This is a genomic window from Variovorax pasteuri (assembly GCF_051216435.1).
Classification (GTDB): domain Bacteria; phylum Pseudomonadota; class Gammaproteobacteria; order Burkholderiales; family Burkholderiaceae_C; genus Variovorax.
Window position 1 is genome coordinate 56,057 of the sequence record NZ_JBPJZS010000001.1, and the last position, 114,390, is coordinate 170,446.

At 65.1% G+C, this 114,390-nt stretch carries 92 protein-coding genes and 7 pseudogenes (2 of these 99 only partly in view); 62 read left to right on the forward strand and 37 right to left on the reverse strand.

Annotated features, from left to right (window positions below; all coding sequences use genetic code 11):
- Positions 1-720 carry the 3' portion of an ABC transporter ATP-binding protein gene (locus ACSFBM_RS00265; protein ID WP_435482607.1) on the forward strand. It extends 153 nt beyond the left edge of the window, so 720 of the gene's 873 nt are visible here — the last part of the coding sequence; its start codon lies beyond the left edge, outside the window; it ends in the stop codon at positions 718-720.
- A 132-nt stretch (positions 721-852) separates the two neighbouring features.
- Positions 853-1,722, forward strand: coding sequence for an ABC transporter permease (locus ACSFBM_RS00270; RefSeq protein WP_435482608.1), 870 nt, complete (start codon positions 853-855; stop codon positions 1,720-1,722).
- A 25-nt stretch (positions 1,723-1,747) separates the two neighbouring features.
- Here ACSFBM_RS00270 and ACSFBM_RS00275 read toward each other — a convergent pair whose 3' ends face one another.
- Positions 1,748-2,143 (reverse strand): DUF5329 family protein, encoded by a 396-nt coding sequence (locus ACSFBM_RS00275; RefSeq protein WP_435482609.1) that lies wholly within the window; start codon positions 2,141-2,143, stop codon positions 1,748-1,750.
- Between the two features lie 133 nt (positions 2,144-2,276).
- Between ACSFBM_RS00275 and hisN the strand changes: the two genes are divergently transcribed.
- Genes hisN through ACSFBM_RS00300 form a run of 5 tightly spaced genes read left to right on the forward strand, consistent with a single transcriptional unit; the run spans position 2,277 to position 6,211 of the window.
- Positions 2,277-3,071 (forward strand): histidinol-phosphatase, encoded by a 795-nt coding sequence (gene hisN, locus ACSFBM_RS00280; protein WP_435482610.1) that lies wholly within the window; start codon positions 2,277-2,279, stop codon positions 3,069-3,071.
- Between the two features lie 10 nt (positions 3,072-3,081).
- Positions 3,082-3,276, forward strand: a complete 195-nt coding sequence (locus ACSFBM_RS00285) for a DUF2905 domain-containing protein (RefSeq protein ID WP_435441313.1) — start codon at positions 3,082-3,084, stop codon at positions 3,274-3,276.
- Between the two features lie 17 nt (positions 3,277-3,293).
- A complete protein-coding gene (locus tag ACSFBM_RS00290) occupies positions 3,294-4,220 on the forward strand; it encodes an ROK family protein (RefSeq protein WP_435482611.1) in 927 nt (308 codons plus the stop codon).
- 39 nt (positions 4,221-4,259) lie between these two features.
- Positions 4,260-5,768 (forward strand): tetratricopeptide repeat protein, encoded by a 1,509-nt coding sequence (locus tag ACSFBM_RS00295; protein WP_435482612.1) that lies wholly within the window; start codon positions 4,260-4,262, stop codon positions 5,766-5,768.
- Complete coding sequence (locus ACSFBM_RS00300) at positions 5,765-6,211, forward strand: DUF1877 family protein (protein ID WP_435482613.1); 447 nt, start codon at positions 5,765-5,767, stop codon at positions 6,209-6,211. Before ACSFBM_RS00295 ends, ACSFBM_RS00300 begins: the two co-directional genes overlap by 4 nt.
- Positions 6,212-6,214: 3 nt before the next feature.
- On the opposite strand, the gene ACSFBM_RS00305 is transcribed toward ACSFBM_RS00300, so the two are convergent.
- On the reverse strand, positions 6,215-7,660 hold the full coding sequence (locus tag ACSFBM_RS00305) for an aminotransferase-like domain-containing protein (protein ID WP_435482614.1): 1,446 nt from the start codon (positions 7,658-7,660) through the stop codon (positions 6,215-6,217).
- Between the two features lie 171 nt (positions 7,661-7,831).
- On the opposite strand from ACSFBM_RS00305, the gene ACSFBM_RS00310 reads away from it, so the two are divergent.
- Positions 7,832-8,170 carry a hypothetical protein gene (locus ACSFBM_RS00310; protein ID WP_435482615.1) on the forward strand — a complete coding sequence of 113 codons (339 nt, stop codon included), beginning with the start codon at positions 7,832-7,834 and terminating at the stop codon, positions 8,168-8,170.
- 40 nt (positions 8,171-8,210) lie between these two features.
- On the opposite strand, the gene otsA is transcribed toward ACSFBM_RS00310, so the two are convergent.
- From otsA to ACSFBM_RS00330, 4 genes are all read right to left on the reverse strand, one after another.
- Entirely contained in the window at positions 8,211-9,596 is a 1,386-nt protein-coding gene (gene otsA / locus ACSFBM_RS00315; protein WP_435482616.1) for an alpha,alpha-trehalose-phosphate synthase (UDP-forming), read from the reverse strand.
- Positions 9,593-11,482, reverse strand: a complete 1,890-nt coding sequence (locus tag ACSFBM_RS00320) for a glycoside hydrolase family 15 protein (protein WP_435482617.1) — start codon at positions 11,480-11,482, stop codon at positions 9,593-9,595. The genes otsA and ACSFBM_RS00320 overlap by 4 nt, the downstream gene beginning before the upstream one ends.
- Positions 11,479-12,306, reverse strand: coding sequence for a trehalose-phosphatase (otsB, locus tag ACSFBM_RS00325; protein WP_435482618.1), 828 nt, complete (start codon positions 12,304-12,306; stop codon positions 11,479-11,481). The genes ACSFBM_RS00320 and otsB overlap by 4 nt, the downstream gene beginning before the upstream one ends.
- 208 nt (positions 12,307-12,514) lie before the next feature.
- Positions 12,515-13,696: a multifunctional CCA addition/repair protein gene (locus ACSFBM_RS00330; protein WP_435482619.1), complete on the reverse strand. Its 1,182-nt coding sequence runs from the start codon at positions 13,694-13,696 to the stop codon at positions 12,515-12,517.
- A 165-nt stretch (positions 13,697-13,861) separates the two neighbouring features.
- On the opposite strand from ACSFBM_RS00330, the gene ACSFBM_RS00335 reads away from it, so the two are divergent.
- Positions 13,862-14,587 carry an OmpW/AlkL family protein gene (locus ACSFBM_RS00335; protein ID WP_435482620.1) on the forward strand — a complete coding sequence of 242 codons (726 nt, stop codon included), beginning with the start codon at positions 13,862-13,864 and terminating at the stop codon, positions 14,585-14,587.
- 27 nt (positions 14,588-14,614) lie between these two features.
- On the opposite strand, the gene ACSFBM_RS00340 is transcribed toward ACSFBM_RS00335, so the two are convergent.
- The 3 genes from ACSFBM_RS00340 to ACSFBM_RS00350 all read right to left on the reverse strand — a co-directional run bounded on the left by ACSFBM_RS00340 (position 14,615) and on the right by ACSFBM_RS00350 (position 18,093).
- On the reverse strand, positions 14,615-15,298 hold the full coding sequence (locus ACSFBM_RS00340; protein ID WP_435441324.1) for a glutathione S-transferase family protein: 684 nt from the start codon (positions 15,296-15,298) through the stop codon (positions 14,615-14,617).
- A gap of 104 nt (positions 15,299-15,402) precedes the next feature.
- On the reverse strand, positions 15,403-15,975 hold the full coding sequence (locus tag ACSFBM_RS00345; protein ID WP_435482621.1) for an MgtC/SapB family protein: 573 nt from the start codon (positions 15,973-15,975) through the stop codon (positions 15,403-15,405).
- Between the two features lie 75 nt (positions 15,976-16,050).
- On the reverse strand, positions 16,051-18,093 hold the full coding sequence (locus ACSFBM_RS00350) for a lytic transglycosylase domain-containing protein (protein WP_435482622.1): 2,043 nt from the start codon (positions 18,091-18,093) through the stop codon (positions 16,051-16,053).
- A gap of 9 nt (positions 18,094-18,102) precedes the next feature.
- Here ACSFBM_RS00350 and ACSFBM_RS00355 point away from each other — a divergent pair, with 9 nt between their 5' ends.
- Positions 18,103-18,720, forward strand: coding sequence for a 5-formyltetrahydrofolate cyclo-ligase (locus ACSFBM_RS00355; protein ID WP_435441327.1), 618 nt, complete (start codon positions 18,103-18,105; stop codon positions 18,718-18,720).
- Between the two features lie 31 nt (positions 18,721-18,751).
- On the opposite strand, the gene ACSFBM_RS00360 is transcribed toward ACSFBM_RS00355, so the two are convergent.
- Entirely contained in the window at positions 18,752-19,735 is a 984-nt protein-coding gene (locus ACSFBM_RS00360; protein WP_435482623.1) for a LysR substrate-binding domain-containing protein, read from the reverse strand.
- Positions 19,736-19,918: 183 nt separating this feature from the next.
- Here ACSFBM_RS00360 and ACSFBM_RS00365 point away from each other — a divergent pair, with 183 nt between their 5' ends.
- Complete coding sequence (locus tag ACSFBM_RS00365; protein WP_435482624.1) at positions 19,919-20,239, forward strand: DUF2917 domain-containing protein; 321 nt, start codon at positions 19,919-19,921, stop codon at positions 20,237-20,239.
- A gap of 83 nt (positions 20,240-20,322) precedes the next feature.
- Here ACSFBM_RS00365 and ACSFBM_RS00370 read toward each other — a convergent pair whose 3' ends face one another.
- Positions 20,323-20,727 (reverse strand): BLUF domain-containing protein, encoded by a 405-nt coding sequence (locus ACSFBM_RS00370; protein ID WP_435482625.1) that lies wholly within the window; start codon positions 20,725-20,727, stop codon positions 20,323-20,325.
- Positions 20,728-20,860: 133 nt separating this feature from the next.
- Here ACSFBM_RS00370 and ACSFBM_RS00375 point away from each other — a divergent pair, with 133 nt between their 5' ends.
- On the forward strand, positions 20,861-21,586 hold the full coding sequence (locus tag ACSFBM_RS00375) for a Crp/Fnr family transcriptional regulator (protein ID WP_435482626.1): 726 nt from the start codon (positions 20,861-20,863) through the stop codon (positions 21,584-21,586).
- A 19-nt stretch (positions 21,587-21,605) separates the two neighbouring features.
- On the opposite strand, the gene ACSFBM_RS00380 is transcribed toward ACSFBM_RS00375, so the two are convergent.
- On the reverse strand, positions 21,606-22,460 hold the full coding sequence (locus ACSFBM_RS00380; RefSeq protein ID WP_435482627.1) for a DUF6279 family lipoprotein: 855 nt from the start codon (positions 22,458-22,460) through the stop codon (positions 21,606-21,608).
- 31 nt (positions 22,461-22,491) lie between these two features.
- Between ACSFBM_RS00380 and glmU the strand changes: the two genes are divergently transcribed.
- Positions 22,492-23,928, forward strand: coding sequence for a bifunctional UDP-N-acetylglucosamine diphosphorylase/glucosamine-1-phosphate N-acetyltransferase GlmU (gene glmU, locus ACSFBM_RS00385; RefSeq protein ID WP_435482628.1), 1,437 nt, complete (start codon positions 22,492-22,494; stop codon positions 23,926-23,928).
- A 9-nt stretch (positions 23,929-23,937) separates the two neighbouring features.
- On the opposite strand, the gene ACSFBM_RS00390 is transcribed toward glmU, so the two are convergent.
- A complete protein-coding gene (locus ACSFBM_RS00390) occupies positions 23,938-24,429 on the reverse strand; it encodes an Lrp/AsnC family transcriptional regulator (RefSeq protein ID WP_435482629.1) in 492 nt (163 codons plus the stop codon).
- 138 nt (positions 24,430-24,567) lie between these two features.
- Between ACSFBM_RS00390 and glmS the strand changes: the two genes are divergently transcribed.
- From glmS to ACSFBM_RS00415, 5 genes are all read left to right on the forward strand, one after another.
- Positions 24,568-26,457, forward strand: a complete 1,890-nt coding sequence (glmS, locus tag ACSFBM_RS00395) for a glutamine--fructose-6-phosphate transaminase (isomerizing) (RefSeq protein WP_435482630.1) — start codon at positions 24,568-24,570, stop codon at positions 26,455-26,457.
- A gap of 556 nt (positions 26,458-27,013) precedes the next feature.
- Entirely contained in the window at positions 27,014-27,511 is a 498-nt protein-coding gene (locus ACSFBM_RS00400) for an HAD domain-containing protein (protein WP_435482631.1), read from the forward strand.
- Entirely contained in the window at positions 27,508-28,476 is a 969-nt protein-coding gene (locus ACSFBM_RS00405; protein ID WP_435482632.1) for a metallophosphoesterase, read from the forward strand. Before ACSFBM_RS00400 ends, ACSFBM_RS00405 begins: the two co-directional genes overlap by 4 nt.
- A gap of 31 nt (positions 28,477-28,507) precedes the next feature.
- Positions 28,508-28,960 (forward strand): HAD domain-containing protein, encoded by a 453-nt coding sequence (locus tag ACSFBM_RS00410; protein ID WP_435482633.1) that lies wholly within the window; start codon positions 28,508-28,510, stop codon positions 28,958-28,960.
- On the forward strand, positions 28,957-29,787 hold the full coding sequence (locus ACSFBM_RS00415; RefSeq protein WP_435482634.1) for a metallophosphoesterase: 831 nt from the start codon (positions 28,957-28,959) through the stop codon (positions 29,785-29,787). Before ACSFBM_RS00410 ends, ACSFBM_RS00415 begins: the two co-directional genes overlap by 4 nt.
- 201 nt (positions 29,788-29,988) lie before the next feature.
- Here the strand turns inward: ACSFBM_RS00415 and ACSFBM_RS00420 are convergent, their stop codons facing one another.
- Positions 29,989-30,360 carry a hypothetical protein gene (locus ACSFBM_RS00420; RefSeq protein WP_435482635.1) on the reverse strand — a complete coding sequence of 124 codons (372 nt, stop codon included), beginning with the start codon at positions 30,358-30,360 and terminating at the stop codon, positions 29,989-29,991.
- A 278-nt stretch (positions 30,361-30,638) separates the two neighbouring features.
- Here ACSFBM_RS00420 and ACSFBM_RS00425 point away from each other — a divergent pair.
- The 4 genes and pseudogenes from ACSFBM_RS00425 to ACSFBM_RS00440 form a co-directional block, all read left to right on the forward strand.
- A pseudogene (locus tag ACSFBM_RS00425) lies at positions 30,639-30,872 on the forward strand (IS3 family transposase); the annotation flags it as partial.
- A gap of 145 nt (positions 30,873-31,017) precedes the next feature.
- Complete coding sequence (locus ACSFBM_RS00430; RefSeq protein WP_435482636.1) at positions 31,018-31,314, forward strand: DUF4031 domain-containing protein; 297 nt, start codon at positions 31,018-31,020, stop codon at positions 31,312-31,314.
- A gap of 15 nt (positions 31,315-31,329) precedes the next feature.
- Positions 31,330-32,343 carry a thymidylate synthase gene (locus tag ACSFBM_RS00435; RefSeq protein ID WP_435482637.1) on the forward strand — a complete coding sequence of 338 codons (1,014 nt, stop codon included), beginning with the start codon at positions 31,330-31,332 and terminating at the stop codon, positions 32,341-32,343.
- Complete coding sequence (locus ACSFBM_RS00440) at positions 32,340-33,263, forward strand: alpha-glutamyl/putrescinyl thymine pyrophosphorylase clade 3 protein (RefSeq protein ID WP_435482638.1); 924 nt, start codon at positions 32,340-32,342, stop codon at positions 33,261-33,263. The genes ACSFBM_RS00435 and ACSFBM_RS00440 overlap by 4 nt, the downstream gene beginning before the upstream one ends.
- A gap of 3 nt (positions 33,264-33,266) precedes the next feature.
- On the opposite strand, the gene ACSFBM_RS00445 is transcribed toward ACSFBM_RS00440, so the two are convergent.
- Complete coding sequence (locus ACSFBM_RS00445; protein WP_435482639.1) at positions 33,267-34,340, reverse strand: ImmA/IrrE family metallo-endopeptidase; 1,074 nt, start codon at positions 34,338-34,340, stop codon at positions 33,267-33,269.
- Complete coding sequence (locus ACSFBM_RS00450; RefSeq protein WP_435482640.1) at positions 34,337-34,714, reverse strand: hypothetical protein; 378 nt, start codon at positions 34,712-34,714, stop codon at positions 34,337-34,339. Before ACSFBM_RS00450 ends, ACSFBM_RS00445 begins: the two co-directional genes overlap by 4 nt.
- 477 nt (positions 34,715-35,191) lie before the next feature.
- Here ACSFBM_RS00450 and ACSFBM_RS00455 point away from each other — a divergent pair.
- Positions 35,192-36,553 (forward strand): annotated as a pseudogene (locus tag ACSFBM_RS00455) (IS3 family transposase); the annotation flags it as partial.
- Positions 36,554-36,642: 89 nt separating this feature from the next.
- Here the strand turns inward: ACSFBM_RS00455 and ACSFBM_RS00460 are convergent.
- The gene (locus ACSFBM_RS00460; RefSeq protein ID WP_435482641.1) at positions 36,643-36,831 is read right to left on the reverse strand and encodes a DUF6290 family protein; all 189 of its coding nucleotides are present in this window, start codon (positions 36,829-36,831) and stop codon (positions 36,643-36,645) included.
- A 103-nt stretch (positions 36,832-36,934) separates the two neighbouring features.
- On the opposite strand from ACSFBM_RS00460, the gene ACSFBM_RS00465 reads away from it, so the two are divergent.
- The 5 genes from ACSFBM_RS00465 to ACSFBM_RS00485 are packed head-to-tail and all read left to right on the forward strand — an operon-like array spanning position 36,935 to position 40,250.
- Positions 36,935-37,183, forward strand: a complete 249-nt coding sequence (locus ACSFBM_RS00465) for a multiubiquitin domain-containing protein (RefSeq protein WP_435482642.1) — start codon at positions 36,935-36,937, stop codon at positions 37,181-37,183.
- Positions 37,184-37,187: 4 nt separating this feature from the next.
- A complete protein-coding gene (locus ACSFBM_RS00470) occupies positions 37,188-37,580 on the forward strand; it encodes an E2/UBC family protein (protein ID WP_435482643.1) in 393 nt (130 codons plus the stop codon).
- Positions 37,577-38,959 (forward strand): ThiF family adenylyltransferase, encoded by a 1,383-nt coding sequence (locus ACSFBM_RS00475; protein WP_435482644.1) that lies wholly within the window; start codon positions 37,577-37,579, stop codon positions 38,957-38,959. Before ACSFBM_RS00470 ends, ACSFBM_RS00475 begins: the two co-directional genes overlap by 4 nt.
- Positions 38,956-39,276, forward strand: a complete 321-nt coding sequence (locus ACSFBM_RS33945; RefSeq protein ID WP_475544599.1) for a ubiquitination-like system serine protease family protein — start codon at positions 38,956-38,958, stop codon at positions 39,274-39,276. Before ACSFBM_RS00475 ends, ACSFBM_RS33945 begins: the two co-directional genes overlap by 4 nt.
- Positions 39,277-39,293: 17 nt before the next feature.
- Positions 39,294-40,250, forward strand: coding sequence for an SDH family Clp fold serine proteinase (locus tag ACSFBM_RS00485; protein WP_435482645.1), 957 nt, complete (start codon positions 39,294-39,296; stop codon positions 40,248-40,250).
- A gap of 10 nt (positions 40,251-40,260) precedes the next feature.
- Here ACSFBM_RS00485 and ACSFBM_RS00490 read toward each other — a convergent pair whose 3' ends face one another.
- From ACSFBM_RS00490 to ACSFBM_RS00510, 5 genes are all read right to left on the reverse strand, one after another.
- Complete coding sequence (locus ACSFBM_RS00490) at positions 40,261-41,274, reverse strand: TauD/TfdA family dioxygenase (RefSeq protein ID WP_435482646.1); 1,014 nt, start codon at positions 41,272-41,274, stop codon at positions 40,261-40,263.
- Positions 41,275-42,605: 1,331 nt separating this feature from the next.
- Positions 42,606-43,463 (reverse strand): HNH endonuclease, encoded by an 858-nt coding sequence (locus ACSFBM_RS00495; protein WP_435482647.1) that lies wholly within the window; start codon positions 43,461-43,463, stop codon positions 42,606-42,608.
- Complete coding sequence (locus tag ACSFBM_RS00500; RefSeq protein ID WP_435482648.1) at positions 43,460-44,356, reverse strand: AAA family ATPase; 897 nt, start codon at positions 44,354-44,356, stop codon at positions 43,460-43,462. The genes ACSFBM_RS00495 and ACSFBM_RS00500 overlap by 4 nt, the downstream gene beginning before the upstream one ends.
- 172 nt (positions 44,357-44,528) lie before the next feature.
- Entirely contained in the window at positions 44,529-45,554 is a 1,026-nt protein-coding gene (locus tag ACSFBM_RS00505) for a PDDEXK family nuclease (protein ID WP_435482649.1), read from the reverse strand.
- A 321-nt stretch (positions 45,555-45,875) separates the two neighbouring features.
- On the reverse strand, positions 45,876-46,136 hold the full coding sequence (locus ACSFBM_RS00510; RefSeq protein WP_435482650.1) for a DNA-binding protein: 261 nt from the start codon (positions 46,134-46,136) through the stop codon (positions 45,876-45,878).
- A gap of 478 nt (positions 46,137-46,614) precedes the next feature.
- Here ACSFBM_RS00510 and ACSFBM_RS00515 point away from each other — a divergent pair, with 478 nt between their 5' ends.
- From ACSFBM_RS00515 to ACSFBM_RS00530, 4 genes are all read left to right on the forward strand, one after another.
- Positions 46,615-47,982: an MATE family efflux transporter gene (locus tag ACSFBM_RS00515; RefSeq protein ID WP_435482651.1), complete on the forward strand. Its 1,368-nt coding sequence runs from the start codon at positions 46,615-46,617 to the stop codon at positions 47,980-47,982.
- Positions 47,983-48,275: 293 nt separating this feature from the next.
- On the forward strand, positions 48,276-49,067 hold the full coding sequence (locus tag ACSFBM_RS00520) for a ribonuclease T2 family protein (protein ID WP_435482652.1): 792 nt from the start codon (positions 48,276-48,278) through the stop codon (positions 49,065-49,067).
- A gap of 42 nt (positions 49,068-49,109) precedes the next feature.
- Positions 49,110-51,251, forward strand: coding sequence for a S8 family serine peptidase (locus ACSFBM_RS00525; RefSeq protein WP_435482653.1), 2,142 nt, complete (start codon positions 49,110-49,112; stop codon positions 51,249-51,251).
- A 10-nt stretch (positions 51,252-51,261) separates the two neighbouring features.
- Positions 51,262-52,581, forward strand: coding sequence for an MBL fold metallo-hydrolase (locus ACSFBM_RS00530; protein ID WP_435482654.1), 1,320 nt, complete (start codon positions 51,262-51,264; stop codon positions 52,579-52,581).
- 881 nt (positions 52,582-53,462) lie between these two features.
- On the opposite strand, the pseudogene ACSFBM_RS00535 reads toward ACSFBM_RS00530, so the two are convergent.
- Positions 53,463-53,708 (reverse strand): annotated as a pseudogene (locus tag ACSFBM_RS00535) (transposase); the annotation flags it as partial.
- Between the two features lie 927 nt (positions 53,709-54,635).
- Here ACSFBM_RS00535 and ACSFBM_RS00540 point away from each other — a divergent pair.
- From ACSFBM_RS00540 to ACSFBM_RS00560, 5 genes and pseudogenes are all read left to right on the forward strand, one after another.
- Positions 54,636-58,661 (forward strand): RHS repeat-associated core domain-containing protein, encoded by a 4,026-nt coding sequence (locus ACSFBM_RS00540; RefSeq protein WP_435482655.1) that lies wholly within the window; start codon positions 54,636-54,638, stop codon positions 58,659-58,661.
- Complete coding sequence (locus ACSFBM_RS00545) at positions 58,658-59,161, forward strand: hypothetical protein (protein ID WP_435482656.1); 504 nt, start codon at positions 58,658-58,660, stop codon at positions 59,159-59,161. Before ACSFBM_RS00540 ends, ACSFBM_RS00545 begins: the two co-directional genes overlap by 4 nt.
- Positions 59,162-59,509: 348 nt before the next feature.
- Positions 59,510-59,692: pseudogene (locus ACSFBM_RS00550) on the forward strand (Mu transposase domain-containing protein); the annotation flags it as partial.
- Between the two features lie 105 nt (positions 59,693-59,797).
- A pseudogene (locus tag ACSFBM_RS00555) lies at positions 59,798-60,169 on the forward strand (IS21 family transposase); the annotation flags it as partial.
- Between the two features lie 352 nt (positions 60,170-60,521).
- Positions 60,522-65,165, forward strand: coding sequence for an RHS repeat-associated core domain-containing protein (locus ACSFBM_RS00560; RefSeq protein WP_435482657.1), 4,644 nt, complete (start codon positions 60,522-60,524; stop codon positions 65,163-65,165).
- A gap of 221 nt (positions 65,166-65,386) precedes the next feature.
- Here ACSFBM_RS00560 and ACSFBM_RS00565 read toward each other — a convergent pair whose 3' ends face one another.
- The gene (locus ACSFBM_RS00565) at positions 65,387-65,731 is read right to left on the reverse strand and encodes a hypothetical protein (protein WP_435482658.1); all 345 of its coding nucleotides are present in this window, start codon (positions 65,729-65,731) and stop codon (positions 65,387-65,389) included.
- 137 nt (positions 65,732-65,868) lie between these two features.
- Positions 65,869-66,858 (reverse strand): reverse transcriptase domain-containing protein, encoded by a 990-nt coding sequence (locus ACSFBM_RS00570; RefSeq protein ID WP_435482659.1) that lies wholly within the window; start codon positions 66,856-66,858, stop codon positions 65,869-65,871.
- Between the two features lie 62 nt (positions 66,859-66,920).
- On the opposite strand from ACSFBM_RS00570, the gene ACSFBM_RS00575 reads away from it, so the two are divergent.
- Positions 66,921-68,114, forward strand: coding sequence for a hypothetical protein (locus ACSFBM_RS00575; RefSeq protein WP_435482660.1), 1,194 nt, complete (start codon positions 66,921-66,923; stop codon positions 68,112-68,114).
- 113 nt (positions 68,115-68,227) lie between these two features.
- Positions 68,228-68,919: pseudogene (locus tag ACSFBM_RS00580) on the forward strand (IS5 family transposase); the annotation flags it as partial.
- A 3-nt stretch (positions 68,920-68,922) separates the two neighbouring features.
- On the opposite strand, the gene ACSFBM_RS00585 reads toward ACSFBM_RS00580, so the two are convergent.
- Positions 68,923-69,879, reverse strand: coding sequence for a TniQ family protein (locus ACSFBM_RS00585; RefSeq protein ID WP_435483703.1), 957 nt, complete (start codon positions 69,877-69,879; stop codon positions 68,923-68,925).
- Positions 69,880-70,102: 223 nt separating this feature from the next.
- Between ACSFBM_RS00585 and ACSFBM_RS00590 the strand changes: the two genes are divergently transcribed.
- Positions 70,103-70,495: a carboxymuconolactone decarboxylase family protein gene (locus ACSFBM_RS00590; protein WP_435482661.1), complete on the forward strand. Its 393-nt coding sequence runs from the start codon at positions 70,103-70,105 to the stop codon at positions 70,493-70,495.
- 25 nt (positions 70,496-70,520) lie between these two features.
- Here the strand turns inward: ACSFBM_RS00590 and putA are convergent, their stop codons facing one another.
- A complete protein-coding gene (putA, locus tag ACSFBM_RS00595; protein ID WP_435482662.1) occupies positions 70,521-74,255 on the reverse strand; it encodes a trifunctional transcriptional regulator/proline dehydrogenase/L-glutamate gamma-semialdehyde dehydrogenase in 3,735 nt (1,244 codons plus the stop codon).
- Positions 74,256-74,408: 153 nt separating this feature from the next.
- Here putA and ACSFBM_RS00600 point away from each other — a divergent pair, with 153 nt between their 5' ends.
- The 3 genes from ACSFBM_RS00600 to ACSFBM_RS00610 are packed head-to-tail and all read left to right on the forward strand — an operon-like array spanning position 74,409 to position 76,662.
- Entirely contained in the window at positions 74,409-75,446 is a 1,038-nt protein-coding gene (locus ACSFBM_RS00600) for a hypothetical protein (RefSeq protein WP_435482663.1), read from the forward strand.
- Positions 75,447-75,502: 56 nt separating this feature from the next.
- Positions 75,503-76,117 (forward strand): helix-turn-helix domain-containing protein, encoded by a 615-nt coding sequence (locus tag ACSFBM_RS00605; protein ID WP_435482664.1) that lies wholly within the window; start codon positions 75,503-75,505, stop codon positions 76,115-76,117.
- Complete coding sequence (locus ACSFBM_RS00610) at positions 76,114-76,662, forward strand: GNAT family N-acetyltransferase (protein ID WP_435482665.1); 549 nt, start codon at positions 76,114-76,116, stop codon at positions 76,660-76,662. The genes ACSFBM_RS00605 and ACSFBM_RS00610 overlap by 4 nt, the downstream gene beginning before the upstream one ends.
- A gap of 6 nt (positions 76,663-76,668) precedes the next feature.
- Here ACSFBM_RS00610 and ACSFBM_RS00615 read toward each other — a convergent pair whose 3' ends face one another.
- The gene (locus ACSFBM_RS00615; protein ID WP_435482666.1) at positions 76,669-77,802 is read right to left on the reverse strand and encodes an NADH:flavin oxidoreductase/NADH oxidase; all 1,134 of its coding nucleotides are present in this window, start codon (positions 77,800-77,802) and stop codon (positions 76,669-76,671) included.
- Positions 77,799-78,782, reverse strand: a complete 984-nt coding sequence (locus ACSFBM_RS00620; RefSeq protein WP_435482667.1) for a DMT family transporter — start codon at positions 78,780-78,782, stop codon at positions 77,799-77,801. Before ACSFBM_RS00620 ends, ACSFBM_RS00615 begins: the two co-directional genes overlap by 4 nt.
- 135 nt (positions 78,783-78,917) lie before the next feature.
- On the opposite strand from ACSFBM_RS00620, the gene ACSFBM_RS00625 reads away from it, so the two are divergent.
- From ACSFBM_RS00625 to ACSFBM_RS00645, 5 genes are all read left to right on the forward strand, one after another.
- Positions 78,918-79,799, forward strand: coding sequence for a LysR family transcriptional regulator (locus ACSFBM_RS00625; protein ID WP_435482668.1), 882 nt, complete (start codon positions 78,918-78,920; stop codon positions 79,797-79,799).
- Positions 79,800-79,973: 174 nt separating this feature from the next.
- Positions 79,974-80,804 (forward strand): HoxN/HupN/NixA family nickel/cobalt transporter, encoded by an 831-nt coding sequence (locus ACSFBM_RS00630; RefSeq protein ID WP_435482669.1) that lies wholly within the window; start codon positions 79,974-79,976, stop codon positions 80,802-80,804.
- A 76-nt stretch (positions 80,805-80,880) separates the two neighbouring features.
- On the forward strand, positions 80,881-85,671 hold the full coding sequence (locus ACSFBM_RS00635) for a CapA family protein (RefSeq protein ID WP_435482670.1): 4,791 nt from the start codon (positions 80,881-80,883) through the stop codon (positions 85,669-85,671).
- Entirely contained in the window at positions 85,668-86,612 is a 945-nt protein-coding gene (locus ACSFBM_RS00640; RefSeq protein ID WP_435482671.1) for an alpha/beta hydrolase family protein, read from the forward strand. Before ACSFBM_RS00635 ends, ACSFBM_RS00640 begins: the two co-directional genes overlap by 4 nt.
- Positions 86,613-86,646: 34 nt before the next feature.
- On the forward strand, positions 86,647-87,720 hold the full coding sequence (locus tag ACSFBM_RS00645; RefSeq protein ID WP_435482672.1) for an aldose epimerase family protein: 1,074 nt from the start codon (positions 86,647-86,649) through the stop codon (positions 87,718-87,720).
- Between the two features lie 44 nt (positions 87,721-87,764).
- On the opposite strand, the gene ACSFBM_RS00650 is transcribed toward ACSFBM_RS00645, so the two are convergent.
- Positions 87,765-88,706 (reverse strand): SMP-30/gluconolactonase/LRE family protein, encoded by a 942-nt coding sequence (locus ACSFBM_RS00650; protein WP_435482673.1) that lies wholly within the window; start codon positions 88,704-88,706, stop codon positions 87,765-87,767.
- Positions 88,707-88,811: 105 nt separating this feature from the next.
- Between ACSFBM_RS00650 and ACSFBM_RS00655 the strand changes: the two genes are divergently transcribed.
- On the forward strand, positions 88,812-89,606 hold the full coding sequence (locus ACSFBM_RS00655) for an SDR family NAD(P)-dependent oxidoreductase (RefSeq protein WP_435482674.1): 795 nt from the start codon (positions 88,812-88,814) through the stop codon (positions 89,604-89,606).
- Between the two features lie 10 nt (positions 89,607-89,616).
- On the opposite strand, the gene ACSFBM_RS00660 is transcribed toward ACSFBM_RS00655, so the two are convergent.
- Entirely contained in the window at positions 89,617-90,576 is a 960-nt protein-coding gene (locus ACSFBM_RS00660; RefSeq protein WP_435482675.1) for a LysR family transcriptional regulator, read from the reverse strand.
- A gap of 143 nt (positions 90,577-90,719) precedes the next feature.
- On the opposite strand from ACSFBM_RS00660, the gene ACSFBM_RS00665 reads away from it, so the two are divergent.
- From ACSFBM_RS00665 to ACSFBM_RS00710, 10 genes are all read left to right on the forward strand, one after another.
- Complete coding sequence (locus tag ACSFBM_RS00665; RefSeq protein WP_435482676.1) at positions 90,720-92,186, forward strand: aldehyde dehydrogenase family protein; 1,467 nt, start codon at positions 90,720-90,722, stop codon at positions 92,184-92,186.
- Positions 92,187-92,261: 75 nt separating this feature from the next.
- Positions 92,262-93,227: an ABC transporter substrate-binding protein gene (locus ACSFBM_RS00670; protein ID WP_435482677.1), complete on the forward strand. Its 966-nt coding sequence runs from the start codon at positions 92,262-92,264 to the stop codon at positions 93,225-93,227.
- 10 nt (positions 93,228-93,237) lie between these two features.
- Positions 93,238-94,308: a multiple monosaccharide ABC transporter substrate-binding protein gene (chvE, locus tag ACSFBM_RS00675; protein ID WP_435482678.1), complete on the forward strand. Its 1,071-nt coding sequence runs from the start codon at positions 93,238-93,240 to the stop codon at positions 94,306-94,308.
- A 41-nt stretch (positions 94,309-94,349) separates the two neighbouring features.
- Complete coding sequence (gene mmsA, locus ACSFBM_RS00680) at positions 94,350-95,876, forward strand: multiple monosaccharide ABC transporter ATP-binding protein (protein WP_435483704.1); 1,527 nt, start codon at positions 94,350-94,352, stop codon at positions 95,874-95,876.
- Complete coding sequence (mmsB, locus tag ACSFBM_RS00685; protein ID WP_435482679.1) at positions 95,863-97,074, forward strand: multiple monosaccharide ABC transporter permease; 1,212 nt, start codon at positions 95,863-95,865, stop codon at positions 97,072-97,074. Before mmsA ends, mmsB begins: the two co-directional genes overlap by 14 nt.
- A 6-nt stretch (positions 97,075-97,080) precedes the next feature.
- Positions 97,081-98,601 (forward strand): sugar ABC transporter ATP-binding protein, encoded by a 1,521-nt coding sequence (locus ACSFBM_RS00690; protein ID WP_435482680.1) that lies wholly within the window; start codon positions 97,081-97,083, stop codon positions 98,599-98,601.
- A 301-nt stretch (positions 98,602-98,902) separates the two neighbouring features.
- Complete coding sequence (locus ACSFBM_RS00695) at positions 98,903-99,937, forward strand: ABC transporter permease (RefSeq protein ID WP_435482681.1); 1,035 nt, start codon at positions 98,903-98,905, stop codon at positions 99,935-99,937.
- Positions 99,934-100,980, forward strand: coding sequence for a galactofuranose ABC transporter, permease protein YjfF (yjfF, locus tag ACSFBM_RS00700; protein WP_435482682.1), 1,047 nt, complete (start codon positions 99,934-99,936; stop codon positions 100,978-100,980). The genes ACSFBM_RS00695 and yjfF overlap by 4 nt, the downstream gene beginning before the upstream one ends.
- Positions 100,981-101,023: 43 nt before the next feature.
- Entirely contained in the window at positions 101,024-102,784 is a 1,761-nt protein-coding gene (locus ACSFBM_RS00705) for an IlvD/Edd family dehydratase (protein ID WP_435482683.1), read from the forward strand.
- A 29-nt stretch (positions 102,785-102,813) separates the two neighbouring features.
- Positions 102,814-103,731, forward strand: a complete 918-nt coding sequence (locus ACSFBM_RS00710; protein ID WP_435482684.1) for a dihydrodipicolinate synthase family protein — start codon at positions 102,814-102,816, stop codon at positions 103,729-103,731.
- Between the two features lie 49 nt (positions 103,732-103,780).
- Here ACSFBM_RS00710 and ACSFBM_RS00715 read toward each other — a convergent pair.
- Positions 103,781-104,647: pseudogene (locus ACSFBM_RS00715) on the reverse strand (LysR family transcriptional regulator); the annotation flags it as partial.
- 112 nt (positions 104,648-104,759) lie between these two features.
- On the opposite strand from ACSFBM_RS00715, the gene ACSFBM_RS00720 reads away from it, so the two are divergent.
- Complete coding sequence (locus ACSFBM_RS00720; RefSeq protein WP_435482685.1) at positions 104,760-105,536, forward strand: SDR family NAD(P)-dependent oxidoreductase; 777 nt, start codon at positions 104,760-104,762, stop codon at positions 105,534-105,536.
- Positions 105,537-105,585: 49 nt separating this feature from the next.
- On the opposite strand, the gene ACSFBM_RS00725 is transcribed toward ACSFBM_RS00720, so the two are convergent.
- From ACSFBM_RS00725 to ACSFBM_RS00745, 5 genes are all read right to left on the reverse strand, one after another.
- Positions 105,586-105,840: a hypothetical protein gene (locus tag ACSFBM_RS00725; RefSeq protein ID WP_093245227.1), complete on the reverse strand. Its 255-nt coding sequence runs from the start codon at positions 105,838-105,840 to the stop codon at positions 105,586-105,588.
- A gap of 135 nt (positions 105,841-105,975) precedes the next feature.
- Positions 105,976-106,455: a hypothetical protein gene (locus tag ACSFBM_RS00730; protein ID WP_435482686.1), complete on the reverse strand. Its 480-nt coding sequence runs from the start codon at positions 106,453-106,455 to the stop codon at positions 105,976-105,978.
- A gap of 28 nt (positions 106,456-106,483) precedes the next feature.
- Positions 106,484-106,894, reverse strand: coding sequence for a hypothetical protein (locus tag ACSFBM_RS00735; protein ID WP_435482687.1), 411 nt, complete (start codon positions 106,892-106,894; stop codon positions 106,484-106,486).
- Positions 106,895-107,045: 151 nt separating this feature from the next.
- A complete protein-coding gene (gene cphA, locus ACSFBM_RS00740) occupies positions 107,046-109,613 on the reverse strand; it encodes a cyanophycin synthetase (protein ID WP_435482688.1) in 2,568 nt (855 codons plus the stop codon).
- A gap of 45 nt (positions 109,614-109,658) precedes the next feature.
- Complete coding sequence (locus ACSFBM_RS00745) at positions 109,659-111,896, reverse strand: cyanophycin synthetase (protein ID WP_435482689.1); 2,238 nt, start codon at positions 111,894-111,896, stop codon at positions 109,659-109,661.
- Between the two features lie 139 nt (positions 111,897-112,035).
- Here ACSFBM_RS00745 and ACSFBM_RS00750 point away from each other — a divergent pair, with 139 nt between their 5' ends.
- The gene (locus ACSFBM_RS00750) at positions 112,036-114,324 is read left to right on the forward strand and encodes a cyanophycin metabolism-associated ABC transporter (RefSeq protein WP_435483705.1); all 2,289 of its coding nucleotides are present in this window, start codon (positions 112,036-112,038) and stop codon (positions 114,322-114,324) included.
- On the forward strand, positions 114,321-114,390 hold the start of the coding sequence (locus ACSFBM_RS00755) for a cyanophycin metabolism-associated DUF1854 family protein (RefSeq protein ID WP_435482690.1). The gene runs 410 nt beyond the window's last position; only the first 70 of its 480 coding nucleotides appear in the window; it begins with the start codon at positions 114,321-114,323; the stop codon falls past the right edge of the window. The genes ACSFBM_RS00750 and ACSFBM_RS00755 overlap by 4 nt, the downstream gene beginning before the upstream one ends.

The following is a 114,390-nucleotide window of genomic DNA, read 5'->3' on the forward strand; positions in this document are numbered from 1 at the left end:
GTGCGCGCCACGCACCGCGTGAGCTTCGACGTGCATGCGGCCGACCGCTTCGTGCTGCTGGGCCCCTCGGGTTGCGGCAAGTCCACGCTGCTGAAGGCCGTGGCGGGCTTCATCCCGCCGGTCGAAGGCGAGATCCGCCTCGACGGCCGGCGCGTCACGCAGCCCGGCCCCGACCGCATCGTGGTGTTCCAGGAGTTCGACCAGTTGCCGCCTTGGAAGACGGTCAAGCAGAACGTCATGTTCCCGCTGCTGGCGTCGCGCACGCTGGGCAAGAAGGACGCGGCCGAACGCGCGCTGCACTACCTCGACAAGGTCGGCCTGGCCAAGTTCGCCGACGTGCATCCGCACCAGCTCTCGGGCGGCATGAAGCAGCGCGTGGCGATTGCGCGCGCGCTCGCGATGCAGCCGCGCGTGCTGCTGATGGACGAGCCCTTCGCCGCGCTCGACGCGCTCACGCGCCGCAAGATGCAGCAGGAGCTGCTCGAGCTGTGGGACGAGGTGCGCTTCACGCTGTTGTTCGTCACCCACTCGATCGAGGAGGCACTGGTGGTGGGCAACCGCATCGCGCTGCTGTCGCCGCACCCGGGGCGCATGCGCGCGGAAATCAACAGCCACGGCTTCTCGCTGGCGAGCCTGGGCGGCGCCGAGTTCCAGGGCACGGCGCAGCGCATCCACGACATGCTGTTCGAGGAAGAACACGAGGCGGTGGCCGCGCCATGACCCTTTCTTTCTCCCTCCCCCTCTGGGGGAGGGCCGGGGTGGGGGCACGCGGCGCATCCATTGCCGTCGGCCCATTCACCGCCGCTTGCCCCCATCCCAACCTTCCCCCAGAGGGGGAAGGAGCCAAAACCGATGAGCACTCTGACGCCTCCCATCCGCCCTGAATACGAGTTGACGCTCGAGCCCTTCACCGAAGTCCCGCTCGAACGCACGCTGCCGTTGCCCGCCCGCATCTGGGCGCAGGCCGGCGTGCGCAAGGGCCTGATCCTCGTCGTCATCGCCGTGCTGTGGGAACTGGCGGCGCGCTGGCAGAACAACGACCTGCTGCTGCCGACCTTCACCGCCACGGCCCGCGCGCTGGTCGAAGGGCTGGCCAGCGGCGAGCTGATCGAGAAGGTGCGCATCTCGCTGGCCGTGCTGCTGCAGGGCTACCTCGCCGGCGTGGTGCTGGCCTTTGCGCTCACCACGCTGGCGGTGTCCACGCAGATCGGGCGCGACCTGCTGGACACGCTCACTTCCATGTTCAACCCGCTGCCGGCCATCGCGCTGCTGCCGCTCGCCTTGCTGTGGTTCGGGCTGGGCCGGGGCAGCCTGGTGTTCGTGCTGATCCATTCGGTGCTGTGGCCGCTGGCGCTCAACACCTATGCGGGCTTCCAGGGCGTGCCGGAGACGCTGCGCATGGCCGGGCGCAACTACGGGCTCAAGGGCCTGCGCTACGTGCTGCAGATCCTGGTGCCGGCTGCGCTGCCGTCGATTCTTTCGGGTTTGAAGATCGGCTGGGCCTTCGCGTGGCGCACGCTGATCGCGGCCGAGCTGGTGTTCGGGGCGTCCTCGGGCAAGGGCGGGCTGGGCTGGTACATCTTCCAGAACCGCAACGAGCTCTACACCGACCGCGTGTTCGCGGGCCTGGCGATGGTGGTGCTGATCGGCCTGCTGGTCGAGAGCCTGGGCTTCAAGACGCTGGAGCGGCTCACGGTGCGGCGCTGGGGCCAGCAGCGGTAGCAGCGACAACAGGTGCGAGGGGGACTCAGCCGTTCGACGGCTTCTGCGTGCCCTGGCGCAGCGCGCGCAACTCGGCGTTGAGGAACTCGCTGGCGTCGCGCACTGCGCCGTCGTTCAGCTTCACCTTGTAGGCCTGTCCCGTCATCTCCGAGCGCGAAGCGCAACGTGTGATGAAGTCCTCGGCCGTGACCAGTTCCTTTTTGAAGTAGTCGTACTTCGCCTGCATGTGCTTGGCGGCGTCGGCGGCCTTGTATTCGCTGCCGTTGCGCAGGAAGACCATCGACGACATCTTCGCCACGCGCTGGATCAGCGTGTCGATCAGCCGGTCCTCGGTGGCCGAAGGGGTGGCGTGGGCCAGCAGGGCCGATGCGCCGAGCACGACGGTCAGCAGCGCGGCGCGCAAGGGTTTGAAGTGAGCCATGGTTCGTGTTTGCTGGCAATTTCCGGGCCATGCTAGGCCCCCGGGCCTTGCCCTGTCAAACCCGGCCCGGTCGTATCGAACACTGCCCGGCTCGGGTCTAATCGCAGGTTTTGGCACGCGTTCTCCTCTCTCCATGAGCTCTTCCACTCTCGCCACTCCCTCGATCTCCGACCTTTCCTCGATCGCCCAGGCCCTGGCCGATGCCGCCGCCGCGCAGTCCATGCACTATTTCCGCACGCCGCTGGACATCATCACCAAGGCCGACGAAAGCCCCGTCACGCTGGCCGACCGTGCCGCCGAGACGGCCATGCGCGAGATCCTGGGCGCCCGGGTGCCCGCCGACGGCATCTACGGCGAAGAGCACGGCCCCGAGCGGCTCGAGGCCGAACGCGTCTGGGTGCTCGACCCGATCGACGGCACGCGCAGCTTCATCACCGGCTCGCCGCTGTGGGGCACGCTCATCGGCGTGCTGCAAGGCGGCCGGGTGGTGCTGGGCATGGTCGACATGCCGGTGCTCAAGGAGCGCTGGATCGGCCAGGCGGGCCAGGGCGCCACGCGCGACGGCCAGCCCGTTCGCGTGAGCACCTGCACCGAAGTGGCCCAGGCGCGCATCGTCACCACCTCGCCCGACATCTTCGCGCCCGCCGACTGGCAGGCCTTCGACCGGCTGAGCCGCCAGTGCGCCATGCGCCGCTTCGGCGGCGACTGCTACGGCTATGCCCAGCTGGCGGGCGGCACCATCGACCTGGTGGTCGAGACCGGCCTGCAACCCTACGACTACCTCGGCCCGGCCGGGCTGATCGAGGCGGCCGGCGGCGTCATCACCGACTGGCAGGGCCAGCCGCTGGGCCTGAAGTCCGACGGGCGGGTCATTGCGGCCGCAACGCACGAACTTCACCGACAAGCGATGGCGGTGCTCTCGGCCTAGACTGTCGCTCATGTTCCGCTGGCTGATCGTCGTTGTCCTTGCCCTGGTGCTCATGAGCGGCCTGACCGCCTGGCTGCGCCGCTTCGGCTTCGGGCGGCTGCCCGGCGATTTCGAGTTCCGCGCCTTCGGCCGCGAATGGCAGCTGCCGATCGCCAGCACGGTGTTGCTGAGCATGATCGCGGCGCTGGTCGCGCGCCTTTTGTAGAAAAGAAAAAACCCGCAATGAGAGCCTGCGTAGACATCGGTGGCACCAAGGTGGCCGTCAGCCTTTCCGCTTCGAGCGACACGCCGCTCGTCGGTCGGCGCAGCGAGCCCACGGCCAAGACCGGCGACAACGACGCCGTGGCGGTGCAGATCCTGCGGATGATCGACGAGGTCTGTGCCGAGCAGGGCGTCGACGCGGCCAGCATCGAGCGCGTGGGCGTGTCGTCCGCCGGTCCCTTCGAGTTGCGCGACGGCAAGGTCGAGCTGGCCACGCCCAACATCTGCGGCGGCATCGCCGGCCCGGCGCGGGGCCTGCCCAACACCTGGATGACGGCGCAGGTCGAGGCGCCCCTTGCGAAGCGTTTCGCCCGCGTGCGGGTCGAGAACGACGCGGTGGCCGCGCTGGAGGCCGAGCGCCACTGGGGCGCGCTCCAGGGCATCGACGACTGCGCCTACGTCACCTGGAGCACCGGCGTGGGTGTCGGCCTGTGCGTGGGGGGGCGGGCCTTGCGCGGCAAGAACGGCAACGCGGGCCATGCGGGCCACAGCTTCGTGGTGGACGACGACAGCGGTGCGCTGTGCGGCTGCGGCAACGTCGGCGACGTCGAAGGCCTGGTGGCCGGCAACTCGATCGCGCGGCGCTTCGGCCAGCCTCCGGCCGAACTCTTCACCGCCGCGGCGGCCGGTGAGCCGAAGGCGCTGGAAACCGTCGATGCACTGTGCCGCGTGATGGGCCGCATGCTCTACAACCTGGTCGCCACGCTCGACCTGCAGCGCATCAGCCTGGGAGGCAGCGTGTTCTGGCACCACCGCGACTTTCTGCTGCCCAGGCTGCAATCGCACATCGACGGCAAACTGCCGCCGCTCACGCGTGGCGTGCAACTGGTGCCGGCGGGCCTGGGCGACAAGGTCGGCGACTACGCCGCGCTGGCGCTGCTCGACTGAGCGGGCCGGCCACTCCACGAAACGACGATACGGCGCACCATGAACGCGTCGCCCCGCCGCCCCGGTTTCGCCTACCTGCTGCTGGTCGCGGGCGGCTGGCTCGGCGCGCACCGCTTCTACCTCGGCAGCCATGCGGGCGGCGCGGCGCAACTGGCGCTGCTGCTGTTCGGGCTCAGCGGCTACCCGGGGGCCAGGCTCGCCCTGGCGGTGCTGCTGGCATGGCTGCTGTTCGACATCTATTGGGTGCACCGTCGCACCCGCCGGGTTCGCCCCCCGAGCGCGCCACGCGCCGGCGGCGCCGACGCCCCGAAGTACGACCCCGCGGGCCTGGCCGAGGCCAACAGGCTGCAGGCGCAATTCTTCGCGGCCGCCGAGGCGCATGACTGGGCCGCCGCCGTGAGCATCGGCGAGCAGATCGTCGCCACCGCGCGCCGTGTCTTCAAGGGGCCGCACCCCAACCTGGCGATGTCGTTGTGCATGCTCGGCCAGGCCTGCTACCAGCTCAAGGCGCTCGACAAGGCCAGGCCCGCGCTCGAGGAAAGCCTGGCCATCGGCCTGAAGATCGGCATGCCGGCGGAAGACATGGACATCACCCGCAAGGCGCTGTCCCTCACGCTGTCCGGCATCAGCGAGCGCAACGCACGCGGCGCCGCGTCCGACCGCGACGCTGCGCTGCTCAACCTGCTCGAGGACCGCGAAATGCGCTGCCACGCCGCGCTGGCCCAGGGCGACCTGCCGCGCGCCGAGCGCTTCGGCGCCGAGGCCGTGGCCGCCGCCCGCGACCTGTGCGGCGGTCCGGGCAAGGCCGTGGTGCGCCAGCTCGCCGGGTATGCGGAGGTGTGCCGCCGGCTGCAGTGGAACGACAAGGCCGAAGCCTCGGCCCACGAGGCCCTGGCCATGGCCGGGCAGCTCGGACTGGACGACGGCTGGCAGCGTGGCCCGACCAACACGCTGGCGCTGCTGCATGCCGCGGCCGGCCGGGCCGACGAGGCGGAGGCGCTCTACAAGAAGACCATTGCCATGGCCGTCGCCGAAGCCAGGGGCGGCTCCAGCGACAGCGTGCTGCGCGCCTTCAACAACCTGGCGTTCCTGTACGCGGAGTCAGGCCAGAACGAGAAGGCCGAACTCTGCTATGGCCGCGCGCTGGTGCACCTGGACAAGCTGGACCAGGGTGAGGGCGGCGCAGGCAGCGAGGGCGACGCCGAACTGCACTCGCACATGCTGAACAACTTCGGCGGACTGCTGATGGCGCGCCGCGACTTCGACCGTGCCCGGTCGCTGTACGAGCGCTCGCTGGCCATCCAGCAACGCAGCTGCCGCGGCATTTCGACCGCAGCGGCCAACGCCCACAACGACCTGGGCCTGATCGCGCAGGACGAGGGCGACCTGCGCCAGGCGCTCGCGCACTTCAAGCGCACGCTGCTGCTCAACCAGATCTGCACGCCCGACCACTTCAAGAACATCGACAGCGCGCAGCGCAGCATCGACAGCGTGAGCATGGTGCTGGCCACCGTCGCCCGTGCCGCGCGCATGGAGCCCAGCACATGAGCATCGGCGCGGCCTTCTACGCGCTGGACCGCTACCGCCTGCGTGCGCTGGTGATCGATCCGTCGACGGTGTCGGGCTTCGTGAATTCACCGGTCGCGCAAGGCGGCCCGCACCAGAGCCAGACGGTCGAGCAGGCCTGGGACGTGGTGCGCACGCTGCTGCCCGAGGCGGTGGACGGCGAGACGCTGGACGGCACCGAGGGCCTGGGCTGCATCTACCTCACGGCCGCGCACGTCGAGCGCGCGGCGGCACGGCTCGCACAGTGCGACGTGCAGGCGCTGGTGGGCCGCTTCACCGCGGAGCCGGCGAAATTCGCCGAGCTGTATTGGGCCAAGGTGTGGCAAGACGGTGCGAAGGAACTCACGGGGTTCCTGGAAGGCGTGAAGCGCTTCTTCGCGGGCGCGGCCGAGCGGCGCGATGCCGTCGTCTTCTACATCGCCTAGCGGCTAGGCCGTTGGCCGCACGGCCGCCACGATCTCGCCCAGCCGCTGCAACCCCGCATCGACGGCCTTCGAGTAGGGCCAGCCGCAGTTCAGGCGCAGGTAGTTGTCAAAGCGCCCCGAGTTGGAAAACTGCGCGCCTGGCGCCACCAGCATGTGCTCGCGCAGCGCGGCCTCGAACACCTTCACCGACGAGCGCTGCCCGGGCAGTTCCACCCACAGCTGCAGCCCGCCCCGTGGCAGGTTCAGCCGCGTGCCCGGCGGAAAGTACCTGGCGATGGCGTCGGCGGTCTGGTCGCGCTGCACGTGCAGCCGCTCGCGCAGCCGGCGCAGGTGGCGGTCGTAGCCGCCGCTGGCGATGAACTCGCCCGCGGCAATCTGCGCCAGCGCCTCGTTGTTGCGGGTCTGCGCGTACTTGAGCATCTCCACCTGCGCATGCCAGCGTCCGGCCGTGATCCAGCCCAGCCGCAGCCCGGGCGCCAGCACCTTGTGCAGCGAGGCGCAATAGATCACGTTGCCCGTGCGGTCCCACGACTTCAGGGCGCGCAGCGGCGTGTCGGCTTCCACCAGGTCGCTGTAGGTGTCGTCCTCGACCAGCGCGATGCCGTGGCTTTCGCACAGGTGCACCAGGCGCTGCTTGTGGGCGTCGGGCATCACGCTGCCGATGGGGTTCTGCAGGTGCGGCACCACCACCACGGCCTTGATGTCGTCGTAGGTGTGGATGGCCAGGTCGAGCGCCTCGAGCGACATGCCGGTCTGCGGGCTGGTCGGAATTTCCAGCGCGCGCAGGCCCAGGCTTTCGAGCACCTGCAGCAGCCCGTAGAAGGTGGGTGACTCCACGGCCACGGTGTCGCCGGGCTTGGCGACGGCGCGCAGCGCGAGGTTCAGCGCTTCGATGCAGCCGTTGGTGACCAGCACCTCGTCGGGCGCCACCGTCATGCCGATGCGCAGGTTGCGTTGCGCCAGGGCTTCGCGGAATTGCTCGTGGCCGCGTTGCGACGAGGAGGTGGTCAGCAGTTCGGGCCGCTGGCGCAGCGCGCGGGTCATCGAGTTGCGCAGCGCCTCGGCGGGGTAGAGCTCGGGGGCGGCGCGGGCAATGGCAAAGTTGAGCTTCACGCCCGCGTGGCGCCCGCGCGCCATGAAGTTGGCCATGCGCGTGCGCATGCTGACGAGCTGCGCCGGGTCGGGCGGCACGTCGGCCAGCGGTTCTTCCATGGGCGCGATGCTCAGGCGCTGCGGCCGGCGCACGAAGTAGCCCGAGCGGTCCCGCGCCTCGACCCAGCCGTCGCTTTCCATGGCGCGGCAGACCTGCAGCGCGGTCGACAGGCTGATCTCGTGCAGCCGCATCAGGGTGCGCAGGGAGGGCAGCTTGTCGCCCTGCTTGAGCGAGCCGGTGTGGATCGCGTCCACGTAGTGCGCGGAGAGCTGGCGGTAGAGCGGTAGCGAGTCCATGGGTCGATGTTCCCCGCATCGGGCATCCGAAAACAGATGCAGTTGGTCGGGAAAAAGACCATAACAGATGCCTTTGCAGGCCGGCTGTTCCGGTCGCAATAGCCATGGTGTGTGCCTGTTTTTTGGGCGGCGGAGTTCCTACGATGAAGCCTCATTCACCCGAGGTTCGCCATGATCACCACCCTCTCCCAAGCGCCCGATTCCATCGTTCTCGAGCCCGGCCAGTCCCTGCGCACCTCGGTCGAGGCCGGCGCCTGGCTCCAGTTGGCGGAGGGTCGCGCCCGCGTGGTGTCGCCGCCGGGCTGGTTCGGCGAGACGGTGTTCATGGCCGAAACACTGCTCGACGAAGGCGATGTGCATCGGCTGCCGCACGGCGGCTGGATCGAGGTGTGCGCACTGACACCGGTGCATTTGCGGTTGCACGCGCCGCTGGCCGCGCCTTCGAGGGCCGTTGCGTCCACCGAGGCACGGCCGGTGATGCGTTTCGTGCGCCTGCTCACCGGGTGGTGAGCGCGTGCGCTGAACAACAGCGCGCTCGGCCCGAAGAAACTCAGCGCTCGCTGGCGGCCTCGCGCAGCGCATCCAGGAAGCTGCGCCGCCACCAATGGATGTCCTGCTCGCGAATGCGCGACAGCAGTTTCTGGTGCCGCTCGCGCCGTTCTTCCAGCGGCATGTGCAGCGCCTGCTGCACCGTCTCGGCCGTGCCGTGCGTGTCGTACGGGTTCACCAGCAGCGCTTCTTTCAGCTGCTCCGCCGCACCGGCAAAGCGTGACAGCACCAGCACGCCCGGGTCCGCCGGGTCCTGCGCGGCGATGTATTCCTTGGCCACCAGGTTCATGCCGTCGCGCAGCGGCGTCACCAGCCCCACGGCCGCCGCGCGGCACAGCCCCGGCACCCGCTTGCGCGCGACCATGCGGTGGATGTAGCGCACCGGCATCCAGTCGAGCTCGCCGTAGTCGCCGTTGATGGCGCCGCACAGCGACTCCAGCTCGCGCCGGATGTCGCCGTACGCATCGACCGTCTCGCGCGTGGGCGAGGCGATCTGGATCAGCGTGGCGCTGCGCCGGTTCTCGGGGTAGTTCGCAAGCAGCTCACGGAACGCGCGCACGCGCTGCGGGATGCCCTTGGAGTAGTCGAGCCGGTCGATGCCCAGCAGAAGGCGCCGGCTCGAATACTCGCGCTTCATGGTTTCGTACATGTCGCGCGCTTCCTTGGCATGGGTGAGCGCCGAGAACTCGTCCACGTCGATGCCGATCGGGAAGGCGCTGCAGCGCACCGTCTGCCCGTAGGCGCGGTACATGTCGTTGCCCAGGTACTCGCCGTGCGCCTCGTTGCGCACGTAGTGCTCGAAGTGCTGCACGTCCTGCTGGGCCTGGAAGCCGATCAGGTCGTAGGCGAACAGCGAGCGCATCAGCCACTCGTGCTGCGGAATGGCCGCGATGATGATCTGCGGCGGCAGCGGAATGTGCAGGAAGAAGCCGATGCGCTGCTTGCAGCCCATGGCACGCAGCTCGGCCGCCAGCGGCATCAGGTGGTAGTCGTGGATCCAGATGATGTCGTCGTCCTTCAGCATCGGCAGCAGCTTGCGCGCGAACAGCTGGTTCACGCGCCGGTAGCCGCCGATGAAGCCGGCCTCGAAATGCGCCAGGTCCAGGCGGTTGTGGAACACCGGCCACAGCACGTCGTTGCTGTAGCCCAGGTAGTAGCTGTCGTGGTCCTCGCGGCTCAGGTCGATGGTGGCCAGCGTGACCTTGCCGGCCTGGTGCTTGTGCAGTTCGCCTTCGCCGGTCGGGCCGCCCTCGACGATCTGGCCGCTCCAGCCGAACCACAGTCCGCCGCTTTGCTGCAGGCTTTCACCCAGCGCCACGGCCAGGCCGCCGGCCGCGGGCTTGCGTGGGTCGGCCACGCGGTTGGAAATGACGACGAGGCGGCTCATATGCACGAATCCCAAGGGGCGGACAGGCGCACGGCCGCGTTGATGATGCCGACCATCGAATAGGTCTGCGGAAAGTTGCCCCACATCTCGCCCGTGACCGGGTGCGTGTCTTCCGACAGCAGCCCCAGCGGGTTGCGCGCCGCGAGCATGGTCTCGAAGATCTGCCGCGCCTCGGCCTTGCGGCCGATCTTGGCGAGCGCGTCGATGCGCCAGAAGGTGCAGATGTTGAAGGCGGTCTCGGGCTTGCCGAAGTCGTCCGCGGCCTCGTAGCGGCGCATGTAGGGGCCGTCGCACAGCGACTTTTCCATGGCGTCGACGGTGGAGATGAAGCGCGGGTCGCGCGCGTCGATCAGGCCCACCTCGACCATCAGCAGGATGCTCGCGTCCAGCTCGTGCCCGCCGAAGCTCTCGGCAAAGGCCTGGCGCTCCTCGCACCACGACTTCTCGAGGATTTCTTCCCTCATGCGCGCTGCATGGCCGCTCCAGTAGGCGGCGCGATCGGGCAGCGCCAGCGCATGCGCGATCTTGGCGAGCCGGTCGCAGGCGGCCCAGCTCATCAGCGCCGAGCTGGTGTGCACGCGGGCGCGGGTGCGCAGCTCCCACATGCCGGCGTCGGGCGTGCCGTACACGCGCACCGCCTGCTCGCCCACCGCTTCCAGGTGCGGAAACTCCGCCACGCCCGCGCGGCTGAGCAGCCGGTGGTCGTGGAAGGCCTGCGCCGCGCCGAGCACGATGTTGCCGTACACGTCGTGCTGGAAGTGTTCCTGCGCCTGGTTGCCCACGCGCACCGGGCCCATGCCGCGGTAGCCCGGCAGCCCTTCGACGAAGGATTCGGGCAGCTCGCGCTCCAGGCCAATGCCGTAAAGCGGCTGGATGTGCTCGCCATGCGAGCCGATCACCACGTTGCCCAGCCAGCGCAGGTAGTCTTCCATGGTGCCCACTTCGCTCAGCGAATTGAGCGCGCGCACCACGAAGAAGGCGTCGCGCAGCCAGCAGTAGCGGTAGTCCCAGTTGCGCTGGCTGCCCGGCGCCTCGGGGATGCTGGTGGTCATGGCCGCGACGATGGCGCCGGTGTCCTCGTACAGCGAGAGCTTCAGCGTGATGGCCGCGCGGATCACCGCTTCCTGGTACTCGAAGGGAATCGCCAGGCGCTTGGTCCAGGTGCGCCAGTAGGCGATGGTCTCCTGCTCGAACTTGCGCGCGGTGTCGGCAATGCCGTCGCTCAGCGTCTCGTCTACGCCGAACATGAAGTTGTACTCGCGCGAGATCACGAAGGGCTGGCGCGAGAGGATGTGCGAAATGGATGCGTCGGTGTTCAGCCGCAGCGTGACGTCGGGCCCGACGTAGCGGATGTGGTTGCTGCCGCGCGTCACCTCCACCGGCGCCGTGGCGCCCCACTGGAAGCGCGGGTCCAGCGACACGCGGATGCGCGGCGCGCCGGCAATGGGGCGCACGCGGCGCACCATCATCAGCGGGCGGAAGTAGCGCGAGCGGCTGTAGAAGCGCGGCGCGAAGTCGGTGATCTCGATGCCCTGGCCCGCGCTGTCGAACAGCTGCGTGCGCAGCACGGCGGTGTTCGGCTCGTACCACTGCTTCGCTTCTGCGAAGTCCTCGATCTCGATGGCCCAGGCGCCGGCTTCTTCACCCGGGTGCAGCAGGGCGTTGAAGATCGGGTCACCGTCGAAGCGGGGCAGGCAGCACCACACGGCGCGCCCGCGCCCGTCGATGAGCGCGCTGTAGGCGCAGTTGCCGATCACGCCGACATTGAGCGAGGGCTCGGCAGGCGGCGCGAAGCCGCGCGTACGGGCGGCGGCGGCTTCGTCGTGGAGCAGTGCGTCGACCGTTGCGTGCTCCGGCGCGGGCGTCGCCAGTTGTTCTTCGCTCATTCGGGGCTCCTCGGTGATTCTGTGGGCGCTGTGGGCGGTATTGGCGCTGCCTGCGCTGCCTTGGGTGTCTTCGGCCCGGCCAGCTGGTCGCGCGCCTGCACCAGCCATTCGTACACGGCGCGCGGCGACTCGAGGCGGTGCAGCGCCAGGCTCGGCCCGGAACCCACCTTCACGGCGATGCCGCCGCGCGGCTGCACCACGGCAAAGCCGCTTTCGTCGGTGGTGTCGTCGCCGAGGAAGACGGGGGTGCGGCCGGCAAACGGCGCTTCGGTCATGAAGGCATCGATGGCGATGCCCTTGTTGATGCCCGCGGGCTTGATCTCGAACACGAACTTGCCGTGCATCAGTTCGAACTGCGGGTCGTGGGCGATGGCGCGCGACATGGCGTCGCGGCACACCGCCTCCAGCTGCGGTGCAAGCCGGTAGTGCAGCGCGATGGCGGCGTGCTTGCGCTCCACCAGCAGGCCTTCGTGCACGCGCGCGAGTTCGTTGGCCACTTCGAGGATGGGCACGAGGTCGGGCGCGCGCTGTTCCTGCGTGTGGCCCTTGGCGTCGCGGCGCTGCACGCCGTGCTCGCCGGCGGCGGGCAGGCGCAGCGGCGCAAGGAAGCGGTCGATGGAGTCGATCTGGCGGCCCGACACCACGGCGAGCGCGCCGCCGAGCTGGTCGCTCAGGTCACTGAGAAGGGAGACGAGGGCAGGGGGAATCTCGATGGCTTCGGGCGTGGGCGCAAGCCCGACGAGCGTTCCGTCGAAGTCGAGAAAGAGGGCTGCATCACGGCCCAACGGAGGAGGCAACTGCGAGTTGCTGGAGGACTTTGGCATTGGGGAAAAACCATAACACGCGTCGTCGGCGGCGCATGTCGGTCAAAACCGGAAGCTGCGCTTGGGCGGGTATGGATGGCTCCCTCCCCTTCCGGGGAAGGGGAGGGGTGGGGGCATGGCGGCGCTGGCGTGAACGCGGCGCCTGATCGAAGGCCTGCCCCCATCCCAGCCTTCCCCCGGGAGGGGGGAAGGAGCAAGACCGAAGGCCTCAGGCCAGCGACGCAGCCACGGCTTCCACGCGCGCCCGGTGAATCGCCTCGCCGATCTTCGGCCCGGTGGCGCCGGCCTGCTGGGCCGCGCGCGCCACCACGTCGGTGGGTACGGCTGCAGCCGTTGCCAGCACGGCCAACAGCCGAGGGCGCTGCGTGCATGCGCTGAGTGCGGTGGGAGCTGCGCCGAGCCGGCCGTGCGCATCGCACTCGCAGGCCAGCAGCACCTCGGCGAAGCGCGCGGGCTTGCGGAACGCGTCGCAGCGCTCCAGCAGGCGCACCAGCCCCGTGGCGTCGAGCGCGTCGCTGCCGTGGATGTGTGCCTGCTCGCGCGCCACCACCTCGGCCAGCTCGCGGATCTCCACCGGCACCCGCCAGCGGTCGCACACCGCATGCAGCGCAGCGATGCCGGGCGCGGCGCCCCGGCCCAGGTCGTTCACCAGGCAGGCGAAGCGCACCGCCAGCGAGCCCCGCAGCCGCGCGCCGGTGTCCACCACCGCCATCAGGTGCCCGCCGGTGTCGATCTCCGGCAGCAGCACGGCCAGCGCGCCGCAGTCGCGCAGCACCTCGAGCATGCGCGAGGGTCGTGTTTCCATCAGCCCGCGCGACAGCTCCTGCCACACGCGTTCGGGCACCAGCGCGTCGACCTCGCCGGCCACCACCATCTCGTGCATCAGCGCCATCGTCTCGGGCGCAACGGTGAAGTCGTCGAAGCGGGCGGCGAAACGCGCCACGCGCAGGATGCGCACCGGGTCTTCGCGGAAGGCATCGGTCACGTGGCGAAGCACCTTGTCGTGCAGGTCGCGCTGGCCGTGGAAGGGGTCGGCCAGCGTGTCGGGCGTGGGCTCGAAGCGGCCGTCGGCACTCACCAGCTCGGCCGGCAGCGCAATGGCGTTGACGGTCAGGTCGCGGCGGGCCAGGTCTTGTTCGAGCGTGACGTCGGGCGCGGCATGCACCGTGAAGCCGCGGTAGCCCGGCGCGCTCTTGCGTTCGGTGCGGGCCAGCGCGTACTCCTCGCGCGTGCGCGGGTGCAGGAACACCGGAAAGTCGCGCCCCACGGGCAGGTAGCCGCGGGCCGTCATTTCTTCGGGCGTGGCGCCCACCACCAGCCAGTCGTGGTCGGACACCGGGCGCCCCAGCAAGCGGTCGCGCAGTGCGCCGCCGACAAGAAAAATCTTCATCGGCGCAGTGTAGGGATACTCCTCAGCCACAAAAAAGAACGGTCGTTCGATAATCTTCGGCGCAGACCGGGCAATCGTTCGTGAAAACGGCGGTTTTCAGCGGCAGTCACAGGCCGAGGCCCGCATCCGCAGGGGGATCTTTCAACCAAAGGAGCAATTCACATCATGAAGAAAACAATGCTTGCACTGGCGGCTCTGGGCGCGTTGGCGTCTGGAAGCGCGATGGCGCAACAGGCCGGTGACTGGGTCGTGGGTGCCGGCTGGTTTCATCTGTCGCCGCAGGATTCGAGCAAGCCGCTGACAGTGACCGCCCCGATTCCGGCCGTGCTGCCCGGCTCCGGTGCCAGCGTGAGCGACTCCGACACGCTGGGCCTGAGTGCCATGTATTTCCTCGACAGCCACTGGGCGGTGGAAGGCGTGTTCGGCGTGCCGCCCAAGTTCAAGCTCAACGGCACCGGCACGCTCGACCGCGTCGGCCAGCTCGGCGAAGCGCGCCAGTGGAGCCCGACCATTCTGGGCAAGTACTACTTCAACGAAGGCACGTCGGCCTTTCGTCCGTTCGTGGGCGTGGGCGCCACTTATGTCTGGTACAGCGACGTCAAGCTGACCTCGAGCCTGCAGGGCGCGCTGGCCAGCCAGTTCCACCAGTCGCCGTTCGCGGTGAACACCACGGCCAAGCTCGACAGTTCGTTCGCCCCCGTGATCAACGTGGGCGCGGCCTACCAGTTCGACAAGCACTGGGGCGTCTCGTTCTCGGTGTCGTACATCCCGCTGAAGACCAAGGCCAAGCTGACGACCACCTCGATCACCGGCCTGCCCGTGGCCAACAGCGAGGCCAGCCTGAAGCTCAACCCGATCGTCACGTACGTGTCGGCGACCTACAGGTTCTGACCCCCGCCTCGCGCCTCCTCGGAGACCTTATCGCCCCGTGCGGTAAGGCTCTTCGAACTGCAGGAAATCCTTTTCCGCCAGTGCGTCGTCGATCCAGGCCTTCACGCCCGGCAGCGCCTGCACGCGCTCGATGTAGGCCGTGAGCTGCGGCGGCACCGGCAGTCCGTAGGTCTTGATGCGCGTGCCGATGGGCGCGAAGTAGGCGTCGGCAATGCTGAAGGCGCCGAACAGCATCGGACCGCCGTGCGCGTCGAGCAGGCCGCTCCACATCTGCACGATGCGCGCGAGGTCGCTGGCCACCTCGGGCTGTTCCTTCAGCAACCGGGCGCCCACCTCGGGCAGCGAGGCCTCGATGTTCATGCCGCAATGCCCGCGCAGGCCGCCGAAGCCCGAATGCATTTCGGCGCAGACGCTGCGCGCGCGTGCCCGGTCGGCCGCCGCGGCGGGCCAGAGCTGCTTGCCGGGGAAGGTCTCGGCCAGGTATTCGGCAATGGCCAGCGTGTCCCACACGACGAGGTCGCCGTCGGTCAGCAACGGCACCTTGGCCACCGGGTTGAGCGGCGCGATGACGCTCTTGAACGTCGAATCGGCCTCGAAGGAATCGAAGCGCACCATCACCTCCTCGAAGTCGATGCCGGCCTGCTTCATCAGCACCCAGGGGCGCATCGACCACGACGAGTAATTCTTGTTGCCGATGTAGAGCTTGCGCATGAGAGGGGCCTCCGGTCCGTTGCGGGTGAAACAAAGACTTCGATGCTAGCCGTGCGCCGCGGCGGCATTGATGCCCAACGCAGCGCGAATTGATGCGCCCGCGCTCAGCGGCGGGGCGCGTCGTCCGGCGAGGCGATCACCCGGCCCGTCGACCGGGCCGCGTCCTCGTCACGGTTGCCATTGCCGTTGCCGGATGTTCGTTCGAGCAGGCCCACGAGGCGCGGCACCAGCGACAGCACCGCCAGCGCCAGCAGCGCGCTGAGCACGGCCGTGGCCTCGCGGCCCAGCCCGCAGGCCATGCCGATGGCGGCGGTCATCCACAGCCCCGCCGCGGTGGTCAGGCCCTGCACATGCGATTCGTCCTTGCCCTGCTTGAGGATCGTGCCTGCGCACAGGAAGCCCACGCCCGCCACTAGCCCCTGGATCACGCGGCTCATGTCGGCCGGCACGATGCCGGTCTGCTGCGGAATCAGCACGAACATCGCCGAGCCGATGGCCACCAGCATGTGCGTGCGCACGCCGGCCGCCTTGCCCTGCTGCTCGCGCTCGAAGCCGAGCACGAAGCCCAGCACCGCGGCCAGCGTCAGGCGCAGGATGATTCGCGTGAGCTGTGCCACGTCGGTCACGTCCGAGAACTCGGACGCGATGGTGTCCAGCACTTCGTCGCGCCAGCTCATCGGCGTGCCTTGGTGCTTCGCACCGCGGTGCGAGCTTGCTCGGGGCGGCCCGGCGCGGCGCTCATGCGGCGGACCTCAGGGCAGGTCCTTGTTCGGTTCCGGCTCGGCCGCATCGCGCGGCCCCACGCGGCCCAGGCGCTCCTTCAGCGACTGCGGCCGGCCGCTGATGATGGCGGCGTAGTTGGTGGTGTTGGCCAGCACCTTCTTCACGTAGTCGCGCGTCTCGTTGAAGGGCACGTTCTCGGCCCAGATGGCGGCCTCGACGACCGGGCCGTTGCGCCAGCTGCGCGGGCGGCCGGGGCCGGCGTTGTAGGCGGCGGCGGCCAGCGCCATGGAACCGTCGAAGTCGTCGAGCGCCAGCTTCAGGTAGTTGGTGCCGATGGTGATGTTGGTCTCGCGGTCGTTGATCTGGCCGGGCGTGAAGTCGGTCAGGCCGATCTTGCGTGCCGTCCAGCGCGCGGTGGCGGGCATGACCTGCATCAGGCCCGAGGCGCCGACGCCGGAGCGTGCGTCCATGATGAAGCGGCTTTCCTGGCGGATCAGGCCGTACACGTAGGCCGGGTCCAGGCCGATGTCCTGCGCCTTGCGCAGCACCGTGTCGTGGAACGGCATGGGGAAGCGCTGCTCCACGTCGACCACGCCCTTGGTGCGCTCGCTGGTGTTGATGCAGCGGTCCCACACCTCGCGCTGGCAGGCGAAGTCGGCCGCTGCCAGCAGGGCGCGGTCGTCCATGCCGCCCTTGTCGTGCAGGTTGGTGGCGTAGTTCCATTCGCGCGTGCCTTCGGAGCGCAGGCCGATGGCAATGGCGTAGAGGCCGCGTGCCAGCGCCGGGTTGGCGCGCGCGGCGGCCTTTTCCTCGGGCGTGAGCGGCGCGGGGCGGGTGGCGGCCACGGTGCGCTGGCCCAGTTCTTCGAGCGCCAGCATCTCGTAGAAGCCGCGCGAGCCGGCAATGCTCTGGTAGAGCTCGCGCGCCTGGGCGCGGCGCTCTTCGCTGCGCTCGGTGGCGAGCGCGCGGGCCTTCCAGTAGACCCAGGTGGGGTCGAGCTGGGCGGTGTCGCTCATGGCGTTGATGGCCGGTGCCACCTCTTTCCACTGGCCGGCGCGCAGGGCGGCGCGCACGCGCCAGCCGAGCATGTCGTCGGACAGGTCCGAGTTCTTGGTGACGTTGCCGAAGTAGGTGCCGGCCTGCGGCCAGAGCTTCAGCGCGGCGGCGCGGCCGATGGTGCCCCAGAGCCAGTTGCGCTCTTCGGCCGAGAGCATCGGGCTCCACTTGCTGTCGAGCTGCGCGGCGGCCTGCTCGGGGTCGGCAATGGCGACCTTGACGAGCGCCAGCACCACCAGCTCCTTGCGCGACTTGGCGGCCACGAAGGCGCGGCCGGTCAGGAACTTGGCCGAGCTGGCGTTCATTTCCTCGAACAGCGGCAGCGCGTCGGGCGCGGCGATGGCGACGGCGCCGCGCGCGGCCTGCGGGCGGTTGGCCTCGATGGCCAGGCGCGCCTTCTTCCAGACGTCGTTGGGGGCCAGCAGGCGGGCCGCGAACATGCGGTCGGCGGCGGTGAGGCAGCCGTCGTCGGCGTCCTTCTGGCTGAGCCAGTCGCGGCGCACCTCGTCGGCCTGGGCCTGCGTGGCCGTGCCGGTGCGCAGCGTGTCGGCCAGCACCGCGTAGCAGCGCACCTGCGGGTCGTCGCCCATGCGAAAGCCGGCCACGGCGGCGGAGAAGTTGTCCCAGTCGCGGCGCTGGCCCGTGAGCAGCAGCCAGTCGTTGCGCAGGCGGTCTTCCTGGTAGGTGCCGGGGTAGCGCGCGAAGAAGTCCTGCACTTCGTTGGGGGCGGCTTCCTGCAGCCGCGCCTTGAGTTCCCAGTAGGCGGCCCAAGGTTCGAGGGCATGGCCGCGTGCTTGCGGCAGCAGGCCCGTCAGGCGGGCCTTGTCGCCGCGCTGGAAGGCCTGCTTCATCTGGACGAGCACGTCGTCGTTGGTGTTGTTCTGTGCGGCGGCGGGTTGCTGTGAAAGCAACGCGGCGAAGGCCAGGACGGCGGAAAAAACCAGTGCGGGTGCTGCGCTGCGCTGGTGAACGCGGTGGCTGGTGCGCTGGGGTGCCAAAATGCTTGGGAACTGCATCGGGGGATTATGGACAAGTCAAAGGATGCCGACACCTCGGCGACGGCGAGTTTTCTGAAGGATCAACTGCGCAAGGCATTGATCGAACAACGCCTGGCGATGCCGGACCGGCTGACACGCGCGGACCTGCTGCAGCGCGTGATGCGGATCTGGCTGGTCGGGCGGCCCGACACCGTGATCGGCGCCTACTGGCCGATCAAGGGCGAGTTCGATCCGCTGCCTGCGTTGCATCGTTGGAAGGAGGACGGCGAGCTCATGGAAGAAAGCCAGCGCCGCCGCATCGGACTGCCGGTGATCAACAAAGTTCACAAGACGCTGACCTTCCATGCCTGGTACCCGGGCTGCCAGATGGAAGAAGACGCCTACGGCATTCCCAAGCCCAAGGACACCGAGCTCATCGTGCCGACATTGTTGTTCGTGCCCTGCGTGGGCTACAGCGCGGGCGGCTATCGGCTGGGCTACGGCGGCGGCTTCTACGACCGCACGCTGGCCGCCCTGGAGCCGCGGCCGTTCACAGTGGGGCTCGGGTTCACCCACGGCTTCCTGGAAGACTTCGAGCCCGAGGCGCACGACCTCCCGCTGGACGCCATCCTCAACGACAACGGCGTGGTCTGGCCGATGAGCTGAGCCGAGCTGATGCGGCCCTGCAGCGGGCCGGTCAGTCGATGTCGTCGACCGTGTCCGGGTCCGGCACCTCGCCGATGGTCTCGCGGGTGGTGGCGGCCTGCAGTTGCAGCCAGTCCCAGAAGGCCCGGATCTCGGGTCGCAGCGCGTTGCGCGGCCCGGCGATGAGCCAGTAGGCCATCGGCGAATCCATGCGGTGCTGCGGCAGCACTTCCACCAGGTCGCCGTTGGCCAGGCTCTCGGCAATCAGCGAGCTGCGCGCCAGCGTGATGCCCTGGCCGGTCAGCGCGGCCTGCACCATCTGGTAGGCGTAGTTGAAATAGAGCCAGCGCTTGGGCTGTGCGCGCTCCAGCCCGTTCACCTCGAACCAGCGCCTCCAGGTCAGCCATTCCAGGTGGGTGCGGTGGGCGTCGCCGGCCTCGATCAGCGTGAAGCGGGTGATGTCGGCGGGCGTCCTGATGGGCGGGTTGCTCTTCAGCAGCCAGGGGCTGGCCACCGGCGTCAGCGTTTCGCCGAACAGGCGCACGGCGGTGGGCGGCATGGTCTCGCGCGGGCCGTAGCGCAGCGCGATGTCCACGTCGGCCACTTCGAGGTCGACCGCCACGTCGCTGGCGTCGATGCGGATGTCGATCTCGGGGTTGTCGCGCTGGAAGGCCTCCAGCCGCGGAATGAGCCACATCGAGGCGAACGACGCAAAGGTGGTCAGCGACACGCTCTGGCGGCCCGCGCTCTGGCGGATCTGGCGCACGGCCGTGTCGATGCGCGGCAGCGACTGCTGCACCGCCAGCAGCAGCAGCGCCCCGGCGCTGGTGAGCTCCACGGCCCGCGTGTGGCGCAGGAACAGCCCCACGCCCACCTCTTCCTCGAGCGACTGGATCTGGCGGCTCACGGCTGACTGGGTCAGCGCCATTTCCTCGGCGGCGGCACGGAAGTTCAGGTGCCGGGCCACGGCCTCGAAGGCGCGCAGGTGGCCCGCCGAGATCGGGCGGGAGCGCAGATGGGTTTGGGAATGTTGCATGGGTATGACTTGGGGTGGCGAATCCGCGTTTTGATCCATTGATGCGGGAATCGCATCAGTAGCCTACCTCGTTTTCATTGGACTCAGGGCGCCTTGGAAACGATCATTCATTCCCGAACTGCGCTATTGCCCCCGTCTCTGTCTGACCGGCCGGCGCTTCGGGAAAGCCCAAGGAGTTTCAACATGTCCACCGCCGTCTGCACCACCGAATCGCTCTCGCCCCTGTCCACCGCCGCCCGCACCACTGCCGCCATTCCGCCGGCCGTTCGCCGCGGCGCCTGGCAGATCGCGCCCGGCGAGGCGATGAGCCTGAAGGCGCGCACGGCCAGCGTGTTGCGCGTGAAGCAGGGCCGGGTGTGGATCACGCCCGACGCCACGCTCGCCAACCCCAGCGAAGACCTGGTGCTCGCACCGGGCGAATCGCTGGCGGTGGCCGCGGGCCAGCGCATCGTGATGGAGGCGTGGGACGGCTACGGCGCGACCTACAGCTGGGACAACGCCTGATTGTTCGGCCTCCAGGAGCTCAAAAGGCGGCCTCGGCCGCCTTTTTCTTTTTGAAGCTTCTTTCAGCCAATGGCGGGTGCCTTTCAGCCGTTGATGTCGAAGCTTGGCAACAGCGCCAGGAAGTGCCGCAAGGCCACCTCGCCGTCCAGCACGTGCACGCCCGCCATGAGGTCGGGGCCTTCGCTCTCGGCCAGGCCCATGCCGAAGCCGGTGTAGCGGCGCACCGCCAGCGGCGCTTCGTAGACCACCCGGATGTCGGTATGGCGCGGGTCCTTCTCGATGTGCTGCATTAGCGTGTCGAGCGCCTCGCGCGGGCCTTCCAGGTGCTGGCAGAAGCGCATGCCGTCGAAGACCAGCAAACCCGTGATGCCGCGCTGGGCATTGCGTGCGCGTGCGCGGGTGGCGATCGAGCCCACGGTGGTCGGGGGCAGGTCCTGGGCAAGCGTGCTGCAGTAGAGGACTTCGTAGAACGGTGATGCTTCTGTCATGTGTCTTTGAGGAATCGGAGCGCAGTCTAGGTACCCCGTCGACGCGGCGAAATGTAAAAAGACACAGCCAAAACGCCTATAGTGGGGCGTGAAGTTCGAGGACTACCCTGCCGCTGCCCCGCCACCCCAGGGGGTGAATCCGTGCGACGACTGCGCGTTGCGCAAGCTGGAAGCTTTTCTTCCGTCGTCCGAGGAAGAACTCAAGACCATCCAGTCGTTTCGCGCCGGCGCCCGGCGCATCGAAGCGGGTGGATCGATCATCGACGAGCACCGCAGCAGCCCGCTGCTCTTCACCCTCTATTCGGGCTGGGCTTTCCGCTACAAGACGCTGAGCGACGGCCGCCGGCAGATATTGAGTTTTCTGCTGCCCGGCGACTTCATCGGCCTGCAGGACGAGTTCGCCGACGGCCAGACGCATGGCGTCGAGGCCGTGACCGACGTCACGCTGTGCGCTTTTTCGCGCGACCGGCTCTGGGGCCTGTTCCACGCCCAACCCAAGCTCGGCTACGACATCACCTGGCTCGCCGCGCGCGAGGAAAAGCTGGTGGACGACAACCTCGTCACCGCCGGACGGCGCAACGCCAGCGAGCGCGTGGCCATGCTGCTGATGCAGTTGTACCGCCGCGCCGAGCGCGTGGGCATGGTGCGCGACGGGTGGGTGGAGTTTCCGTTCAACCAGCAGCACATTGCCGACGCGCTGGGGCTGTCGCTGGTGCACACCAACAAGACGCTGCGGCGGCTGCAGCGCCTGGGGCTCTACAAGATCGACACGGGCTGGCTGCGCATCCTGGAGCCGCACGCGCTCGAAACGCTGGGCGACTACTTCGAGCGCCCGATGCGCCCGACCCCTCTCATCTGACGTCGGCGCCCCGGGCGGCTCAGCGCGCCGCCACCAGCTGGCGCAGGTCGTCCTGGTACGCCTGCAGCCGGCGCACCGCCTGTGCGCGCTGGCTTGCCGTGGCGCCGTTGTGCAGCGCGGCCGTGTTGCGGCAGCCTTCCTCCAGCAAGGCCTGCTGCTGGTCGCGCCAGGGGCCGGGCGGCGGCTCGGCGATGCGTTGGATGTAGCCGTGCAGCGCGGCGCGCGCCTCGTCCGACGAGGGCTTGCCGGCGACGAAGCCGTGCAGCAGCACCAGCGCCTCCTGCTGGCGCTTGCGGCGCTCGGCGTCCGCCAGCCGCGGGTCGAACACCGACTGCGCCACCTGCGCTTTCAGCAGGTCGCGCTGTTCCGGGTTCAGTCGTCCGTAGAAGTCCTCGGCGCGGTCCAGGAACTGGTCGTAGCGCTTCTCGTGCACCTGCGCCGGGGTGCGGTCCAGCCAGTCCTTGCGGAAGTCGGCGTTGTTCTTGGCGTACTTGCGCTCCAGCTGCTGCAACTGGGCGCCGGTCAGGCTCAGCGCCAGTTCGGTGCCGGCGGGCTCGGCGCGCTCGGTCACGGCCAGCAGGCGCTCGCGGATGCGCTCGGCCATGGCGCAGACCTGCTCGGGCGTCACTTCGCCGGGTGCCAGCGCTTGCGCGTCCTGCAGCAGCGCGGCCAGGCGCGGCAGCTCGTTCTGGCGGTGCCAGGCCAGCAACTGCGCGAGCTCGTCGCGCACCTTCGGGGTCTGCTCGCTGTCGAAATCCAGATAGCCGTCGAGCCACCAGTAGCTCACCGTGGGCAGGTTGTTGTAGGCCAGCTTGATCGCGCTGCAGGCGCCCAGGGCCGCGGCCAACAGCAGCACGCCGATAATTCGCGCCACTGCAGCGCAACGAAATCGGGAAGAAAAACACATGAATCAGACTCCGCAACAAGACAACCAGGGGCCGGTCGACGTCGTCATCATGGCGGCCGGCAAGGGCACGCGCATGAAGAGCAAGCTGCCCAAAGTGTTGCATCGATTGGGAGGCCGTGCATTGCTGGCCCATGTGGCCGGCACCGCCGCGCGCATCGGCGCACGCGACGTGGTGTTCGTGACCGGGCACGGCGCGGCGGAGGTGGAGGCCGCCATGGCCGCGTTCGCGGCGGGCATGACGGGCATCACGCAGCGCTTTGCGCGCCAGGAGCCGCAGCTGGGCACCGGCCATGCGGTGCAGCAGGCCGCGCCGCTGCTGGCGGACGACGGCACGGTGGTCGTGCTGTCGGGCGACGTGCCGCTGATCGGCGAAGAGACCCTGCGCGCGCTCATCGCGGCCAGCGCCGGCGACCGCCTGGCGCTGCTGACCATCGAGTTCGACGACCCGAGCGGCTATGGCCGCGTGATCCGTTCGGCCGCCGGTGGCGAAGTGACCGCCGTTGTCGAGCACAAGGACGCCAGCGAAGCCCAGCGCGCCGTGCGCGAGATCTACAGCGGCGTGATGGCCGTGCCCGCGCGACTGCTCAAGGGCTGGCTCGCGCGGCTGGACAACAAGAACGTGCAGGGCGAGTACTACCTGACCGACGTGGTGAAGTTCGCCGCCGCCGACGGCGTGCCCGTGGTGGCGCACATCACCACCGACGCGCTGCAGGTGGCCGGCATCAACAGCCCGGCCCAGCTCGCGGCGCTCGAGCGCGCCTGGCAACTGCGCCAGGCCGACGCGCTGATGTCGCAGGGCGTGCGCCTGGCCGACCCGGCGCGCTTCGACCTGCGCGGCACGCTGGACTGCGGCACCGACGTGGAGATCGACGTCAACTGCATCTTCGAAGGCGCGGTGTCGCTGGGCGAAGGTGTGCGCATCGGCGCGAACTGCGTCATTGCCAATGCGCGCATCGAAGCGGGCGCGGTGATCCACCCGTTCACCCACATCGAAGGCGAGAAGGCCGGCGTGAGCGTGGGCGCTGGCGCGCTCATCGGCCCGTTCGCGCGCTTGCGGCCGGGCGCGCAACTGGGTGCCGAGGTGCACATCGGCAATTTCGTCGAGGTGAAGAATTCGACGCTGGCCGCTGGCGCCAAGGCCAACCACCTGGCCTACCTGGGCGACGCGACCGTGGGCGAGCGCGTGAACTACGGCGCGGGCAGCATCACCGCCAACTACGACGGCGCCAACAAGCACCGCACCGTGATCGGCGACGACGTGCACGTGGGCAGCAACTGCGTGCTGGTGGCCCCCATCACCATCGGCGCGGGCGGCACCATCGGCGGCGGGTCGACCATCAACAAGTCGACCGAGCCGGGCGCGCTGACCGTGGCGCGGGGCAAGCAGGTGAGCTTTGCCAACTGGAAACGACCGCAGAAGAAGCCCAAGGCCTGACGACGGCCTTCAGGCCCCGGGTGCCAGCGGCAGCCGGGGCTCGAACTTCGCCCGCTTCAGGCTGAAGAAGGCCTTCACATTGCGCACGTTCGCATCCGCCGTGAACAGGCGCTGCGTGAGCGCCCCGTAGTCCGGCATGTCGCGCGCCGCGACCACCAGCACGAAGTCCGGCCCCGGCGACACACGCCAGCACTGCTGCACCGCGTCGTCGGCGATCACGCGGGTTTCGAAGGCGTCGAGCGAGGCCGCGTCCTGCCGGTCCAGCGAAATTTCGACCACCGCCTGCAAACCGTGGCCCAGCACTGCGGCGAGCCGGTCGGGCGACAGCAGCGCCACCTGGCGCTCGATCAAGCCGAGTTCACGCAGGCGCTGCACGCGGCGCAGGCAGGTCGGTGGCGAGATGCCGATGTCCGAGGCCAGGCGCTGGTTGGTGTGCGAGGCATCGCGCTGCAGCGCGTCGAGCAGGCGCAGGTCGGTTGAATCGAGGGAGATTGATTCCATATACGAATAAATTATGGAATAAAAATCCAATGAAGCGAAATGAAGAAATAAAAGTCCGAAAACAATCGAACTAAGAAAACATATTTCTTCTCTGTCTACCTACCATTCAGTCTCTTCTTCATTCAAAGGCAGCTCACCATGTGCGGCATCGTCGGGGCAGCGTCCCATCGCAACATCGTTCCGGTCCTGGTCCAGGGCCTTCAGCGGCTCGAGTACCGCGGCTATGACTCGTGCGGCGTGGCGGTGCATGCCGGCGGCCTGACCCGGGCGCGCACCACCTCGCGCGTGGCCGACCTCGTGGCGCAGGTGCACGACGACAAGGTCGAAGGCCTCACCGGCATTGCCCACACGCGCTGGGCCACGCACGGCGCGCCGGTCGTGCACAACGCGCACCCGCACTTCAGCCACGGCCCCGGCGCCGATGCGCAAGGCGTGCGCCCCGGGCGCATCGCGCTCGTGCACAACGGCATCATCGAAAACCACGAACCCCTGCGCGCCGCGCTCGAAGCCAAGGGCTATGTGTTCGAGAGCCAGACCGACACCGAGGTCATCGCCCACCTGGTCGACAGCCTCTACGACGGCGACCTGTTCGAGGCCGTGAAAGCCGCCGTGCTGCAACTGCACGGCGCCTACGCCATTGCCGTGATCTGCCGCGACGAACCGCAGCGCGTGGTCGGTGCGCGCGCGGGCTCGCCGCTGATCCTGGGTGCGGGCAAGGACGGCGCGGAGAACTTCCTCGCCAGCGACGCCATGGCCCTGGCCGGCGTGACCGACCAGATCGTCTACCTGGAAGAGGGCGACGTGGTCGACCTGCAGCCGGGCAAGTACTGGATCGTCGACAAGAACCACAAGCCGCTGTCCGCGGAACAGCGCCCGGTGCGCACCGTGCACGCCCACAGCGGCGCGGCCGAACTGGGCCCGTACCGGCACTACATGCAGAAGGAAATCTTCGAGCAGCCGCGCGCCATCGGCGACACGCTCGAGGGCGTGGAGGGCATCGTGCCCGAGCTGTTCGACGGCATCGGGCAGGACGGTGCCACGGGGGCGAGCGCGCACCGCGTGTTCCAGGACATCGACAAGATCCTCATCCTGGCCTGCGGCACCAGCTACTACAGCGGCTGCACCGCCAAGTACTGGCTCGAAGGCATCGCGAAGATCTCCACCCAGGTCGAGATCGCCAGCGAGTACCGCTACCGCGACTCCGTGCCCGACCCCAAGACGCTGGTCGTCACCATCAGCCAGTCGGGCGAAACCGCCGACACGCTGGCCGCCCTGAAGCACGCGCGATCGCTCGGCATGGAACAGACCCTGACCATCTGCAACGTGGCCACCAGCGCGATGGTGCGCGAGTGCAAGCTGGCGTACATCACGCGCGCCGGCGTGGAAATCGGCGTGGCGTCGACCAAGGCCTTCACCACGCAGCTGGCGGGCCTGTTCCTGCTCACGCTCGCCGTTGCGCAGGCCAAGGGCCATTTGAGCGATGCCGACGAGGCGCGCTACCTGAAGGAGATGCGCCACCTGCCGGTCGCGCTGCAGTCGGTACTGGCGCTGGAGCCGCAGATCATCGGCTGGGCCGAGGACTTCGCACGCAAGGAGAACGCGCTGTTCCTGGGTCGCGGCCTGCACTACCCGATTGCGCTCGAAGGTGCGCTCAAGCTCAAGGAAGTGACCTACATCCACGCCGAGGCCTACGCCGCCGGCGAACTCAAGCACGGCCCGCTCGCGCTGGTGACGAGCGAGATGCCCGTGGTGGCCGTGGCGCCCAACGACGCGCTGCTCGAAAAGCTCAAGAGCAACCTGCAGGAGGTGCGCGCGCGCGGCGGTGTTCTGTATGTGCTGGCCGACGGCGACACGCAGATCAGGAGCAGCGAAGGGCTGCACGTGATCCGCATGCCCGAGCACTACGGTGCGCTCTCGCCGATCCTGCATGTGGTGCCGCTGCAGCTGCTGGCGTATCACACGGCGTGTGCGCGCGGGACCGATGTGGACAAGCCGCGCAACCTGGCGAAGAGTGTGACGGTGGAGTGAGTTCGACAATGCGGGTTTCCAGCTAATCTCACCTAATAAAGTCGTAAACATTCAAATAGAGTCGTAAACGGGGCAATAGAGTCGTATACCCCTCATAAAGCAAGCAGGAGGGGCTAGTTGCGTGTTGCTTGACTGCAGTGCCTACAGCTAAGATCGACTTGTTAGTTCACCTCTAACTTTTACGAATACCCCATGTTCAAGCTCTCGGCCACCACCGCCAAATGCGTCTGCATCGATGCAGGTGTGGTTATGCGCGTGGTGATTCGCTCGGGATGTTCAGGCCAGTCGGCGAACCGAATAGCAGTGGTGGCATCGCCTCTTCTCGCCATCGTTCCACAGTCTTAAGGAGCTGACATTTTTGGCTCCATCTAGGAGCCCAGAATGTTCAGCCGAATCAGTTTTCTCCTCCTCTCTCCCTTGGGCACGCCGCCCAAATTGATGTTCCTTGGCGACTCGGCCGTAGTCAGGAAATCAAGCGGCTCAATCCCACGCAGATCGCCGACCTCTATAAGACACCACTGTTTCTGCCGGGGGTGAGGTCTCAATGGTGAAAGCGATGCCGATCCACGACGCCCCCGGCCGCGCCGGTGACTCCAGCGATCTGCTGTTCCTGGATGTAGACGGTGTTCTTCATCCTGTCGGCGCGGACTACTCGTTCAGCAGCAGCAGCTTCTTCAGTCATTTGCCGCGGCTGGAAGAGCTCCTGCGCGAGTTCAGGTCTGTCGATATCGTCATCTCGTCGGATTGGCGACTGGCCGAAAGCATCGAGCAACTGCAACAGTATTTCAGCGATGACATCCGGCACCGGATCATCGGAGCGACGCCGCAGATTGACCCAAGTGTCGTCGTCCGACATCAACGCCAGTTAGAGATCCAGGCCTGGCTCGACGGAAACGGCTGCCATGACGCAGAGTGGGTCGCACTTGACGATTGGCCCTCGAGCTTCGACGCAGGCTTCGAACGGCTCGTGCTCACCGATCCCAAGCGTGCGTTCGATCAAGACAGCTTCCAGGAACTGCGCTCGCACTTCCTGCGGTTCGCGGCTGGCCGATGAACCGCCAGTCGGCACATGAAATGACACCTCTCATCCCGTCGGGCCTCCACGCGCGATCCGCACATCAACAGTCGAAGCCCAAGCTGATGTTCTTCGGCGACCCGCACGGCGACCTCGATCCGGTGATCGCCGCGGTCGAGCACTTTCAGCCTGAGGCGATCGTGCTGCTGGGCGACATCCAGGCGCGCCGACCTCTGCACGACGAGCTAAGGCCGATCCTGGATGTAACCGAGATCTGGTTCATCCACGGGAACCACGACACGGACTCCGACGCCGACTACGACAACCTGTGGGGATCAGAGCTCGCCACCCGCAACCTGCACGGCCGCATCGTCGAGATCGCCGGGTACAAGGTCGCAGGCCTGGGCGGCATCTTCCGCAGCAAGATCTGGGACCCGCGGCGACCGATCGAGGAGGCGGCGTTCCAGTCGAGCGACGCCATGCGCCGTACCATGAAGCGCGAGGAACGGTGGCGCGACGGTATCTCCCGCAAGCACCGATCCTCCATCTTCCTGGATGAGTACCAGCGGTTGCTGCGGAGCGGACCCGCCGACATCCTGGCGACGCACGAGGCGCCGTCGGCCCATCCACACGGCTGGAAGGCGATCGACGAACTCGCCGTGAAGCTCGGCGTCCATTTGGTGGTCCACGGTCATCTTCACCGAAGCGTTGATTATCTCGGCGAAGGCCTGATGCCTGCCACGGCGCCGTTCCGGGCCTTCGGCGTCGACATGGGCTCGCATCTGGCGTGGCCGCGCAGTCCCCAGGAGGAGGCTGGGTTGGAAAGCCCGCCACAGGACTTACTGAATCTCGCGACCCAAGTGTTCGGCGCAGCAACCCAAGCTTGGTTGAACAAGCCGCACGAACTGCTTGATGGTCAAACGCCGGCGGCGTTTGCTTTCGGGGGCGGCGCTGACAAAGTGCGATCGATCCTGATCGCGATTCAACACGGCGGTGTCGTATGAGGGCTGGTGGATATGGGCTAGGAGATTCAAGGTGATCCTGTTCCTCGACTTCGACGGCGTGCTTCATCCGGAGGGGGAAGATCACATCCTCAATGGCGGCGCCGATTTCTGCTTCCTGCCGCGACTGGAGGCACTGCTGCGCGAGTTCCCACACGTGAAGATCGTGATCAGTTCATCATGGCGCGAGCAGCTTCTCTACCGAAGCTTGCTGAAACCGTTCTCCAGCGACATCCGGGCGCGCATCCTTGGAGCCACGCCTCATTCGGGCTTTGGCCTTCCGCCGCCGTACAAGAAGCGCGAAGGAGAGATCCTCGCGTGGCTCCAGATCCACGATGCGGTTGGCGAGCCCTGGGTCGCGCTCGACGATGCCTACTGGCAGTTCGCTTGCTGCAAGGACCATCTGGTGGTGTGCGGCTCGTTCACCGGCTTCGACGACAAGGCCAGTGCCGAGCTTCGCGCTCGCTTTGAAGGGGCATCCCAATGAAAGTACTGGTTCTTTCCGACCTCCACCTCGAGTTCGCACCGTTCGAGCCGATGCCAGATCTCGAATTCGACGTCGTTATCCTCGCCGGCGACATTCATTCACCGGCCAAGCGCGCCGTCCAATGGGCGGCGGATCGCTTTCGCGGCAAGCCCGTGATCTACCTCCTCGGTAACCACGAGTACTACGACGGACGGTTGGACACAACACTGGCCGAAGCGCGCCGCGAAGCCGCGGGCAGCAATGTCCATTTGCTCGACGGTGACGAGCTGGTGATCGACGGCGTACGCTTCCTCGGTGCAACGTTGTGGACCGACTTCGAACTCGCCATCGAGACCCCTGAAGGTCCGGTCAGCGATGTCCGGCGTGCCATGAAGATGGCGACCAACCTGCTGAACGACTACGCACTGATCCGCACGGTCGACGAGTCGGCGGAGCCCAATACTTGGCGCTACAAGCAGGGAAGAAAGCTCCAAGCGGCCGACACGCTGCGGATTCACCAGGCACAGCGAGCCTGGCTGCGGGAGAAGCTTTCGGAACCGTTCGCCGGACCGACGGTGGTCGTAACGCACCATGCACCTCATCGCGGATCGCTCGCAGAGCGCTACGCCGATGACTGGGCTTCGGGTGCGTTTGTGAACGAGCTTCCGGATACGTTCTTCGACGTACCAGTGCTCTGGGTGCATGGTCACACGCATCAACAGTTCGACTATCGAGTCCGTTCTTGTCGAGTCGTTTCCAACCCGCGCGGCTACGTGAACTGGAGCGGCAGGATCGAGAACAAAGAGTTCGATCCAAGCTTGATCATCGATCTCGAGTATTCCATCTAGCCCATCGATACAACCGAGGTTAGCGGCTTGGGTGGTTGCTGTGGAGTCTGCCCTGCAAGACGTCAGCCGAGTCACAAGGGGCGGGCGATTGGACCCGGTAAGAACTGCCCAGCTGTTGGCTGCGGTTGAAATAGCGCGCAAACAATGCGAGCAGATGGACTGCATCGCTCGCGTAGCAGCGGCCAAGTTGTGATGGTCGACTCAGCCGGACGGAGGTGCAAGTTCGTCGCGTAGCGCGTTTCGTTGGTCAATCACGTTCGTCAGGTTCTCGTGAAAGAGATCCACGTCCGGCATTCGGACGCCGAGCCAGCCAAGCCCGGGGTGACGGAGGTTCAGAACCAAGCTGCCATCGAGCTGAATCGACCACTGCCAAGCGGCCCCATCGACCTGTGGCGGGTCCTTGATGAGCACGGGCAGCGTCTCAGAAAAAGCCGGCTCCATCGTCTTCCTGGTTTCTGCCAGGACGCGGATGAGTCGGTCGAAGGTTTCGGCCAGTGGGATCTCTCCGCTGGTAGACCAACTCGCGATGTCCGTGCCGCTCTCGTGAGTCATCTCGACTGTCATCAGCTTCATGGTCAGGGCCTCTCAAGTGCGGTGAGCTCAGTGCAGATTCGAACGTCCGATCCTGCGCCTAGATGCCCGCGGCAGCTTAGCCCGACGCGACCTGCTACTTTGACGTGGGTGGGCTTCCGTTGCCGGTAAGCAAACAGCCATCCCATCTTGACGAAGCGATAGCACCCCGGCCGGCGGGCTAGACTTCGGCTGTCGGCCACAACCGGTCAGTCGTACCGTTGAGCAAAACCCGGTCGTGAGGAGACCCTTGATCTATGAACCCCACTCCGCGGGACACCCGCTCGATGTCTCGCAAGGCATGCTCACCTGATAGCGCAGCTTGCGAAGGCTTCTTCGGTCGGCTGAAGAACGAGCTGTTCTATCCTCGAGACTGGAAGAACGCCACCATTGAGTAATTCATCGAGGCGGTCGACTCGTAGTACATCCGCTGGTACAACGAGAAGCGGATCAAGATCTCTCTTGGCTCTCTCAGCCCTATCGAATACCGGGTGAACCTTGGACTTGCGGCATAAAACCAGTCCAAGTTTTTATCCGCACCCCCGGAGGGTCAATTTTCGGCCGGCGCCAACAGGCCTCCACCATCGCGACCCCTGGGAAAGTTCGGCTGACGCATTTAGCTTCAGATGCTAGATTCCGCCACGAGGGAGAAAGCAAAGAGTGGTTTATGTCGACGATGCCGAAGTCCTGAAGCACGGTTATGCGTGGTTTCACCTTATGGCGGATAGCATCCAGGAGCTGCATGAATTTGCAGCTGGTATCGGCGTATCTGCGCGCGCCTTCCATCGCGGTGCTCGACACCCCCATTACGACGTCACAGCTGCCCAACGCCGGCGCGCGCTTCAACACGGCGCTGCCGCGATCTCCGCTCGAGACGCTGTGCAGATCGGTCGGCGGGCGGCGGAGCCGGCCCGCCAAGCCGCTCTCGATACACCCCAGCTCTGTCTTTTCATCTGAAGCCGGGAGCCCGTCGTGTACCTTGCAGCCGACTCCCTCGACGATTTGCTAATCAAGGTATACAAACAGATCCTCGCGCGTGGCACTGCCATAGAGCCATCCAAAGGTCCGGCACGGGAAATCAGTGGCATGCTCCTAAAACTCTCAGCGCCGAGGGTTCGCCTCAGCAGGTCTGAATCGCGAGGCCTGTTGTTTAGCTGCCTGGGCGAGCTGCTCTGGATACTCGCCGGCACCAAACGGCTGGATTTCATCCAGCACTACATCCCTAGTTACCACGAGTTCTCCGATGACAGGAAAACCATCTTCGGCGCGTATGGCCCGCGCCTGTTCGGTAAGTCGCCAAATGACCAGGTCCACCGCGTCATCAAGCTGTTGGGGGAGAAGCGCGACTCAAGACAAGCCGTCTTGCAGCTGTTCGACCGTACCGACACACTGGTGCCCCACCGCGACATACCTTGCACCTGTACGCTCCAGTTCCTCGTCCGTGACGGCCGGCTGCACTTGTTGACGTCCATGCGCTCCAACGACGCCTGGCTGGGCCTACCCCACGATGTGTTCACGTTCACCATGCTTCAGGAGCTGGTCTCCCGGTCGTTGGGCATCGAGCTGGGCGAATACAAGCACGCCGTCGGCAGCTTGCATCTGTACGACGAGCATCACGACAAAGCACTCCGATTCTTGAACGAAGGCTGGCAGACACATCGCCCGATGCCTCCGATGCCAAAGGGAGATCCCTGGGCCGCCGTGAAGAGCCTCCTCGAATTCGAGAAGAAGGTGCGCATCGACGGGGGCGACATACCTGTCCCCCACGACACCATGGACACGTACTGGGCAGACTTGGCCACGTTGCTGGCGATCTACAAGGCTGGTCTCGCACCGAACAACCAGCCTGAGATAAAGCGGCTGAAGCGACGCATCCAAGACGACGTCTACTCGACGTACATCAAGAGGCGCTACAAGCTCACCCCCGAGAAAGAACAGTTGTCGTTCTTCGATGAAGAGGCAACCCCGACGAAGGAACCAACATGAAAGGCCCCGAGAAGGAACAGCGCAGAGAAGAACTCGAGGCAAAACTGATGGAGTTTCACAAGGACGAGATGCCGTTGACGGGCATCGTCCCCGTGGAGAACCTTTGGGCCTTCGTGGGCCAGCTTATTGACAGCCTTCAGCGAGTCGAATACGTTCAAAAAGTACGAGCGAGACCCATCAACCCATCACGTGTCGACCCTAAAAGCGACATGTTCGACCCCATCAGAGCCGCGATGCTCACAGCGGCGAATGGACAGCGGGAAGAAGCCTTCTGGCTGGTGTTTCTGGCCACCCACTGCGGTCGGAACCTGCGCACCGAATGGATGCTGGCGCGAGAGCTGTACGGCGCGCACGAAGACACTCCCTGGACCTGGGCGCGAGTCGTCGTTGACCCGAAGGCCTATAGCGAGTGGCTCGAGTACAACCGCGCCGATTTCAAGGGCAAGTTCGGTAACCACCGCAAGTACGAGTCGCTCAAGCAGGGCGCGCGCGGCACGGGGGTTGTCGTTAGGACCTATGTCGAATGGATCAACGCCAATAGCTCGCATGACAAGATGATTGCGGACGCTCTGGCCCAGGCCGAGGGCAACTCTCGACTTGCGTTTGCACTGCTCTACGACTCGATGGCCGCCGTCATGAGCTTCGGAAGAACAGGACGCTTCGACTACCTCACGATGCTCGCAAAGGTCGGCCTCGCGGCTATAGACGCCAACTCGACTTACATGAACGAAGCCACCGGCCCAAAGAAGGGCGCGCGCCTTCTGTTCGACGGACAGATCGACTCGAACACAGGCGCTCGGATCCTCGAGTCGCGCGTAGCCGTCCTCGAGAAACACCTCGGCGTTGGAATGCAAGTCATGGAGGACGCCATGTGCAACTGGCAGAAGAGCCCCGGCAAGTACCTTCCATTCCGCGGGTAGTGGTTATCCCCAGGTGTAGCGCTTCTTTAAAAAGTTGAGCTTCTCCCTTGGCACTAAGCCTCGATGCTGAAGCTGACCCACAACGATGCCCGGTGAAACCGACAGATTGCGGGCAAACCTCATGATGGCCTTGTACTCATGAGGTAGCGCACGTAACGCAGCCTCCTGCGCCGGCGGCATCAAGACCTTGCCAGCGAAGTCGTTGGCCTCCTGCTCTTCCTTCTCATCGAGGTGTCGCTTCTCTGACCATTCGAGAAACAGGCGATCCTCGTGCAGGATCAGATGCCCGGCTTCGTGAAAGAACGTGAACCAGAAGCTGTCGTCACGCAGATACCGAGCACTGAGCTGAAGGATGGCTTGGCCATTCCTGACCCGCGTTGCACCACTTGCAGGGCAACCTTTGGGCGCTCGGACGATGACAACTGCGACGCCGCACTCGGCACACCTGCGCTGCAGTTCGGGAATGAAATCAGCAGGCTGCTCAACTCTCGTCAGCGGCTTCAGGTCCGATAAAAGGCACTCAAAGTCCGCGCGGGACCATTGAGCCGTGCGAATGCGGCTCGCTGCCAGCTCACCTTTTCTGAGCCAAGCTGCAGCAGATGCAGCTTGCGTAGCGAAGACGGGGGACGTTCTGTATGCCGTAAGACCGGCATGTTCAGAAAGCCAAGCTTCCCGCCATTCATCAACGCTCGACACGTCGAAGAAGGCGAAAGCATGACGAAGCTTGTCCGCCGCGGTGTTCGCGGCATCAAGCCATCCAAACTTAGCCATGTCGGCGAACGGAAGGCTGTACATCCACGCACGGGCGTCATCCTGAATGGACTGAAGGGCTTGCCGGTACTGCGCCTCCCGTGCAAGCCAAAACCGAGGGCTGGCGCCTATCAACGCCGCGAGCCCTTCAGCTCTCGCTTCGTCGATGGGTAAGGCGCCATCGAGCACGCGAGGTAGGTCGTTCTCCACCACACCAAGCGCGCGAGCAACGACCGCTGGTGTTAACCCCTTGCGTTGCGCGAGTTCACGAACGGTCTCCCCAGGGGGCGATGCCCATGCGGGGCTAAATTCAGCGGAGACGCTCACTTGCCGTCCCCGATCCTGATGAGCTTGAGCCTCGTCACTTGGGCCCAATCAATCGCTTCGCGGTTCATCGGCACGCTTTGATGATTAGCATGGCAGTAGAGGCTGAGTCCTTCGCTGAGATGGAACCGTAGCATCCCTTGCCCCTGAGTGCAATTCTCAATTCCGATCCCCATCTGAAAAAGTTCGGCCACAGAATCAACCGCGTTCATGTCGGCCAGTGCTCTGCGCAGTGCCTTGCTGCCCGGCTCGCCAAGCTCCCGCTTTGCCCTTGTCGGGCTTTCACAGGTGGCACGCAACTCCCTCGTCTGAAACGCAATCTCAAGAGGCATAGAGCAGGGATTGTCGCCCACCGGGGCCATGTACTCGATGTACATCGGGTGGACGGCGACGTTGTCGGCGGTGCGCGCCTGCTAAGTTCGATGAAGTGTTCTGAACATCGATGTTGCGGCCGAAACGGGAAATGACAACTAGCACGAGAGGACGGCCACGGCACCAGCGCCCGGCGGGTGCTGGACCGGCGAGCAGATGCAGACCGCATCCTCACGCATGACCTGGGGCGCATCACTGCCCTGGTTGATTGGATTACAACGCCTGCGCTGCGGTCGCAGAAGCGGGCGCTCTGAACCTGCCCGAGCGCACCGTAGGGGTCGCCGTCGGAATGAGGGGAGCCCGTGTTTTCCAGTTCAGCGGCCGCTTCGCCGCTCAAATGCAGTTTGGCTGTTGATTTTCATCTCGAAGTGCTCCGGTTTTCCGTGGGGCGTTGATCCGCATGCAGCACTCAACCTGCCTGATGAACAATGCCCGAGGAGGACATTTCAACGGACTTCCGCTCGATGGAAATGTGGGTCGTTCGAGCGCGGAAATCCACAGAGGTGGCTGTCAGGCACTACCTTGATCACGGGAGCTGCGTTGCATTCACCATAAGGGCGTTGGGCTATCCGGCACGCGATTCGCTGCGTTCCTGGATCCACGAATCACACCCCGAGCTGCACATTCGTGTCGTCGGCCGATCCAACGGGTTAGTGAGGCCACCAGCGATGAAACAGGCAGCTGTCATCGCGCTGTGCACGCGGCAGGAGAGTGCACAAGCCGTGGCCCAAGAGCTGGGCGTGTGCAGGCCAACGTTGTACAACTGGAAGAACCAGCTACTCGGCCGTGAGGTTCCAGCATCCATGAAGCGCCAACATGATCTACCGCCAGGCCCGGAACGGGAGGAGCTGGAGCGCTAACTCCAAGCCCTGCGACGCGACATCCGACGATTGCAGCTCGAACAAGACCTCTTGAAGAAGGCGAGTGAAATCCTAAAAAAGACCGGGGCATCGACCAACAACTCCTGACCAAATCGGGAGAAGACGCTGCTGGTTGATGCCCTGAGGCAGACATACACCCTCGTGGAACTGCTCGACGAAGTGGGCTTGGCACGCAGTTCCTACTTCTACCATCGAGCCCGGCTCGATGCTGCGGAAAAGTACGCCGAGGTGCGTCAAACCCTCGCCGACATCTTCGAGTGCAACCACCGTTGCTTTGGTTACCGCCGGCTGCAAGCTTCGCTGGCCAGGCAGCGCGCGAGCATCTCGGAGAAGGTCGTGCAGCGGCTGATGAAACAAGAGTGCTTGGTCGTTGCCAAGCCGAAGCGGCGCAGGTATGGCTCATACCTGGGAGAGATCAGTCCGGCGCCAGACAACCTTCTCAACCGAGACTTCCGGGCTGCCGCGCCCAACGAGAAGTGGCTCACTGACATCACGGAGTTCCAGATCCCGGCCGGCAAGGTGTATCTGTCTCCTATGATCGACTGCTTCGACGGCATGGTTATCAGCTGGTCGCTCGGTACGCGCCCGGACGCTGAACTCGTCAACACGCTGCTGGATGCGGCCATCGAGACGGTGGTAGATACCGAAGACCGGCCCGTCGTTCACTCCGATCGTGGTGCCCACTATCGCTGGCTAGGCTGGCTATCGCGCATCGCCAATGCGAAGCTGATTCGCTCGATGTCGCGCAAGGGATACTCGCCTGATAACGCGGCATGTGAAGGCTTCTTTGGTCGGTTGAAAACCGAGCTGTTCTATCCTCGCAATTGGCCGGCCACAACTATCGAGCAGTTCGTACAGGCCGTGGACTCCTACATCCGTTGGTACAACGAACAACGGATCAAGATCTCCCTGGGCTCTCTCAGCCCAATCGAGTACCGAGAGAGTCTTGGACTTACGGCATAAAACCAGTCCAAGTTTTTATCCGCACCCCCGGTGGCTCAGTTCTACTTCGGCGCGGACAAGCAGGGCTGAGGATGCCATCTCTTCGGGCTCTACGCTTTAAGTAAACGCTCAGCTCGGCTTATTTTTTCCCGCAGGCTCGTCTGGAAATCTGGTGTACGCGCCACACGGTCCACATGCTCGGCGATCGCCGCACGAATCACCTCTGAAACGGGGCGGTTCTCCACGGTCGCAACCGTCTCCAGCGCATCCGCCTGTTCTTCGGAAAGGCGAATCGTCATCGCTTTAGCGCTTTTCATACGGCGAATTTTTTCACCATGTCACCTTGGTTGTCAATAAAAAAGATACCATGGTATCATGCAACCACACTATCGGAGTTGAGCAATGAGCCAAGCAGAAAAGCCCGCCGCGCATCCCATCAACATCCAGGTTGACCGAACGCACTACAAGGTAGAAACCGCATCGCTCACTGGTCAAGAACTGCGAGACCTTGCCAGCATCCCCTCCGACCGCGACTTGTTTCGCGTCGTTCCAGGCGGCTCGGACGTGAAGATTGAAGTGGGCGACACAGTTCAGCTCAAGAGCGGTGACCGCTTCTTTACGGCGCCCAGTCAAATCAATCCCGGAGCCTAATCACATGAGCCTCCCCGCATCCGAGATGGCCTTCCTGACCGAGCGGGGGAGCCCGTTTCAGGTGCTTCAGGAAGGAGGGATGAATTGCTTGTTGCTTCCGAAATATCGGCTCCCGGCAGGATTCACAGTGTTGTCGGCAGACCTCCTGCTGCGGTTGAACCTAGGCTATCCCGACGTTCCTCCGGACATGTGGTGGTTCGAGCCGGCGGTGTTACGGGCAGATGGCCGTGTTATCGCCAACACAGATGTCTTTGAGGATCATCTTGGGCGACGTTGGCAGCGTTGGTCACGTCACCTTAACCCGGATCAATGGCTCGCAGGCCGTGATTCGCTGGAATCTTTTCTAGCCCTAATTGACAGTGACCTGCGAAAGAGCGTTTCGGGGTGCGCGCAGTGACCGCGACGCTAGTCCTGACGACTGCTATCTATGAGCAGATGCGAACCGTCGCCTCCGAGCCGTTAGAAACCGCTGGGGTACTGCTCGCGAGTTACGTAGCCACTTCGGACGGCATTCGACTGCTGGGGCGGGAGTACCACTCGGTGCCCGACAGGGCCTATCGCGTTCGTAAGGTCGACAGTTTGGGTATCTCGTCAGATGGATACGTGCCGGCACTTTCGCGTGCGGAGCAACTTGGCGCAGTGGCCATCTGGTTTCACACTCACCCCGGAGAGGGGTCCTGGCCCTCGCCGAGCTCGTGGGACGACAAAGTGGACGAGGAACTCGCGGAGACGTTCCGGCTTAGGACGAACCGTGAGTTCTATGGCACTCTTATCTTCAGCCCCTCTGCAGGAGAGGTCGCCTTCACAGGCCGAGTGCTAATTGCCAATGAGACCGACGCCGTGTTGGATAGGCTGTGGGTGGTGGGTGACCGCCTAAAATTGATGCACTCGTTCGGGAGCACGGCCCTACACCCACTAGCAATCTACGACCGCAATGTTCGGGCGTTCGGCGCTCCTATTCAGTCTGCTCTTGCGGACCTCAAGGTTGGCGTCGTGGGTTGCGGCGGTACAGGGTCTTCTGTCCTCGAGCAACTGGCTCGCCTCGGCGTCAAACGCTTTCTGCTTATCGACCCGGAGAGGCTCGCTCCCAGTAACGTCACTCGAGTGTACGGCTCCACTTTGAGCGACGTAAATGCGCCGAAGGTCGAAATTGCCACTCATAACATTCGAAAAATTCAACCTGAGGCTTCGATCGAGGCGATCGAGTCCACATGCAACGTCGAAGCGACGGCCAAACGCCTAAGCGATTGCGACATAGTCTTCGGTTGTACAGACGACAACGCCGGTCGCCTAGTGTTGTCTCGCCTACCCTACTACCTGTTGACTCCGGTCATTGATATGGGTGTGCTTCTCTCGGCCGATAGCAAAGGACAGATGACGGGTATTGATGGCCGTATTACCACCTTGGTCCCCGGCCACGCGTGTCTAATCTGCCGCAACCGTATTGACGTCGCGCGCGCAGGCGCCGAACTGATGACCCCCGAGGAGCGCAGACGCCTCGAAGGTGAGGGCTACGCGCCAGTACTCGGCAGGACGGAGCCTGCAGTGGTGACGTACACGACGGCTGTGGCCGCGGCGGCGGTCAGTGAACTGCTCGAACGTTTAGTTGGCTATGGTCTTAGTCCAACCCCTGGAGAGGTCCTCTTACGACTGCACGACCGAGAAATGTCGACAAACCTCGCCGTGCCTCGGTCAAACCATTACTGTGACCCAACTGGGGGTAAGTACGGCGTAGGCATGAGTGAGCCTTTTTTAGACCTGGGTTGGTCAAAATGAAGTTTCCATGGACGCAGTGGCTTCCCTTTCGCCTCTGGCGCCTTGTCGCCGTTGTCGACGCTGCAGACGAAGTTCCAGATCGTCTTCCGACTCGCGGCATGGTTCTCGTAGGTAGCGCCGACTACCCGAAGTGGATGGCTTTCGACTGCCCGTGCAAACAAAGTCATCGAATCCTCGTTCCGCTGGACAGGTCGAAGAAGCCGCATTGGAGATTTACTGGCGTCGAGAAGGTGAGCCTGTTCCCGAGCGTTGACGCTTTTCGGGGGAAGGTTCGCTGCCATTATGTGATTCGTGACGGACGGACTAAATGGGTTTGAGTTTGGAGGGGCAATCAATGGATGAGAACGAGAATCCTGAGACTTCATTTGTCGCGGATGCGAGCACAAGTGTAAAACCACCGCCCGAAGCAATCGCCGTGGCACGGCCCTCTGTGCGCAAGACGCCAATGTATCAAGCGATGCAGGCTCCGCGATACCAGCGGCAGAGCATCATCAAGAAAATCATGCACCTGCGAGAGCGGGAGGTTGTCTGCTACGTTGGCGGCGATTCAAGCCAAATTAGCCGCAAGGATGTGATGTTCCTCAGCGACCTGCTGTACAACGTTCCTCGAGGTTCATCGGTGGATTTGCTGTTGCACACCAAGGGCGGCGACATGGACGCCGCGGAGAAACTGTCCTCTATGGTCCGGGAGGTTGTGGGTACGAGCGATCTCACGGTGGTCATTCCCGACTATGCGAAGAGTTCCGGCACTCTGATTGCACTCGGCGCGGACCAGTTGATGATGAGCGACAGTTCAGAACTGGGGCCAATTGACCCGCAGATTGTGGTCGAGGACCCCGAAGGCAAGCGGATGGCAAGCTCGCTAATCAGCTACTTGGATGCGTATGACTCTCACGCGAAGAGGCTGCGGCAAGACCCGAGCGATGCTGTCGCCAGGCTCATGCTTGAAAAGTTCGACCCGACTAAGCTCCATCAGTTGCAGATGGCACGAGAGCGCGTCTTGAGGATTGCGGAGAAGCAGCTCCAAGAGGGCATGTTCCGCAAGCCGCCTCTCGGAAACTTCACGGGCATTCCTCGTAAGCTGATTGACGTGGCGCACTACGCGTCGCACGGCCAGATGATTGGATATCGGGAATGCAAGGGACTGGGCCTCCGAGTAGATTACCGCGCACCCGGCGACGAGTTGTGGGACCTGTTTTGGCAGCTCTACTGCTTTCAGCGGCTGGAAATTAGCGACAACTCGCGGAAGATTCTTTTTGAATCCAGCTACGCCTGCCTAGCATCTGAGTAACGCTGTCGGCCTAGGGGTAAAGTTGAAACGGTCGTTCCACGTAGCGCTGGTCAACCTCCAAAAGGGCCGGCCGGATACCGTAGGTTCGCAGCAGCCAGCGCTCCTTCTCGCCTGCGGCCGCTCCAACTTCGGCTCGCCCATGAATCGCGCGTCGATTGTTGACCCACAGAAGGTCGCCAGGGTTCAACACAACGCCTTCACTATTTGCCGCGCAGTACTTTTCCAAAGCATCTAATGCCGGTTTCGCGTGCGCGGACGCGTCATGCGCAACATCGACGTTGCTGTGGCTAAACCGCAAAACAAAATCGCGGGCTCCGTGCAAGAGCGCACCGCCATCAACAATATGTTCCGAGCCCAAGATGTCGAGCATCCCCTCCTTAAAAGTGCCTTGAGCCCCAATGACAAATTGGGGTTCACGTAGAGCCGTCAGGAGTTCAGGAGTAAGTTGCTCAATCAGCGGAGCCATCGGGATGACCCGGGTAGCCACTCCGTGCGGATTGCGAAGGCATGCCAAGCCGACCCAATCGGGAGCCGGTGCCATTCTGTAGAACGTCTCGTCGCGCGTTCCGGGAAAAGGGAAAGTGACCCCATCTGTGTGCCCACGCATACCACCATGGGATTTGCGCACCTTACGACCCTTGCCCACTTGCGGGACCAAGTTGACGAATGGATGGCCGGCATTCTCCGATCCGTAACTGATGGTTTCGAGCCCCAAGAGGTGATTGAGCATGGAGGCCGCCAGGGCGCCTCTAACTGCCCCTCCGTCAGCAGGTACAGGAATGAAATTAAGCGGCGTGTCCGTCGCCAAACCCGCATCAAACGCGCCAGAAAGGTGCAACATTGAATGTGTGCGAATGCTCACACTCGAAAAAAGTTCCAGCCCACTGTGAATCTTTTCAGCTATAGGGGTAATTACCCGCGGGTCTTGCAGAACGGCCGCACAGCTGTCCAACCCATGTGTCTCAAAGGCCTGTTCGACTGCCTGGAAGAGGATTGCTGCAAGTTGCTGGGGTTGGAAAGTCATTGACTAGATGATACAGTGTTGATACGCCATTTTTTACTGATTATTGGAGAACGCCCTTGGTTGCAACCGCACGATTGGAGCCCAGAGAACGACCTGCGGACGATGAGCGCGCTCTCGTGGACAACGTGCGTCTATCGTCTTTGTTAGCATCAGGTCACAATGTAATTTCATCCGGACGAAATGGGTATACGGTCCAAAGCGTCATACCTGCTAGGGGGCGAGTTGAAGCCAATGCGGAATCGCTGCCGAAAGCGGTAGGAAGCCTTACAGAGCAAATCTCTCAATTGGTGTGGGATGCTGGCCCAATCAAGCAGTGGCCGCCTGAGTGGGTACAACTGCTTGATGACGTACCAACGCCTTCGCCAAAAGTCGAAAGGCCGCCTGAGAGAACAAAGGAGCGCTATCTCTCTATCGGGATGAGCACGAGCGCGGCGCTCCACAGCGCGCTTGAGAACCGAGCGCAAGCACTTGAAAGCACCGTCTCGCAGGTCGCTCGAGACTTGTTCTTGCTTGGCATGGCTGCTTTGGACCGTAGTGTCGAGGAGGAAGACCTCGACACGACTTACGTCAACTTTAGGGATAGCTATGCAGCACTTAATACCGGTGACAGCATTCGCTGGATGCTGCGTGTGGAGCGCCGGAAGTATCTAGGAGCACAGATGCTAGCCAGGGAGCTTCGATGCTCTCTTGCACAGCTTGCGGGATGGTGTGTGCAGTACGCCGTTCGCACACAACCAGTTCTCATGGAGAGCTGATGACAAGGCCCCTATGCGGGCCACACTTCGCTGGGTGCTCCCATCATTCGTGTGAAGGTGCACCGTGGGAACGTACTGCAGCCAAGTAAGCGTAAGCGGATGGTCATCCCATCTTGATTTCCGGAATTGGTCGGTGCAGGTCAGTACACGATGCAACAGACTTCACTGTGCATCGCGCAGGGATAGCTGCTGATCTGAGGGGGCGAGGCGTCATCTGGTTTCTGCGGCTTGGACTGCTGTCGAAGACGAACGGTTCAGCCACCTCGCCACACACAGCCTCCTCTTGTGCGAGGGGAAAGAGAGTCTTTCGCATATGTTCTTGCCCGTTTCGCAAAAGACAGGGTGATGGCCCGTCGATAGACTGCCCTCATCCAGATCAACTTGACTTCGGCAAAGACCGATCTGAAGCGATGAATGACCGAAGCGCGGTGCGTCGCCATGCCTAGCTTCCTGCAATATCACCAAATCATTTCCCTTGGGCAACCTCCGGAGCGCTGAAGCTGATCGACTTGTGTGTGCCCGTGATCTTGTCTCGCTCAATCGAGCCTCGCAGCTTGCCCCTTCATTAGGAGCTTTTCAAGCGGCCGGGTTCTCTTCGATCGTGCCAGCTTCGACTCGCGCCTTGAGATAGTCGACGGCGCTTTGATCGGCCAGGATTCCAGCAATGAGCATGGATTCCCAGTTGTTCGGTGTGCCGAATGTGGTGTCGTGTGAATCCAGGCGACTTTGGAGTGCGGCTTCGACGCCTGCTCCAAATTTGAGCGCTTCAAGAACCTGCCTGGGATTTCTCACCAGCGTGATCCATCGGTCCTTGAGGGTGTTGGCGATCGAGGTTTTTCGCACCACGTTTTCGAGATGCCATTCAACGGTTTCTCCCGTGTCAGGCGCTAACCCAGCCACGGGAACGATCTCGACGATCGGCGTCGAATAGGGCGGCACAAGGCGGGCTATGACAACGCGAGTGAGCAGAAAATCATCGATGTAGGGATGGATAGGACGGCTGTTAGGCGTCTCGCCGGCGTACGAGTCATTCTTCTTTCGGTTGCATTGATCGCAGGCAGGGACGAGGTTGTAGGAGAAGATTGAGAAAACCGGCCATGGACTCTTTGGCAGCACATGGTCGACGGTCGCAGGACTCGCGGACCCACACATGGGACACACACCGGGGCTCAGCTCGGAACGAACTGTCGCAATGAACCCAAGCTGCGCGCATCCTGAGGTGTAGTGAGTCTTCAATGCCTGAGCCAATGGTTCGGGAAGAAGCGGATGAGATGAAGGAACGGACCCTTCAACAAGCTCCCGGTATCGCTGATAGGCAACTACAAGCTTGGCGCGATGCTCTTTGAGCAAAGGGTATGAACTCAGACTCTTGTCATTGCTCATGACTTGAATGTTGCTGCGGTCATTGACCGAGATTTTTTCGATTCGCTTCATTCGAAAGAGCCCCGCTGACGCTTGAGAATCTCTGATCGAATGTGGCTGATCGCCTCATTGCTGAACTCAGTGTGAAGGCGATTCAGGGTGAGCTCGAAATCAACGTCTGGCAAATCCTTGAGCGCATCAACAGTCAACCGCGCCAACGCGGGAACGGTTTCATCACCAAAAACATATGAGGATACGGCCTCGACGCTGGCACCGAGAGTTTGGAGGCGCGGCCTTCGGATGGTTGGTGAGCCGTCCTCTGCGCGACTCATGATGGAAACATCCTTGGCTGTAACCTCGCGCACAACGAAAGCTGAGTGGCTGGCAACAAGTGCAAATGAGCCTGTGCGAACGAGAATGTCGCGCAAAAGCGCCATAAGGTGGGTGATGAAATTTGGGTGTAGGTGATTTTCAGGCTCGTCGACGAGAACCAATGTCCCGATCTCTATGGATGCGCACAGATTCAATGCGAACCGAAAGAAAAGTTCTTGCCCACTGCTCAACGGTGATGGCGTGTTGCGCTGTCGCGCGAAAAACATCGGAGGCTGTGAGGCATCGACTTCTGCATGTGCTTCGAAGAACTCCGAACCTTTCAACGAGGTGAGACGAGACAACGTCACGTACTTTCTTTGCTTGGATTCATCTTGCATCAGTGGGAGTGCAATCTGAGAGAAAGTCAGCCAGCTCCTGATGGCTAAGCGGAACAGGTTGATTCGCTTGGCCCCGCCAATTTCCTCTTCATCACGCAACGTGTCCAGCAGTGCCGAGGTCAATCGATTGCGTCCGGATTTTTGCCGTGCTTGACCTTGAGGAGAAAGCGCAAAGAAGCGGTACTGCAGGTTCTGCTGGCTTCGAAGAGACGTCGGCAGGGAGGTCTGGCTTGGAACCCCCGAAAATGCGATCACTCTGCTGAACTCTCCTCGAGGTTCGAGGCTTGCATGGGTGCCCGGATCAGCCAAAGCCGAGACTAGGCGTGCCAGCGTTTGGGACTTACCGACGCCGTTCTCTCCAATGAGTACGTTGATGCGTCTGTCAAAAAATTGGCCTTCGCCGAAATCGAGCTGGACGCAGTGGTTTTCACTGAACGTAGGAAGTCTGAAGACGAGCTGCGCAGCTGCCCTGGTCAGAGTGATCGATCTCTTTTCTCGTCCAGAAAGGATGTCTGCAGCCCGCCTGTACGCAAAGTAGCGTCCCGTTGAGCGCAGCAGATGCAGGCGAAATGCATCGCATGCTTTGATCTGTGGCAACCATATAGCGGGCTTTTTCTTGAGCTCTTCTACTGCGACAACTGCGGCGAAGGTCTAGCAGCAGTTGACCTTTCCACGCGGCTTGCCAGAACGCATGCTGAGCGGTCTCCAGGTTCACCTGGAGACGTGCGCATATCTCCTCCAGCGTGCACCTCAACGACGCACCGACCATGGCCTTGGCGACCGCTGAAGCCTTGCTCAAGACCAAGGCTGGAAGCGGCTCGGATATGAAGCCCCAGCCGGAACTGCATCGAAGGCAGTTTGCAACAGTGCTGTCGTACTCCTGGGGCGTGATCAGAAGCCACTCGACGCCGCGCCGGCGCCAGTACTCGCGCTCGATCGAGAGCAGTTGCCGCTCTCGAGGTTTCAGCGCATCGAATTTCCCGTACTTGAAGGAGACCGCCAGAAGATACTTGACGCCGTTGTAGGACATCAAAGTAAGCAGGTTGTCAGTGGTGAATTCCCAATCGCAGATTTCACCGTCGCCCGAGACTCTCGGGTGTCTGAAGCCGAGCTCTGCTGCAATTTTCAGCGTGCCATCGAAGAGACCGCCCGGCGCCGCGACGTCATAGCTTTTCAGTTCATGCGGAGCAGCGTTGCGTGACAGCTTGAACTGCTCGCGACTGTCGAAGACATTCGACATCAGAATGATGAACAGTTCGCCCTTCCATTCGCCGTCGCTGAGAAGTTCGCGGAATCGATCGCGCCAGTAGAGAAGGTGTGATCGCCCCTTACTGGAGGGATCGCCGCGGGACACGCGGTGCCACGGAGTGAAATCTTCAAGGGTGCCAGTGCTTCGACCTTGGGCTATGAAGCGGGCAAGAACTTTAGGAGTGAATCTCTTGGTCGTCCTCATGACAGACCTCGAGAAAAGGAAGGGAGCATGTTTTTCATGGCTACGCTTTCGGAGCGAGCTTCATCCCTCGGCGAGCCTGTCGCCGAGTGAACAAAAATGAACAAACGAAGCAACCCTGCCTCACGGAAGCGAGGCTAAAATTTAGGCGTCAATACTGAACCCGATTGGGTTGCTCCAACGATTCACCCGAAGATGCGACGAGGATCTTTCGGGGCGCAGACATGCAGACGCAGCTGTTCCACCAGCTGCGTCTGCTTTTTTCATGGCAAGTCGAGTGTTCGGCTATGTCATATGCGAATCGGTCCTTCTGAAATTAGCAAGTCAGGCGCGCTTGAGCCCGAGCGCGACTGCGATGGCGTGTGACTGTCCTCGCAGGCACTTGCGTTCACCGCGCAGGACTGCGTACACCAAGGCGCGGCTGAAGCCGTTTGCATCTGCCCAGCCCGCTGCTGTGGTGCCCGTGCTGCGGAGTCGTTTCCAAGCTTGATTCGCGCTACCGCCGCCGTCCGACCGCGCCTTATCTGATGTCAGAAGTTGGACTGCAGGGTTGGTCGGTACACCGATGAGGCGCTCGTGATGCATGTCAATATTCTGCCATAAGTGCGAAAAAAGCCTTTGAAATCAATGACTTAGCATCTTATTCATGTATTGGCACAAAAGAATTGAAAATCGCTCGAAACTTGGCGATCGTGCTGTCTTTTGAGCATTGGATCGGATCAAGTCGCTGGGCTAGCAACGGCTCGCCTTCGGTGGGATCTGCTCAAGGGATTCACGCGCGTAGGTGTGTCACTCCCCCTGCATCTGAACAGCCGCATTGACGAGTTACTTCCTCATCGCTGGTGCCGAGCGAGTTGATCGATCCACGCTTCATGCAACCTAGTTCCTACCTCCAAGGAAACACTGAGGAATCGCCGGAATTTCGCTCCGCGACTGCACATACGTTGTGGACATGGGAAGTCGACGTTCGTAAGCATGCGAGTGCGCTCGGGCGCTAAGTAGTCGGTAGACCATCAGAGCGCTGGTAGAGTGAGCACTCCAGCCTCCGACACGAATCAACTCCGTGACCGCCGCTGCAAGACCTTCACCCCAAGAGACTTCGCGCCGATCTTTGGGGCAGCAGTTCATCATCTTTTTGCTCCCGCTGTTGCTGGGCAATGTGTTGCAAGCGCTGTCCAACACAATCAACGGCATCTTCCTCGGCCGTATGTTGGGCGCGAGTGCCATCGCCTCTGCTGCAGGGGTCTTTCCCGTTCTAATGTTCTTCACTGCCTTTGTGATCGGCCTTGGAACGGGTGCTTCGATCCTTGTGGGCCGTGCGTGGGGCGCCAGGGATCTCACCAAGGCGCAGGAGATCGCCGGAGCTGCGCTGGTCGGCGGTATGGGGCTGGGCCTTGTCGCTGCCCTGGTTGGCATCGTCTCCGTGGACACATGGCTGCAGTGGATGCACACCCCGCCAGAGATTCGGCAGGCTGCAACCGGCTACGCACGTATCGCCGTGCTGGCCTTTCCGGCGGTGTTTGTGTTCATGCTGATTTCCGCCGTATTGCGAGGCACTGGCGACACACGCACCCCGCTTATCTCGCTCGCGATCGCTTGCGCCGCTTTGATTGTTCTGACACCGACCCTCATTGGCGGAGCACTGGGCATGCCGCGTCTTGGGGTGGAAGGGGCTGCGCTGGCTAGCGCGTGTGCAACATTGCTCTCGCTCGTGTGGCTGATGCGTCATCTCGCGAAGCGGCGCTCACCCTTTGCTCTTAGCAGCATTGCACCGCATCTTCGCTTCAATCGCGCGATCCTATTTGAGATCCTGCGACTCGGCGTGCCCACGGGGCTTTTCTTTGTCACCGGCTCGCTGGCGGACATGATGCTGCTATCCCTGGTCAACAGCTACGGCGCCACGGCTACCGCTGCGTGGGGCGCGGTGAATCAGGTGATGGCATACGTGCAGATGCCAGCTATGTGTATTGCCATCGCGGCCTCTGTATTCGCGGCACAAGCTATTGGGGCCAAAGAATTTTTTCGGGTTGGGCAGATCACGAACACCGGCATCTGGATGAACTTGGCCCTCACGGGAGGCGCGGCGACGATGGCAGCGCTTTTCTCATCAAGCGCTGTGCGCCTGTTCGTAGTTGAGCCTGAAGTTGTTCAGCTTGCCGGATCTTTGCTTCACATCACGGTCTGGGGCAGTGTCCTGTTTGGTATTGCCAGCGTGTTTAGTGGGGTGATGCGTGCAGCTGGGACAGTGCTCATCCCGACCACGATTTCACTCGTCTGCCTGGCAGTTTTATTGGTGCCGCTGGCCAGCCTTTTCAACGGGTTCTTTGGCATCCACGGTCTTTGGATGGCCTATCCAGCCACGTACGGGAGTGCCTTGTTGTTCCAGGCGCTGTACTTCTATCGAATCTGGAGGCGCGTGCCAACTGTTTGAGCGACCTCATTGCCAACTTTAGAAATGCGTCAGCTCGAAGAGTAGCAATGAGCCAGGACGCAGCCGTCGATCTCAGACGATGCTTGCCTTTGCGGGCGTGAAAGATGGACGCACCAGTCGCTCACGAAGATTTGCCCCGTATGACGTACGTCACGCCAAGGGGCCGACCGCCGTGAACCGGTGCGCCTAGGCGGCGCCGGGAACCTGTTTGTGATCCTCCATTTGAAGGATGACAGCCAGCCCAGACGTCTCTACCATGAGCGCCAAAGTGCGAAACGCATGCGGAGGGACACGTGAACAATCGATCTCTACAGGCCGTGGCGCGCGCCGCGCGCGCGTTTCTGGGCTGCGCCATCGCCGCCGTGGCGATACCAGCTGCAGCGCAGCAGGTTTGCAGCCTCCCGCAGAGAGTCACGCCGTCACCTCCCAAAACCTATCCGGACGCAAACCCCAAGGCGCCGCGCGACTACCATGTGCTCTCTGTCTCCTGGTCGCCCGACCACTGCTTCAACATTTTGAAGAAAGCGGAGACGGACCCAAAGATTCTGGATAAGCACCGCCACCAGTGCGCATCTTCTAACCGGTTCGAGTGGGTCGTCCACGGCCTGTGGCCGCAGAACCTGCAGGCCAAGAACACCAGCGAACACCCCCGCGCCTGCGAGAGTTCGGAATCCCTGCCGGCCGACCTACTGCGCAAGCACTTGTGCACGCTCCCCGGCGAAGACCTGATGCAGAACGAATGGCAGGCCCACGGCACCTGCGGCTGGAGCGCGCCCAGCGCCTACTTCAGCGACATAGAGACGATCTGGAGCCAACTGGCGCGGCCCAAAGTGGAACAGACCGTCACCACGCAGAAGCCCGCGCAGGATGCGGTGCTGACGACCGCCGGCGACATCAAGCGCGCCTGGGCCAAGGCCAACCCGGACCGCATCAAGCCGGAGATGGTGCGCGTCAGCGTCTCTTCGGGCAACTTCCTCAAGGAAGTGATGGTGTGCATGGACAAAGCCTACACACCCATCCCGTGCCCGCCCGGCGGCACGCCCGATCAGCAGCAGATCCGCGCGCGGCTTCTTAAGACGAAATGAACGTGTGGGCCCAGCCCTCCAGCACGAGCAGGACCTGACACCATGAAGCGCACCGAAGCAACCAACGACCACAAGATCCACCCGCTGCTACGCGTCGTCAAGAACCGCGACGATGTTGTCAACGCGTGTGGCGCGGAGTTTTCCACCCGGCTCGCCACCAGCGACTTTCTCGGCGCCTCCGAGAGATTTGACAGCCCGGCTTTGGACGCCAGCCTCAGCTTCGCGCTCGGCACGGTCACCGGCGACCAGATCCCCAAGTCGCCCAAAGCCAGCCGCAGGCCGTCGCTGGGCGACACCGGCGCTGCGCGCCAAGCCTACGTCAACGTGTTCATCGAGGTTTTTCAGGGCGGCTGGGAAGGCACGGGCCCCGCCCGCCAGGTCATGGCGGAGCTAGAGCGGCTGCTGATCGAGAGCGCGCTCGCCCGGTCGCCCGAGCGGGACGGCTTCGTTCCCCGCCGCAACCCGATCCCCCAGCGCAACCTGATCTCCGCGACCATCCCCGTCGCCCTGCTGGCCAGGGTGGCCGACCTGCCCGAGGTGGCCTACATCCACGCTGCGGAGTCCATCGCCCTGTCCATCCCCCCGGTCCTGGCGACCCCAACCAACGTCAAACCCACGCCGCGGGCCGTGACCGCGGGCGGCACCAAGCAAACCGGCACTGGCGTGCTGATCGGCATCATCGACGTGGGCGGTTTCGACTTCGCCCATCCGGACTTTATGGACGCCAACGGCAACACCCGCTTCGAGGCGATCTGGGACCAGGGTGGCAAATTCCGCGGCCCTCCGTCCAAGTTCGGCTACGGCTCTGAGCTGACAGCCGACCGCCTGTCAAGGGCCATCGCGCGCGAGAAGGCGGGCGGTATGCCGGCCGTGGACCTGGAACTGCAATCGCAGCGGGTGCCCGGCTCCCATGGCACGCATGTCGCCAGCATTGCCGCCGGAAGAAGCGGCATCTGCCCGAGCGCCAGGATCGCCGCAGTGCTGCTTTCCATCCCGGTCGCGGCCGACGTCCGTGAGCGCCGTCAATCCACCTTCAGCGACTCGTCGCGCATCACCGATGCCATTGAGTACTTGTTCGACCTAGGCAAAAAGCTCAACTTGCCAGTCTCCATCAACATCAGCTTGGGCACCAACGGCGGCCCGCATGACGGCTCCAACGGCCCCTGCCGCTGGATCGACGCATCGCTGACCACGCCGGGCCGGGCGATCTGCCTGGCCGCGGGGAACGCGGGCCAGCAGGACGGCCTCACACCCGATGACCTGGGCTGGATGATGGGCCGCATCCACACCATGGGGCAGATCAAGTCCGCAGGCCTGGACGTGGACCTGGAATGGATCGTCGTGGGCGACGGGATCGCTGACGTCTCCGAGAACGAGCTGGAGATCTGGTACAGCCCGCAGGATCGCATCACGGTGTCGGTAATGCCCCCCGGCTCCAACACCTGGTACAGCGTGTCGCCGGGCGAATTCATTCAGAACAAGCGGATGGCCAACGGCACTTTCCTGTCCATCTACAACGAGAAATACCATCCGAGCAACGGCGACAACTACATCGCCATCTACCTGTCGCCCAACCTTGCGCCGGAATCCTTTGCCCCGATCGCCCCTGGCGTCTGGAAGGTGCGGCTGCACGGCGACGAAATCCGATATGGCCACTTCCATGCGTGGATCGAGCGCGACGACCCAATGGAGCTAGAGCGCAAGGAGAAGCTGCGCGCCTACCGATTCCCCTCCTTCTTCTCCAAGAACAGCAACGTCGATTCCCACTCTATCGGCTCGCTGGCCTGTGCGCACCGGGCGATTGCCGTAGCCAACGAGCACACCAGCGCCTACGCTATCAACATCTCCAGCAGCCAGGGCCCGACCCGCGAGGGCCGCAACAAGCCCGACATCGCGGCGCCCGGCACCGACATAGTCGCGGCCTGCGGCTTCCACGAGGAACAGGACTGGATCTCGATGACGGGCACCAGCATGGCCAGTCCCTTCGTCTGCGGCGTGGTCGGACTGATGCTGGCGGCGCGCAACAACCTTAACGCCGCGCAGTGCGAAGGCATCCTCAAGCGCACCGCCCGACCCCTGCCATCGCATGGCTACGAATGGCGCAGCGATGCGGGCTACGGGGTGGTCGACCCAGTCGCGGCGATCAACGAGGCCCTCAACTTCGAATCACGCACCGAGCGCTGAAGGAGCAAGCATGGACATCCATATCTTCCAGTCCAACGAGGGCGACTGCCTGATGGTCGAGGACGCCGCGGGCAAACACCGCATCCTGTGCGACGGCGGCAGCGAGGCGGCCATGCGCCACCGGATCGCCGAGGAACTGGCCCAGTGGGCCGTCGACGGCAAGGAGATCGACCTGCTCTACGTCTCGCACATCGACGCGGACCACATCGGCGGCGTCTTCGTCATGCTGGACGCGATGGCGCAGTGGAAGGTCTACGACATCAACCAGGCCGACGGCGACCCGTCTGCGGAACCCGAACTGCCACGCCAGCCCAAGGTCCACAACATCTGGCACAACGCATTCCGCGACATCGTCAAGGACAACGTCGGCAAGATCGAGTCGCTGCTGGCCGCGAGCGCCCCCATGCTGCAGGCCAGCCAGGTGCACGAGCTGCAACACCTGGGCCACGACTACGCCCAGATCGCCACTTCCGTCCCGCAGGCGATCAAGGTTTCGCGCCTGATCAAGCCCGACATCCTGAACATCGGCCTGAATCAACTACCCAATAACAAGAAGCACAGCGGCAAGTTGCTGATGGCCCGCGACAAACAGAACGACGAGCAGATCGGCAGCCTCACTGTTTCCATCCTTTGTCCGACCCAGGACGAACTGGAAAACTTGCGCAAGGGCTGGAACACCTGGCTTGATGCCGAGGAGAGCCAGAAGAACCTGGAGAAGACCCGTAACTACTACGCCGACGGCCTCAATGCGTCCAACCCCTTCGCGCAGGGCAACCCGATCGACCTGCACAAGTGGAACGGTGTGGCGGCCTACAAGCAGGTCACCGCGCCCAATGTCGCCTCCACCGTGCTAATGGTGGAGGAGGACGGAAAGCGCCTGTTACTGACCGGCGACAACCATCCCGACATGATCGTCGCCGGCTTGGAGTACGGCGGCTACCTCGACAAGGGCTACATCCACCTGGACGTGCTCAAGTACCCCCACCACGGCTCCGAGCACAACATCACCTCCGATTTCTCGCGGCAGGTATCGGCCGATCATTACATCTTCTGCGGCAACGGCAGCAGCGGCAATCCCGATGAGCGCGTGCTCAACCAGATGATCCAGGCCCGCGTCGGCCTCGCCAAGCTCCGCGCCCGCGCCCCCGAAGCCAAGGACCGCCCCTTCACCTTCTGGTTTAGCACTTCCCCCGAGGCCGCCAATACGGAGGACTTCAAGCTGCACATGAAAAACCTAGCCAACTGGGTCAAGAAGATGGAAGCCAAGCACGGGGACGTGTTCAGCGCGCGCTTCAGCGACGATCCATACATCACGTTGACGCCGCGATAGCGCCGGCGCCACGGGCGGCCACCTCCTGTAAAGCTTCGACTCCCACGGCAGCTGGGGCCTCTTCCTCAAAACCAGCTACAGCCTCCAGCGGCCGATCCGAAGGCTTCCGCCGAAGATGGACCGAACGTGAGGTTCAACATGAGCTCGCGCTCTCCCGTGTTCGCATCGAGCGGCGGTCGACCTTTGGAGACGCCAGGCTCGCCGCAAGCAAGGCACGCCTTGCCCGACTTGTGGGCGTCCGGGTGCAGTGATCGCCATGGCTACAACGCCGGCTTGAGCTGCGGAACACTGTCGAGTAGTTGAACTCGCTCGACGCCGGGTGGCGAGCCTGCCACCCGGCGTCGGTGTTTCGCCCCGATGTCGCTGAGAATGAACGCAACGATCCGTTCTTCCATCATCCGCTTTGAGCGGAGCTAGAAAAATCCGCGCTTGGTGAGCACGCCCAGCGCGATCAATCCCAGGAATGTCCATCCTGCACAAGAGGGGAGCAGATGCCTCCACACGACTCGCACACGCGTCAAGGGATGCCTCATCTCTCTCCATAGCTTGAACACGCGATCGTATGGTTTCAGCTGGATGTAAGCTCCAAAGAGGACTGCGAGCAGCGAGCAAAAGGCCCAAAGCCTCGGTGCGTCCGAGCTCAATGACAGCGCGCCAAGGTAGAAGGACAGCGCTCCAAAGATCTGATTGGCAAGGCGCGTTCTGGCGAGAAACAAGGACAACTCGATCGGGCGGACGTTCATCATGGCGATTCCTTCAGAAGTAGCTGCATTGGAACTCCAAGCCTTGTGCCTTGGATTCCTCTTCATGTGGTGATGACGTAAGGAGTGGCTCTGTTGGCCGTTTCCCTGAGCGGTGAACGTTGCGGCTGGCTGGCAATGCTCCGTCGCGACACGGCGCAGTTCGCGCTGCAGGCGCCTAACTTCTGATGCAGCCTCGCTGCGAAGCGGCTTGCTGGGTCGCATGTTGAGGACACCACCGTGCTCTTGACTAACCCAGCGTCTGAGCCCGCTCTGCTCGATACCTAGGTCCTTCGCTATGTGCGCGACCTTTGCCCCTAGCTGCTTTACCAGCTCCCCCGCCTCCCGTTCGAACTCGTCCATGAACGTCCATCTTGCTCTTGGCATATCTGCCTGCTAAACACATCATGTCATTCGATGTGTCCGGGAAACCGGGGGAAGCCCAAGATTGGATTAGCAGCAATAACCGTTTGAGGACGAGAAGTACGTTAGCAGCGATGCGAACTTGGCACTCAAATCAATTTCATTTTGGGCGCGTTTACCAAGGTATTCATTTTAAAACCTGGAGTTGAATGTCGCCGCCGTTCGCACCCAGAGCTATTGAGTGTTGTTGACCGTGGGGCCGGAGCATTTAGTGTTGCTTGGTCGCGACAGTCGCCTAGGAAGGCCTGCGTACTTTAATTTGCGGATGATCATTATCGCTAATAGGAGCATCAATTAACTGTTGCTGAAGCCTCCGCGTTAGACTAACTTGAGAGAAATACAAGCAGTTGCTGCTCGTTACGATTTCCATGCTATGCGTAGTCGGCCGATCAGTTTGCGTTGGCTCGCATCAGTGGAGGCGATCGCGAAAGGAAGTAATCTCCTTAAAGGGGCTGCCAACTTAATAACACAGGGCGCGCACCAAGATTGCTTGGTGTTGGTGAAAAAAACTAGGAGGCGAGGATGCTGGGATCTAATAATTTTTTGATTTGTGGCGGCCAAATAATATTGAAGTTCGCTTTCGCGGCGTCCTTGTTTTTTTCGACAATAGGTGCTCATGCCGTTGAGTACGTGAATCACTACTACAACGTCTCAATGCCTCGACCTTGGGCATTTTTTCCAAATGCCCAAGAAGCTTGCGACGCAACGGTTGCAAATCTCAACAGTGCGCTAGCGCCGGACACCTTCAAGCTCAATTCGGTAACTGATTTTGCTCCCGTAAATGCATCGTGTTTTATCACTCAGACTTGGGCAACTAATCATACGACCTTAGACTTTTATGACGAAGTACTAATCGACCGATGCATACCAAATAGCCACCCGGTTGACGAAATGATTAACAACTACGTCGGATGCAGATGCAACGATGGGTTTGGATCAAATCAGGCTGGCGACGCTTGTGTGGCAATTACGTACCCGACGCCGCCAGAACCGCCTTCATGCAAGCGAGCAGCTGACGGCGCACAAGTAGGCGCCCCAATTCTTCCCGCTAGGGCAGAAAAATACCGGTCCGAAACTGACTGGTCTGATTCGGGCCCCGGCGCCTTGTCCTTCACGCGGACCTACCGCAGTACTTGGGCAAGCGATTCGACCTGGACTGGCACTTCGTTGGGCAAAGTTTGGTCTCACAGCTTTAGCGCCAAACTGGTCGCCACACCCAGCACGTCTCCCGTCACTGCGGCCATCACCACAGGTCAAGGCTATGAGCGGACCTTTGCGAGGGTCTCAGGTGCAAGCATCTGGAGTGGTACCAACAATGCTGACACGCTGGCGCAACTTTCCTCGGGAGGCTGGACTTACTCCCGCGCCGATGACAACACCACATTCAGCTTCGACGGATCTGGCAAACTGCAGACGCAAACGGATCGCAATGGCTGGGTCACTACGTACATCTACAACGGCGCTGGTCAGCTGGCTAGCGTTACGAACAACTTCGGCCGCACTCTAGCGTTCGGCTACAACGGCGCAGGCCAACTGAACACTGTCACGACTCCTGATTCGCGGATCATCGCCTACGGGTACGACAACACTGGTCGTCTGGTCTCGGTCCTTTACCCAGACGGCAAGAGTCGCAACTTCGTTTACGAAAACACCTCTTTCCCCCAAGCACTGACTGGTATCTTCGACGAGGCTGGTGTTCGCTGGGGCACCTTCGCCTACGACAGCACTGGCCGAGCGATTAGCACGCAATTGGCAGGCTCGGTCGACAGCTACCAAGTCAGCTATCCCTCGGCAGGTTCTGCCAGGGTGACCGATCCGCTGGGCACGATCCATAATTACAACTACGGCATGACGATGGGCAAGCTTGCCGTCCTTGCAGGCTCAATGCCTTCGGGCGAAAGCAAGAGTGACGCTGCCAATCGTGTGCAAGATGCCAACGGATTGATAACGTCGGAGACCGACTTCACTGGTGCGGTGACCACTACCACCTGGGACGTTGCTCGTCGCCTGCCGACCACAGTGGTCTACGCCTCCGGCACGCCTGAGGCACGGACAGTGACCACCCAATGGCATTCGACTTTAGCCTTACCGGTGCTGGTCACCGAAGACAACCGCACCACCGCCTACACCTATGACGCTGTCGGCAATGTCCTAACGAAGACCGCCACCGATACCGCCACGAGCAAGGCGCAGTTATGGCAGTTGACCTACAACGCTCAGAAGTTGGTCGAGACGGCCACCGAACCCAACGGTGCGGTGACTAGCTACGCCTACGACACCCGGGGCAATGTTCTCACCACGACGAACGCATTGGGCCACGTCACCAGTTACACCTACGACACCGCTAACCGTGTCGCTAGTTCGACGGCCCCCAACGGCCTCGCGACCACCTACACCTACGACGCCCGCGACCGCCTTCTGACTAGGACAGTCGGCGGCCAAATCACCACCCTCACTTACAAGCCCTTCGGTACGGTCGACACCATCACGCTGCCCTCCGGCCTCGTCCTGACCTACACCTACGACGCCGCCCATCGCCTCACAGGCTGGAGCAACAACCGCGGTGAGTCCGTCACCTACACCCTCGACAGCATGGGAAACCGCACCGCGGAGCAGATCAAGGACAGCGCCGGCAACGTGGCGTGGAACACGGCGCGCACTATCAACAGCAACAACCGCCTCATCGCCAAGACCGAAGGCCCGAACCAGACCATTTCCTTCGGCTACGACGCTAACGGCGAACTGATCACCCAGACCAACGGCCTGAACCAAAGCACCCAATACGGCCTCGACGGCCTGCGCCGCGTCAAGGCCGTGACCAATGCCCTCAACGCCACCGCCACCCTCAAGTACAACGTCCTCGATGCCGTCACTGAAGCAAAAGACTTCAAGGGCGTGGCCACCACCTACGCCCGCGACGCCCAGGGCAACGCGACGAGCGAGGCGAGTGCCGACATGGGTGGCGCCAGCACCCAGTACGACGCGCTGGGTCTGCCCAGCCAGATCACAGACGCCCTCGGCCAAGCCACGACCATCACCCGAGACCTGCTCGGGCGGCCGATCAGCCTAGTCTTCGCCGACGGCAAGACCACCACGCTGCGCTATGACCTCACTGCCAATAGCAAGGGCTATCTGTCGGAGATCATCGATCGCAGCGGCACGACCGAATACACGCGCGACTCCTTCGGCCGCGTGACCCTCAAAAGGCAAACCCTGGCCAACGGCAGCGTGCAGCAGGTCAGCTATGCCTACAACCCTAACGGGACGCTCGCCAGCATCGGCTACTCCAACGGCTCGACGCTCGCCCATGCCTACGATGGCACTGGCCGCCTCACGAGCCTGAGCCTGAACGGCATGCCGCTCATCACGAACGTCGCCTGGAACCCGCTGGGTCAGCCCACTGCCTGGACCTGGGTCTTTGCAAGCCCGGCTATCGCTGCGAGCCGCAGCTATGACACCGCGGGCCGCATGACGGCGACGGAATTCAGCAGCTACGTCTACGACGCCGCCGGCCGCATCACGAGCCTCACGCAGAACCTCTACCAGCCCGGCCCCACGCAAGGCTCCATCGGCAACGGCAACGTCACATGGACCGTCGGCTACAACCCGATGGGTAGAATTACAGGCTTCTACGCCACGGACTACACCGCCGGCTTCGGCTACGACGCCAACGGCAATCGCTTGAACAGCACGCGTGTGCTCGGCGGCCAGAGCACCAGCCGCAACTACACAGTAAGCGCTGCGAGCAACCAACTCTCTGGCTTCACCCAAAACATCAACGGCCTGAGCAACACCAGCGTCACTTTTGGCTACAACCCCAATGGCGACCTGCTGAGCGACGGTCTGCGCAGCTACACCTACGACGCCGAAGGGCGCTTGGCTGCCTCCACCACCGGCGCCACCGACGCGAGCCCGACCACGCGCTACGCGCACAACGCACTAGGCCAGCGTGTCTTCAAGACCGAGCCGTTGTACCCGCCCAGCCAGGGCGACGAGGCCGACCCGGGCTTCATGCAGAGCCTGATAGCGTTCTTCACCAAGCTGTGGAGTCCTTCGACCACGCAGGCTGAGCAACTGGGCTATGCGTATGTCTACGACGAGCAGGGCGCACTTATCGCAGAGGTGGGTAGCGGCGGCACGCAGAGCGCGGGCCAGGCGCAGTACATCTACCTGCCAACGGCCAACGGGCCGATGCCAATCGCGGCGGTGATTGACGGCGCCACGTATGCGGTGCACAGCGATCACCTGAACACGCCGCGCAAGCTCACGAACGCGGATGGGCAAGCGGTCTGGCAGTGGAGCTACAGCGCGTTCGGGGAAGATAAGCCGACGCTGGCGAAGAATCGGTTTGCGAATCTGGATGTGACGCCCTACCCAGGCACCACGAGCATCTCCGAGGTGAAGTTCAACCTGAGGTATCCGGGGCAGTATGCGGATGAGGAGTCTGGGTTGTTCTACAACTACTTTAGGAGCTACGACGTGAGGACGGGGCGATACAGTCAGCCGGATCCGATTGGGCTGGATGGTGGGTGGAACCGGTTTGGGTATGCGGAGGCCAGCCCTCTTAACCTTTCCGACCCTCGCGGTTTATTCGCGATACCGATGCCACCACCGCCGCCGCCAGGAGCTTCCGGCAAATCGCCTGGCCTGCCTCAAGTATTAGATCCAGAGACCCTCACTCCAATCATCAGTCCACCGCCGAAACTTTCAGTGCCCAAGTGGCTGAACGATCTGATGCCGAAGAGCGCCCTGGAAGAATGCGAGCAAGATGCGGAAGATCGAATGAACCGGGAATACGAATACTGTGATGCTCTAGGAAAGACCTATCAAGACTTTCGAACTCGCAAGGCATGCGAAGAGGACGCTTTCCGCAGATACGTAAAGAGACTCAGCGCTTGCAAGGAACAATGCCAATGAAACAGACTATTAAATCCGCTTCGATCGAATTTTTAATCGATGAGTCTGCTGATTCTCTGCTGGCCCGAGAGAACAGTCTGGAAGGATCGGATGGCCGATCGTCAGAGGAAATTCTGAACTTGCCCCTTAGCAATATCAGAGCGCGTGAGCCTGCAGAAATTGAGCGTACGCTAGGGCGCCTGGTTCTGACGTTTCTAAATTCGCGAAGTCCAAAAGGGCTGAATCTACCGAAAGATCCGGAGTATGAGAAAGAGGTAGAGAAGGAGTACCGTGCTGAACTGAAAACCCTGGCGGAAAAGAAGACTCCTGCGGCGCTCTACGAGCTCGCAGTCAGTCTGATCGGCCGCGGCATAGGGAGCAAGAACTGGGCAGACATTGATCAGGGAGAAATCTACTTAAATGAATCAGTCGAGGCTGGCTTCGAGGCCGCAATAAAATATAGAGACGAGGTGTGGGCACTGGTGCGTCCTCGCTTGGATAGAAAGCGGGCAAGCGACTAGCTGCGTCCAGTGGCTGGTTAATGTCGCGGTCGTTGAGAAAATTCACAGCTATTTGAGTTCCAGGCTATTTTAGAATATTGAGCGGTCTAGCAAGCGGTCACTCCTTCCGGCCCTCTCTTGTGTCTAGCCCCTAATCGTCAAATCGTTCGAGCCGGCGGCTAAACAAGATTGGCGACGGTCTCTTGCCTGCTGAAATTGCCCTAGCGCCAGTGATGAGTGCTTCCAGCGGGCGCTTCATAGGTTCGAGTTCATCGGCGACGTCCAATGCAAGGCGGACCCCGTCGTCGAACGTAGGATTCCCTTCAGGCCCCAGCTCTGGATGAGCCGAAAGCACGCCAACCATCTCTCGAATGTCCAGTGCGGCTCACCAGCACTTGTCTGGTGTCGATGGCGCGCGACCGCGACTCGGTGCCGCGCGAACTGGCCGGCCGGATGGTCAGCACGCACCTGTATCCCACGCGAGTGAAGATCGTTGCTGATGACGTCGTGGTGAGCGACCACGAAAGGCTGAGCGATAAGCGCAAGATCCGGCTCAACGCACTGTTGCTTGCCGTCGAGCCGTTGGATATGCGCGCAGGCACGGAAGCAGCGCTGGCGCGTGTGGTTCGTGTCTTCGGTGCTGCACGCCCGCACCACGCCTACGCGAAGCGCATCAGCCCGACCAAGCTCGACGCGTTCGCCGAGAAGCTCGGCGGCTGGCTCAAGAGCGAGACCTCCAAGTCTCGCAAGCAGCGTCGCACGCTCAGGTAGATGCACGCAGATCTGGCGGCCCTGGACTACCAGGGGTCGTACAACCGGGTGGCCGCCTTTGTGCGTCAGTGGCATGCACACCACCGCGAGGTCCAACAGACCACCGGACGCGGCACCTCGTGCCCCTGGCCTTCGGCCCCGGCGAAGCGTTCCAGTTCGACTGAAGCGGGTGACTGGGCCGTCATCGCCGGTGAACGCACCAAGCTGCAGGTGGTTCACTTCGAGCTGAGTCACAACCGCGCGTTCATCGTGCGCGCCTAGCTGCCTACGGTGAATGTGCCGATCTCGAATGCTTGGTTAAGCACCGGCCCGGCCAGCGAGACCAATCGCGGCCGCAAGCTAAAGCATTAATTAGTCGCAACACAGAAAAGTACGACTGTTTAGATAGTCGTTTCACGACAACAGCGCCCGCGAACTTTTATATCCATTCTGATCGTCGAAGTGCAAGCCGATTCGCATTGGTGTTGTGCGTCCTCGGGCGATCAGATATTCTGAAACAATATGTATTTACCGATGCAAATTTGCTTGCGGAGGTTGGCTACTTGCTTTGGGATTTCTTGGTTCGGACGGTGGCGACGTAAGAATTTCCGTTGCAAGTTTGCGGCTGATCATGACATCTGCCACAAGAAAAGTGATAAAACGGAGGGTAATTTTGAAAATCTTGGTCAAGAAATTTGCAAGACGAATTGAGGCTTTGGAAAAGTTGTTCTCTCGGGTCTTTATTTGCAGCGCGATATTTCAGAAAAATATCCTACAGATATTCTTGTGCATCGGGGTTTTGGGTGCTCATGCTAGCGCGCATGCTTTGGTTGAAAAAGAAGCATCATTTAGGGCGTATCTCGACTTTGACGGTCGCGAGATGGGGCTATTTCCGACCGCGCGCTTGGCTTGCGAAACCGTAGCGGCTGCTTTTAATGCTAATTCTATTGAGGAAAAGTGGCAATATTTAGATGCGCCAGGAGCGGACAACCTGCCACCCTACCCCTCCGAAGGTGGCGGTCCGTGTATTGCTGAGGAATATCTTAACGGTACACTTACGGGCACTACGAAGTTAGGATGGTGGAGGTCAGAGAGGCGATGCCCCGCAAACAGCATCCGAGATCCTTGGACAGATACTTGCGGTTGCAAGGTTTCGTACCAAGCGAATGCTAAGCAAACCGCGTGTGTCCCGGCCGAGATCAATATGTGCATGGCCGGTGGTCGCACAAGCAACCCGATTCTCCCGGGCTCTGCGGAGAAGTACCGACTGGAGGTTGATTATTTAGACAACGGCCCGTCGCCTTTGAGCTTTTCGCGAATCTACCGTAGCGCATGGGGCTCAGATGCACTTCGGCCGGAGGGCGTGCTGGGAAAGGCTTGGACCCACAGCTATACCGAAGGGTTGGTGGTGCCATCGACAGCAAACGCGGATATCGTTTCAGTTGTAAAGGCAGATGGATCAGTGCGGCAATTTCTAAAAGCGTCCGGTGCATCAATTTGGAGTGGAGTTAATAACGCCGACTCACTCGTCCAGAACAGTGACGGGACTTGGACCTATCGCCGAGTCGACGACGATTCCACCCTATCTTTTTCCGCAGACGGCAAGTTGAACTCCAGCGCGCAGCGCAACGGCCAGACGACAACCTTCCTCTACAACAGCTCTGGCCAACTCGTCACCATCAGCAATGGCTTTGGACGCACGCTTACGCTCCATTACGACGGCGTAGGTAAATTGATCGCGCTCGCCATTCCAGACTCGCGTACCGTCAGCTATAGCTATGACACGCTTGGCCGGTTGTCTGTCGTCACGTACCCCGACGCCAAGGCCCGCACCTTGGTCTACGAGAACGCTTCGTTCCCTTACGCGTTAACCGGGATTTTCGACGAGACGGGAGCGCGCTTTGCGACCTTCGATTACGACAGCCAGGGCCGGGCGATCCGTTCGGAACTCGCGGGTTCTGCTGACCGCTACCAAGTCAGCTATCCGTCAGACGGCTATGCCAGTGTCATCGATCCTCTAGGAACCTCCCGTTCTTACAGTTACAGCCTCGGCCAAAGTCCCGTCGCCGTGATCGCCAGTTCCTTGCCTTCGGGTCTCGGCGAGTCAGACGCCTATAGGCGCGTACAAGATGCCAGTGGACTCATAACTTCTGAGACAGACTTCAACAACGTCGAGACGGTCACGACTTGGGATGTTGCTCGCAGATTGCCTACCACCGTCGTTCGCGGTATTCGCAGGACCGAAGCGCAAACGGTGAATGTGCAGTGGCATTCGACCTACTCACTGCCTTTGTTGGTCACCGAGGATGGCCGCACGACCGCCTACTCTTACAACTCAGTAGGTAATGTGCTTTCCAAAACCGTCACGGATACCACCACCAGCAAGACCCAAATCTGGCAATGGACCTACAACGCCCAGCAGCTCGTCGCCACGGCTACTGAGCCTAGCGGCGCCGTGACCAGCTACACCTACGACACCCAGGGCAACGTCCTCACGTCGACCAATGCGCTCGGTCACGTCAGCAGCTATGCCTACGATACCGCCAACCGGGTTGTGAGTTCGACCGCCCCCAACGGCTTGGTCACTACTTATACCTACGACCAGCGCGATCGCCTATTGACTCAGACCGTCGGCGGCCAGACTACGGTCCTCACCTATAAGCCCTACGGAACCGTAGAGACCATTACCCTCCCGTCGGGCCTCGTCGTGACTTATACGTACGACGCGGCTCACCGTCTCACAGGCTGGAGCAACAACGGGGGCGAATCCGGCACCTACACCCTCGACGGCCTAGGCAACCGCACCGCCGAGCAGGTCAAAGACAGCGCTGGCAACCTCGCTTGGAGTGCAGGCAGAATCATTAATAACATTAACCGCGTCTCGGCCCAGTCTGAAGGCCCTAATCAAACCAGAAGCTTTGGCTACGACTCCAACGGCGACCTCTCAACATTGACCAATGGCCTGAATGACACCGTCTTTAGGTACGGTCGTGACGCCTTGCGCCGCGTTGAGACTATTTCGGATTCAACCTGGGCATTCACCAAGCTACAGTACAACGCCCTCGACGCTGTTACCACGGCTAGCGATTTCAAGGGCGTGACTACCGCCTACACCCGCGATGCACAGGGCAACGCCACTGTAGAAGCCAGCGCGGACATGGGCGCCGCCAGCACCCAGTACGACAACCTTGGCCTACCCAGCCAGATCACTGACGCCCTCGGCCATGCGACAACGATAACTCGCGATATCCTGGGCCGTCCGACCGGTCTCGTCTTTGCCGATGGCAAGACGACCACCCTGCGCTACGACCTCACGGCCAACAGCAAGGGTTATTTGTCGGAGATCGTTGACCGCAGTGGCACCACCGAATACACCCGTGACGCCTTCGGCCGGGTGACACTCAAGAAGCAGACGCTTGCCAACGGAGGCGTTCAGCAGGTCAGTTATGCCTACAACCCCAACGGCCTGCTGGCGAGCATCGGTTATCCCAACGCAGGTGGCATACTGACGTACTCCTACGACAGTTCAGGCCGCGTTACCGGCCTGAGCTTGAACGGCAACCCGCTCGTCACAGGCATCGCTTGGAATCCGCTGGGTCAGCCCAAGGCATGGAGTTGGGCATTCTCGAGCCCGGCCATCGCAGCCAACCGTGATTACGACACCGCAGGCCGCCTGACCTCCACTGAGTTCAGTAGCTACTCCTACGACGCATCCGGGCGCATTACAAGCCTGATGCAAAACCGCTACCAGCCCGCCGACACCGATCCGACCCACAGCACCATCGTCAATGGCAACGTCACCTGGAGCGTGGACTACGACCGCGTGGGCCGCATCGCCAGCTTCAAAGCCACCGGCAACGCAGCAGCCGATTCAGCAGAGTTTGGCTACGACGCCAACGGCAATCGTTCCGCCAGCACCCGGGCGTCAAATGGCCAGACCACCAACCGCACATACACGGTAAGCGCAACCAGCAACCAGCTCACGGGCTTCACCCAGACTATTAACGGCGCGAGCAACACCAGCGTCACTTACGGCTACAACGCCAACGGCGACTTGCTGACGGATGGCCTACGCAGCTACACCTACGACGCCGAAGGCCGGCTTGCCGCAGCGACGACTGGCGCAACAGATGTCAGCCCGACCACGCGCTATGCGCACAACGCGCTGGGGCAAAGGGTGTTCAAGACCGAGCCGCTGTATCCGCCAGTTCAGGGGGATGAAAGCAACCCGGGCTTCATGCAAAGCCTGATCGCGTTCTTCACGAAGCTCTGGAGCCCAGCCAACAACCAGGCCGAGCAGTTGGGCTATGCGTATGTCTACGACGAGCAGGGCACGCTGATCGCGGAGGTGGGCAGTGGGGGCACGAACAGTGCGGGGCAGAGCCAGTACATCTACCTGCCGACGAGTAATGGGCCGATGCCGATTGCGGCGATCGTCAATGGCGCTACCTATGCCATCCACAGCGATCACCTGAATACGCCCAGGAGGCTTACCAATGCGCGCGGGCAGGCGGTCTGGCAGTGGGGCTACAGCGCGTTCGGGGAGGACAAGCCGACGACGGCGAGGAACCGGTTCGCCAACACCGATACGACACCGAACCTGGGCACGACGAGCATCTCGGAGGTGACGTTTAACTTGAGGTATCCGGGGCAGTATGCGGATGAGGAGTCGGGCCTCTCATACAACTACTTCAGGAGCTATGACGCGAGGACGGGGCGATATAGCCAGCCGGATCCGATAGGGCTCGATGGTGGGTGGAATCGCTTTGGCTATGTTTCCGCCAATCCACTTGCCAACGTGGATCCCTATGGTCTGGCAGATCAACTATCGGTGGGTATCTCTGGGACAGGCATGGTCTTGGGCGGTGGCGGCGGTGGAACATCCGTCGGCATATCCATTCCCAAAAACAAGCTCAACTGGAAATGCTATCAGGCCTTCTTGCAGTTCCAGGCTAACCTGTATGTAGGGCCGGGAGCTTTTGTTGGAGTGGGACTGAGTGCGGGGCACTCAAAATCTGATGGCCCCATCACCAATAGCTCATCTAGCGGCATCGCGACAGAAGGGAATATTGGCTGGGGAGTGTCTGGAGGAGGTAGTGCCACAGCCCCTGGGAATGCACTCAAGCCTGCTGATTACATGAACCCAGTAGCGGGGCATTCCGGCACGATCTTTCCGAAGATCGGAGCCGGTTTTGGTGTCATGGTTGGTGCTGGTCAGTTTTGGTCTTCAACCCTTGCCACTAGTCCGTGGGGAGATGCTTGTGGATGCGAATAAACGTGCGATGTTCACGCAGCACAAAGTGACTAAATTCATCGTCACATCGATAGTCATCGCAATCTTATTTTTTGGATTGAACTTTCTTGGGCAGGAATTCGGTATCGAATGGCTCCGTAAGGCCGGGCTCCTGCTATTTTTTGCGGCCTTCGCGTGCGCGTTCGTAGGGTTTCTCACCATGATCCCATTGGTGATCAGGGATCTCTTTAAGAAATAGTGGGTCACCGCAAACGCAATAGATTCCTCGACTGTCTGCGCAACGTTTCGATGCTGTCGATCAACTGCCGGTGATTGTTATCCTCGCGTTCTATCCGCAGCGTCTGGAGCTTCGTGGTCGCATCGATGCTCTGCCTGATCGACCACTCGGTTTCCATCTCGATCTTGGCCTGCTTCTCGACCATGTCTGCGAACTCGGGATGGCCTTTGCCGTACGCGCGTGAAACAAAGTCCTCTGCCTTCTGCTTCGCGTCGTCTTCGTAGATGTCCATCGCCTCGCGGTCCATCAACTGGTTGATGCGCTCCTCGTGCCAGTCCAACTCCTTGTTCGATATCTTGTAGCCGACCATGAGGGCGGCCAGTTTTTTCCGATGTCGCGCACTGGTAGACGACTTGTAGGTCGCGGTAGGGACGGGGACTACTCCCCGCCCCCCGCACCGCACAGATCCGTACGTGCGGCACTACCGCATACGGCTCCTGCCTTGAGTCATGACGCAAAGCGTTGATGCGGATACGGGTGGAGCACCCCAGCCCGCGGGAGGTAGCGTTCGACCAGACGCCCGAACCGGCCCCAAGGCATTCGTCCACGCTGCCCTCGCCGTCGTAGCGCATGTAGCCACGCCCAAGACACGTCCTTGCGAAACGCGTCCAAGCGGTCAACATTGCCCGGTACGGCTTGGTAGTTGAAGTAGCCCTGGACCACGTGCCGCAGCCAGCGACCAACCACGGGGATCGGCTCGTGCATGCGGCGCATCAGCGCCTCTCGAATCGCCTTGAGGCGGGCACGCATTCGCTTCGCCGAGGTCAGTCGCTTCAGTTGGAACCAGCCGTTCGACCGGGACTTCCCACAGATGTGGGTGAACCCCAAGAAGTCGAACGTCGGCGGCTTTGCAAGCCCTTGCTTGGCGCGCGCCTGGGCCGCGAAGCGACCGAACTGCAGCACGCGCGTCTTGTCCTCATTCAGCGTCAGCTCGAACTGGGCGAACCGCACCTTCATATCTTCAAGGAATCGGTCAACGTCGCTCTTGCTCTCAAACCCGAGTACGCTGTCGTCGGCGTACCGAACGATCATCACGTCCCCTCTTGCATGGCGGCCTCGCCAGCGATGTGCCCACAGGTCGAAGACATAGTGCAGGTAGATGTTCGCCAATAGCGGCGAGATCACTGCCCCTTGCGGGGTACCCACCCGCACCTCGGTCTTGTGCCCGTTTTCGACAACGCCGGCCGTCAACCACTTGCGGATCAATCGCAAGACTCTCGTGTCGCCGACCCGGTGCTCGAGGAATCGCATCATCCAGGCGTGATCGACTGTGTCGAAGAATGCCCTGATGTCAGCGTCGAGCACCCAGTTCACGCGCTTCGCCTGTACCAACAGGCCATGGCCATTCGGGCCGGAAACCACGCCTCTTGAAGCCCTGCCGGCAAGGATGTCCGCGTCGATCAGAACTGCAAGACGCGTGGACTCGGCATTTGCCAAGGCCTTCCTCCTGTTGGAACATCGTGTCGCAGATCGAGCCGCCTAGTTATTGAAACATAGCCATGACGAAGACATTGACCCGCACTGAGCTCTATGACCTTGTCTGGACTCGTCCGCGCTCTTCACTCGCCAAAGAGCTGGGCATATCTGACGTGGCCATAGGCAAGCTCTGCACTCGGTCTCACATTCCTGGTCCGCCGCCAGGCTATTGGGCAAGGAAAGCTGTCGGCAAGGTGGGGCGACGGCCTCAGCTTCCCGTCCGCCTGCCAGGCCACCCGGTTGAACTATCGTTTGGTGAGCAAAGCTACTACCGCTGGCCAGCGGATGAGGATCTGAATCAGCCGATCGTTGCTCCGGCGTTTGCAGAGCAGGTTGAGGAGCAAGTGGCTGCGGCATTGAAGATCATCGGCAAGGTGGTCGCATGTCGAGATCTGTCGAGCCCACATGGCGCGCTCAAGCGCGTGCTCGATGCCGAAGCTCGGCGCCGGCAAAAGGTTCAGGAGCGTGAGTGGACCTCTTCCTTCGACAAGCCCTACTACGACGCGCCGCAGCACCAACGCCAACTCAGAATCTTCAACAGCATCGCTCGTGCACTCACATCTGTGTCGACCGGACAGGAAGTCTTCACTCACGATGAATGGTTTCAGGGGGTCGGGACCCTGCATTTCCTGAAGATGAATCTCCGGTTCGGGAGCGGAAGGATGGAGCTTCTGATCGTCGAACCCGATGGGAAACACGAGCGAAGAAGGTTGCAGAACTCCAAGAAAGTCGATGCAACGACGCTCAGGCTCGGAACTGAGTCGTGTGCGCTCGGCGCACTTGAATGGATCGACAAGCCGGGCGAGAAACTGGAGAGCCAACTGCCGGTCATCATCGAAGGCTTGCTTAGGCGAGCCGAGCTTTCTATGCGGCACTTTGCTCAGTATGCGTACGAACAGCGGCTCAAGTGTCGTATCGAAATGGAAAGGGAACGTGAAGCCGCAGAGCGCGCCAGAGAAGCTAAGCGCCTGGAAGAGATCGCGACCCAGCGACGTAAGCTGCGGCAACACATCATCGATCTGGGCAGCCAACGAAGAATGGCGCTTGATATCCGTGAGATGGTCAATGCAATGGCCGCCCACCCTGAACTGGGACCTGAAGGCAATGCTCAGTTTGACGAATGGGTGCGAGTTGCGCTGGACGTTGCCGATGACATGGACCCGATGAAGCGCCCGCTGCAATCGATCATTGCTGGTACCGACCCTTCTGCGAGCTAAGGGAATGCTGATCAATATGTCGCGGCAGGCACGACTCGTGCGTGCGTGAAGACACCACAAGTCACAGCACCACCAAGATGAACCAACGCAGCTTTGCCAGCGCCGAGTACGCGATGAAGAAGAAGCAGATACGGCGCGAGAAGTTTCTTGCCGACATGGAACGCGTGGTGCCGTGGTCTGGCCTGATCGCAGTGATCGAGCCGCAGTACTCCACGAGCGGGCGCGTCGGCGTCAGCCGATCGGCATTTCCAGGATGTTGCGCATGTACTGCCTGCAGCAGTGGTACGGCCTGGCCGACGAAGCATTGGAGGACGCGCTGTACGACAGCCAGGCGCTGCGCGACTTCGTGGGCATCGACCTGTCGCGCGAGTCGGTGCCCGATGCCACCACGCTGCTCAAGTTCAGACGACTGCTGCTGGACAACGATCTAACCAGGGCACTGTTCGACGAGATCAATGCTTACCTGGCCGAGCAAGGCCTTCTGATGCGCGCGGGCACCATCGTGGACGCGACCATCATTGCAGCGCCCAGTTCGACCAAGAACGAGGGCAACGCGCGCGATCCCGAGATGCATCAGACCAAGAAGGGCAACGCCTGGCACTTTGGCATGAAGGCGCACATTGGCGTGGATGCTCAGTCGGGCCTGGTGCACACGGTGGTCGCGACGGCGGCCAACGTCAACGACGTGACGCAAGCCGGCGCGCTGCTTCATGGCGAGGAGGCCGCGGCCTTCGGCGATGCAGGCTATCGGGGCGTCGACAAGCGCGAGGAAGCGCAGGGCCCGAAGTGGCACGTGAATGTCCGAGACTTAGCTTCCGACAAGGGAGCTTTTGCCGGCAATTGCACAGGATTCTCGTGATGTGCAGTTTCTCAGCTGCTCTCCGTCTCGGGGAGCGGCATCGAGAGCAGTCATCGCAGCGATTGCTTCTGAGGCCGATGGCCAGAGCGCTGCAGCTGCGAGGCATGCGAACATTCGCCGCGGAATGGGAGCTAAGCGATCTGTGCGGGTCAGGGATAAGAAGCATTGAGGTGGTCGTGTGGCTGTCATGCGCGTGAAAGACGCGACCTGTCTAAGCCAGTCGTGGGGAAATCTTCGCGTCAAATATGTGGCCAAATTGTTGCCATCCAGATTCAGGATTCTTGCTCTTCTCTGAAAGCAGTCGACTAAGTCATAGCGATTGAGATCACCTTCCCAGTTCGACATGTACAACGCGATCGCCGTGTAGCGGCGGACAGTCCGGTTTTCCAACCACGTAGACCATTCTGAGTTTTTGTAGGTGCTATCTTGGGCATGCCCAGGCGGAAGCCAGAAGATTTCGGAACGCCAGGAAGAGCTAAGAGTTGTGCCCGGATGCATGGGGCATTCGTAGATTCCTGGCAGTTGGTGTGCGACATGCCAGTAACTTCGTCCAAACCGGTCTATATCATCATCGATACATGATGAACAAAAGAAAGTATCGTTACGTGCACGATGCAGCAAATACGAGAAGTCGTACTTGGTATCTGTGATAGCAGAGATCTGGCTGTCCTTGGTCTCTGTTGCCCGACTAAGAAAATACTGGAGAGTATGTCGTCTCAGAAGATCTGGAGGAGCTAGAAACCCAAGCGATGCCAACGTCTTCGCTGGGTCGCCGTCGCCCGTCCCCCATCTGCGTTGCATTTCGGAAATATCGCACTTCTGGGGGCGGATACCGTGGAATCGAAAGATGGTGTTGAGATACCCGTAAGCAAATTCGCCTGGGAGAAGACTGGGGATGTCAAGCATGCGGCTGCGAGAGAACTGTGGCTGCGCATATTGTTCAACAGCGGTCAGGCACTCGTTTACGACCACGGTCACAGAGACTTACTCGTCCCACCGCCCTTTACGACTCTGACCCAGGAACGCGGACGTGTCGCTCTGCGCAATGCCGCATGGGCGCTTGTTGCCCTTTTACGACTCTATTGGGTCAGATTACCAGCAGCCGCAGCTCACCCCAAGGAGACCCTCCGTGAAGCCCCAACCCATCGAATACGCCGCCGCCTCCGACGAAGTCAAGGCCGTCTTCGACGACATCAAGACCTCGCGCAACGTGCCCGACGTCAACAACTTCTGGAAGTACCTGGCCAACGACCCGGCCACGCTCAGGCGCACCTGGGCCAGCCTGAAGGAAGTGATGGCGCCCGGTGCGCTCGACCCGGTCGTGAAGGAAATGGTCTACCTCGCCGTGAGCGTCACCAACAACTGCGGCTACTGCATCGCCAGCCATCACGCGGGCGCCGAAAAGGCCGGCATGACGCCGGCCATGTTCGCCGAGCTGATGAGCGTGGTCGGCATGGCCAACGAGACCAACCGGCTCGTCAACGGCTACCGCGTGCCGATCGACCCGGCGTTCGACAAGTAACGCGCAAAGCCCGGCCCGGCGCCGCTCAGCCGATGGTCATCAGGCTCGCGTTGCCGCCGGCCGCCGCCGTGTTGATGCTCAGCGCGCGCTCCACCACAAGGCTTTCGAGCGGAATGCCGGTGTCGCCCGGCGCGAAGGCGCGCACGCCGACGACAGGCCCGGGCCGCGCGGCCAGGCGCTGCATCACGCCCGACAGGTCTTGCGCGCCGCCGTGGTACAGCGCGGCATCGAACGCGACCGTGTCCGACGTCCAGTCGTTCGCAACGGCCACGCACTGCCGCACCTCGGCTGGCAGCGAGGCCAGCAGGCCTTGCGTGCCGGCATCGGCGGGCCAGATCGCGCTGCTGCCCACCGACAGCACGGCGGCCAGTTGCGTCAACCGGTCTGCTTCGTCGTCGGCCAGGCACAGCACCGCTTCGCGCGGTACCAGCGTGTAGACGTTGCGCTCGCCGGTGGGGCCGGCGAGCGTGCGCGAACTGCCCGCGCGCGAATCGGCGGCAAAGCGCGCGCACTGCGCGGCCAGCGTGGTGCGCTCGGTGGCCTGCGCCCAACGCGACAGTGCCGACAGTGCAGCCCGTGACGCGGGCGCTTCGCCCGGCACCGCGCGCGCCATCGCATCGTCCGGCCGCTTCGACAGCATGCGCAGCATGTACAGCGGCCCGCCGGCCTTCGGCCCGGTGCCCGACAGCCCTTCGCCGCCGAAGGGCTGCACGCCCACCACCGCACCGACGATGTTGCGGTTCACGTAGACGTTGCCCGCCTTCGCGTGTTCGACGATCTGCGCGATGGTCTCGTCGATGCGCGTGTGCACGCCCAGCGTGAGCCCGTAGCCCGTGCCGTTGATCTGCCCGATCAGCGCGCCCAGGTCGCGCCGGCGGTAGCGCACCAGGTGCAGCACCGGGCCGAACACCTCGCGCTGCAACTCGCCGATGCTGTCGAGCTCGATCAGCGTCGGCATCACGTAGGTGCCGTTGCGCGTGTCGTGCGCGTATTCGCGGCCCTGGCGGAAGACCTTGCGGCCCTTCGCGCGCATGGCCTCGATGTGGCGCTCGATGCCATCGCGTGCTTCGGCATCGATCACCGGGCCCACGTCCACCGCCAGCCGCGCGGGGTTGCCGATGCAGGCTTCGGCCATCGCGCCCTTGAGCATTTCCACCAGCCGGTCGGCCGCTTCTTCCTGCACGCACAGCACGCGCAGCGCCGAGCAGCGCTGGCCGGCGCTGTCGAAGGCCGAGGCCATCACGTCGGTGACGACCTGCTCCACCAGCGCGGACGAGTCCACGACCATCGCGTTCTGACCGCCGGTCTCCGCGATGAGCGGCACGGGCGCGCCGTGCGCACCCAGGCGCTGCGAGAGCGTCTTCTGCAGCAGGCGCGCCACCTCGGTCGAGCCGGTGAACATCACGCCCTGCACGCGCGCGTCCGCCACCAGCGCGGCACCCACGGTCTCGCCCTGGCCGGGCAGCAGTTGCACCGCGGCGCGCGGCACGCCGGCCTCCCACAGCACGCGCACCGCCTCGGCCGCCACCAGCGGTGTCTGTTCCGCGGGCTTGGCCAGCACCGGGTTGCCGGCCGCGAGCGCGGCGGCCACCTGGCCAGTGAAGATCGCCAGCGGAAAGTTCCACGGGCTGATGCACACCATCGGCCCGAGCGCACAGTGCGTGTCGTTGGAGAAATCGTCGCGCGCCTGCGCCGCATAGAAGCGCAGGAAGTCGACCGCCTCGCGCACCTCGGCGATGGCGTTGGCACAGGTCTTTCCGGCCTCGCGCGCCAGCAGGCCCAGCAGGCGGGGCATGCGGTCTTCGAGCAGGCCCGCCGCGCGCTCGAGCGTCGCGGCGCGTTCGGCGGGCGGCGTTGCGGCCCACGTTGCGGCGATGCCCTGCGCCTGTGCGATGGCGGACTCCACATCGGCCAGCGTGGCTTGCTGCACGCGGCCCACCACGTCGCGATGGTCCGCCGGGTTCAGCACCTCGGCTCCGCCCAAAGCGTCGTCTGGGCTGGCGCCAGGTTCGGCCAGAAGGGGCGAGGCGCGCCAGTGCGCATCGGCGCTGTCGATCAATGCCTGACCCAGCGCACGCAAGCTGTCGTCGTTCGCCAGGTCGAGCCCGCGCGAGTTCGCGCGCTGCGCGCCGTACAGTGCCGCCGGCAGCGCAATGGCCGGGTGCGGCAGGCCGATGGCGCCTTCCAGCGCGCCCATGCGCTCCACCGTCGAGACAGGGTCTTCCACCAGCACATCGAGCGGAATCGTCGGGTCCGCGATGCGGTTCACGAACGAGGTGTTGGCGCCGTTCTCCAGCAGCCGGCGCACCAGGTAGGCCAGCAGCGTCTCGTGCGTGCCCACGGGCGCATAGATGCGGCATGGCCGCCCCAGCGGCCCCACCACCTGCTCGTACAGCGGCTCGCCCATGCCGTGCAGGCATTGAAATTCGTACTGGCCCGGCGTGTAGCGCGACGGGTCGGCCGCCGTGTAGATGGCGGCCAGCGTGTGCGCGTTGTGCGTGGCGAACTGCGGGTACACGGCCTCGGGCGCGGCCAGCAGCCGGCGTGCGCAGGCCAGGTACGACACGTCGGTGTAGGCCTTGCGCGTGTAGACCGGGTAGCCGTCCAGCCCGTCGAGCTGCGCGCGCTTGATCTCGCTGTCCCAGTAGGCGCCCTTCACCAGCCGCACCATCAGCCGGTGCCGGCTGCGCCGCGCCAGGTCGACCACGAAGTCGATCACGAAGGGGCAGCGCTTCTGGTACGCCTGGATCACGAAGCCGATGCCGTTCCAGCCCGCCAGCGCCGGCTCGAAGCACAGGCGCTCCAGCAGGTCGAGCGAGAGTTCGAGCCGGTCGGCTTCCTCCGCGTCGATGTTCAGCCCGATGTCGTACTGCCGCGCCAGCAGCGTGAGCTCGCGCAGCACCGGGTACAGCTCGGCCATCACGCGTGCATGCTGCGCGCGGCTGTAGCGCGGGTGCAGCGCCGAGAGCTTGATGGAGATGCCCGGGCCCTCGTACACGCCGCGCCCGGCCGAGGCCTTGCCGATGGCGTGGATGGCGTCTTCGTAGGCCACGCGGTAGCGCTTCGCGTCTTGCGCGGTAAGCGCCGCTTCGCCCAGCATGTCGTACGAATAGCGAAAGCCCTGGGCCTCGAGTTCGCGTGCGTTGCCCAGCGCCTGCGCGATGGTCTCGCCGGTGACGAACTGCTCGCCCATCATGCGCATCGCCATGTCCACGCCCTTGCGGATCAGCGGCTCGCCGCCCTTGCCGATGAGCCGCGTCAGCAAGCTCGACAGGCCCGTTTCGCTGTGCGTCGCCACCAGCTTGCCGGTCAGCAGCAGGCCCCAGGTGGCGGCATTGACGAACACCGAGGGGCTGCGCCCCGCATGCGACTGCCACTGGCCGTGCGCGATCTTGTCGCGGATGAGCGCGTTGCGCGTCTCGGCATCGGGAATGCGCAGCAGCGCCTCGGCCAGGCACATCAGCGCCACGCCTTCCTGCGACGACAGCGCGTATTCCTGCAGCAGGCCCTGCACCAGGCCGGCGCGCCCGCTCGCGTTCTTGCGGTTGCGCAGCTGCTCGGCAATGCGGTGCGCAAGGGCGTGCGCCTGCGCAGCCAGGTCGGCCGGCAGGCGGGCCTGCGCGAGCAGCGGCGGCAACGCCTCGGGCTCGGCGCGCCGGTAGGCGCCGGTGATGGCGGCGCGCAGCGCCGAGGGTTCGGCAAGGCCGTCCGCGAACGCCGTGAAGGAAGAGGGCAGGGGGTCGGCGCTGAAAGTGCTCATGGCAAAGCTCTGTCTGGTGAGATGTTGAATGATCTGCGTCTTACAGCTGAATATGTGTTCGAAGAATCGGCTCATCACAGAATAAAAACCAGGCCCGGCGGCGCGGGAGAATCCGGTTTTCACGATGCCAACGCTCATGGCAATGGAGTCTTCATGAACAGATGGTCATGGCTGGTGGCCGCGTGCCTCGCGCTCGGGGCTTTGCATGCGGCGGCGCAGCCTTCCGGTTGCGCCGCGTCGGCCGGGCCCGATTGCTACCGCGCCTTCCAGCCGCCCGGCGCCGAAGGCACGCTGAACTACTTCGCGTCGCTGGCGCCCGCACCCGTGCCCGGCAATGCGGCCGGGCCCACCAAGGCGCTCATCGCCCTGCACGGCCATCCGCGCGACGCCGCCAAGACCTTCGATGCGGCGCTGCGGGCGGTGCGCAATGCCGGCGCGCTCGCCGACACGCTGGTGGTTGCGCCGGTCTTCCAGGTCGCCGCGGACAAGGCCGCCAGATGCAGCGCGCCGGGCGTGCCGGCGGCGCGGGCCGGCGACCTGCTGTGGACCTGCGCCTCGTGGCTCGAAGGCGGCCGCGCGGACAACGGCGCGCGCATCACCTCCTTCGCGGCCATGGACGCACTGGTGGCCGAACTCGCGCAGCGCTGGCCCAGCCTGCGCACCGTCACCATCGCGGGCTTCTCGGCCGGGGCGCAGATGGTGCAGCACTACATCGGCTTCGCGGATCAGGAGCGCGCCGGCGCGGCCTCGGTCGCGGTGCGCTATGTGGTCGCCGACCCCGGTACCTGGCTCTACTTCGATGCCTGGCGTCCGCAACCGCCGGCCGACGGCACCTGCCCCGGCGTGAACCGCTGGAAGTACGGCACCGACGGTGTGCCCGCCGACCTGGGGCGCAGCGCCGCGCAGGCGCGCCAGCGCTATGCCGCCGCCGACATCAGCTACCTCGAAGGCGCGCTCGACGGCAGCGAGGCCAAGGGCACGTACTACGGCATCCTCGACAAGTCGTGCGCGGCCGCCGCGCAGGGCCCGTACCGCATGCAGCGCGGCCTGGCCTATGCGCAGTACGACCGCACGATGCTCGCGCCCGACAAGCGGCGCGAGGTCGTGCTGGTGCCGGGCTGCGCGCACGACGTGGCCTGCGTGTTCCCGTCGGAGGCGGCGCGCGCGGCCTTGCTCGGCGCTTCGCGGTGAAGGCGCATCACTGACCGCTTGACTCGGTTTCCGTTGTATTGGATATTCCATCCAATATGACGGAAACAGAATCGCCACCCTCCCTGAACGACCGCATCGCCCAGCGCGTGCGCGAGCTGCGTGCCGCGCGCGGCCTGTCGCTCGACGCGCTGGCCACGCACTGCGGCGTGAGCCGCTCGATGATCTCGCTGATCGAGCGCGGCGAAAGCAGCCCCACCGCCGTGCTGCTGGAGAAGCTGGCCACCGGCCTGGGCGTGTCGCTGGCCTCGCTGTTCGACGCGCCGTCGCCCGCGCCCGAACCTGCCTCCCCGGTGTCCCGCTTCGCCGACCAGTTGCAGTGGCGCGATCCGCACTCCGGCTATGTGCGAAGGAACGTCTCGCCCGGCGGATTCCCGTCGCCGATCCAGGTCGTCGAGGTGCTGTTTCCGCCCAAGGCGCGCGTGGCCTACGAAACGGCGGCGCGCGAGCCCGTCATCCACCAGCAGGTGTGGGTGCTCGACGGCGTCATCGAACTCACCGTGGGCGACGACCGCCACCGCCTTTCGACGGGCGACTGCCTGGCGATGGTGCTCGACCGCCCCATGAGCTACTACAACCCCACGCGCAAGACCACGCGCTACGCCGTCGTCATCGCAACGGTGGCGGCGGCACCTTCTTACCCAGCGAGATGAACATGACGACGACCCCTACCTCTATCCCCCGCATCCACCTTCTGCAGCGCGTGAGCGATGCGCAAATGCAAGGCCTGGCCGATGTGCTCAAAGACTGCGTCGAAGGCGGCGCCTCCGTGAGCTTCATGCTGCCGCTGGCGCATGAGCGCGCACTCGCGTTCTGGCGCCAGGTGGCCGACGGCGTGGCACGCGGCGAGCGTGCATTGCTGGTGGCCGAGGACGAAGAGGGCATCGTGGGCACCGTGCAGGTGGTGCTGGCGCAACCCGAGAACCAGCCGCACCGCGCCGACGTTTCCAAGATGCTGGTGCACCGCCGTGCGCGGCGCCGTGGCATCGGCGCGCTGCTGATGCAGGCGGCCGAAGCCGTGGCGCGCGAGCGCGGCAAGACGCTGCTGGTGCTCGACACCTCGAGCGCCGAAGCCGAAAGACTCTATGTGCGCAGCGGGTGGACGCGCGTGGGCACGGTGCCCGGCTTTGCGCTGTTGCCCGAAGGCGGGCCGTGCGCCACCACCTTCTTCTACCGCGAGCTGGCCGCCGGGCGGTGAACCGGGTCAGCGCGCGCCGAAGCTCGCGTTCTCGAACAGGTCCTTGAACTCGCGCGGCTGCGAGCGCCAGTACTGCGGCGGCGCGCTCACGTGCGCGCCCAGTTCGGCCGCCGCATGCCACGGCCAGCGCGGGTCGTAGAGCATCGCGCGGGCCAGCGACACCGCGTCGGCCTGTCCGTTGGCGAGGATGGCTTCGGCGTGCGCGGGTTCGGTGATCAGCCCCACCGCGATGGTCGGCAGCCCGACCTCGGCCTTCACGCGTTCGGCGAACGGCACCTGGTAGCCCGCGCCCAGCGGAATGGCCTGCTGCGGCGACACCCCGCCGCTGGACACATGGATGGCCGCGCAGCCGCGCGCCTTGAGCGCCTGGCCGAACGCCACCGTGCTGTCGAGGTCCCAGCCGCCGGGCACCCAGTCGCTGGCCGACACGCGCACCCACACCGGCTTGTCGGCCGGGAACACCTCGCGCACCGCGTCGAACACCTCCAGCGGAAAGCGCAGACGGTTCTCCAAGCTGCCGCCGTAGCCGTCGGTGCGGTGGTTGGCAATGGGCGAGAGGAACTGGTGCAGCAGGTAGCCGTGCGCCGCATGGATCTCCAGCCCGTCCAGGCCCAGCCGCGCCGCGCGCTTCGCAGCCGCCACGAAGGCATCGCGCACACGGGCGAGGCCGGCCGCATCGAGCGCGGTGGGCGGGTCTTCGCCGGGCGAATGCGGCACGGCCGAGGGCGCGAAAGACTGCCAGCTGCCCGCCTCGGTCAGGGGAATCTGCTTGCCGCCGTTCCACGGCGCGCGGCTCGATGCCTTGCGCCCCGCGTGGCCCAGCTGCATGGCGATCTTGATGGGCGAATGCGCGCGCATCGCGTGCAGCACGCGCGCCAGGCCTTGTTCGTTCGCGTCGGAATACAGGCCCAGGTCGCCGGGCGAGATGCGCCCTTCGGCCTCCACCGCCGTCGCCTCGATGATCAGCAGGCCCGCGCCCGAAAGCGCCAGTGAACCGAGGTGGATCAGGTGCCAGTCGCCCGGCGTGCCCTCGGTGGCGGAGTACTGGCACATCGGCGCGATGACGATGCGGTTGTCGATCTGCAGGTTGCCGAGCCGCAGGGGCTCGAAAAGAAGGGGCTTGCTGGCGCTGTTGCTCATGACGATGCGGCTCCACAGGTGCTGTAGTTGCGCGGATTCTGCGGGGTCTGCGCGATCCGTGCCGGGGCCGGCGCGGAAGCCTTGCGGCTCAGGGCGGTATGGATCAGCAGCGCGCCGACCACCATCGCCATGCCCACCGCCTCGTTCACCGTGGGCAGCCGCCCCAGTGCCGCGCTCATCAGCAGCGCCGACACCGGCACGAAGTTGATGAAGGCCGTGCCCGTGACCGCGCCCAGCGTGCGCACCCCGTGGTTGAAAGCCAGCACCGCGATGGCCGAAGACACCAGCCCGACATACAGCAGCGCCTGCCACGACAGGCGCAGGCCTTCCATGCTCGGCGCATGCGTCCACCCCAGCAGCGTGCCGACGACCGCCACGCCCAGCAGCAGCGGCCACGAGGCCAGCACCGTGAGCGCGGTGTACTCGATCACGTCGAGCTCCGGAAAGCGCGTGGTGCCGCGCGTGTACCAGACCCAGCCCAGCGTGCCGACGAAGGCCACCGCATCGCCGAAGAGCGTCGATTCACCGGCCTGCGGCGTGCCGAACAGCAGCCCCGAGACGATGGCCACGCCCAGCAGCGACAGCGCCGTGACCACCAGCGTCGAGCGGGTCGGCCGCACGCCGTCGAGCGCCCAGCGCAGCAGCTGCGTGGTCATGGGCGTGGTGGCCATGATGACCGCGCCGTGCGAGGGCACCGAGTGCGCCAGCCCGGCCAGCAGCATCACGCTGAAGATGCCGAAGCCCGCGAACCCGCGCAGCGCCAGCGGCCCCGCATGCCGGCGCAGCTTGCGCCAGGGCGCCGCGCCGCGCGGAAGAATGAGCAGCACGAACAGCAGCGCGGCCATGCTGTAGCGGATGAGCGTGAACCACGCCGGCTCGACGTGGTGCAGCACGCCCTGGCTGACCAGGAACATGCCGCCCCACCCGGAGGTGGCGAGCAGCAGCGCGGCAATGCCGAGCAGACGTTGGCGATGGGACATGGAGCAGGCCTCTTGCAATGAATCGATGCCCCAAGAATCGGGGCTGGGCGCTGCGAATGCCATTCGCTTCTTTGGACGGGGGCCTCCAAAAAAGCGAACAGACCGAAACGCCCGCCGCGCTCACAATCCGCTCCCATGGAGCTCTACCAACTCAAGACCTTCGTCGCCATCGCCCGCGAAGGCAGCCTGACCCGGGCGGCCGAGCGGGTGTTCACCAGCGCGCCGGCGGTCAGCGCGCAGCTCAAGGCGCTGGAAGACGAACTCGGCGTGAAGCTGTTCGAGCGCACCCCGCGCGGCATGTCGCCGACCGAGGCGGGCCTGAGCCTGCTGGAAGAGGCCGAACGCACGCTGGCCTCCGCCATGCGCATGCGCTCGGCGGCCGAGCAGTTGCGCGGCGCGGCGCAGGGCGTGGTGCGCTTTGGCACGGTGGTCGACCCGGTGGCGCTGCGCCTGGGCGAGGTGCTGGTGAAGCTGGCCGAGCGGCATCCGCAGGTGACGCTGCAGCTCAGGCAGGGGCTGTCGTACGAAACGCTCGCGGGCGTGCAGCGCGGCGAGCTCGACTGCGCCTATGTGCTGAGCGACAGCCCGCAGATCGAGGGGCTGGAGGTGGTGCGGCTGAGCGCGGTGGACCTGGTGGTGACGCTGCCGAAGTCGGTGGCCGACGCGCAGCCCGGGCTGTCGCTCGAGCAGCTCGCCGACATGCCCTGGGTCGGCACGCCGCCCTCGTGCATCCTGCGCGTGCACCTGGAGAAATTGTTCGCCGGCGCGGGCCGCGAGTACCGCCCGGGCCGCACCGCCGACGGCGAGAGCGCCATCCGCAGCATGGTCGCCAGCGGCATGGGCGCGGGCCTGCTGCGCAGCGACTATGCGGAGCAGGGCGAGCGCAACGGCGAGCTGGCCATCTGGAAGGGTTGGCGTTCGCACACCTGGCTGTGCTGGGTGGCGCCGGCCGAGGGCAAGCAGCGGCCGGTGGCCGTGGAGGCGGTGCGCAGCGCGGTGATGGAGGCGTGGGCCTGAGGTTGTGGCGCGTCGTCCGGGGGTGCGCTCGCGCCGGCGGGGGACATTCGCGGTGGCGACCGCACGACCTCGTTCGCAGATGCCCCGAACGCTGACCCGCAGCTGACCTGAACGCCGGCGGCGCAGAGCGTCCGCCCGGGGTACGATCCCCGCCGCTCCAACGCTGCGCACCTCATGAACGCTGAAATCGCACCCCTGCCAGGCCTCCTGTTGATGTTCGTGCTCGGCCTGCGCCATGGGCTCGACCCCGACCACATCGCCTGCATCGACGGCCTCACCTGGCGTGCGCTGTCTCACAAGCACCGGCATGCGGGCTGGGTGGGCACGCTGTTCGCGGTGGGCCACGGCCTGCTCGTGACGGCCATCGCGGTGGTGGTGAGCCGCCTCACGCTGCACCTCGATCCGCCGGCCGTGGTCGTCCAGGTCTTCGAGTGGATTCCCACCGCGCTGCTGCTGCTGGTCGGCACCCTCAACCTCCGGCTGCTGCTCAGCCGCAAGGAGGCCTACGCGCCGATGGGCTGGAAGATGAGCCTGATTCCGCGCCGCCTGCAGGCGCAGTCCAGCGCGTGGGCCATCGTCGTCATCGGCGTGCTGTTCGCCACCGTGTTCGACACCGCCACGCAGGCCGCCGCCTGGGGCTACGTGGCCAGCAACCGCGACGGCGGCGCATGGGCCGCGCTGGCCGCGGGCCTCACCTTCACCGCGGGCATGGTCATCACCGACACGCTCGACGGGCGCCTGGTCTGCCGCATCAGCCGCAGCGCCGAAGGGCCCGAGGCCGGACGCAAGGCGCGGCGCATCCTGGGCTGGCTGATCGTCTGCATCTCCTATGCGGTGGCGGCGTACAACCTGGCCAAGGCCTGGTTCCCGCAGGTCGAGCTGAGCGACATCGCCTTCTCGTGGGCCGGCTTTTCGCTCGTGGTCGTGATGCTGGCGCTGTGGAGCTGGATCGCCCGCGCCCGGTCGCGCTCGGCGCGTTCGGCGGGCCCTGCCGGCGGGCGCTGACCCGTCCCCGAGGGCCGCGAACCCTGGGTTTCCGGGGTGACACGGCCCTGTGTGCACTGTCATCATTCGCCGCTGCATGAACCTAGACCCGAACCCTCTCTCCGATCTGTTGAACCGCGCCAGGCAAGCCCTGTCGGACCCGTCGGGTGCGCTGCCTCCGGTGCCGCCGGCCACCGACGCTTCGGGCTGCGTCGTGTTCCTGGCCCTGGGCGAGGACGGCAGCCGGGCCCGCGTGGTCTCGGGGCGCGGCAGCGACGTGGCGTCGGCCTGGCGCCGCGCCGCCGAGGCCGCGGCGGCCCAGGCGCAGCGCGCGCAGGGCATGCCGCAGCGCCTGCGCGCCGAACTGGTCGACCAGGTCACGCCCATGACCTGGGGCGCGCTGAAAGCGAAGCTGGCGCACACCAAGCGCAACTACTTCAACCAGGGCATCGCGCTCGACGCGGGCTTCGAGGTGGCGCTGCTCGCGCAGGAAATGCACGGCAGCGCCATCCTCTACAACGGCGACGTCGACCATTCCGAGCCCAACACCGGCAACCTGCGCCTGCACTGCAAGCGCCGCTTCGGCCGCGAGATCGACTTTCCGGCGGACGACGCGGCGCCCGTGTGGTGCTTCACCACGCGCGCCGTGTATGTCGACGCCAAGGGCGCCTGGCCGATCACCGCCGAAGGGCAGGCCGCCGGCTTTCGCGAACTGCGCGACTGGCACGCGCCGCAGATCCACGCACTGGTCGACGACGCGAGCGCCTACCTGGCCGAGCAGGTCAAGCCCAACGGCGAATTCCACTACGGCTGGTTTCCCTGCTTCGACCGCACCATTCCCACCTACAACACGCTGCGCCACGCGAGCTCGACCTACGCGATGCTGGAGGCCTGGGAGCTCACGCGCAGCGACGCGCCGCAAGGCAGGCCGCAAGACAGGCTCAAGGCCGCCATCGACCGTTCGCTGGCCCTGCTGACCGGCAGCCTCATCCGCCCGGCCGACCTGCCGGACGGCACGCGCGCCGCCTACCTGCTGGACGTGGGCAGCGAGATCAAGCTCGGCGGCAACGCGGTGTGCCTGCTTGCGCTGGTGAAGTACACCGAGCTCACCGGCGACCGGCAGCACCTGCCCCTCATGGAGCAACTGGCGCTGGGCATCCGCCACATGCAGGACGCGCACACCGGCAGCTTCGTGCATGTGCTGAACGCGCCCGCGCTCGACGTGAAGGACACCTTTCGCGTCATCTACTACGACGGCGAGGCCGCGTTCGGGCTGATGCGGCTGTACGGCCTCACGCGCGACGCGCGCTGGCTCGCGGTGGTGGAGAAGGCCTTCGAACACTTCATTGCGGCCGAGCACTGGCGCGCGCACGACCACTGGCTGAGCTACTGCGTCAACGAGCTCACGCGCTACCGGCCCGAAACGCGCTACTACCGCTTCGGCCTGCAGAACGTGGCGGGCTACCTCGACTTCGTGCTCGAGCGCATCACCACGTTCCCGACGCTGCTCGAACTGATGATGGCGGCGCGCGAGATGGTGCTGCGCATGGAGGCCGACCCGGCGCTGCAGCCGCTGCTGGCCGGGCTCGACCGCGACAAGTTCGACCGCGCGCTGGAGTTCCGCGCGCGCTACCTCGCCAACGGCCACTTCTGGCCCGAGCTGGCGATGTTCTTTCGCAACCCCGCGCGCATCTCGGGCTCGTTCTTCATCAAGCACCACAGCTTCAGGGTGCGCATCGACGATGTGGAGCACTACCTGTCGGGCTATGTGGCGTACCACCGGATGCTGAAGGAACGCGAGGCGCAGCGCGCGGGCGCGGACACCCCCGCTGCGGCCACCGGCCTGGTGGCCTGGGGCGGCGACGTCAACCTGTCGCGCCGCCAGCACTACCGCCTGCACGAGCTGGGCGGCGCGCACCGGATGCTTTGCGACATTCCCGCGCTGCGCGAGGCCGACCTGCGCATCGTCAACCTCGAATGCGTGGTCGCCACCGTCGGTGAGCAGGGCGTGGACAAGGACGAGACCGCGCCGTACTACTACCGCGCGCGGCCCGAGATGCTCGCGGTGCTCACCGAGGCCGGCATCGGCATGGTGGCCACCGCCAACAACCACAGCGGCGACTACGGCCCCGACGCGCTCATGGAACAGCAGGGCCTGCTCGATGCCGCAGGCATCGCCCATGCCGGCAGCGGCCCCACGCTGGAGGCCGCGCTGCGCCCCGCGTTCGGTCGCGCGGGCGGCGTGCGCGTGGCGCTGTTCTCGCTCGACGCCACGCAGCCGCGCTTTGCCGCGACGGCGCTGCGCCCGGGCACGGCCTGGCTGCCGCTGCATGACCCCGCCGCCTGGACCGCCACGCTCGCGCCGCGCATCGAGGCCGCGCGCCGCGAGGCCGACGTGGTGCTGGTGGCGGTGCACTGGGGCGACAACCTGGAGACCGAGCCTTCGAAGGACGAGATCGCGGTCGGCCACGCCATCGTCGATGCGGGCGCCGACGCGGTGCTCGGCACCTCGGCGCATGTGCTGCAGGGCATCGAGGTCTACCGCGACCGGCCGATCCTGCACGACGCGGGCGACCTGCTGTTCGACTCGGTGCGCGACGACTTCGGCGATTCGGGCGTGTTCTCGCTCGTGCTGGGCGCGCGCGGCGTGGAGCAGGTGGTGTTCACGCCCATCGGCGTGGGCTTCGGGTTTTCGCGCCAGCGCGAGGGCGACGAGGCGGTGGCGCTCGGCGAGCGTTTCGCCGCGCAATGCCGCGCGCTCGGCACGCAGACGGCGCCGCTGCCGGGCGGGCGCTGCGCCGTGCGGCTGTCGCCGCCAGAACGCGCCGCCGTGCGGCCCGCCTTTCGCGCGCAACCGGCCGCGCAGGCATTCCGCCCGGCGCCCCTGGTCGGCCCGGTGCGCGCGCCGCGCCCCGAATGGACGGTCGACGAGGTTCCCGCCGACGCGCGCATCACGCCGCTGCAACTCGGCCCCCTGCGGCTGGTGGGCCTGCGCTGCGCGCCACGGCAGATCGCCGGGCGCCGCCTGCTGTGGGTCGAGTCCTTCTGGACCGCCGACGCGCCGGTGGCCGACGACCTGCGCGTGCAGTTCCGCGCGCTGCCGATGCGCAGCACCCGCATGCCGGCATGGGGCGCAAGCATGGACCACGACCCCTGCGACTGGATGTGGCCCACCAGCCGGTGGGAGCCGGGCCGCATCTATCACGACCGCTACGGCCTGCGCCCGCCGCGCCCCGGCCTGATGACCAGCGACGTGCTGCAACTGGAAGTGCGCCTGCGCGGTGGCCCACCCGGCGCGGCGGAACTGCCTGCGCGCCGCCTGGCGATGTGGTGTGGGCTGCGCGTGCCGGCGCTGCCCACGCCGTTGCCGCAGCGTCCGGCGCCGGTGCTCGCTGTCGACCGGGCCGGTGCAGGTGCCGAAGCTGAGCCCGTCTGGACGGCCGCGCAGCTGCAGCGGGTCACCGGTGGCCGCTGGCTGGTCGAGCCGCCGCCGGGCTGGTTCGCCAATGCCGTGGTGCGCGGCCCGGTGCACATGGGGCTGCTGCCGAAGCCGGCGCTGTTCATCGCGTCGGACTTCCGCACGCTGGCCGCGCACGAGAACTACAGCAAGCCGCGCGCCGACAACTGGGACCGCCACCGCGACCTGCCCGCGCTGCAGCACGAGCTGGCCGGCGCCGTGGTCGCGCACCCGGTCGAGGGGCTGGCCACCGGTTTTCCGCTGCTGCAGGTGGCCGACCCGATTGCCGCGATGCTGGCCATGGGCGCCGCCGCGCGCGAGCGCTACCGGGGCCTGGTGGTGGGCGTGACCGGCACGGTCGGCAAGTCGTCCACCATCGCCATGCTGCGCGACCTGCTGCCCGAGCGCGCGCGCGTGCTCACCACCATCGACAACTACAACTCGCGCGTGGGCGTGCCCGCCATGCTGGCCAACCTCGCGCCCGACGCGGACGTGTGCATCCTCGAGATGGCGCAGAGCGGCCTGTGGATGGACCGCGGCCCCATCTCGCTGCTGGCGCGCCCGCACGTGGCGCTGATCACCGAGATCGGCCTGTCGCAGACGCGGCAGGCGTCCACGCTGGAGCTCACGGCGCAGTACAAGTCGCGCATCTTCCTGGGGCTGGAGCCCGGCGGCGTGGCCATCGTGCCCGACCACATCGCCTGCCTGCAGCAGGTGGTGCAGGCCGCCGCCTGCACCGCGGGCGCCATCTGGGTGGTGGGCACCGGGCCCGACGCCGACGTGCGGGTGGTCGACACCCGGCCCGAGCCCGGCGGCGGCTGCCGCGTGCGCATCGCGGTGCCGGGGCGCACGCTGGAGTACCTGTTTCCGGTCGACAGCGCGGGGCTGGTGCGCAACTCGGCGCTGGCCTTCGCCGCGCTGATGGCCATGGGCTTCGACGCCGAGGCCGCCTGCGCGCGCATGCCGCACGTGCGCCTGCCGGCTTCGGTGATGCAGGTGCATGCGCTGCGCACGCAGGCCGGCGTGCAGGCCACGCTGATCGACGACAGCTGGAACGCCGAGGTCATGTCGATGCGCAACGCCATGGAGTTCGTGCGCACCTGGCAGCGCGACGCGCACGGCCCGGTGGCGCGCAAGATCGGCGTTCTCGGGCGCATCGTCAACCTCGACGACGAGGCCGAGGCCATGCACCGCAGCCTGGCGGCGCCGCTGCTGGCCTCGGGCATCCAGCATGTGGTGACGCACGGCAACGAGATGCGCTGGCTGCGCGAGGAAATGCCGGCCGCGCTGCTCGGCCCGCACTTCGACGACGCCGCGCAACTCGCGCTGTACCTCGGCGGCTTCCTGCGCGACGGCGACCTGGTGCTGGTGAAGGGCGACCGCGACCGCTCCGACTTCGGCCGCATTCCCGGCCTGCTGCAGCGGCTATGACCCTGCGAGACCTGCTTCGGCGCCACACCCGCGCAGCGCTGGTGCTGCTGGCCATCGTGCAGACGGCCTGCGCGCAGCGCACCGGCCCCGACGTGCCCCGGCCCTTCGCCGCGGGCGACGACCAGGTGCTGCAATGGAACCAGCCCGCCGACCGCGCCACCTGCCCCGACCGCCCCGGCTTCCTGTGGGTGCAGCCGGTGGAAGGGCCGGCCTGCATCCGCTACTTTGCGAGCGGCGACATCGAAGGTGCGCGCATCGCCGTCGTGCAGTTCTCGGGCGACCGCGACGGCGTGATGGACCAGCCGCCCGCGCGCATTCCCGGCAACACCGAGGCGCTGCGCACGCGCGACGCACAGCGCAGCCGCGACCTCGCGGGCGTGCCGTGGATCTTCGTGGCGCGGCCCGGCACCTACGGCTCGTCGGGCGACCACCGCAAGCGGCGCCAGCCGGTGGAGTTCCATGCGCTCGATGCCGCGCTCGACGCGCTCATGCAGCGCCACAAACTGCAGCGCCTGGTCATCGTGGGCCACAGCGGCGGCGCCACCGCGGGCGCCGCGCTGCTCACGCTGGGGCGCACCCGCGTGGCCTGCGCGGTGCTCACCTCGGGCGCCTACGGGCTGCTGGAGCGCGCGCGCCTGCTGGGCCGCTCGAACGACGGGCGCACCGACACCACCGGCAGCGCGCAGTTCTACGACCCGCTCGACCATGTGAGCGGCATCGCGCGCGACCCGGCGCGGCGCATCGTGCTGATCGGCAACCGCGACGACAGGAACACGCCCTTCGCGCTGCAGCAGCGCTTTGCCGATGCGGTCGGCAAGGCGGGCCACCGCATCGAGCTGCGCACGCACGCGGCCGAGCCGCCCGAGTTCCACGACCTCAAGGACCGCATTGCGCTGCTCACCGCCTCGGAGTGCGCGCGCGAGGCCATGGCTCCCCGGTGACAGCATCCCGTTTCAGAATCCAGTCAGGAACCCCATGAGCAACAGCATCACCTCGCGCGAGTTCGGCCGCATGCCCGACGGCCGCGTCGTCACCGAGTACACCCTGGACAACGGCCGCGGCCTGAGCCTGAGCGCTATCAACCTGGGCGGCATCGTCACCGCGCTGCGCGTGCCCGACCGGCACGGCCAGGCCGCGAACGTCGTGCTGGGCCTGCCGTCGCTGGCCGACTACCTGAAGCCGCATCCGCACCTGGGCACCATCGTCGGGCGCCATGCCAACCGCATCGGCGGCGGGCGCTTCACGCTCGACGGAACATCGCACCAGCTGGGGCTGAACGACGGCGTGAACTCGCTGCACGGCGGCGCAACGGGCTTCGGCAAGCGCTACTGGGAGATCGTGCCGCTGTCGGCGCAAGAATCGGGCAGCGACATCGCCGTCGAACTGCACCGCACCAGCGCCGACGGCGAGGAGGGCTACCCGGGCGAAGTGAAATTGACCGTGCGCTACACGCTGGCCGCCGAAAGCAATACCTGGCGCATCGACTACAGCGCCACCACCGACAAGCCCACCGTGCTGAACCTGAGCCACCACGACTACTTCAACCTGGCGGGAAGCGGCTCGGTGATGGACCACCGGTTGACGCTGCCGGCGAGCCGCTATTGCCCGGTGGACGCAACGCTCATCCCGCTGGGGCTGGCCGACGTGGCGGCCACGCCGTTCGACTTCCGCACGGCCACGCGCATCGGCGAGCGCATCCGCGAAGGCCACGAGCAGCTGCTGCGCGCGCACGGCTACGACCACAACTGGGTGCTCGACCGGCCTGTCCATCATCAGGGCCTGGCCCTCGCGGCGCGCCTGGAACACGAGGCCACGGGCCGCGTGATGGAGGTGCACACCAGCGAGCCCGGCGTGCAGTTCTATTCGGGCAATTTCCTCGACGGCAGCCTCTTCGGCAGCGCGGGCGCGAGCCTGCGCCAGGGCGACGGGCTGTGCCTGGAAACGCAGCACTTCCCCGACTCACCCAACCAGCCGGGCTTTCCGTCGACGGTGCTGCGCCCGGGCGAGGTGTTCACCAGCGCGACCGAACACCGCTTCGGCATCGGCTGAAGCGCGTGTGAAGCACGCGCGAATCGTGCGGATCGGCGCGCGCGTCAGCCGGCGAACAGCGCCGCCGGCACGCCGGGGCTGTCGATGCGCACCGCGAACAGGCCGCCGGCCAGCGGCTCGTGGTTCAGCTGGGCTTCGGTGCGGCCGTTGCGCGCGGTCGTGATGTAGAGCGTGCGCAGGTCGGCGCCGCCGAAGGCGCAGTCGGTCACGTTGCCGGTGGGCAGCGCGATGCGGCACAGCTCCACCGCGCTCACCGGGTCGTGGCAGGTGACGCAGGCGCCGTCCCAGTGCGCGATCCACAGGCGGCCGGCCGCGTCGGTGGTCATGCCGTCGGGCAGGCCGTCGCCCTGGGGAAAGCGGTGCCACAGGCGGCGGTTCGACACGGTGCCCTCGGCCATCTCGAAGTCGTAGGCGTACAGGTGGTTCAGCACCGTGTTGTTGAAGTACATCGTGCGGCCGTCTCCCGACCAGGTCGGGCCGTTGGTCACCTCGAAGCCGTCGTCGTGCCGGGTGCAGCGGCCGTCGGCGTCGTAGCGGTAGAGCGCGCCGGTGGGCGCCTTGCACTCGAAGTCCATGCTGCCGGCCCAGAAGCGGCCGCGGCTGTCGCACTTGCCGTCGTTGAAGCGGTTGCCGGTGCGTTCGGTCTCGGGCTGGTGCAGGTAGCGCGGCGTGGCGTCGTCGCCCGGCGCGGTGGTGTCGAACAGCGCGAAGCCGCGGCGCAGGGTGATGAACAAACCCGGTGCCGTGGCGCGCTCGGCGATGGCGGTGATTTCTTCGTCGAAGTGCCAGATGCGCTGCGCACCCGTGGCCGGGTCGTGGCGGAACAGGCGCGGCGTGAGGATGTCGATCCAGTAGAGCGCCTGCTCGCGCACCGACCACAGCGTGCCTTCGCCGAGGTTGGCCGCCGCAGGCCAGATGCATTCGGGTTCGCTGACGGCGCGGGGCGCCGCCAGCGGGGAGGGGGTGTTTGTCTCTGTCTTGTTCATTGGATCCTTCTTGTCTGCTTGACGCGGCGGATCGTATCAAGGCATATTGATAACGGAAATTAAATAAATTGGCATCAATTGATATGCTTTTTGCAATGGCATGAGATGCGCTTCTGGAGACTTTTCTTGAATTCCCCCCCACTTTCCATCTATCCGAGCTTGCAGGGCCGCTCGGTGTTCGTCACCGGCGGCGGCAGCGGCATCGGCGCGGCCATCGTCGCGGCGTTCGCGGCGCAGGGCGCGCGCGTGGCCTTCGTCGACATCGCCGAGGGCGCGAGCGCGGCGCTCGCGCAGCAGATCACCGGCGCCGGCCATGCCGCGCCGTGGTGGCGCGCCTGCGACGTGCGCGACATTGCCGCGCTGCAGAAGGCGATTGCCGACGCGGCGGCCGAGCTCGGCGACTTCGCGGTGCTGGTCAACAACGTGGCGAGCGACGACCGCCACACGCTCGAGTCGGTCACGCCCGACTACTACGACAACCGCATGGCCATCAACGAGCGGCCGGCGCTGTTCGCCATCCAGTCGGTGGTGCCGGGAATGAAGCGCCTGGGCTTCGGCTCGGTGGTGAACCTGGGCTCCACGGGCTGGCAGACCAAGGGCTCGGGCTACCCCTGCTATGCCATCGCCAAGTCGTCGGTGAACGGCCTCACGCGCGGGCTGGCGGTCGACCTGGGGAAGGACCGCATCCGCATCAACACCGTGTCGCCCGGCTGGGTGATGACCGAACGGCAGGTGGCGCTGTGGCTCGACGAAGAGGGCGAGAAGTCGCTGCAGCGCAACCAGTGCCTGCCGGACAAGTTGATGCCGGAAGACATCGCGCGCATGGTGCTGTTCCTGGCGTCGGACGACGCGAAGATGTGCACCGCGCAGGAGTTCACGGTGGACGCCGGCTGGACCTGAGCCTGGTCGGTCAGTCGATCTCTAGCTTGCGGCCGTAGACGCTCATGCTCGCGGTCTTCAGCGCCTTCATCATCACCTTGGCCGCCGGCGACAGCAGGCGGTCGGTGCGCGTGATGATGCCGAAGGCGTCCATGTGGCAGGGCATGTCCAGCGGCAGCAGCGACACGATGCCGTGCGACGCGTAGTAGCGCGCCACGTCGGTCGCCAGCACTGCCACCATGTCGCTCTGCTGCAGCATGCGCGTGATGAACAGCAGGGCCGAGCTTTCGATGGTGTTGGTCGGCGGGGCCAGGCCCTCCTCCTGGAACATCAGCTCGAAGCGGTGGCGCAGCACGCTGCCCGAGGGCGGCACGATCCAGCCGGCGCTCACCACGTCGCGCAAGGTGAGCCCGCTCACGCCCAGCAGCGGGTGGCCCGGACGCACCAGCGCGCACACGGGTTCCTCGGTCAGCGCCTCGTAGCGCAGCTGCGACTTGTCGTGCTCGGCGAAGAGGCGCGCCACCAGGATGTCGAGCTTGCCCTGCTCCAGCCGCTCGATCAGCACCGGGCTGGTCTCGATCTCCAATGACACGCGCAGGTCGGGCTGCTCGCGCTTGACCATCGCCACCGCCGGCGGCATCAGCGTGAGGCCGGGGGCGGTGATGGCGCCCACGCTCACCTGCCCGAAGCGCCCGGCCTTCAGCGCCGTGAGCTCGTCGTGCGCCTGGTTCAGGCTGGCGAGCGCCACGCGGGCGTGGCGGATCATGGTTTCGCCGTACCAGGTGGGGCGCATGCCGCGCGGCAGGCGGTCGAACAGCGAGACCTCCAGCACGTCTTCCAGGTCCTTCAGCAGCTTGGAGGCGGCGGGCTGCGTCATGTTGAGCACCTGCGCGGCGCGATGGATGTTGCCTTCCTCGGCCAGTGCCACGAGCAGAAGCAGTTGCCGGGTCTTCAGGCGGGCGCGGATGAACCAGTGGTTGTAGTTGGTCATGGGTGTGAAAACGAAGGTCTGATCGGGTTTTCCAGAATCCGGCGATCGATATGCATTTTGTCTAAAAAACGATTGGATCGATATCAATTCTGTTCCTAGACTGCCTGCACATCCAGAACAACAGAGACAAGGTTCGCGTCCCGGTGATTCACGGCGAGATCCATCAGAACGTGCGGCAGTACATCAACGGCCGCTGGGAAACCAGCGCGACCACGGGTGTGAGCGCCAATCCCTCGGACACCAGCGAAGTGGTGGCCGAGTACGCACGTGCCGACCGCCGCCAGGCCGAGCTCGCCGTCCGCGCGGCCACCGAGGCCTTTCCCCACTGGAGCCACAGCACGCCGCAGCGGCGCGCCGACGTGCTCGACCGCATCGGCGCCGAGCTGCTCGCCCGCAAGGACGACCTGGGCCTGCTGCTGGCGCGCGAGGAGGGCAAGACGCTGCCCGAGGCGGTGGCCGAGGTGGCGCGTGCGGGCCAGGTGTTCAAGTTCTTCGCGGGCGAAGCCATTCGCGCAAGTGCAGGCGGCGGCGGCGGCGAGCACGTGGCCTCGGTGCGCGCGGGCGTGCAGGTCGACGTCACGCGCGAACCCGTGGGCGTGGTCGGGCTCATCACGCCGTGGAACTCGCCCTTCGTCATTCCCGCCTGGAAGATCGCGCCCGCATTGGCGCATGGCAACAGCGTGGTGTTCAAGCCGGCCGAGCTGGTGCCGGCCTGCGGCTGGGCGCTGGCCGAGATCATCAGCCGCGCGGCCTTGCCGGCCGGTGCCTTCAACCTCGTGATGGGCAGCGGCCGCGAGGTGGGGCAGGCGCTGGTCGACAGCCCGCTGGTCGATGCGCTGAGCTTCACGGGCTCGGCCGCCAACGGCGAACGCGTGCTGCAGGCGGCCGCCACGCGGCGTGCCAAGGTGCAGCTGGAAACCGGCGGCAAGAACGCGCTGATGGTGCTGGCCGACGCCGACCTCGACCGCGCCGTCGATTGCGCGGTGCAGGGCGCCTACTTCTCCGCCGGCCAGCGCTGCACCGCGTCGAGCCGGCTCATCGTCGAGGCGCCGGTGCACGACGCCTTCGTCGCCAGGCTGCGCCAGCGCCTGAAGGCACTGAACATCGGCCACGCGCTGGAGCGCGGCGTGGACATCGGGCCCGTGGCCGACGAAGAGTGCCTGGCGCAGAACCTGGCCTGGGTCGGCATCGCGCGCGACGAGGGTGCGGAGCACGTGTGGGGCGGCGAAGCGCTGCAGCGCGCCACGCCGGGCCACTACATGAGCCCTGCGCTGTTCCTGGCCAAACCCTCGCACCGCATCGCGCGCGAAGAAATCTTCGGCCCGCTGGCCTGCGTGCTGCGCGCCGACGACTACGACCATGCGCTGGCGCTGTGCAACGACACGCCTTTCGGACTGTGTGCGGGCATCTGCACCAACTCGCTGAAGCACGCCATGCATTTCAGGCGCCATGCCGTGGTCGGCATGACGATGGTCAATCTGCCGACCGCGGGGGTGGACTTCCACGTGCCCTTCGGCGGCCGCAAGGGGTCGGGCTACGGGCCGCGCGAACAAGGGCGCCACGCCTCGGAGTTCTACACGACGGTGAAGACCGGCTACATGCTGGCCTGACCGGACGGGGTTTCATTGCAACAGCCAATCGGCACCACAGCCAAAGTCCTCAAGACATCAAGAAGGAGACATCCCATGACCATGAATCGCCGCACCCTCAACACCGCCCTCGCAGCCGCCGCCATCGGCAGCATGCTGCCCGTGTCCGTCTTCGCGCAGAAGAAGCTCGTGCTCGGCTTCGCCCAGGTGGGCGCCGAGAGCGAATGGCGCACGGCCAACACCGAGTCGATCAAGTCGTCCGCCAAGGACGCCGGCATCGAGCTGAAGTTTTCCGACGCGCAGCAGAAGCAGGAAAACCAGATCAAGGCCATCCGCTCGTACATTGCGCAGAAGGTCGACGTGATCGCCTTCTCGCCGGTGGTCGAGTCGGGCTGGGAAACCGTGCTGCGCGAGGCCAAGGCCGCCAAGATCCCGGTGGTGCTGACCGACCGCTCGGTGAGCACCAAGGACGACACGCTCTACGTGACCTTCATGGGCTCGGACTTCACCGAGGAAGGCCGCAAGGCCGGCCGCTGGCTGGTCGAGAAGATGAAGGACCAGAAGGGCGACGTGAACATCGTCGAGCTGCAGGGCACCGTGGGCTCGGCGCCGGCCATCGACCGCAAGAAGGGCTTCGAGGAAATCATCAAGGCCGACCCCAAGTTCAAGATCATCCGCTCGCAGACCGGCGACTTCACGCGCGCCAAGGGCAAGGAGGTGATGGAAGCCTTCCTGAAGGCCGACGGCAAGAAGATCAACGTGCTGTTCGCGCACAACGACGACATGGCCATCGGCGCCATCCAGGCTATTGAAGAGGCAGGCCTGAAGCCCGCCAAGGACATCACCATCATCTCCATCGACGGGGTGAAGGGTGCCTTCGAAGCCATGATCGCCGGCAAGCTCAACGTGTCGGTGGAGTGCAGCCCGCTGCTCGGGCCGCAGCTGATGCAGGCGGTGAAGGACATCAAGGACGGCAAGACGCTGCCCAAGCGCATCGTGACGGTGGAGAGCATCTTCCCGATGGAAGTCGCCGCCAAGGAATTCCCGAACCGCAAGTACTGAGAGCACATCTATGAAACGCAACTTCCTCAAGGCCTCGCTCGCGGGCATCGCGTTTGCCATCGTCGGCTTCACGCCGCTGGCCAACGCGCAGGACAAGGGCCTGATCGCCATCTCGATGCCCACCAAGTCGTCGGCGCGCTGGATCGCCGACGGCGCCAACATGGTCAAGTACTTCAAGGACAAGGGCTACAAGACCGACCTGCAGTACGCGGACGACGACATTCCCAACCAGCTCGCGCAGATCGAGAACATGGTGACCAAGGGCTCCAAGGTGCTGGTCATCGCGGCCATCGACGGCACCACGCTGTCCGACGTGCTGCAGAAGGCTGCCGACAAGGGCGTGAAGGTCATCGCGTACGACCGGCTCATCAAGGGCTCGAAGAACGTCGACTACTACGCCACCTTCGACAACTTCCAGGTCGGCGTGCTGCAGGCGCAGTCCATCGAGGCGGCGCTGGGCCTGAAGAGCGGCAAGGGCCCGTTCAACATCGAGCTGTTCGGCGGCTCGCCCGACGACAACAACGCCTTCTTCTTCTACAACGGCGCGCTGTCGGTGCTCAAGCCGTACATCGACAGCGGCAAGCTGGTGGTGCGCAGCAAGCAGATGGGCATGGACAAGGTCGGCACGCTGCGCTGGGACGGCGCGGTGGCGCAGGCGCGCATGGACAACCTGCTGTCGGCGTACTACACCAAGGACCGGGTCGACGCGGTGCTGTCGCCTTACGACGGCCTGTCCATCGGCATCCTGTCGTCGCTGAAGGGCGTGGGCTACGGCTCGGCCGCGCAGCCGATGCCCATCGTGTCGGGGCAGGACGCCGAGGTGCCTTCGGTCAAGTCGATCCTGCGCAAGGAGCAGACCTCGACCGTGTTCAAGGACACGCGCGAACTGGCCAAGGTGACCGTGGCCATGGCCGACGCCATGCTCTCGGGCAAGACGCCCGAGGTGAACGACACCAAGACCTACAACAACGGCATCAAGGTGGTGCCCTCGTACCTGCTCAAGCCGGTGAGCGTGGACGCCTCGAACTGGAAGCAGGTGCTGGTCGACAGCGGCTACTACAAGGAAAGCCAGATCAAGTGAGCATCGAAGGCCGCACCGCCGATGCCGGCGCCATCCTGGAGATGCGCGGCATCACCAAGACCTTTCCCGGCGTGAAGGCGCTGAGCAACGTCAACCTCAGCGTGCGCGCCGGGGAGATTCACGCGGTGGTCGGCGAGAACGGCGCGGGCAAGTCGACGCTCATGAAGGTGCTGAGCGGCGTGTACCCGTGCGACTCCTACACCGGCGCGATTCACTTCGAAGGCGAGGAGCGCCGGTTCAAGACCATTGCCGACAGCGAGAAGCTCGGCATCATCATCATCCACCAGGAGCTGGCGCTGGTGCCGCTGCTGTCGATTGCGGAGAACCTGTTTCTCGGCAACGAAATTGCGCACCGCGGCGTGATCGACTGGTTCGCCGCCTATGCGAAGACGCGCGAGCTGCTGGCCAAGGTGGGGCTGAAAGAGCTGCCCACCACGCTGGTGACCGATCTGGGCGTGGGCAAGCAGCAGCTGGTGGAAATTGCCAAGGCGCTGGCCAAGGAGGTGAAGCTGCTGATCCTGGACGAGCCCACCGCCAGCCTGAACGAGAAGGACAGCGACGCGCTGCTGATGCTGCTGCTGGAACTCAAGCGCCAGGGCATCGCGTCGATCCTCATCTCTCACAAGCTCAACGAGATCGCCAAGGTGGCCGACTCGGTGACGGTGCTGCGCGACGGCGCCACCGTGGAGAGCATCGACTGCCGCACGCAGCCCATCAGCGAGGACCGCATCATCCGCGGCATGGTGGGCCGCGACATGGAACACCGCTACCCGCAGCGCTCGCCGAAGATCGGCGAGACCGTGTTCGAGGTGCGCGACTGGCGCGTGCACCACGCGCTGCACGCCGACCGCGAGCAGATCAAGGGCGTGAGCCTCACGGTGCGCCAGGGCGAGATCGTCGGCATTGCGGGCCTCATGGGCGCGGGCCGCACCGAGCTGGCCATGAGCGTGTTCGGCAAGTCCTACGGCCAGCGCATCAGCGGCTCGGTGCTGATGCACGGCAAGCCGGTGGACGTGGGCACGGTGCGCAAGGCCATCGACCACGGCATCGCCTACGTCACCGAAGACCGCAAGGGCCTGGGGCTGGTGCTGGAGGAAGACATCCGCAAGAACATCACCCTGGGCAACCTGGACGCCGTGTCCGAGCGCACCGTGATCGACAACGGCCGCGAATTCAAGGTGGCCAACGACTACCGCAAGGCGCTCAACATCCGCTGCTCGGGCGTCGAGCAGCTGGTGGTCAACCTGTCGGGCGGCAACCAGCAGAAGGTGGTGCTGAGCAAGTGGCTCTTCACGCAACCCGAACTGCTGATATTGGACGAACCCACGCGCGGCATCGACGTGGGCGCCAAGTACGAGATCTACACCATCATCGACCAGCTCGCGAGCGAGGGCAAAGGCATTCTCATGATCTCTTCGGAACTGCCGGAACTGCTCGGCATGTGCGACCGCATCTACGTGATGAACGAGGGGCGCTTCGTCGCCGAAATGACGGCCGCCGAGGCCTCGCAGGAACGCATCATGCACGCCATCGTGAGCGCGGGGAGCACTGTCCATGTCCCGGCCTGAAGTCAACGCGTTGCAGGGCGCCGCGCCTGTCGCAGAGGCACCGAAGCTGCATGCGGGTTTCCTGAAGAACAACCTGCGCGAGTACGGCATGCTGATCTCGCTGGTCGCGATCATGGTGCTGTTCCAGGTGCTGACCGACGGCACGCTGCTGCGGCCGCTGAACCTCACCAACCTGCTGCTGCAGAACAGCTACGTGGTCATCATGGCGCTGGGCATGCTGCTGGTGATCGTGGCGGGGCACATCGACCTGTCGGTGGGCTCGGTGTGCGGCTTCATCGGCGCGCTGGCGGCGGTGCTGATGGTGGAGTACGAGTGGCACTTCGTGCCCACGGCCATCGTGAGCATTCTTGCGGGCGCCGTCATCGGTGCGGCGCAGGGCTGGTTCGTCGCGTTCCGCAAGATCCCGTCGTTCATCGTCACGCTGGCGGGCATGCTGGTGTTCAAGGGGCTCACGCTGGCGCTGCTGGCGGGGCAGTCGGTGGGGCCGTTTCCGGTGGAGTTCCAGCGGCTGAGCTCGGGCTTCATTCCCGATCCGCTGGGTGGCGACGCGCTGCGCACCACCTCGCTGGTGGTGGGCGTGCTGGCGGCCGCGGCGCTGGTGTTCTTCAAGCTGCGCGGGCGCGCCAAGCTCAAGGCGCACGGCATGGAGCAGGAGCCCTACGCCTTCTTCCTGGTGAAGAACCTGTTCTTCGCGGCCATCATCCTGTTCTTCAGCTACCTGCTGTCGACCTACAAGGGCCTGCCCAACGTGCTGATCGTGATGGCGGTGCTGATCGTGGTGTACGACTTCGTCACCAACCGCACCACCATCGGCCGGCGCATCTATGCGCTGGGCGGCAACGAGAAGGCGGCGCGGCTGTCGGGCGTGAAGACGCAGCGGCTTGCGTTCCTCACCTTCGTGAACATGGGCGCGCTCGCGGCGCTGGCGGGCCTGGTGTTCGCCGCGCGGCTCAACACCGCCACGCCCAAGGCGGGCCTGGGCTTCGAGCTCGACGTGATCGCGGCCTGCTTCATCGGCGGTGCGTCGGCCTCGGGCGGCGTGGGCCGCGTGATGGGTGCGGTGATCGGCGCCTTCATCATGGGCGTGATGAACAACGGCATGTCGATCCTGGGCATCGGCATCGACTACCAGCAGGTCATCAAGGGGCTGGTGCTGCTGGCGGCGGTGTTCATCGACGTCTACAACAAGAACAAGTGAACGCGCATGGCTGACAGCAACCCATCGCCCGTGCTCGAGCTGCGGGGCATCCACAAGCAGTTCGGCGGCATTCCGGTGCTGCGCGACGTGCAGTTGCGCCTGTACCCCGGCGAGATCCACGCGCTGATGGGGCAGAACGGCGCGGGCAAGTCGACGCTCATCAAGGTGCTGACGGGCGTGCTGCCGTCCAGCGGCGGCGAGACGTTTCTCGACGGGCAGGCCATTCGCCCGCAGTCGCCGCTGGAGGCGCAGAAGCTGGGCATCAGCACGGTCTACCAGGAAGTGAACCTGTGCCCGAACCTGTCGGTGGCGGAGAACGTGTTCGCGGGGCGCTATCCGCGTTGCGGCATGGCGCAGGGCTTTCGCATCGACTGGGCGCTGGTGAACCGGCGCGCCGAAGAACTGCTGGCGCGCATCGGGCTGGACATCGACGTGACGCGGCTGCTGTCGAGCTACTCGGTGGCGGTGCAGCAGATGGTGGCCATCGCACGCGCGCTGGGCGTGTCGTCGAAGGTGCTGATCCTGGACGAGCCCACTTCGAGCCTGGACGACGACGAGGTGGAGAAGCTGTTCGAGGTGCTGCGGCGTTTGCGCGGCGAGGGCCTGGCGATCGTGTTCGTCACGCACTTCCTCAACCAGATGTACGCGGTGTCGGACCGCATCACGGTGCTGCGCAATGGCGGCTGGATCGGCGAGTGGCGCGCCGCCGACCTGGGACCGCAGGCGTTGATTGCCGCGATGCTCGGGCGCGAGCTGGCGGCGCAGTCGGCGCGACCCGCGGCCTTGCCGGCATTCGATGAGGCCGCGCCGGCATTGCTGCAGGCCGAGGGGCTGGGCCAGGCCGGCCAGTTGCAGGCGACCGACCTGCGGGTGCGCGCCGGAGAAGTGGTCGGCATCGCGGGTTTGCTGGGCGCGGGCCGCACGGAACTGGCGCGCCTGCTGTTCGGGCTCGAACTGCCGGACCGTGGCGTGCTGAAGGTGGACGGGCGTTCCGTCAGTTTCTCGAACCCGGCCGATGCGATCCGCGAAGGCCTGGCGCTGTGCCCCGAGGAGCGCAAGACGGACGGCATCGTCGCCGAGCTGTCGGTGCGCGAGAACATCGCGCTGGCGCTGCAGGCGCGCCTCGGTACCAAGCGCTTTCTGTCGCACGCCGAGCAGACCGAGATGGCCGAGCGCTTCGTCAAGTCACTGGGCATCAAGACCGCGAGCGTCGAAACACCGATCGGCCTGCTCTCGGGCGGCAACCAGCAGAAGGCCATGATCGCGCGCTGGCTCGCCACCGAGCCGCGCCTGCTGATCCTCGACGAGCCCACGCGCGGCATCGACGTGGCGGCGAAGCAGGAAATCATGGAAGAGATCTTGCGGCTTGCGCGCGCGGGCATGGCGGTGGTTTTCATCTCGTCGGAGATGAGCGAAGTGGTGCGCGTGGCGCATCGCATCGTGGTGCTGCGGGATCGGAAGAAGGTGGGGGAGCTGCCGGGGGGCTCTTCTGAGGACGAGGTCTACGAAATGATTGCAGCCGCATGACGCACGAGCTTCTTTTGTCTTTCTCCCTCCCCCGCCGGGGGAGGGCAGGGGTGGGGGCAAGCCGCCTCCGATCAGGCGCTGCCACATTGCAAGCGCCGCGTGCCCCCATCCCAGCCTTCCCCCGGAAGGGGAAGGAGCAAGACATGGGCAACGCGTCCTGCATTGAGCCCGGATATTTCTCCCTCCCCTCCCGGGGGAGGGTCGGGGTGGGGGCGCGCGGCCTTCACCTTCGCGCGATGTCGAAGGCCGCGTGCCCCCATCCCAGCCTTCCCCCGGAAGGGGAAGGAGCAAGGCAGAAGACATGAACCGCCTTTCATCCCTCATGCGCCATCGCCTCGCCTGGCCCCTCATCACACTGCTGCTCCTGCTCGCAGTGAACACCGCCTTCAACGCCAGCTTTCTCCACCTCGAATGGCGCGACGGCCATCTCTACGGCAGCCTGATCGACATCCTGAACCGCGCGGCGCCGCTGGTGCTGGTGTCGCTGGGCATGACGCTGGTGATCGCCACGCGGGGCATCGACATTTCGGTGGGCGCGGTGGTGGCCATTGCGGCGTCGCTCGCGGCCTGGATGATCGGGGGCTCGGTGGCCAACGACGTGAGCCGCTTCCCCATGTCGCTCGCCATCGCCGCGGCCATCGGCATCGCGCTGCTGTGCGGGCTGTGGAACGGCCTGCTGGTCGCCAAGGTGGGCATGCAGCCCATCATCGCGACGCTCATTCTCATGGTGGCCGGGCGCGGCATCGCGCAACTGATTGCCGACGGGCAGATCATCACCATCTACTACAAGCCCTTCTTCTTCCTGGGCAGCGGCTACCTGCTGGGCCTGCCGTTCTCGCTGTTCATCGTGGCGGCGGTGTTCGTGCTGCTGTACCTGGCGATCACGCGCACGGCGCTGGGCCTGTTCATCCAGGCGGTGGGCATCAACCCGACCGCGGCGCGCGTGGCGGGTGTGCAGGCGCGGCGGCTGGTCGTCGGGGCCTATGCGTTCTGCGGTGCTTGCGCGGGTGTGGCGGGCCTGCTGATCAGCTCCAACGTGAAGAGCGCGGACGGCAACAACGCCGGCCAGCTCATCGAGCTCGATGCGATCCTGGCCGTGACGCTGGGCGGCACGGCACTCACCGGCGGGCGCTTCAGCCTGGTGGGAAGCGTGATCGGCGCGCTGATCATCCAGACGCTGACCTATGCGATCTATTCGCTGGGGGTGCCGCCGGAGATCAACCTGGTCGTGAAGGCAGGGGTGGTGTTCGCGGTGATGCTGTTGCAATCGCCGGAGTTTCGCGCCGAGATCCGGTCGCTGGTGCAGCGGCCGGTGGGTGAAGGGGCCAAGGTATGAGCGCGGTGATCGATAGCGGACCCTCACCCCAGCCGTCTCCCGCGAGCGGGAGAGGGAGCAAGGCCGGGGGCAAGGGCAGGAACCGGCTCAACCCGAAGTACCTGCCGTTGACCGCGACCATTTCGTTGTTCCTGCTGGTGGCCACGCTCGGCTCGGTGTTCTACGACGGCTTCTTCTCGGCGCAGGTGTTCCTCAACCTGCTGATCGACAACGCCTTCCTGATCGTCGTGGCCGTGGGCATGACCTTCGTGATTCTCTCGGGCGGCATCGACCTGTCGGTGGGCTCGGTGATCGCGCTCACCACCATGGTCTCGGCCTCGCTGGTCGAGAAGCACGGCTGGAGCCCGGGCATCGTCATTCCGCTGGTGCTGGCGATGGGCACGGCCTTCGGGGCATTCATGGGGCTGCTCATCGAGCGCTACAGGCTGCAGCCCTTCATCGTCACGCTGGCGGGCATGTTCCTGGCGCGCGGGCTGTGCTACCTGATCAGCATCGACTCCATCAGCATCACCAACGCGTTCTATTCGGAGGTTTCGCAGATCCGCATTCCGATCTGGGGCGAAGCCTCGGTGTCGATCAGCGCGGTGATCGCCATCGTGGTGCTGCTGGCGGCGATGTTCATCGCGCACTGCACGCCCTTCGGCCGCGCGGTGTATGCCATCGGCGGCAGCGAGCATTCGGCCATGCTCATGGGCCTGCCGGTGCGCCGCACGCTCATCGGCGTGTACACGCTCTCGGGCTTCTGCTCGGCGCTGGCGGGTGTGATCTTCACCTTCTACATGCTCTCGGGCTACGGCCTGCATGCGGTGGGGCTGGAGCTCGACGCCATCGCGGCCGTGGTGATCGGCGGCACGCTGCTCACGGGCGGCGTGGGCTACGTGGCGGGCACGCTGTTCGGCGTGCTGATGCTCGGGATCATCCAGACGCTGATTTCCTTCGACGGCACGCTGAGCTCGTGGTGGACGCGCATCGTGGTCGGCGCGCTGCTGTTCGTGTTCTGCCTGCTGCAGCGCTTCTTCACGTCGCGCTCGCCGCGCCGCTGACGACTTCTTTTTTTCTCTCTCCAGCTTTCATCAGGACTTCCGCATGTCGGACCCCACATCCAAGACCCCCCCGAAGAAACTGCGCTCCACCGAGTGGTTCGGCTCGGCCGACAAGAACGGCTTCATGTACCGCAGCTGGATGAAGAACCAGGGCATTCCGGACCACGAGTTCGATGGCCGCCCGATCATCGGCATCTGCAACACCTGGTCGGAGCTCACGCCGTGCAACGCGCACTTCCGAAAGATCGCCGAGCACGTGAAGCGCGGCATCTCGGAGGCGGGCGGCTTTCCGGTGGAGTTCCCGGTGTTCTCCAACGGCGAGTCGAACCTGCGGCCCACCGCCATGCTCACGCGCAACCTCGCGAGCATGGACGTGGAAGAGGCCATTCGCGGCAACCCGGTCGATGCGGTGGTGCTGCTCACCGGCTGCGACAAGACCACGCCCGCGCTGCTGATGGGTGCGGCGAGCTGCGACATCCCGGCCATCGTGGTCACGGGCGGGCCCATGCTCAACGGCAAGCTCGACGGCAAGAACATCGGCTCGGGCACGGCCGTGTGGCAGCTGCACGAATCGCTGAAGGCGGGCGAGATCAACCTGCACCAGTTCCTCTCGGCCGAAGGCGGCATGTCGCGCTCGGCGGGCACCTGCAACACCATGGGCACGGCCTCCACCATGGCCTGCATGGCCGAGGCGCTGGGCACCTCGCTGCCGCACAACGCGGCCATTCCGGCGGTCGACGCGCGGCGCTACGTGCTCGCGCAGATGTCGGGCATGCGCGCGGTGCAGATGGCCAAGGAAGGGCTCACGCTGTCGAAGATCCTCACGCGCGAGGCCTTCGAGAATGCCATCCGCGTGAACGCGGCCATCGGCGGCTCGACCAACGCGGTGATCCACCTGAAGGCGATCGCGGGGCGCATCGGCGTCGAGCTGGAGCTGGAAGACTGGACGCGCATCGGCAGCCACACGCCCACCATCGTCGACCTGATGCCCTCGGGCCGCTTCCTGATGGAAGAGTTCTATTACGCCGGCGGCCTGCCCGCCGTGCTGCGCCGCCTGGGCGAGAACGGCCTGCTGCCGCACCCCGGTGCGCTCACGGTCAACGGCCAGTCGATCTGGGACAACGTGCGCGAGGCGCCCAGCCTCGACGACGAGGTGATCCGCCCGCTGAGCAACCCGCTGATCGCCGACGGCGGCATCCGCATCCTGCGCGGCAACCTGTCGCCGCGCGGCGCGGTGTTGAAGCCCTCGGCCGCAACGCCCGAGCTGCTCAAGCACCGCGGCCGCGCGGTGGTGTTCGAGAACCTGGAGCACTACAAGGAACGCATCGTCGACGAAGACCTCGACATCGACGCGAGCTGCGTGATGGTGCTGAAGAACTGCGGCCCCAAGGGCTACCCCGGCATGGCCGAGGTCGGCAACATGGGCCTGCCGCCCAAGCTGCTGCGCCAGGGCGTGAAGGACATGGTGCGCATCTCGGACGCACGCATGAGCGGCACGGCCTACGGCACGGTGGTGCTGCACGTGGCGCCCGAGGCCGCCGACGGCGGGCCTTTGGCGGCGGTGCGCGACGGCGACTGGATCGAGCTCGATTGCGATGCGGGGCGGCTGCACCTGGACATCAGCGACGAAGAACTGGCCTCGCGCCTGGCGTCGTTGACCGGCACCGACGCGCAACCCATGAGCACGCGCGGCGGCGGCTACCAGAAGCTCTACGTCAACCATGTGCTGCAGGCCGACGAGGGCTGCGACTTCGACTTTCTGGTGGGCTGCAGAGGTTCTGCCGTGCCGCGCCATTCGCACTGACATTCCACCGACCTCCACGGCGATTCACCATGACCCCCAGATACCGCGGCATCTTCCCGGTGGTGCCCACCACCTTCACCGAACACGGCGCGCTCGACCTCGAGAGCCAGAAGCGCTGCGTCGACTTCATGATCGACGCGGGCTCCGACGGCCTCTGCATCCTGGCGAATTTCTCGGAGCAGTTCGTGCTGTCCGACGAAGAGCGCGAGGTGCTCACGCGCACCATCCTCGAGCACGTGAAAGGCCGCGTGCCGGTCATCGTGACCACCACGCACTACAGCACGCAGGTCTGCGCCGAGCGCAGCCGCCGCGCGCAGGACATGGGCGCGGCCATGCTGATGGTGATGCCGCCGTACCACGGCGCCACCTTCCGCGTGCCCGAACCCCAGATCTTCGAGTTCTATGCGCGGTTGTCGGACGCGGTGGGCATTCCCGTCATGATCCAGGACGCACCGGCCAGCGGCACGGTGCTGTCGGCGCCGTTCCTGGCGCGCATGGCCAGGGAGATCGAGCACGTCGCGTACTTCAAGATCGAGACGCCCGGCGCGGCCGCCAAGCTGCGCGAGCTGATCCGCCTGGGCGGCGACGCCATCGAAGGCCCGTGGGACGGCGAGGAAGCCATCACGCTGATGCCCGACCTCGACGCCGGTGCCACCGGCTCCATGACCGGCGGCGGCTACCCGGACGGCATTCGCCCGATCATCGAGGCGCACCGCGCGGGCGACCGCGACAAGGCCTTCGCGCTGTACCAGCAGTGGCTGCCGCTCATCAACTACGAGAACCGGCAGGCGGGCCTGCTGGCCTGCAAGTCGCTCATGAAGGAGGGCGGCGTGATCGCTTGCGAGGCGCCGCGGCATCCGCTGCCGGCGATGCACCCCGAAACGCGCGCCGGCCTGATCGAGACGGCGAAGCGGCTCGACCCGCTGGTGCTGCGCTGGGGGCGCTAGCGGCGTCGCCTTCCTCGGTGAAGTAGGGCGCGAGGATTTCCGTCAGCCAGTCCATCACCGCCAGCACGCGCGGCGCGAGCTGGCGGCGGTTGACGTACACCAGCGACACCGGCATGGGGCGCGCGGTGAACGCCGGCATCAGCTGCACGAGCGAACCTCTCTCGAAGCAAGGCTGCAGGCCCGCGACAGGCGCCTGGATCAGCCCGAGGCCCGCCACCGCCGCGGCGTTGTAGGCGTCCGTGCCGTTCACCGTGACGGTGGCGCGCACAGGCTGCATCCTGTAGCGGCCTGCTGCCGCGTCGAAGTATTCCCAGCCCGCATCGTTCGGCGAGACGGTTTGCGCGAAATGCACGATGCGGTGCTGCGCGAGCTCGGCCAGCGTGTGCGGCGTGCCATGTGCCTGCAGGTAGGCCGGGCTCGCGGCGTTGGCCATGCGCATGACACCGAGCGGCCGTGCGACGAGTTCGGAGTCTCCGAGCACGCCCACGCGCAGGACGCAGTCGAAGCCCTCGTTCACGAGGTCGACCCGGCGGTCGGTGGTGCTGATGCCGATCTCGAGCGCGGGATGCCGCGCGAGGAATTCGGGCAGGCGCGGAATGACGAGGTCGCGCGCCAAGGTGGCGGGCAGGTCGATGCGCAGGCGCCCCGTCAGGCCGCCGGTGTTCGAGCGGAACAGGGTGGCCAGTTGTTCGCCTTCTGCGAGGTAGTCCTTGCACCGCGCCAGAAAGCGTTCGCCGTCTTCGGTGAGCCGCACGCTGCGCGTGGTGCGCTGCAGGAGCCGCGTGCCCAGGCGCTCCTCAAGCTGCTGCACGGCCACCGACACGCGCGCCCGGGTCAGGCCGAGCTGGTCGGCGGCGCGGCTGAAGCTCGCGAGTTCGGCGACCCTGGAGAAGATGCGCAGTTCGTCGGGGTTCATGGCGGTGGATTGTTATTCGATCGGACAACAGTGTGCATCGTCTTGCGGGATTTATCTTGCTGCCGGTAATTTTTAAAGTCCATCCATCGATTCATCCACCGAGGACTTTGAAATGACCGCTTCCATCACACCCGTTTCCCGCATTGCCCTTGTCACCGGCGGCAGCCGCGGCCTGGGCCGCAGCACCGCGCTGGCGCTCGCCGCGGACGGCGTCGACGTGATCCTGACCTACGTGTCGAACGAAGCCAGCGCGCAGGCGGTGGTGTCGGAAATCGAAGCGAAGGGGCGCCGCGCCGTCGCGCTTCGGCTCGACGTTGGCGACAGCAGCGCGTTCGCCGCGTTCGCGCAAGCTGTGAAGCGCGTGCTGGCGTCCACCTGGCAGCGCGAGCGCTTCGACTTCCTGGTGAACAACGCCGGCGTGGGCCTGCATGCGAGCTTCGAGGAGACGACCGAAGCGCAGTTCGACATGCTGTTCAACATCCACTTCAAGGGCACGTACTTCCTCACGCAGAAGCTGCTGCCGTTGATGGCCGACGGCGGGCGCATCGTCAACCTGTCGTCGGGGCTGACCCGCTTCTCGATGGTTGGCGCCTCGGCCTATGCCGCGATGAAGGGCGGCGTGGAAGTGCTCACCCGCTACCTCGCCAAGGAGCTGGGCGCACGCGGCATCACGGTGAACACGGTGGCGCCGGGCGCGATCGAAACCGACTTCAGCGGCGGCATGGTGCGCGACAACCCGCAGGTGAACGCGATGGTCGCGGGATTCACCGCGCTGGGACGCGCGGGCAAGCCCGACGACATCGGCGATGCCATCGCGGGCTTGCTGGGGGAGGGGAACCGCTGGGTGAATGCCCAGCGCATCGAGGTCTCGGGCGGGATGATGGTCTGAGCGCGGGGCGCGCCCTGACGGGGACCGGGCACGGCGTGCCCGGGTGAACTCAGCTCTTCTCGAGCTCGGTGACCTGCAGCGACAGGTCGAACAGCTTCGACTTGCTGGCGTAGTAGCGGTCGAGCCGCCACTCCTTCAGGATGTCCATGGCGAGCTGGAAGCTCTTGTAGTCGAGGTTGTACAGCGTGATCAGTTCGAAGCTGCGTTCGGACTCCAGCGCCAAGACGAGCTGGGCCAGGATCTTGGCCGATTCGTTGGCCGGGTCCGTTTCGATGAATCGGCGAGCGACCTTGATGGCATTCATGGGAAGGGATTCCTCGGTAGGCAGGGACCGAGAACTATAGCTAGCACTCCCGCGCCTTTTGTGACGGTTTTATGACAGCCAAGGTCATCGCCCGCCTTCCGGGCGCAAACCCGGAAGGGAGGAGCCTGCGGGCGTTCAGCGCATCGGCATCGGTGCCGGCATGGGCACCATCACCGGCTCGGGTGCGCGCTCCATCGGCATGGGCCGCGGCATCGGGCGCGCCGGCCGCACGGTGGTGGTGACCGATTCGCGGATCACGCCGCCGCCCATCACGCTGCCCTCGACCGCCGCGCTGGTGTTGCCGCTGCCGCCCAGCACCCGGGCTTCGCAGTCGGCACGGTCGGCCGGTTGCTGCAGGCCGCAACGGGCCAGGGCGTTGGCACGGTAGTCGGGTGCGCCGGTCAGGGCGCCCTGGGCCGCGGCTTGGCGCGCTGCGCCGGCTTCGCGGATGCAGGCGGCACGGTCTTGCTGGTTGTGGCCGCACACGGCCAGCTCCTGCTGGTAGGTGCCGCCGTCACCGCGGCGCGGGCCGGCGGCCGAGGCCACGGTGGCGCTGGCCACGCCGCCCAGGGCGAGCAGCGCGAAGATCATCGAACGCGAGGTCTTGCTTTGCATGATGTGTTCCTTGGGAAGTCAAAGGGGTTCAACGCGACGGCACGGGCTGCGCCGGCAGCGGCGTCACGGTTTCGCGGATCACGCCGCCCCCCATCACGCTGCCTTCGGTGGTGGTGCGCGCGCCGCCCTTGATGCGGGCTTCGCAGTCGGCCTGGTCGGCACCGGGCTGTTCGCTGCAACGGGCCAGGGCATTGACCTGGCCGCGGGCCGGGCTGGGCGTGGTGAGGCCGCTGCGGCCGGCTTCCTGCTTCGCGGCGCCGGCTTCGCGCAGGCATGCTGCGCGGTCTTGCTGCACACCGTCGCACACGGCGCGCTCTTTCTGCATGCGGGCATCGGAGCCCGGCGCCTGTGCGCCGGCGGTCTGCGCGCCGAACACGATGAATCCGCTGGCTGCGAAGAGGGCCGTGGCGGAAAGGATGGAACGAACTGTTGTTGTCATGCGGGCTCCTGGTTGGGGCACGCCCTCCTGGAGGTGCGTGACCGGAGCCACAGTGTGGTGTCGGTGGGGGTGGCGGGTCTGTGGGACAGCCGCACCCTCTGGCCGGGCCGGACGCGCCCCTCTCTGTGGGACGTGTCCGGCAAGCGGGACTTCAGCCAGCCGCGATGCGCTGCGCGAGGTGAGCGAGCGCTTCCTCGACCTGGTCGACGAGGATGAGCGACAGGTCCCCGGGCTGCAGGCGCGCCAGCGCGGTGTCGATGGCGACGAACTCGCCGCGGATCTCGTCGATGTAGCGCGTGCGGGCCGCGCCCTGCAGGCCCTGGCGCAGCAGCGCCATCACCTCGCCGTCGGCGCGCCCGCGCTGCGCCGCGTCCTGGTACAGGATCACGTCGTCGAAGGCCTGGCCGAGGATGGCGGTCTGGTCGCGGATGTCGGAGTCGCGGCGGTCGCCCGCGCCGCTGATGACCACCGAGCGCTTCTTCGCCGGCATCGTGTCCACGGCCGACACCAGCGCGCGCATGGCGTCGGTGTTGTGGCCATAGTCGGCGATCACGGTGGCGCCGCGGTAGTCCATGACGTTGAAGCGCCCGGGCACGCCGGCCGCGTCGTTCATGAAGCTGGCCAGGCCGCTGCGGATGGTGTCCCAGTCCAGGCCCACGGCCCAGGCCGCGGCCACCGAGGCCATCACGTTGTCGACCTGGAAGCCGATGGTGCCGCCGCGCGTGATCGGCACGTCGCGCAGCGCGATGCGTTCGCGCCACGAGCCTTCGGCGGCGACCAGCGTGTCCTGGTCGACGTACACGGTGCGCTTGCCCTGGGCGCGGTGCGTGGCCATCACCGGGTGCATGCGGTCGGCGGTGAAGAAGATCACGTGGCCGGGGCAGCCCGCGGCCATGGCCGCGACGTTCGGGTCGCCTGCGTTGAGCACCGCGTAGCCGTCGGCGGACACGTTGCGCACGATCACGCGCTTGAGCACCGCGAGGTCTTCCACGGTGGTGATGTAGTTCAGCCCCAGGTGGTCGCCGCTGCCGATGTTGGTGACCACGGCCACCTCGCAGCGGTCGAAGCCCAGGCCCTCGCGCAGCACGCCGCCGCGGGCCACTTCGAACACGGCCGCGTCCACGTCGGGGTGCATCAGCACGTTGCGCGCGCTCTTCGGGCCGCTGCAGTCGCCGCTGTCGGTCTGCCGGCCGTCGACGTACACGCCGTCGGTGTTGGTCATGCCGGTGCGCAGGCCGCTGGAGGCGAGCAGGTGGTTGATGAGGCGTGCGGTGGTGGTCTTGCCGTTGGTGCCGGTGACGGCCACGACCGGAATGCGGCCGTCGTCGCCGTGGGCGAACAGGGTGTCCATCACCGCTTCGCCCACCGCGCGGCCGCGGCCGAACGAGGGCGAGATGTGCATGCGCAGGCCGGGTGCGGCATTGACTTCGACCACGCCGCCGTGCTGCTCCTCAAGCGGTCGCAGCACGTTCTCGCAGACCATGTCGACGCCGCAGATGTGCAGGCCGACCATCTGCGCCGCATCGACGGCGCGCGCCGCCACTTCGGGGTGCACGGTGTCGGTCACGTCGGTGGCGGTGCCGCCGGTGGACAGGTTGGCGTTGTTGCGCAGCACCACGCGCTGGCCGCGCGCGGGCACGCTGTCGGGCGTGAGGCCTTGCGATTCGAGCCGGCCGACGGCAATGTCGTCCAGCCGGATCTTGGTGAGCGAGGTGGCATGGCCCTCGCCGCGACGCGGGTCGAGGTTGACGGTGTCCACCAGCTGGCGCACGGTGAGGACGCCGTCGCCGATCACCTGCGGCGGATCGCGCCGCGCGGCGGCCACCAGGCGGTCGCCCACCACCAGCAGGCGGAAGTCGAAGCCGGGCAGGAACTTCTCGACCATCACCTCGCCATAGACGGCGGCCGAGTCGTAGGCCGCGAACAGTTCCTCGCGCGTGGTGATGTTCACCGTGACGCCCTTGCCCTGGTTGCCGTCCTGCGGCTTCACCACGACCGGCAGGCCGATCTCGTGGGCGGCGGCCCAGCCGTCTTCGGCGCTGGACACCGGGCGGCCCAGCGGCACCGGCACGCCGGCGGCGTTGAGCAGCTGCTTGGTCAGTTCCTTGTCCTGCGCGATCGATTCGGCCACGCCGCTGGTGCTGTCGATTTCGGCGGCCTGGATGCGGCGCTGCTTGGAACCCCAGCCGAACTGCACCAGGCTGCCGCGCGTCAGGCGGCGGTACGGAATGCCGCGTGCCACGGCCGCATCGACGATGGAGCCGGTGCTCGGGCCCAGGCGCTCCGATTCGTCCAGGTCGCGCAGCTCGGTGATGGCGGCGTCGGCGTCGAAGGGTGTGTCGGCCTGCGCGGCGGCGATCAGTTGCTCGGCCAGTTCGATGGCGCGGCGGCCCACGGCCTCTTCGCTGTACTGGAACACCACCTGGTAGACGCCTTCTTCGAGCGTCTGCGAGGTGTGGCCGAAGTTGACGGCGCAGCCGGCCTGGGCCTGCAGCGCGACGGCGGCGTTTTCCAGCACGTGGGCCAGGGCCAGCGGCTGGCCCAGCACCATGGGGTGCAGCTCGCCGATGGTCGGGAAGCGCGCGCGCAGGCGGGCTTCGAAGCCGGCCAGCTTGCCGGTGGCGTTTTCATCGCCTTCGCAGGCCACGACCGCTTCGATGGCGGTGTGGCGGCTCCAGAGATTGGGCCCGCGAAGGGCTCGGATGCGGGTGACTTTCATGGGGCGGCGAGGGCTCGAGGCTTGCGTTTCCGGCGCGCGAACGCGTCAGATGAATTGAGGTTGGAGGGGCTGGGTCTGCGACAGCTGGAGCGAGGCCAGCGCGGCCTGCAGGTCGGCCTCGAAGGCCTCCACGCCGGCGCCGATCAGGTTCAGCGGAATGCCCAGGGCCCAGGCCGCGGCCACGGCGGCCAGCAGGCTTTCGAGGCTCACGCCGGCATGGGTGGCGCGCCACACGGTCAGCCGGCCCAGGCCGGGCAGGAACGATTCGCTGCTGCCGTTGGCCAGCACCACGCGGTCCTGGCGCACCAGCACGGCCTTGCCGCCGGCGGTCTGGTGCGCGGTGAGCGCGGCGGCCTGCGGTTCGGCCGAATACAGGATGACGGCGCCATCGCACAGCGGCGCCAGGCCGGCCACGCGCGCGTCGGCCGCGTTCAGCACGGCGGTGCCTTCGGACAGCACCACGTCGACCTGCGTGCGCAGCACCTTCACCAGCTGGTCGCTCTCGGTGATGTCGTAGTCGGCCAGCGCTTCGAAGCCGTCGAGGTCAGTGACGATGCCGACTTCGCAGCGGTCGTACGACAGGCCGTCGCGCAGGATGGTCTCGGCGCCGTTCTCGATCACCACGGCCTGCACGGCACGGTTCACCAGCAGGCGGTGGCCGGCGTCCCAGTTGGCGCTGTCGCGTGCGTCGACGCGGCGGCGTTCCAGGAACAGGCCGTCGCGGCAGGCCAGGCCGGTGTGGCGCCCGCCCAGGTTGACGAGCCAGGCGACCAGGCGTGCCAGCACCGCGGTGTTGCGCGAGCCGGCCACGCCGATCACGGGAATGCGCCCGGGCGCGTCGTTGGGGAACAGGTGGTCGCAGATGGCGCGGCCCACCGGGCGCGGCGAACCGACGGCCGGCTTCAGGTGCATCAGCAGGCCGGGGCCGGCGTTGACTTCGACGATGGCGCCGCGCTGCGGGCCCAGCGGCTTGGAAATGTCCTGCGCCACCAGGTCGATGCCGGCGATGTCGAGGCCCACCACGCGCGCGGCCAGCACGGCGGCATGCGCGACTTCGGGGTGGACCTGGTCGGTGCAGTCGTTGGCCATGTTGCCGTTGCGCTGGATGGTCACCACGCGGCCGGCGGCCGGCACGGCGTTGCCGTCCAGCTCCTGGCGCTTGAGCTCCAGCTGCAGCTTGGCGTCGGTGTCCAGCACGATCACGTCGAGCGGAAACTCTTCCTCGGCGCCGCGGCGCGGGTCGCTGTTGAGCTGCTTGTCGATCAGCTCGCGCACGCTGGCCTGGCCGTCGCCGGTCACGGTGATGATCTCGCCGCGCGCGGCCGCCACCACTTCGCCGCCCACCACCAGCAGGCGGTGTTCGTGCCCGCGGATGAAGCGCTCGACCATCACGTCGCTGCCTTCGGGCTCGGCCACCGCGAAGGCGGCCATGACTTCTTCGCGCGTCGTCAGTTCCAGCGAGACGCCGCGGCCGTGGTTGGCGTCCGACGGCTTCACGACCACCGGCAGGCCGATGTCTTCGGCGGCTTCCCAGGCTTCCTCGGCGCTGTTGACGACCTGGCCTTCGGGCACCGGCACGCCGCAGCTCGCCAGCAGGGACTTGGTCAGCTCCTTGTCGCTGGCGATCGATTCGCCGATGGCGCTGGTGTAGTCGGTCTCGGCGGTCCAGATGCGCTGCTGGTTGGCGCCGTAGCCCAGCTGCACCAGGTTGCCGCTGTTCAGGCGCATGTGCGGAATGCCGCGGTCGGTGGCGGCGGACACGATGGCCGCGGTGCTCGGGCCGAGGTAGCAGTCTTCGACCTTGGCCTTGACCGCGTCGACCGCCTTCTGCACGTCGGCGGCGCTGAACGGGTCGTTGTTGATGGCGGCCATCAGCAGGCGGTGGCCCTGGGCCAGCGCCACGCGGGCGACCTGCTCGTCACGCGCGCGGAACACCATGCGGTAGACGCCGTGCTCCGAGGTGCTGCGGGTTTGCCCGAAGCCCGTGGGCATGCCGGCCAGGTTCAGCAGCTCGATGACGACGTGCTCCAGCACGTGGCCCGACCAGGTGCCCTCGGTCAGGCGCTGGATGAAGCCGCCGCGCTCGCCGACGCCGCAGTGGTGCTCGATGAGCGCCGGCAGCAGCCCGGTCAGGCGGTCGGTGAAGCCGTCGATCTTGTTGGAGGGGAAGTCCTCGAGCGAGCCCAGATCGAGCCAGACTTCGAGCACCGGACGGTAAGTCCAGAGATTGGGACCGCGCAAATAGTTGATGCGCAGCAATTGGATGTCGTCGAAACGGGTCATGCAAACGTTCGATGTGCTTTGGCCGAGCACCGCGGCGCCTTCAAGCGCGCCCATGGTGATCGGTCAGAATCGGCGCCCGACCAAGGGCGCCATGAAGCGGTCCATGCGGCCCGCGACGGGCAAGAGTCAAAGAAACACAATGCAACATCACGATCCAGTCGGCACCCGGGAGGGCGAAACAGAGGCGGCTTCAGCGGCGCTGAAAAACCGTCTCGCAGTCGCGGAAAACGTTCTGGTAACACTGACGGTTGACCTCGACGACCAACTTCGCTTCGCCAGCGGCCTAGTCGCCCTCACTGACCGGAGGCTGATTGCGTGCGAACCGGGTGGCGAATGGCGTGAGTGGTCGCTAACTGATTCGGCTCTCGAACTGCGCCTTTCAGACCATTCCGGCGTCGGAACCCTTGATTTGACGGGGCCTGCGGGCCGTCTGGGCCGCTGGCGCTACACGCTGGGCAGCCAGGCCGCGGCGCTTCGGCTGCTCAAATTGTTCGGACAACGAACACAGGGTGCCGCCAAGGACATGCCTCGGGCCGTCGACCCGGCCGACGGCGACGAAGGCGCGATCGACACCGAAATCCAGGCCCCGCCCTCGACCTGGGTGCTGCTGCGACTGGGCCGTTTTGCCGGGCCGTACCGCAAGCAGCTGATCCTGGGGTTCGTTCTGACCCTCATTTCCACCGCCGCGACGCTGGTCCCGCCGTACCTGACCATTCCGCTGATGGACGACATCCTGATTCCGTTCCAGAACGGGCAGAAGATCGACACCATGCGCGTGGGCCTGTACCTGGGCGGCCTGCTGATCGCGGCGCTGGTCGGCTGGGGGCTGGGCTGGGCGCGCACCTACCTGCTGGCGCTGGTGTCCGAGCGCATCGGCGCCGACCTGCGCACCACCACCTACGAGCACCTGCTGACCCTGCCGCTGGACTATTTCGGCGGCAAGCGCACCGGCGACCTGATGTCGCGCATCGGCTCGGAAACCGACCGCATCAACGTCTTCCTGTCGCTGCACGCGCTCGATTTCGCCAACGACGTGCTGATGATCGTGATGACCGCGATCATCCTGTTCTCCATCAACCCGCTGCTGGCCGTGGTCACGCTGGTGCCGCTGCCCTTCATCGCCTGGATGATCCACGTGGTGCGCGACCGCCTGCGCACCGGCTTCGAGAAGATCGACCGCGTCTGGTCGGAGGTGACCAACGTGCTGGCCGACACCATCCCCGGCATTCGCGTGGTCAAGGCCTTTGCGCAGGAGCGCCGCGAAGCCGAGCGTTTCCGCGTGGCCAACGTCTACAACCTGCAGGTGAACGACAAGCTCAACCGCACCTGGTCGCTGTTCACGCCGACCGTGTCGCTGCTGACCGAAATCGGCCTGCTGGTGGTGTGGGCCTTCGGCATCTGGCAAGTGGCGCGCGGCAGCATCACCGTGGGTGTGCTCACCGCGTTCATCGCCTACATCGGGCGTTTCTACACGCGGCTCGACTCCATGAGCCGCATCGTATCGGTCACTCAGAAGGCGGCCGCGGGCGCCAAGCGCATCTTCGACATCCTCGACCATGTGAGCAACGTGCCCGAACCTGCGAATCCGGTGAAGGTCGAGCGTGTGCAGGGCCGCATCGAGATGAGCGGGCTGGGCTTTCGCTACGGCTCGCGCGCCGTCATCCACGACCTCGACCTGGTGATCGAGCCCGGCGAAATGATCGGCCTGGTGGGCCACAGCGGCTCGGGCAAGAGCACGCTGGTCAACCTCATTTGCCGCTTCTACGACGTGACCGACGGCGCCATCAAGGTCGACGGCACCGACATCCGCCGCTTCGCCGTGGCCGACTACCGGCGCCACGTGGGGCTGGTGCTGCAGGAGCCCTTTCTGTTCTTCGGCACCATCGCGCAGAACATCGCCTACGGCAAGCCCGACGCCACGCGCGAAGAGGTGGTGGCCGCGGCCCGCGCGGCCCATGCGCACGACTTCATCCTGCGGCTGCCGCACGGCTACGACTCGCTGGTGGGCGAGCGCGGGCAGGGCCTGTCGGGCGGCGAGCGCCAGCGCATCAGCATTGCGCGCGCGCTCCTGATCGACCCGCGCATCCTGATCCTCGACGAAGCCACCTCGGCGGTGGACACCGAGACCGAGAAGGAAATCCAGAAGGCGCTGGACAACCTCGTGCAGGGCCGAACCACCATCGCCATTGCGCACCGCCTGTCGACGTTGCGCAAGGCCGACCGCCTCGTGGTCATGGACCGCGGCGAGGTGGTCGAGGTCGGGCCGCACGACGAACTGATGGCCAAGCAGGGCGCCTACTGGCGCCTGTACCAGGCGCAGCTGCGCCAGGGCGACGACGATGCGAGCGAAGGCGCGGTCGACGAGCGCGCGGGCGCGCAGGCATCGTTGGCCGTGACGCATGCAGCCCATCCGGCGGGGAACGCATGAACACCGACACCCAACCCTCTTTCGAACTCGAGCGCGACGCCTTCGGCCGCCTCGTGCTGACCGACG

Excerpts from the sequence above, each read along its gene's own strand:
- ACSFBM_RS00335 (WP_435482620.1), top strand. The coding sequence starts at position 13,862 with ATGAAGAAAACAATGCTTGCACTGGCGGCTCTGGGCGCGTTGGCGTCT.
- ACSFBM_RS00330 (WP_435482619.1), bottom strand. The coding sequence starts at position 13,696 with ATGAAGATTTTTCTTGTCGGCGGCGCACTGCGCGACCGCTTGCTGGGG.
- ACSFBM_RS00400 (WP_435482631.1), top strand. The coding sequence starts at position 27,014 with ATGCCGATCCACGACGCCCCCGGCCGCGCCGGTGACTCCAGCGATCTG.
- ACSFBM_RS00610 (WP_435482665.1), top strand. The coding sequence starts at position 76,114 with ATGAACATGACGACGACCCCTACCTCTATCCCCCGCATCCACCTTCTG.
- ACSFBM_RS00360 (WP_435482623.1), bottom strand. The coding sequence starts at position 19,735 with ATGCAACATTCCCAAACCCATCTGCGCTCCCGCCCGATCTCGGCGGGC.
- putA (WP_435482662.1), bottom strand. The coding sequence starts at position 74,255 with ATGAGCACTTTCAGCGCCGACCCCCTGCCCTCTTCCTTCACGGCGTTC.
- ACSFBM_RS00465 (WP_435482642.1), top strand. The coding sequence starts at position 36,935 with ATGAGCCAAGCAGAAAAGCCCGCCGCGCATCCCATCAACATCCAGGTT.
- ACSFBM_RS00345 (WP_435482621.1), bottom strand. The coding sequence starts at position 15,975 with ATGAGCTGGCGCGACGAAGTGCTGGACACCATCGCGTCCGAGTTCTCG.
- ACSFBM_RS00495 (WP_435482647.1), bottom strand. The coding sequence starts at position 43,463 with ATGAAGCGAATCGAAAAAATCTCGGTCAATGACCGCAGCAACATTCAA.
- ACSFBM_RS00565 (WP_435482658.1), bottom strand. The coding sequence starts at position 65,731 with ATGGTCGGCTACAAGATATCGAACAAGGAGTTGGACTGGCACGAGGAG.
- ACSFBM_RS00600 (WP_435482663.1), top strand. The coding sequence starts at position 74,409 with ATGAACAGATGGTCATGGCTGGTGGCCGCGTGCCTCGCGCTCGGGGCT.
- ACSFBM_RS00470 (WP_435482643.1), top strand. The coding sequence starts at position 37,188 with ATGAGCCTCCCCGCATCCGAGATGGCCTTCCTGACCGAGCGGGGGAGC.
- ACSFBM_RS00420 (WP_435482635.1), bottom strand. The coding sequence starts at position 30,360 with ATGAAGCTGATGACAGTCGAGATGACTCACGAGAGCGGCACGGACATC.
- ACSFBM_RS00640 (WP_435482671.1), top strand. The coding sequence starts at position 85,668 with ATGACCCTGCGAGACCTGCTTCGGCGCCACACCCGCGCAGCGCTGGTG.
- otsB (WP_435482618.1), bottom strand. The coding sequence starts at position 12,306 with ATGCCAAAGTCCTCCAGCAACTCGCAGTTGCCTCCTCCGTTGGGCCGT.
- ACSFBM_RS00530 (WP_435482654.1), top strand. The coding sequence starts at position 51,262 with ATGGACATCCATATCTTCCAGTCCAACGAGGGCGACTGCCTGATGGTC.
- cphA (WP_435482688.1), bottom strand. The coding sequence starts at position 109,613 with ATGAAAGTCACCCGCATCCGAGCCCTTCGCGGGCCCAATCTCTGGAGC.
- ACSFBM_RS00390 (WP_435482629.1), bottom strand. The coding sequence starts at position 24,429 with ATGGAATCAATCTCCCTCGATTCAACCGACCTGCGCCTGCTCGACGCG.
- hisN (WP_435482610.1), top strand. The coding sequence starts at position 2,277 with ATGAGCTCTTCCACTCTCGCCACTCCCTCGATCTCCGACCTTTCCTCG.
- ACSFBM_RS00660 (WP_435482675.1), bottom strand. The coding sequence starts at position 90,576 with ATGACCAACTACAACCACTGGTTCATCCGCGCCCGCCTGAAGACCCGG.
- ACSFBM_RS00350 (WP_435482622.1), bottom strand. The coding sequence starts at position 18,093 with ATGCAGTTCCCAAGCATTTTGGCACCCCAGCGCACCAGCCACCGCGTT.
- ACSFBM_RS00730 (WP_435482686.1), bottom strand. The coding sequence starts at position 106,455 with ATGCAAAGCAAGACCTCGCGTTCGATGATCTTCGCGCTGCTCGCCCTG.
- ACSFBM_RS00650 (WP_435482673.1), bottom strand. The coding sequence starts at position 88,706 with ATGAACAAGACAGAGACAAACACCCCCTCCCCGCTGGCGGCGCCCCGC.
- ACSFBM_RS00355 (WP_435441327.1), top strand. The coding sequence starts at position 18,103 with ATGGACAAGTCAAAGGATGCCGACACCTCGGCGACGGCGAGTTTTCTG.
- ACSFBM_RS00545 (WP_435482656.1), top strand. The coding sequence starts at position 58,658 with ATGAAACAGACTATTAAATCCGCTTCGATCGAATTTTTAATCGATGAG.
- ACSFBM_RS00630 (WP_435482669.1), top strand. The coding sequence starts at position 79,974 with ATGAACGCTGAAATCGCACCCCTGCCAGGCCTCCTGTTGATGTTCGTG.
- ACSFBM_RS00695 (WP_435482681.1), top strand. The coding sequence starts at position 98,903 with ATGAACCGCCTTTCATCCCTCATGCGCCATCGCCTCGCCTGGCCCCTC.
- ACSFBM_RS00405 (WP_435482632.1), top strand. The coding sequence starts at position 27,508 with ATGAACCGCCAGTCGGCACATGAAATGACACCTCTCATCCCGTCGGGC.
- yjfF (WP_435482682.1), top strand. The coding sequence starts at position 99,934 with ATGAGCGCGGTGATCGATAGCGGACCCTCACCCCAGCCGTCTCCCGCG.
- ACSFBM_RS00625 (WP_435482668.1), top strand. The coding sequence starts at position 78,918 with ATGGAGCTCTACCAACTCAAGACCTTCGTCGCCATCGCCCGCGAAGGC.
- ACSFBM_RS00305 (WP_435482614.1), bottom strand. The coding sequence starts at position 7,660 with ATGGACTCGCTACCGCTCTACCGCCAGCTCTCCGCGCACTACGTGGAC.
- ACSFBM_RS00340 (WP_435441324.1), bottom strand. The coding sequence starts at position 15,298 with ATGCGCAAGCTCTACATCGGCAACAAGAATTACTCGTCGTGGTCGATG.
- glmU (WP_435482628.1), top strand. The coding sequence starts at position 22,492 with ATGAATCAGACTCCGCAACAAGACAACCAGGGGCCGGTCGACGTCGTC.
- ACSFBM_RS00635 (WP_435482670.1), top strand. The coding sequence starts at position 80,881 with ATGAACCTAGACCCGAACCCTCTCTCCGATCTGTTGAACCGCGCCAGG.
- ACSFBM_RS00670 (WP_435482677.1), top strand. The coding sequence starts at position 92,262 with ATGACCATGAATCGCCGCACCCTCAACACCGCCCTCGCAGCCGCCGCC.
- ACSFBM_RS00645 (WP_435482672.1), top strand. The coding sequence starts at position 86,647 with ATGAGCAACAGCATCACCTCGCGCGAGTTCGGCCGCATGCCCGACGGC.
- ACSFBM_RS00510 (WP_435482650.1), bottom strand. The coding sequence starts at position 46,136 with ATGCATCACGAGCGCCTCATCGGTGTACCGACCAACCCTGCAGTCCAA.
- ACSFBM_RS00285 (WP_435441313.1), top strand. The coding sequence starts at position 3,082 with ATGTTCCGCTGGCTGATCGTCGTTGTCCTTGCCCTGGTGCTCATGAGC.
- ACSFBM_RS00365 (WP_435482624.1), top strand. The coding sequence starts at position 19,919 with ATGTCCACCGCCGTCTGCACCACCGAATCGCTCTCGCCCCTGTCCACC.
- chvE (WP_435482678.1), top strand. The coding sequence starts at position 93,238 with ATGAAACGCAACTTCCTCAAGGCCTCGCTCGCGGGCATCGCGTTTGCC.
- glmS (WP_435482630.1), top strand. The coding sequence starts at position 24,568 with ATGTGCGGCATCGTCGGGGCAGCGTCCCATCGCAACATCGTTCCGGTC.
- ACSFBM_RS00620 (WP_435482667.1), bottom strand. The coding sequence starts at position 78,782 with ATGTCCCATCGCCAACGTCTGCTCGGCATTGCCGCGCTGCTGCTCGCC.
- ACSFBM_RS00270 (WP_435482608.1), top strand. The coding sequence starts at position 853 with ATGAGCACTCTGACGCCTCCCATCCGCCCTGAATACGAGTTGACGCTC.
- ACSFBM_RS00460 (WP_435482641.1), bottom strand. The coding sequence starts at position 36,831 with ATGACGATTCGCCTTTCCGAAGAACAGGCGGATGCGCTGGAGACGGTT.
- mmsB (WP_435482679.1), top strand. The coding sequence starts at position 95,863 with ATGTCCCGGCCTGAAGTCAACGCGTTGCAGGGCGCCGCGCCTGTCGCA.
- ACSFBM_RS00490 (WP_435482646.1), bottom strand. The coding sequence starts at position 41,274 with ATGACTTTCCAACCCCAGCAACTTGCAGCAATCCTCTTCCAGGCAGTC.
- ACSFBM_RS00525 (WP_435482653.1), top strand. The coding sequence starts at position 49,110 with ATGAAGCGCACCGAAGCAACCAACGACCACAAGATCCACCCGCTGCTA.
- ACSFBM_RS00710 (WP_435482684.1), top strand. The coding sequence starts at position 102,814 with ATGACCCCCAGATACCGCGGCATCTTCCCGGTGGTGCCCACCACCTTC.
- ACSFBM_RS00725 (WP_093245227.1), bottom strand. The coding sequence starts at position 105,840 with ATGAATGCCATCAAGGTCGCTCGCCGATTCATCGAAACGGACCCGGCC.
- ACSFBM_RS00585 (WP_435483703.1), bottom strand. The coding sequence starts at position 69,879 with ATGCTTGACATCCCCAGTCTTCTCCCAGGCGAATTTGCTTACGGGTAT.
- ACSFBM_RS00450 (WP_435482640.1), bottom strand. The coding sequence starts at position 34,714 with ATGTACATCGAGTACATGGCCCCGGTGGGCGACAATCCCTGCTCTATG.
- ACSFBM_RS00415 (WP_435482634.1), top strand. The coding sequence starts at position 28,957 with ATGAAAGTACTGGTTCTTTCCGACCTCCACCTCGAGTTCGCACCGTTC.
- ACSFBM_RS33945 (WP_475544599.1), top strand. The coding sequence starts at position 38,956 with ATGAAGTTTCCATGGACGCAGTGGCTTCCCTTTCGCCTCTGGCGCCTT.
- ACSFBM_RS00655 (WP_435482674.1), top strand. The coding sequence starts at position 88,812 with ATGCGCTTCTGGAGACTTTTCTTGAATTCCCCCCCACTTTCCATCTAT.
- ACSFBM_RS00275 (WP_435482609.1), bottom strand. The coding sequence starts at position 2,143 with ATGGCTCACTTCAAACCCTTGCGCGCCGCGCTGCTGACCGTCGTGCTC.
- ACSFBM_RS00615 (WP_435482666.1), bottom strand. The coding sequence starts at position 77,802 with ATGAGCAACAGCGCCAGCAAGCCCCTTCTTTTCGAGCCCCTGCGGCTC.
- mmsA (WP_435483704.1), top strand. The coding sequence starts at position 94,350 with ATGCGCGGCATCACCAAGACCTTTCCCGGCGTGAAGGCGCTGAGCAAC.
- ACSFBM_RS00605 (WP_435482664.1), top strand. The coding sequence starts at position 75,503 with ATGACGGAAACAGAATCGCCACCCTCCCTGAACGACCGCATCGCCCAG.
- ACSFBM_RS00720 (WP_435482685.1), top strand. The coding sequence starts at position 104,760 with ATGACCGCTTCCATCACACCCGTTTCCCGCATTGCCCTTGTCACCGGC.
- ACSFBM_RS00690 (WP_435482680.1), top strand. The coding sequence starts at position 97,081 with ATGGCTGACAGCAACCCATCGCCCGTGCTCGAGCTGCGGGGCATCCAC.
- ACSFBM_RS00735 (WP_435482687.1), bottom strand. The coding sequence starts at position 106,894 with ATGACAACAACAGTTCGTTCCATCCTTTCCGCCACGGCCCTCTTCGCA.
- ACSFBM_RS00540 (WP_435482655.1), top strand. The coding sequence starts at position 54,636 with ATGATTAACAACTACGTCGGATGCAGATGCAACGATGGGTTTGGATCA.
- ACSFBM_RS00440 (WP_435482638.1), top strand. The coding sequence starts at position 32,340 with ATGAAAGGCCCCGAGAAGGAACAGCGCAGAGAAGAACTCGAGGCAAAA.
- ACSFBM_RS00745 (WP_435482689.1), bottom strand. The coding sequence starts at position 111,896 with ATGACCCGTTTCGACGACATCCAATTGCTGCGCATCAACTATTTGCGC.
- ACSFBM_RS00295 (WP_435482612.1), top strand. The coding sequence starts at position 4,260 with ATGAACGCGTCGCCCCGCCGCCCCGGTTTCGCCTACCTGCTGCTGGTC.
- ACSFBM_RS00290 (WP_435482611.1), top strand. The coding sequence starts at position 3,294 with ATGAGAGCCTGCGTAGACATCGGTGGCACCAAGGTGGCCGTCAGCCTT.
- ACSFBM_RS00505 (WP_435482649.1), bottom strand. The coding sequence starts at position 45,554 with ATGAGGACGACCAAGAGATTCACTCCTAAAGTTCTTGCCCGCTTCATA.
- ACSFBM_RS00705 (WP_435482683.1), top strand. The coding sequence starts at position 101,024 with ATGTCGGACCCCACATCCAAGACCCCCCCGAAGAAACTGCGCTCCACC.
- otsA (WP_435482616.1), bottom strand. The coding sequence starts at position 9,596 with ATGAGCCGCCTCGTCGTCATTTCCAACCGCGTGGCCGACCCACGCAAG.
- ACSFBM_RS00575 (WP_435482660.1), top strand. The coding sequence starts at position 66,921 with ATGACGAAGACATTGACCCGCACTGAGCTCTATGACCTTGTCTGGACT.
- ACSFBM_RS00310 (WP_435482615.1), top strand. The coding sequence starts at position 7,832 with ATGATCACCACCCTCTCCCAAGCGCCCGATTCCATCGTTCTCGAGCCC.
- ACSFBM_RS00370 (WP_435482625.1), bottom strand. The coding sequence starts at position 20,727 with ATGACAGAAGCATCACCGTTCTACGAAGTCCTCTACTGCAGCACGCTT.
- ACSFBM_RS00560 (WP_435482657.1), top strand. The coding sequence starts at position 60,522 with ATGACATCTGCCACAAGAAAAGTGATAAAACGGAGGGTAATTTTGAAA.
- ACSFBM_RS00485 (WP_435482645.1), top strand. The coding sequence starts at position 39,294 with ATGGATGAGAACGAGAATCCTGAGACTTCATTTGTCGCGGATGCGAGC.
- ACSFBM_RS00750 (WP_435483705.1), top strand. The coding sequence starts at position 112,036 with ATGCAACATCACGATCCAGTCGGCACCCGGGAGGGCGAAACAGAGGCG.
- ACSFBM_RS00320 (WP_435482617.1), bottom strand. The coding sequence starts at position 11,482 with ATGAGCGAAGAACAACTGGCGACGCCCGCGCCGGAGCACGCAACGGTC.
- ACSFBM_RS00300 (WP_435482613.1), top strand. The coding sequence starts at position 5,765 with ATGAGCATCGGCGCGGCCTTCTACGCGCTGGACCGCTACCGCCTGCGT.